This is a genomic window from Cryobacterium sp. TMT1-19 (genome assembly GCF_004403055.1).
Lineage (GTDB): Bacteria > Actinomycetota > Actinomycetes > Actinomycetales > Microbacteriaceae > Cryobacterium > Cryobacterium sandaracinum.
The window spans coordinates 1-97,441 of the sequence record NZ_SOHB01000069.1 but is presented as its reverse complement, the minus strand read 5'-3'; the positions used below and the strand labels follow the sequence as shown (position 1 = coordinate 97,441).

The following is a 97,441-nucleotide window of genomic DNA, read 5'->3' as shown; positions in this document are numbered from 1 at the left end:
GAGGCGGCCCGGGCACAAAGCCCGGGCCGCTACCACCTCGTCAGTACTGCGCTACCAGGTGCCTGGACTAGCGCTACCAACTCGGGCTACTCGCCACGAGCTGGATCAACTCACCTGCCTCGTCCTCGACGCACGCCGCAGACATGACGATGTGTCCCACTTCCCGCACCAAGTCGGACGGATACAGACTCTCGACCGTTGTCATGCCCAACCCGGAGCGGGCTACACGTTGAAGCGAACTCCCCGGAGTGGCATCGCAGAGCAACCTTTAGAGCCACGTTTCGTGCCCTCCTGGCTATCTCCGCATCGTCGCTGCCAGCAGCGGAGTGCCCCCTACTCCCGACCGTCCTCGAGCGGGATGAGCAGTGTGCGGAACGGACCAGCATTAGCGTGGAGGCCCCAAATCCGATCGGCGACGCCGTCGATGCCATTGACAAGCCGAAGCTGAGGAATGCCTCCCGGGATCACGAGTTGGCTGACACGGACTCCCTCACCCTCGAGCGCGTCGTGGAGCATCTCACCGTAGGCGCTCTCAGCCGGGAAGGCGACCGATGTACCTGCGAAGTCAGCGCGGGCCTTAACCGAGGTTCCGCCGTTGATCATGATGATGCTGCCGCTTCCTGCCTGCCGCATTGCGGGGAGCACCGTACGCACCGCGTGGATGAGCCCGAGAGCCGAGAACTGCAATGCCTCCAGAGCGAGCTCCGGAGTCATCTCAAGCACCGGCTTCAGGTAGTCGCGCGATGGGAGCGGGCTATATTGCAGCGCGGTGATGGGCCCGAGCTCTGCCTCGGCACGCTCAAGGGCAGCTTCGAGCGACGCCGGCGTGCGGACATCAGCAGGGTAAGCACTCGCGGTGAAGCCGGCAGCGGTGAGCTCGGCTGCCATAGCGTCTAGTTTCGACTGGTTCCTGGCGATCAGGGCAATTGAGAAGCCTTCGCGCCCGAACCTTCGCGCAACTGCTGCGCCGAGTCCCGGTCCGGCTCCGATGATGGCGATGGCAGGCACGATGGACTCCTTCGATTGCTGCTGCTGTGATGACTAACGCTGGGAGCTAGAGCCTAAACATTGAACCTGAACTTCGTCGCATTCCGTTACCGAAAACCATGATGCAGTCCGACTTTTTTACACCAGTGCTGGTCACTGAGTGATCTAGCCACAGATTTCTCTGGGAATGACAGGCATGGGGCGAACGACGATCTTGTTCACTAGGCCTTCAGATGTAGCGAAATTGATCCAATTCCCGTTCCCGTCCGTCAACGTGTAGTGGGGAGTGAAATGGTCGTCCTGGTAGGTGATCGCGGGGTATGCGGTCTTGAGTTCATCGAGCGTGGTGCCGATCCCGATTCCAGCGGTCGTGCGCGGCGATGTGGCGGTGAAGTCCGAGGAAGTCGGCCCTCCCTCCAAGGCGATCAGCTCTACGAGGCCGTTGTCGGAACTGTCGGCGATGACCAGATTGGGAAATCCGGGCCGGTCGAAGGAGAGGATCGACGGACAGCCTTCGAAAACGGCACTGCTGGAGAAGGCGGTCATCAACCGGTCCGTCGCGCTGATATTATCCCCGATCACCAGCGGTCCCACGCTGGTGAAGCCGATGATCCACGAAGCCGGGTCGGCTAGGTCCATCGCGAGCTTTGTCGGTGTCGGTGTCGGTGTCGGTGTCGGTGCAGTCGTGCTGGCCGTCGGGCCGACGGAACTCGTCGGATTCATTATCGGCGCATCGGGCCCCTGACGTGCACACCCCGACAGGAGCAGCAGCCCGATTGCCGCGACAGCTACGACGGGAAGCCGCCGGCGCTCGGAAACGTGAACTGACATCCGATTTCCCCCGATTTAGTTCTCAGAACCTGGTTCCACATTAGTGTCACTCAACCGGGTTGCGTCACCGGCAGTCAGGACCGCCTGTGCGAGCATCTCCCGACGGGGGTTCCGTGCGTGCTGGAGTCGACAGGACCGCTCGCTACGAGTAAGAGAGGAACGCGCTACACGTTGAACCTAAACTCCACCACGTCGCCGTCCTGCATGATGTATTCCTTGCCCTCGATGCGGGCCTTGCCCCTGGAGCGGGCCTCCGCCACGGAACCGGCCTTCATCAGGTCGTCGAAGGAGAAGATCTCCGCCTTGATGAAGCCCTTCTGAAAGTCGGTGTGAATGACGCCGGCGGCCTGCGGAGCGGTCCAGCCCTTTCGGATGGTCCAGGCGCGTGTTTCCTTGGGGCCGGCCGTGAGGTAGGTCTGCAGGCCGAGGGTGTCGAAGCCGATGCGGGCGAGCTGGTCGAGCCCGCTCTCGGCCTGGCCGGTGGACGCCAGCATCTCGGCGGCGTCCTCGGCGTCGAGTTCACTGAGCTCGGATTCGAGCTTCGCGTCGAGGAACACGGCGTTGGCCGGGGCCACCAGCGCGGCCAGAACAGCGAGCTTCCCGGCATCCTGCAGCACCGCCTCGTCGACGTTGAACACGTAGATGAACGGCTTGGCCGTCAGCAGGCCCAGCTCGCGGATGGGCTCGATGTCGAGCGTGGCCGATGACAGCGGCGCTCCGGCGTCGAGGATGGCCTGCGCCTTGAGCGCGGTCTCCAGCACGATGGGGGGAAGCTTGCGCCCTTTGACCTCTTTCTCGAAGCGGGAGACCGCCTTCTCGAGGGTTTGCAGGTCGGCGAGGATGAGTTCGGTGTTGATCGTCTCCATGTCGCCGGCTGGGTCGACGGCACCGTCGACATGCACCACGTCGGGGTCGGCGAAGCCGCGGATGACCTGCGCGATGGCGTCAGCCTCTCGAATGTTGGCGAGGAACTTGTTGCCGAGCCCCTCCCCCTCGCTGGCGCCGCGCACGATGCCGGCGATGTCGACGAACGACACCGGGGCAGGCAGCAGACGCTCGCTACCGAAGACCGCCGCCAGCTTGGCCAGGCGGTGGTCGGGCAGGTTGACGATGCCGACGTTGGGCTCGATGGTGGCGAACGGGTAGTTCGCCGCGAGCACGTTGTTCTTGGTCAACGCGTTGAAGAGGGTGGACTTGCCAACATTGGGCAGTCCGACGATTGCAATAGTAAGAGCCACGAAAGTCAATCGTACCGTCTGCGACCCGAGGCCGGTCGGCACAGCGGCGACGCGCTGTCGGCGGCCCGTGACAGGATGAAGCGGTGCCAGTCAACTTCACCGCCATCGACTTCGAGACCGCCAACTCCTCCAGCGCTTCGGCCTGCTCGGTGGGGCTGGTGAAGGTCCGTGACGGCAAGGTCGTCGACCGCATCGCCTGGTTCATCAAGCCGGCCGTCGGGCACGACGTCTTCCTGGCCTGGAACATCAAGATCCACGGCATCCGGCCGACGGATGTCGCCGGTGCGGCCACCTGGGCGCAGCAGCTTCCCGACCTAGTCGCCTTTGCCGGCGACGACCACCTTGTGGCGCACAACGCCGGGTTCGACCTGGGGGTCATCAAGACGTCCTCCACGGTCGCCGGGCTGGTCGTGCCCGACTTCAACTACGTCTGCAGCCTCCAGGTGGCCCGCCGCACCTACCACCTCGACTCCTACCGGCTCCCGGTGGCCGCGATGGCCGCGGGCTTCGAGGGTTTCGCCCACCACGACGCCCTGGCCGACGCGGAGGCCTGCGCGGCCATCATGATCCACGCCGCCGACCGGCACGGGGCCGGCACTCTCGAGGAGCTGGCGCAGATCACCGGCGTGAAGATCGGCGCCATCGGGCCGGTCGCCACGAAGGAGAAGTCCGCCACGCACGGCCCGATGGCGCTGAACTAGGCATCCTTGGGGCGCCGGCTCGGGCAATGTCTGTGGCCACTGGCAGAGTAGAACCATGGATTCCTGGTTCAGTCTTCTTCTCGGCCTTGTCGTCGGCGCCCTGCTCGGCACCCTGCTCACTGTGGTCCTCACTGCGCGTTCCGCCGAGCGCCGCAACGGAGGCTCGTCCGGCACCGATCCCCTCGTCATCGAGGCCCGGCACCAGGTGGCCTTGGCCGAGGTGTACGCCCGAGAGGCCGGCATCCAGTCCATCCTGCGCGAAGAGCTGGCCTCAGTCCAGGCCACCGCCGACGCCCTGCGCGGACAGGTCGTCGACGCGGGGCGGCAATACCGCGAACTGAGCGACCGCCAGCGCAACGACCAGGACGCGCGCACCGAGCAACAGAATCAGGAAAGCAAGGTGCTCCAGGCCCTCGCCCCGGTCAAGGAGAGCCTGCAGGACATGCAGCAGAAGGTCGCCGAGCTCGAGGCCCAGCGCAGCCTGCAACACGGCGAGCTCAGCCAGCAGCTGCGGTCGGCGACCGAGTCGGAGGAGCGCCTACGGAGCACCGCCGAGTCGCTCGCGTCGGCCCTGCGCGCCAACAACACGCGCGGGGTCTGGGGCGAAACCCAGCTGCGCAGCGTGGTCGAGGCCGCCGGCCTGATCGAGCGAGTCGACTTCGACGTGCAGTCGAGCATCACCTCCGACGCCGGCGCCGGCCGCCCCGACATGGTCGTGCACCTGCCCGGCGGCAAGAACATCGCCGTCGACGCGAAGGTGCCGTTCACGGCGTTCCTCGAAGCCAGCCAGATCCCGGTCACCGCCACCGGTGCCCTGGGAGCTCAGCGGGCCGTCTACATGAAAGCGCACGTCAAGGCCGTGCGCGACCACATCACCGCCCTCGGCAGCAAGGCCTACTGGCAGGGCTTGGAGGCCTCCCCGGAGATCGTGATCGCCTTCATCCCGAGCGAGTCCCTGGTCTCCTCGGCGCTGGAGGCCGACCCCTCGATCATGGAATTCGCGTTCTCGAAACGGGTGGCCCTCGCCTCCCCGGTGACCCTGTGGTCGGTGCTCAAGACGGTGGCCTTCACCTGGCAGCAGGACGTTCTCACGCATGACGCAAAAGTCTTGTTCGACCTCAGTCGGGAGCTATACGGCCGTCTGGCCACCACGGCCACGCACATCGAGAAACTGGGCCGGTCGATCGAGCGCACGGTGAAGGACTACAACGGCTTCGTCGGCTCGATGGAACGCCAGGTACTGCCCACCGCACGCAAGCTCAACGCCCTCGACGAGTCCAAGGTGCTGGCGCCGCTGGCGGGCATCGAGGACACCCCGCGCGAACTGGCCGCCTGGGAGTTCGTGTCGGAGCTGGAGGCCGCGGTACTCGAAAGCGCCGCACTCGAGGCCGCCGCACTCGAGGCCGCCGCACTGACTGACTCCGAGAATCGCCGATAACGCCGAAAATCGCCGTCGGAACGGCGATTTTCGGCCTTGCAGGTAGCTAAAGCCGAGCGCCTAGAGCCACTTCGAGGCGAGGTGCTCGGCGATCACCCGACGCGTGGTGCCGGACTTCGAGCGCAGCACGATGCTCTCGGTGCGGATGATCGGGCCCTGGCGGCGCACGCCGTCGACGAGTCCGCCATCCGTCACGCCCGTGGCGACGAAGAAGGTGTTGTCGCCGCTGACCATGTCGTCCAGCTCGAGCAGCTTGTCGACGTCGAGGCCGGCCGCGACGGCGCCCGCACGCTCGGCGTCGTCCTTCGGTGCCAGGCGTCCCTGCATGTAGCCGCCGATGGCCTTGAGCGCGCAGGCCGTGGTGATGCCTTCCGGGCTGCCACCCGTGCCGACGCACATGTCGATGCGCGTTTCCCAGCGAGCCGCGTTGATGCCGCCGGCGACGTCGCCGTCGCTCATCAGCCGCGTGCCCGCTCCGGCGCTGCGGATGGCGTCGATAAGTTCGGCGTGGCGGGGACGGTCGAGCACGGCGAGGACCATTTCGCCGACCGGCTTGCCCGTTGCCTTCGACAGCTCACGGATGTTGTCGCCGATCGGGGCGTCGAGGCTGACGACTCCGCGCCCGGCGGCGCCCGTGACGATCTTGTCCATGTAGAACACGGATGACGCGTCGAGCATGGTGCCGCGGGAGGAGACCGCGATCACGGAGAGGGCATTCTGGCGTCCGGCGGCGGTGAGGCTGGTGCCGTCGATCGGGTCGACCGCGATGTCGCAGGCGGGTCCGGTTCCGTTGCCGACACGCTCACCGTTGAAGAGCATCGGGGCTTCGTCTTTCTCACCCTCGCCGATGACGATGAGTCCGTCGAAGTTCACGGTGCCGAGGAAGACGCGCATGGCGTCGACGGCTGCCTTGTCCGCGGCATTCTTGTCGCCGCGGCCGATGAACGGGACCGCACGAATCGCTGCGGCCTCGGTGGCCCGCACCAATTCCATCGCAAGGTTGCGGTCGGGGTGCATGAAATTGGGGGCGACTTCGGGGCTGTTCACAGATGGTCCTTCCCGGACGAAGAGTGCGGCAGTGGCAAGACCCATCTTTGGGCCGGCACCGGTGTCGGTGCTGCCTTGTTCAGCCTAGCGCCCGCTCTTCGTCGCGGGGGTGTTCGCTCGCTGGCACGCCCGGAGACCCACCTCGGTAGGATGAGAAGACCGAAACGGTTCAATCGAGGAGACTCAACAATGCCCATCGCAACCCCAGACCAGTATGCCGAGATGCTCAACAAGGCCAAGACGAAGGGGTTCGCCTACCCGGCGTTCAACGTTTCGTCTTCTCAAAGCATTAATGCCGTCCTTCAGGGCCTGACCGAAGCCGGCTCTGACGGCATCATCCAGGTCACCACCGGTGGCGCAGATTACTTCGCCGGCCACACGGTCAAGAACCGCGCATCCGGTGCGCTCGCGATGGCGCGCTTCGTGCAGTCCGTCGCCGACAATTACCCCATTACCGTTGCACTCCACACGGACCACTGCCCCAAGGGTGCGCTCGAGGACTTCGTCCTCCCGCTCATCTCCGCTTCCGAAGACGAGGTGAAGGCCGGCCGCAACCCGATCTTCCAGTCGCACATGTGGGACGGCTCCGCCATCCCGCTGGCAGAGAACCTGGACATCGCCAAGGACATCCTGAAGCGCACCCAGGCGATCAACGCCATCCTCGAGGTCGAGATCGGCGCCGTCGGCGGCGAAGAAGACGGCGTTGAGGGCGACATCAACGAGAACCTGTACACGACACTCGACGACGCGCTCTCGTTGATCGATTCCCTCGGCATGGGCGAGAACGGCCGCTACATGGCTGCCCTCACCTTCGGCAACGTGCACGGCGTGTACAAGCCCGGCAACGTCAAGCTGCGCCCGGAGCTCCTCAAGGAGATCCAGGACGGCGTCGCCACCAAGCTGGGTAGCGGCCCGAAGCCGCTCGACCTGGTCTTCCACGGTGGGTCAGGCTCGACCGACGCCGAGATCGCCGAGGCCGTCGCGAACGGTGTCGTCAAAATGAACATCGACACCGACACCCAGTACGCGTTCACCCGCGCGGTCGCCGGCTACATGCTGAGCAACTATGACAGCGTGCTCAAGGTTGACGGCGAAGTCGGCAACAAGAAGGTCTACGACCCGCGCGCCTGGGGCAAGGTTGCCGAGACGGGCATGGCCGCTCGCGTCGCCGACGCCACCCGCCAGCTCGGCTCCGCCGGCCACTCGAACAGCTAGCACCGGATGACGATGGCCGAGAATTCTTCGTCGACTCCTTCGGGAACCCCTCCGGAGGATTCCCGGCCCCGTCCCCAGTACGGTGAGCTTGCGCCCGAGGGTTGGAGCTGGACTCCTACCCCGGATGAGCCCACGCTCGCCACACCGCCGGCTCCGGGGCCGTCCGCGGCCCCCGAGCGGGCTGTGCGCCCGGCCGGAACCGCGCCGGCCTGGGACCGGCCGGTGACTCTGAGCCTGCTCGTCCTCGGGCTCCTGTTCACGTTCTTCGCGGTCAGCATGCTCACGATGATCACCGAGTCCATTCAGTTGCTCCATACCCAGCTGGATCTCGCCGCGTATGAGCCGGATCCCTCCGCGGCCGGGCTGGTCACGGCCGGGATCATCGGTGTGTCCCTGATCTGGCTGGCCACAGCCGCAGGCGTGATCCTGTTGCTGGTCCGAGGCAAGCGCGCGTTCTACGTGCCGCTGATCGGTGCGGTCCTGTCCGCGTTCGTGTTCATCGCCTTCACCACCGCGGTTTTGGCCACCGACCCGACGCTGCTCAACGACCCGAACCTGATGGACGTCTACGGCCAGCTGTAGACGACGCCATTCTGCCGGGTCCGGCGTACACGAAGGCCCCCGTCGGTCAGATCCTGGATCTGATCGACGGGGGCCTTCGTGGTGAACGCGGCTGGCCGGTTCCTAGCTGCTGACCCGTCCGCCGAGACCGCGGGCATCCGCGTTGCCGGCCAGGTCCTTGCGCAGTTCCTTCGGCAGCGAGAACAGCAGGTCCTCCTCGGCCGTCTTGATCTCTTCGATGTCGCCGTAGCCGGCCTCGGCCAGATCGGCGAGCACCTCGTGCACGAGTTCGTCGGGCACGGATGCCCCGCTGGTCACGCCCACGGTGACAACCCCGTCGAGCCACTCCTGCTGGATCTCGCTGGCAAAGTCCACGCGGTAGGCAGCCCGGGCGCCGTACTCCAGCGCCACCTCGACCAGTCGCACCGAGTTGGACGAGTTCGCCGAGCCGACCACAATGACGAGGTCCGAATCACGGGCCACCTTCTTGATCGCCACCTGGCGATTCTGGGTGGCGTAGCAGATGTCGTCGCTGGGGGGATCCTGCAGATTTGGAAAACGGGCACGCAGGCGACGCACGGTTTCCATGGTCTCGTCCACGCTCAGCGTGGTCTGGGACAGCCAGACCACCTTGTCGGGGTCGCGCACCTCGATGGTGTCGGCGTCGTCAGGGCTCCCGACGAGCGTGGTGTGCTCGGGTGCCTCCCCCGCGGTTCCCTCGACCTCTTCGTGGCCTTCGTGGCCGATCAGCAGGATCTGGAAGTCGTCCCGGGCGAAGCGCACGGCCTCACGGTGCACCTTCGTGACCAGTGGGCAGGTGGCGTCGATTGCCAGCAGGCCGCGGTCCGCCGCCGCGGTGACGACGGCCGGGGACACGCCGTGGGCGCTGAAAACGATGTGGGAGCCGGTGGGCACCTCGTCGACTTCCTCGACGAAGATCGCCCCCTTCTTCTCCAGCTCGGAGACCACGTGGATGTTGTGCACGATCTGCTTGCGCACATACACGGGGGAGCCGTACAGTTCGAGGGCCTTCTCGACGGCGATGACGGCACGGTCCACGCCGGCGCAGTAGCCTCGCGGGGCGGCCAGCAGCACCCGTTTGCGTCCGAGCACCGGGGTATCCTTGAGCCTGTTGCGTGCGCGGGGAATCCGTGGCATGCCAAGGCCGATCACAGGCGAATCCGTACTGATAGTCACCTCCTCATCTTATGGGGGCCGACTGTGCAGTCCGTGGGAGGAACGATTGATGACGGACGCACCACCCACCCTCGAGACCCCCTGGCCGGTCGGGCTGCTGGCCAACAAGATCCGCGGCTACATCGAGCGCCTCGGCACGGCCTGGGTCGAGGGCGAGATCACCCAGTGGGGCGCCAGCGGCGGCAACGTTTACGGCAAGCTCAAGGACCTCACCGAAGACGCCACGGTCAGCTTCACGATCTGGTCGTCGGTGCGCGCGAAGCTGACCAGCGACTTCAAGCAGGGCGACCGGGTCATCGCCCTCGTCAAACCCAACTACTGGGTCAAGGGCGGCACTCTCACCATGCAGATGCTCGAGATGCGCCACGTGGGCCTCGGCGACATGCTGGAACGGCTCGAACGGCTGCGCAATCGGCTGGCCGGCGAGGGTCTGTTCGACGCGTCCCGCAAGAAGCCGCTGCCCTTCCTCCCCCATTGCATCGGCCTGGTCACCGGCAAAGACTCCGACGCTGAGAAAGACGTCATCCGCAACGCCCAGCTGCGCTGGCCGGCCGTCACTTTCGACCTGGCCTACGCCGCCGTGCAGGGTGACCGCATGGTGTCCGAGGTGACCGCGGCCATCCAGCGGCTGGACGCCGACCCGGAGGTCGACGTGATCATCGTCGCCCGCGGCGGCGGCGACTTCCAGAACCTGCTCGGCTTCAGCGACGAGACGCTGATCCGGGCTGCGGCGGCCTGCACGACCCCGCTGGTCAGCGCGATCGGCCACGAGGCCGACCGGCCGCTGCTCGACGACGTGGCCGACCTGCGCGCGTCGACGCCGACGGATGCCGCCAAACGCGTCGTGCCGGACGTCTCCGACGAACTCAACCGGGTACAGCAGGCCCGGGCCCGCCTCAGCAACCGGCTGACCGGTATCCTCGCGCACGAGGTCGACCGGATCGGCCAGCTTCGCTCACGCCCGGTGCTGAGCACCCCCGAGTGGATCATCGATTCCCGATCCGAGGACCTCACCCGCTACGTCGCCCGCGGCGCCGAGCTGGTCGACCGGGCGGTCGAGCGGGCCGGAGCGGTGATCGTCGACCTGCGTTCCCAGTTGCGCGCCCTCTCCCCCCAGGGCACCCTCGACCGCGGCTACTCGATCGTGCAGTTGCAGGGCGGCCAGGTGGTGCGCTCGCCCGGGCAGGCACCGTCGCAGACGAAACTCCTGATCACGCTCGCCGAGGGCGCTCTGGCGGCCACCGCGGACGCGGCAACCTCCGACCCGACACCGTCGAATGAGAAATTAGAATGGACACCATGACCTCGGCACCAGACGAAATCAACGCACTGAGCTACGAACAGGCCCGGGATGAGCTCGTGCGCGTGGTGAACGCCCTCGAGCAGGGAGCCTCGTCGCTGGAGGAATCACTCGCGCTGTGGGAACGAGGTGAGGCTCTCGCCCGCCGCTGCGAAGAGTGGCTGATCGGCGCGAAAGCCAGACTGGATGCCGCCAGGGCAGGCCAAGTCGACTCCGCCGCGACAGCCGGATGAGCCCCGCCAAGCGCGCGCCCCGAATCGTCGCAGAGCTGGGTCGCCCGGAGACGCCGGATGAAACCCGCACCCGGCTGGCCGAGAACTCCCGCAAGTACCGCTCCCACAAGACCGTGAACAATCTGGTCCTGTCCCTGCTGGCCACACTGGGCACAGTCCTGGTGCTCGTGCTGCTGGTGCCGCGCAGCGACGCCCCGCAGAACCGCGACGTCGATTTCGCCGCCGTCGCCGCGCAGGTGCAACCCGGCCTCACCGATCCCCTGCTGGTTCCGGAGTTGCCGAGTGGGTGGACGGCCAACGCCGCGCAGTGGCGCCTGGGCGGAAGCGACAAGATCCCGTCCTGGTACATCGGCCTGATCACGGCCAAGACCGAGTTCATCGGCCTCACCCAAGCGCTCGGCGCCAACCCGAGCTGGCTCGCCGACGAGCTGCAGGATGCTCCGGTCGCCGGCACCGTCATGATCGCCGGAGTCACCTGGGACGTCTACCGCAACACCGCACCGGAAGATGACCGCGGCAATTTCGAATCCGCTCTGGTGACCACGGCCGGCGACAGTACCTACCTCCTCGTCGGCACCGCCGATGACGAGGAACTCGCCGTCCTGGCCGCAGTGCTGGCCGAACAGATCAGTTCCAACAGCACCGAGGGACAGTAATGGGCGAGGCAGCAACACCGGCAGACGTCTGGACCGACCTGCAGCGTGGAAACGACCGCTTCGTGAGCGGCGAGCCGCGGCATCCGCGCCAGGATGTGGACCGCCGAGCCGAACTCGCCTTCGTACAGACCCCCGACGCGGCCCTGTTCGGCTGCAGCGACTCGCGGCTGGCCGCCGAGATCATCTTCGACAAGGGCCTCGGCGACCTCTTCGTCGTGCGCAATGCCGGTCAGGTCATCTCCGATTCGGTGCTCGGCTCGCTCGAATACGCGGTCGCCGTGCTGCGTGTGCCGCTCATCCTGGTGCTCGGCCACGACGGCTGCGGGGCCGTGCGCGCCGCCATCGATTCCCAGGCCGCCGACGCGCAACCTCTGCCCGCGCACATCAGCCGGATCATCGAGAAGATCGTGCCGGCCGTCCGCCGGGTGGCGGGGTCCAAGGATGCGACGTCGATCGATCCCGAGCTGGTCGACGCCCTCGCCGTCGGCCGCGAACACCTTCGCGACACGGTGTCCGAACTGCTCGAGCGCTCTGAGATGATCAGGGCGGCCGTGGCAGAAGGTACATTGGCTATCGTCGGGGCGAACTACCGGCTGCTCGAAGGCCGTGCCGTGCCCGACATCGTTGTCGGCGTGGTTTAGCCGAGCAGCCCGCCCGCGACGAGCCGCCCAGGCCGTCGCCGCGCGTTCCCGTACCGAAGAGATTCCCAACCGAAAGGTAATACACACCGTGGTGGACAAGACCGCTGAAGCCGAGTACCGGATCGAACACGACACGATGGGCGAGGTCCGGGTTCCGGTCGCCGCCCTCTACGGGGCGCAGACGCAGCGGGCCGTCGAGAATTTCCCGATCTCCGGCTCGGTACTGGAGCCCGCCCAGATCGCCGCCCTGGCACGTATCAAAAAGTCCGCCGCCCTGGCGAACGCGAAACTAGGGGTACTGGACGTCGACATCGCCAACGCGATCGCCGCCGCCGCCGACGAGGTCTCCACCGGTCGCTACGACTCCGAGTTCCCGATCGACGTCTACCAGACCGGCAGCGGCACCTCCTCGAACATGAACATGAACGAGGTCCTCGCGACCCTGGCGACCCGCAGCCTCGGGCGCCCGGTGCACCCGAACGACCACGTGAACGCGTCTCAGTCCTCCAACGACGTGTTCCCGACATCCGTGCACCTCGCCGTGACGAGCGCGCTCATCGACGAGCTCGTCCCCGCACTCGACCACCTGGCTGTGGCCTTAGAGGCCAAGGCCGAGCTGTGGGCCGGCGCGGTCAAGGCCGGCCGCACCCACCTGATGGATGCCACCCCGGTCACCCTCGGCCAGGAGTTCGGCGGATACGCGCGGCAGATGCGCCTCGGCATCGAGCGCGTGCGCACCGCGCTTCCCCGCGTCGCGGAGGTCCCCCTCGGCGGCACTGCGGTCGGAACCGGCATCAACACGCCCGCCGGGTTCCCGCAGCTCGTGATAGAGCTGCTCGTCGAGGAGACCGAACTGCCGGTCACCGAGGCACGCGACCACTTCGAGGCGCAGGCCAACCGGGACGGCCTGGTGGACGCATCCGGCGCCCTTCGCACCATCGCGGTGAGCCTCACCAAGATCTGCAACGACCTGCGCTGGATGGGCTCGGGCCCCAACACGGGCTTCGGCGAGCTGAACATCCCCGACCTGCAGCCGGGCTCCTCGATCATGCCGGGCAAGGTGAATCCGGTGATCCCCGAGGCCGTGCTGATGGTCTGCTCCCGCGTGATCGGCAACGACGCCACCATCGCCTGGTCGGGCGCGTCGGGCTCGTTCGAGCTCAACGTCGCGATCCCGGTGATGGGCACCGCCCTGCTCGAGTCGATCCGCCTGCTCTCGAACGCGGCCCGCGTGCTCGCCGACAAGACCGTCGACGGCCTCACGGCGAATGTCGAGCGCGCGCGCGCGCTGGCCGAGTCCTCCCCCGCCATCGTCACTCCTCTAAACCGGGTCATCGGCTACGAGGCCGCGGCCAAGGTGGCCAAGTACTCGGTGGCCGAAGGGGTGACCGTGCGCGAGTCCGTCATCGCGCTCGGTTTCGTTGAGCGCGGCGAGGTCACCCTCGAACTGCTCGACACCGCCCTCGACGTGCTGAGCATGACCCGCCCGCCTCAGGCGAAGTAGCCCCACGCTTTCTCACTCGCGCAGCTCCTTGTCCGTTCAGCGCTCACCAATTCGACGGAGATTTTGCTTCCGGTTGCCTGTTTTCGTACCGAAAGCGGCTTCTGGGGCAAAATCTCCGTCGAATTCGTCAGGGCGCTAGCGCACCTCGTTGCCCTCGAGCATCTCGGTCACGAGGGCGGCGATCGCGCTCCGCTCCGAGCGGGTGAGCGTCATGTGGGCGAAGAGCGGATGTCCCTTGAGCGTCTCGATCACCGACGCCACCCCGTCGAAGCGGCCGACCCGCAGATTGTCCCGCTGCGCCACATCGTGGGTGAGGACCACCCGCGAGTTCTGCCCGATCCGGCTGAGCACCGTGAGTAGCACGTTGCGTTCGAGCGACTGAGCCTCATCGACGATCACGAAAGCGTCGTGCAGGGACCGGCCGCGGATGTGCGTCAGCGGCAGGACTTCGAGGATGCCGCGCTCGATGACCTCCTCCAGCACGTTCTCGGAGACGATGGCCCCGAGTGTGTCGAAGACCGCCTGGGCCCACGGGCTCATCTTCTCGGCGGCGTCGCCGGGCAGGTACCCCAGCTCCTGGCCGCCGACCGCGTAGAGCGGCCGGAAGACCATGATCTTGCGGTGCTGCTGGCGTTCCAGCACGGCCTCGAGCCCGGCGCAGAGGGCGAGCGCCGACTTCCCCGTGCCGGCCCGACCTCCCAGTGACAGGATACCGATCTCCGGGTCGAGCAGCAGGTCGATGGCGAGCCGCTGTTCCGCCGAGCGTCCCTTCAGCCCGAAAACGTCCCGGTCGCCGCGCACGAGCTTCATCGCGCCGTTGCCGGTCACCCGGCCGAGCGCCGAACCGCGGTCGGAGTGGATGACCAGGCCCGTGTTCACGGGCATATCCTGCACGAGACGGGTGTGCACGACCTCCTTGTCGTAGAGCTCGTCGATCAGGTTCGAGCCCAGGGTGATCTCGTCGATGCCGGTCCAGCCGGAGTCCACGGCAAGTTCGTGACGGTACTCCTCTGCGGTGAGGCCGAGCGAGGCCGCCTTGACCCGCAGGGGCAGGTCTTTGGAGACGACGGTTACATTCAAGCCGTCGTGGGCGAGATTCAGGGCCACGGCCAGGATGCGGGAGTCGTTGTCACCGAGTTGCAGTCCGGACGGAAGCACCGACATGTTCGAGTGGTTGAGCTCCACGCGGAGGCTGCCGCCGTCACCGACCGGGATCGGGAAGTCCAACCGTTCGTGCTTCACCCGCAGTTCGTCAAGCAACCGCAGTGACTGGCGGGCGAAGTAGCCGATCTCCGGGTCGTTGCGCTTGGCCTCGAGCTCCGCAATCACCACGACGGGGAGCACGACGGCGTGCTCCGCGAAACGGAAGATCGCTTTGGGATCGGAGAGCAGAACCGAGGTGTCAAGAACGTACGTGCATTCGGTCTGCCCCGTCGCCGACGCGCTCTGGTTAGAACCCTTGCTATCGATCTGATTAGCGGTCACAACCACTCCCACCCCGTGCCCCGTGAGGCACAGATTGTGTTGGCGAGCGGCCACAGGGTTCTCGAGCCGTACTTATGTGGCCGTCTCGATCAGGCGCCATACCTGATAAGCATGACGCTACTTACCCGCACGCTCCAGGGGAAGAGCGACACGCCCATTCGAAACAATGTTCACCGAGCCGTCGTCAGTAGGTCACGGCGGTCGCATACGAGGTGAACGCCCCGCGCAGCATGTCGACCGTGTCCGGGCTGAGCGCCGCATGGGTGCTCAGCCGCACGGTGCCGTTGCGGGTCGTCGCCGTCACCCCGTGGTTGTGCAGCGCGATGCTCAGCAGCGTGAGCTGGCTCGCCGGTGGCTCGAGCACCAGGATGCCGGCCCGCTCCCGGTCGTCTCGGGAGGAAACCACGGGCACAGCGAACTCGTCCGCCAGATCGATCAGAAGCGACACGTTCACGGCGATCGCATCTTCAATGGCACGGATACCGACCTCGGCCACCTCCTCGAGGGCGGCCGCGAACCGGGCCTGGGCGATGGCGTCGCCATTGCTCACCCGGAACGCGTTTGCGCTGCGGCTCGGCGGCAACACTTCGTCCCACGGCTCGGGGACGTCGGTACCGGCGAAACCGGAGAACACGGGGACCAGGCGTTCCACCGCACGGTCGCTGAGAGCCAGGAACCCGGTGCCCCAGCCGGCCCTGGACCATTTCTGCCCGCCCGACGCGACAACGTCTGCCACCTCGTAGGGGACATCCACTGCGCCGAAACCCTGGATGGCGTCGACGATGAGCAAACGGTCGCCGATGACCTGACGGATGCCCTCGAGGTCCACGCGATGGCCGGTGCGGGAATCGACGAGGCAGACCGCCACTGCGGCAGTGGCCGGGGTGAGCTGCTCCCGGATCTGCCCAGGGGTGACGCGGCCGTGGTCGGTCTCCAGCCAGAGCGGGGTGACCACCCGCAGCGCCTCCGCGGCGCGCACGGCCGCGAACGGGACCGTGGGAAAGTCACCCGACGACAGCAGCACCGCCCCCGTCAGGCCGAACATGGCCTGCATCACGCCGGTGGTGGTGTTGGGCTCGGAAACGACCTGGTCGGCGCGGAATCCGGTCGCCCGGGCCACGGCGGTGCGCAGCCGCTCGTCCTGGGCTTGGAAGTGGTCCAGGCTGCCGAACCGGGCCCGCGAGAGCATCTCGGTCTGGCCGAGGGTTTCGGCGACCACACCCGCCGACAGCGGGCCGATCCGGGCATAGTCGAGGTATCCGGGTTCCGCGATGAACCCGTCAAGGAACCGTTCGAGAGCCGTCATGAGGTGCCCCTACCCTCCGAAGCGGCGCTGGCGTCGGGCAAAATCGCGCAGGGCGCGCAGAAAGTCGACCTGGCGGAGGTCAGGCCCGAGCGCCTCCACGAAGTAAAACTCGCTGTGTGCGCTCTGCCAGAGCATGAAATCGCTGATGCGCTGCTCCCCCGACGTGCGGATGACCAGGTCCGGATCGGGCTGGCCGCCCGTGTACAGGTGCGCGCCGATCAGATCCGGGGTCAGCGTCTCCGCAAGGTCCTCGAGCACGCCGCCGCTGGCAAGGTGCGCTCCCACGATGCTGCGCATGGCGTCGGTGATCTCGGTGCGCCCGCCGTAGCCGACGGCAAGGTTGACGTGCAGCCCCTTCTTGCGGGCCGTGCGCGCTTCCGCGGCGTTCAGTGCGGCCACCAGCGGCTCGGGCAGTCCGGTCTTCGAGCCGACCTGCTGCACCCGCCAGTCGCGGTACCGGGACAACTCCTCCGCGAGCTTGGCGATGATCTTCGTCAGCTCCGCGAGTTCTTCGCTGGGCCGGTTGGTGAGGTTGTCGGACGACAACAGGTAGAGCGTGACGACGGAGATGCCGAGGTCGTCACACCACTTGAGGAACTCCCGCATCTTGGCGGCACCGGCCCGATGCCCGTGGGCGGCGGAGTCGAACCCGAGCTGTTTGGCCCAGCGCCGGTTGCCGTCGATGATCATGGCGACGTGGTTTGGAAGCACATCCGGCGTCAGCCCGCGACGAAGCCGACGCTGATAGACCCCGTAGAGAATGCCGCGCGCCCAAGGAACTTCCCGTTTCTGCACACAGTTACGCTAGCCCACTCGGGAGCGTCGCGTACCGCGCGCGGCATGCACACTGTCCTATTCTTGCAGCATGGCCTCAGCGGATGACATCCCCAACCTGCCGTTGTTCGAGGACGACCTGCCCCCGCAGGTGGACGTCAAGCCCACCTGGCGAGGATGGATCCACGCCGGCACGTTCCCGATCACGATCGCGGCCGGGATCGTGCTGCTCCTGTCGGCCGAGGGCAGCGCGGCCCGGTGGAGTTCGCTCGTGTTCGTGCTCAGCTCGATGCTGCTGTTCGGCAATTCGGCGCTGTACCACCGGTTCGACTGGAGTCCGCGCACGAAGGTCATCCTCAAACGGATCGACCACGCCAACATCTTCCTGCTGATCGCGGGCTCTTACACGCCCATCGCCGTGCTGGCCCTACCGCCCGCCAAGTCCACGCTGCTTCTGTCGCTGGTCTGGGGCGGCGCCCTCCTCGGAATCGCGTTCCGGGTGTTCTGGATCCACGCCCCACGCTGGCTCTACGTTCCGCTGTACCTGGCACTCGGCTGGGGAGCGCTGATGTTCATCGTGGACTTCTTCCAGGCCAACGCAGCGATGATGACACTGATCATGGTCGGCGGGCTCTGCTACTCGGTCGGCGCCGTCATCTACGGCATGAAGCGGCCGAACCCGCTGCCGGGCGTATTCGGCTTCCACGAGATCTTCCATACCCTGACCGTGGTGGCTTTCCTCTGCCACTGGGCGGCGATCATGATCATCGCGACGAACCCGATCCACCCGTAGTTCGCTAGTCCTTGTCGGCGATTCCGGCCTCTGCGGCCTTCTGTGCGGCCATCTCCGCCTGCAGACGTTCCTGAATCTCGGCGCGGTAGGTGTTGCGGCGCACTCGGCGGGCCATGTCCATCGCCAGCAGCACCGCTCCCACGGCGACCAGAGCAATCGCCACAAAGCCTTCCGGGCCCGGCGTCACCGTGTTCGGGTCGAACTCCGGCGGTGGGGTGGCGGCCAAAACGATGCTCACGAGGGGAGCCAGGATCAGGCCGCTCACGAGTCGTCCCGGATTCCGGTGAAGAGGTCGGATTCAGGTATCACGGTGTCCACTTTCGATTCGACGAGCTGGAAGTCTTCATAGGGCCACGCCTCGCGGATGAGGTCGTTCGGCCAGAAGAAGAAACTGCTGGTGGGGGCAACCTGACTCGCGTGGGCTCGAAGCGCCGCGTCCCGCACCTCGAGGAAGTCACCGACGGGCACATGGGTCGTGGCCAGCTTCGGGTAGTCTTTCATCCATTCCCTGGCCGCTCCGAGCGGCTCCAGCAGGGGCGAGTCCGGCTCCGTGACGCTCAGTTCCAGGAACATGGCGTCGACGCGTTCGAGGTTGAAAATCCGATCGTAATAGAGCTTCTCGACCTGCCAGGGCTCACCGGCATCCGGGTACCGGGTCGGTTCGGCGGCGGCACGGTAGGCCTCCATCGACACGTCGTGGCAGCGGATGTGGTCGGGATGCGGGTAGCCGCCCTTCTCGTCGTAGGTCACCAGGACCTGCGGTCGAAATTCGCGGATCAGCCGGACGACCGGTTCGGCGGAGATCGCCACCGGGATGTCCGCGAACGAGTTCGGGGGCACCGAACCGTCTTCGTTCATGCCGGAGTCCTCGTAGCCGAGCCAGCGGTGCTGCACGCCGAGGGCCCGCTGGGCCTCTGCCATTTCCAGACGGCGCAGTCCCGGCAGGTCGCGCTCGGCCAGCGGATGGCCGAGCAGAGCCTCATTCAGGATGCTCCCCCGCTCGCCGCCCGTGCAGCTCAGGATCATCACTTCGGCGCCGAGACGCCGGTAGTGGGCATAGGTCGCGGCGCCCTTGCTCGACTCGTCGTCGGGATGGGCGTGCACCGCCAAGAGTCGCAGCGTCATGAAACTCCTCAGAAATGCCAGATAACCTTGGTACCAAGACTAATCGTTGATCCGTGAGTGTGGAGTCTGAGTGGCCCTGAGCAGCAACCTCGACAGCCGGTACGGGCGCGCCCCGAACCGGGGCACGAGAGACCGCCGCGTTCTGTTCGTCTCAGCCGGCTCCCTCGCGGCAATCCTCCTGGGCTTCGTGGTCTGGGTGGGACTGGGGGCGTCGCAGCCTCTGATCGAGACCCGGGACATCCGTCACAGCATCATCGACGAAAACACTGTGAGCGTCACGTTCGAGGCGTCCATCCCGGTCGGCCGCACCGCCAGCTGCGCGGTTCAGGCGCTCAACGAGAGTTTCACGGTGGTTGGCTGGAAAGTCGTCGACCTGCCCGCGAGCATCGTGTATTCGCGGTCGACGACGACGGATGTGCGCACCACCGAGCAGAGCAACACCGGATTGATTTACCGCTGCTGGCTGACCTAGACTGATGACTTCGCCCTGACGTGATCGTCGGGGCGTCCGTTGTATATCTGCGGGTTCACCCGCACGGGCATCGAACGAGCACGAACAAGCATGAGGAGATTCCACCCATGACTACCGAAACCACGGTCACCTGGCTGACGCAGGAGGCCCACGACCGCCTCGCCGCAGAGCTGGACACGCTCAGCACCGTCGGGCGCGTCGAGATCGCGAAGAAGATCGAATCGGCTCGCGAGGAGGGCGACCTCAAGGAGAACTCGGGCTACCACGCGGCCAAGGATGAGCAGGGGAAGATGGAGGCCCGCATCCGCACCCTCGTTCTGCTGCTGCGCAACGCCGAGGTCGGCCATGCGCCGAAAAGCCGGGGCGTCGTCGAGCCGGGAACCGTGATCACGGCCACGATCGCCGGCGATGAGACCCGCTTCCTGATCGGCAGCCGCGAGATCGCCGGGGACAGCGACCTCGACGTCTTCAGCGAGCAGAGCCCGCTCGGCACCGCGATCATCGGCCTCGCCGTCGGAGCGACAACGTCGTACGTGACGCCCACCGGCAAGGAAATCGCCGTCGAGATCTTCCTCGTGGAGACCTGGACCGGCAACTAGCCGCACCGGGCCCCCGCTCGCGCCGCGCCCCGCCTGGCTCCCGTCGTCGAACCAATTCGACGGAGATTTTGCGGAAAATGCGAGTTCTCGGGGCTTCTGGAGCCGATCCGGGCAAAATCTCCGTCGAATTCGTTAGAGTCACGGCACCGTCACGAGCGTCAAATCCACGACGCACGATTCGTCGAAGCTCCCCCGCTAGTCGATCTGCGGGTCGTATCCGGCCGCACGCAACACATCCACGACGAGCTGGCGGTGGTCGGGCCCGCGAGTCTCGACGCTGACGTTGAGTTCGACCTCGCTGATCTGAAGCCCCACACCGTGCCGCGTGTGGAGAACCTCGATCACGTTGGCGTGCGCCTCGGCGAGCAGCTCCGAGATGCGGGCCAGCTGCCCGGGACGGTCGGGCAGCATGATGCGCAACGTGAGATAGCGGCCGGATGCCGAGAGACCATGGCTGATCACGCGCTGCATCAGCAGCGGGTCGATGTTTCCCCCGCTGAGGATTGCGACCGTCGGGCCGGTCGCGGTGACCTTGCCCGCGAGGATCGCCGCCACGGCGACCGCGCCGGCCGGCTCGACCACGAGCTTGGCGCGCTCGAGCAGCACCAGGAGGGCACGAGCCGTGTCGTCCTCGGTGACGGTGACGACCTCATCGACGGCATCACGCACGATCTCAAAATTGAGCAGGCCCGGTTTGGCCACCGCGATGCCGTCGGCGATGGTCGGCATGATCTGGATCTCCAGCACCCGGCCGGCCTCGAGGGACGGAGGGTAAGCGGCCGCGTTGGCGGCCTGCACCCCGATCACCCGGATCTGGCGGCCGTCCCGGCGCGCGCGCTGCTTGAGCACGCTGGCGACACCGGAGATGAGGCCGCCACCGCCGATCGGAACGATCACGGTGGCGAGGTCGGGAACCTGGTCGAGGATCTCCAGACCCACGGTGCCCTGGCCGGTGACGACATCCGCGTGGTCGAACGGCGGGATCAGGATGGCGCCGGTCTCGGCGGCCCACTCCGCGGCCGCGAGCAGCGGCTCGGCCACCGTATTTCCGCGCAGGATGACGTGCGCGCCGTAGTCGCGGGTTGCCTGCAGCTTGGGCAGGGCGACGCCGACGGGCATGAAGATCGTGGCCTGGATGCCGAGCTCCCGCGCCGCGAAGGCGACGCCCTGGGCGTGGTTGCCGGCCGAGGCGGCCACGACGCCGCGGGTCTTCTCTTCGTCGGTGAGCTTGGACATCCGGTTGTACGCGCCGCGGATCTTGTAGGACCCGGTGCGCTGCAGGTTCTCGCACTTGAGGAGGACCGGCGCGCCGAGGAGCTCCGAGAGGTAGCGGGACGTTTCCATCGGGGTGACGGCGGCGACCCGACCAACGACATCCCGGGCGGACTCGAAATCGGCCAGGGTCGGTCCGACGAGCGAGACATTAGTCATGGGAGGCACTTTTCTCGAGGCGGTATGCCGGTCGGCGGAAACCGGGGCGTTGCGGGACGGTCTGCCACAACGAGGAGGCGAAGACGGGTGCCGAGGCGGTCTGCTCGGATCGCCACGCCCCGCTGTTGATGTAGCTGATCATGACGTTGAGCACGGCAGCGATCGGCACGGCGAAGAGGGCGCCGGCGATGCCCGCGAGCAGGGCGCCGGCCGCCACCACGAGAACGACACCCAGTGGATGCACCTTGACCGCCGTACCCATGATCAGGGGCTGTAGCACGTGACCCTCGATCTGCTGCACCAGCAGCACAACGCCGAGCATCAGCAAAGCCACCACCCAGTCGTTGAAGATCAGGGCGATCACGACCGCCACCGCGCCCGTGGCCACGGCGCCGACGATGGGGATGAACGAGCCGAGGAAAACGAGCACGCCGATCGGGATGGCGAGCGGAACCCCCAGCAGTGCGGCCCCGACCCCGATGCCGATCGCGTCGATGGACGCCACCAGGATCTGCACCCTGGCAAAGTTCCCCAGCGTGGTCCAGCCGGCCACCCCCGCGCCGTCGATGGCCGCGCGCGCGCCCTGGGGGAACAGGCGCACGATCCAGGACCAGATGCCCTTGCCATCGATCAGGATGAACAGCAGGCTGAACAGCGCCAGAAGGAAACCCGTCACCAGGTGGCCGAGCGAGGACCCCACGGAGAGCGCCCCGGAGACGAAAACCTGGCTGTCCGCCTGAATGGCGTCCCAGGCCTGGCCGAGGAACGCGTTGAGCTCCGGTTCGGTCAGCTGCAGCGGCGACGCCAGGAGAACGGCCTTGAGGCTCTCGTAGGAGGCGGCGAGCCTGTCGTTCAGGCCGACCGTGCCGATGGCGATCTGCTTCACGGCCAGCGTGATCAGTCCGCCGAGGATCGCGAAGGTATTGATCAGAGCGACCACGACCGCGAGAGCCTTGGGAAATCGGTGTCGCACCAGGAATCCGACGAAGGGCACGAGCAGTGCCGACACCAGCACGGCCACAAGCAGCGGGATGACGATCAACCGCAGCTGGATGACGATGAAGATGAAGACAGCAAGTGCGCCGGCGAGCGCGAGCAGGCGCCAGGACCAGGCGGCGGCGAGTCGGATGCCGGCCGGCAGGTTCTCGTCGATTCCGTAGCCGTGCGAGGGCGGGAGCTCGACCAGGATCGGGGGTACGGTGCGGCGGCGTCCGAACACGCCGAAGAAGCCGCTGCGGGCGGGTTTTCCGTCGGTTTCCATCACGGCATCAGTCTAGGCAATCACACGTGCCGTCTCCGGTATGGGCCAAAGGTGCTCTCTGCCTCAGGCCCCGGACCGGTCACTACGCCGGAGAGGGGAGCGGGTCGACCGAGACGGGCGCGCCCGTGAACCGCACCAGAACCCGGTCCCCGGCCGACGGATGCAGCCGCGCGCCGTGCTGCACGACGAGCGACGCGCCGTCGTCCAGGCGCACTCTCGTGCGCCGGAGCGAGCCGTGGAAACTCGACGAGAGTACGACGCCCGGTGCCCCCGCAGCGCCGAATTCGAGGTCTTCCGGCCGCACGGAGACGGACACAGCGCCATCCGCCTGCGAGGGGTCGAGTAGCGGCAGAGAGGCACCGTGAACCCGCGCGAACCCGTGGCGCACCACGCCGACCAGTCGATTGCTGAGCCCCACGAAGTCCGCGATGAACGACGAGGCCGGCCGGGTATAGAGCTCTTCCGGTGCTCCGACCTGCTCGATGGAACCCGCCCGCATCACGGCGACGCGGTCGGCCACGGCGAGCGCCTCGTCCTGGTCGTGCGTGACAAACAGGGTCGTGATGCCCAGTTCGGTCTGGATGCGCCGGATCTCCTCGCGCAGCACCACCCGAACCTGGGCGTCAAGGGCCGACAACGGCTCGTCGAGCAGGAGAACCCGGGGCTCGGTGACGAGGGCGCGCGCCAGCGCCACCCGTTGCTGCTGACCTCCGGAGAGCTGGTGCGCGAAGCGGTCGTAGTGGGCGTCGAGCCCGACCAGGGCGAGGGCCGCGGCCGCTCGGGCGCGCCGTTCCTCGCCGCGGACCTTCCGCATGCGCAGGCCGAACTCGACGTTCTCGCCCGCGCTGAGGTGCGGGAACAGCGAGTAGGACTGGAACACCATGCCCAGGTCGCGCCGGCTCGTCGGCAGTGTCGACACGTCGGCTCCGTCGATCAGGATGCTTCCGGCATCCGTGGATTCGAGCCCGGCCAATACCCGCAGCGCGGTGGTCTTGCCACTGCCGCTCGGGCCGAGCAGGGCGACGAACTCGCCCGCGTGCAGGGTGAGATCGAAGCCGGCCAGGGCACGGTGGCCGGTGAAGTCCTTCACCACGCCCGCGAAGCGCACCGAGGCTCCCGCCGGAGCGGTCGCCGCCGAACGGTCCCGGTTCTGATTCTGGGTCCGAAGCTGGTGCTGGTTCATAGCTGACCTCCGGTGGTGGGCCGTCGCCGGCTGCCGGCGCGAACCGTGCCGAGACGCCCGATGACAAGCAAGAGCAGGAATGCGAAGGTGAGTGCGAGCAGAGACAGGATGACGGCCGTATAGGGGTCGGCCTTGCTCACGACAACGAGCGCGGTCTGCAGGGTGATGCGGTTGAGCAGGGAGGCGATCGTGAATTCGCCGAGCACGACTGCGACCGAGATGAACGCGCCGGCGAGGATGCCACGGCGCAGGTTCGGGATCAGTACCCGCACGAGCACGCTCAGCCAGCCCGCGCCGAGCGTGCGGGCCGCCTCACTGAGCGTGCACACGTCGACGCCGTCGAGGTTCGTCTGGATGGCCCGGTAGGCGAACGGGAGCACCGTGATGCCGTAGGCGAACGCGAGGGTCCACACGCCGCTGCCAAGCAGGCGGGCGAGCACCGAGTACACCGGGGCCAGGCCGACCACGAGGACGATGGCCGGGATGCTGATGGGCAGGATGCAGACGAACTCCATCACGCGGCGCAGGCGGGGAAACCGCAGGTGCACCAGCAGCAGGGTCGGCACCAGCAGCAGGAGAACGATCGAGACGGTGCCCACGGCCAGGCCGACCGAGTTCCCGAGCGCGACGAGAACCGAACGGTACGGGCCGGCGAAGCCACCCTGGAACAGGGCCGTCCAGCGGGAGAGGTCGTGGCCGCCGGCGAGGCCGCGGCGCAGGGTGAACTCCACCATGGCGACGATGGGGATGGCGAAGAGGAGGCCGATGCTGCCGAGGATGAGGCCGCGCGCCAGCCGGGTGGGGGTGTGCGCCACCGCCTTCATCGCTGCCACCGGGCCGCCCGTGTCTGCAACGCCGAGTAGCCGGACATGACGACGAACATCACCAGGATCATGCCGAGCGCCAACGCCCCGGCGAGATTCTCCCGGCCAAGCAGGGTTTCACTGGTCAGGGCCGAGCGGATCTGCAGCGGAACGATCTGCGATCCCTGGCTGGTGAGCGCGGCGGCGGTCGCATAGGAGGAGAACGCGTTGGCGAAGAGCAGCAGCAGGCTGCCGAGAAACGAGGGCGCCAGCACCGGGAACGCGATCCGGAACCAGTAGGTGGCCCGGTTGCCGCCGAGGGTTGCGTTGGCCTCGGCCCAGTGCGGGTTGAGCGCCTGCAGCGCGGGCAGGAAGGTGATGATCATCAGGGGAACTTGAAAGTAGATGTAGGGCAGCACGAGGCCGGGGAGTTCGTAGAGCCATACCCCGTCGGCGAAGATGTCGACGCCGAAGGTGTCGCGCAGGATCACGGTGACCAGACCCTGGATGCCGATGGTCGCCACGAACGCGAAGGCCAGCATGACGCCGCCGAACTGGGCGAGCACGCCGCTGAGGGAGTCCACGACGGCGCGGAGGGGGCCGTTCGCGCGCGCGCCGAGCAAGCCGTAGCAGGCAAGGGCACCGACGATCGCACCCACAACGGCGGTGAGTGCCGACAGTCCGAATGACGCGGCGAAGGCGTCTCTCACGACCGGGTTGCCCAGCGCGGCCACAGTGTCGAGCGTGAACAACCCGGACTCGTCGACGAAGCCGCTTCCGACTGCGATCAGGGTAGGCACGAGCAGGAAGAGCACCACATATGCCGCGAACGGCAACAGCCCGAAGGCTGCCGCCGTGCCGCGCCGACTACCGGACAGCTGCGGCCCACTTCGCGCCGAGGAGCGCGGCTCCCGCGGCGCTCTCCGCCTCGGAGGGGACGACCGTCTCGGCCGGGGCCGCCGGGAGTGCGGCGAAGAGCGCGGCGTCGATGGTGCCGGCCGCCGCCATCGCCTCGGCGCGCACGGGGCGGGCGCCGCCGGCGAGCCAGAGGTTCTGGCCCTCGTCGCTGTAGAGGAATTCCTGCCAGAGCCTGGCTGCGGCCGGGTTCGGGGCATCCTTGTTCACGGCCTGGTTGTAATAGCCGGCGTAACCGGTTCCCGGAAAGACGACGACCTCCCAGTTGCGCTCGCCGGCCAGACTCGTGCCGTAGCCCACGTTGAGGTAGTCCCAGTCGAAGACCACCGGGGTCTCACCCGACGCGATGGTCGCCGAAGTCGGGTCGATCTTGACGAAGTTGCCGGCCTGGTTGAGCTCGTCGAAGAAGTCGATGCCGGCCTGGAAGTCGCTCACATCGCTCCCGCTCTGCACGGTGGCCAGCCCGACGGCGGCGAACGCAGCCCCGGCCTGTGTCGGGTCGCCGTTGATCGCGACCTTGCCCGTGTACTCGGCGCCGAGCAGGTCACGCAGCTCGGTCGGCGCGGGAACGGCGTCAGGGTCGTAGCCGACCGCCAGGTAGCCGCCGTAGTCGCCCGTGTACAGCCCGGAGGCCTCCTTGAGCGCATCCGGGATTTCGGCCCATGCCGCCACCTGGTAGGGCGCGAAGCGATCGGTGCTGGACAGCGCCACCGCGAGGCCCAGGTCGAATACGTCGGGGGCGGTGTCCTGCCCGGCGAGGTTGTCCGCGGCCAGGATCTCCTCGGCGCTGGACGCGTCCGGCGAGGCCTCGGTGATGGTGATCTCCGGGTACTTCTCGGCAAATGCGTCAAGCACGGCGCCGTAATTGGCCCAGTCCCGCGGCAGGGCGATCACGTTCAGGGCGCCTTCGACCCGGGCCGCGTCCTCAAGGGCGGCCAGGTCGCCGAAGGCGGAGAGGCTGGTCGCGGAGGCGGCATCGACCCCCGTGGTGCCGGAACCGGCATCCGCGGCACCGGAGCAGGCGGACAGGCTCAGGGCGAGGGCGGTGGCCGTGGCCAGGGCGGCCAGGATGCGGGTGGTGAACAAGTTTCCTCCGTCGAACCGGTGTCGGCCGCCGCGCGAAAACGCGGACGTGTGGAGCCGGGTAGCCGGTAAAAGCGAGGTTAGGAGCAGCCGTCGACCGTGAGGGGGCGCGCCGCTGAACATCGGGTGAATGCCGTCTGAAGCGTGCCACTAGGGTCGGAGAGTGGTGCAGACGATCTCCCCAGCCCTTGCCCGCCGGATCGCGCTCGGCGCGCAGGGCTTCGGCCGCCCGCCGACAGTGACGCCGGGCATCCGTCAACTGGATGCCCTGGTGAACCGGCTCGGGCTGCTGCAGATCGACTCCGTGAACGTGTTCGAGCGCAGCCACTATATGCCGGCGTACAGCCGACTCGGCGCCTACGACAAGGCGCAGCTGGACCGGCTGACCTCGGGCCGCGAATCCCGGTTCACCGAGTACTGGGCGCATGAGGCGTCGTTCCTGCCGCGCGACGCCTGGCCGCTCTTCGGCTGGCGGATGCGCGAATTCCGGACCCGGTCGGCAACCGAGGCGTGGGCTCAGGGCAACCGGCCGATGCTCGACTGGCTGCTCGCCGAGCTTGCCGCCAACGGTCCCCTGCGCGCGAGCGCCATCGAGCACGACGCGAACCGCCGCCGCGGCCCGTGGTGGGGCTGGTCGGACGTGAAGACCGGGTTGGAGACCCTGTTCCGCTGGGGCGACGTGGCGATCTCGGGCCGGGAACGGTTCGAGCGGGTCTACGGGCTGCCGGAGCAGGTGTTCCCGCGGGAGTTGCGGGAGCGAACGGTCGGCCGGGACGACGCGCACCGCGAGCTGGTGAGTCGCTCGGCGCGGGCGCACGGAATCGGCACGGGGAAGGACTTCGCCGACTACTTCCGGTTGCGCGGCCCGGCGACCCTGGCGGCCATCCACGACCTCGAGGATGCCGGCGAGCTCATCCCGGTCGAGGTGCCGGGCTGGGGTGCGGGCGGCGCACCGGGGGGAGCCTGGTTGCACCGCGACGCGCGGCTCCCGCGCCGGGTGGATGCCGCGACCCTGCTGTCGCCGTTCGACCCGGTCGTCTGGGAACGGGCGCGCGCGTTGCGCCTGTTCGGGTTCCACTACCGGATCGAGATCTACACGCCCGAACCGAAGCGGGTGTTCGGGTACTACTGCCTGCCCGTGCTGCTCGGCGACACGATCGTGGGCCGGGTCGACCTGAAGAACGACCGGCAGGCGCAGGTGCTGCGGGTGCGCGCGGCCTGGGCGGAGCCGGGCGCGCCGTCGGACACGGCCGGGCGTCTCGCATCTGTTCTCAAGGAGGCCGCCGCCTGGCAGGGCCTGCCGCAGATCGAGGTGGAACGGCGCGGCAATCTCGCCGAGGCGTTGGCCGCCGAGCTGCGTTAGCGGCCGTCGAAGCAGGTCAGAACTTGCGGCCCATCGTGTGCAGGCGCTCGACGCGCTCGGCGATCGGCGGGTGCGTGGCGAAGAGCTTGTCCATCACGCCGGGCTTGAGCGGGTCGGCGATCCAGAGGTGGGCCATCGAGGTATTCTGCTTCTTCATCGGGCGCCCGAAGGCCTCGAGCTTGCCGAGTGCGCTCGCCAGGGCGTCCGGATGCCGCGTGGTCAGGGCGGCCGTCGCATCCGCCAGGTATTCGCGCTGCCTCGACACCGCAAGCTGCACGATCGTGGCGATCAGGGGCGCCACGAGCATGGCGACGAGACCGACCACCATGATGACGGGGCTGCCATTATTTTTGCTGTTCCGGCCGAAGAACGCCATTCGAAGGAAGATGTCCGAGATGAACCCGACGGCGACGACGAGGCCGAACACGACCATCGACAGGCGGATGTCGTAGTTGCGCACGTGGCCGAGCTCGTGCGCCATGACGCCCTCGAGCTCGGAGTCGGTCATGATCTCCAGCAGGCCGGTGGTGGCCGCGACGATCGCGTGTTCCGGGTCGCGCCCGGTGGCGAAGGCGTTCGGCGCCGGGTCGTTGATGACATAGATCGCGGGCATCGGCGTGCCGGTGGTGATCGAGAGGTTCTCGACGATGTTCCAGAGCCTCGGATTCTCCGATTGACTGGTGATGCGGATGCCGCCGCTCATCGCGATCGCCTGGCGACCGGCCACGAAGTACTGCACCACGGCGTACCCCGTGGCGAAGACGACCGTGAAGATCAGGATGCTGTAGTCACCGGGCGTGCTATAGACCGCGTTGGCGAGCCAGCCGAGACCCGCGATGATGGCGATGAACAGGATGATGATGAAGACGGTGTTGCGCTTGTTGCGCGCAATTGCGCTGTACATGGCAGCCGTCCGCTAGAACTGAACGCGAGGCGGCTCCGCGATGGCGGCGGAGTCGGACACCTCGAAAAAGTCTCGCTGGGTGAACCCGAGGTTGCGGGCGATGAGGTTGTTGGGGAAGACCTGGATCTTCGTGTTCAGTTCCCGAACGCCGCCGTTATAGAACCGGCGTGAGGCCTGGATTTTGTCCTCCGTGTCGACGAGCTCGCCCTGCAACTGCAGGTAGTTCTGGCTGGCCTGCAGCTGCGGGTACGCCTCCGCTACAGCGAAGATGCTGCGCAGCGCGGTCTGCATGTGGTTCTCGGCGGCGGCGGCCTCGGCCGGACCCTGCGCGTTGAGCGACTCGGCCCGTGCCTTCGTGACGTTCTCGAAAACGGCCCGCTCGTGTGCCGCGTAGCCCTTGACCGTCTCGATCAGGTTCGGGATCAGGTCGGCCCGGCGCTTCATCTGAACGGTGATATCACTCCATGCCTCGTCCACGCGCACTTTGAGGGTGACGAGGGAGTTGTACGTGGCCCAGAGGTAAATCCCAATGATGACGACGAGTGCAACAACGATGAGGACCGGGATGAGCCATTCCATGGCAGCTTCTCCTTGAGGTGAGGCGGGGCGGGCAAGCAGGCCGCGGCGGCGCTTTTTACGACGCACGAGCTATCATAACCGCGCGCCCTGAGGCTCACATGCGCTTCCCGACACACTCCAAGTAACGCGGCGACGACCGGCCCCGCGCGACCGTCAGCGGGCGGAGAGCACCGTCTGCAGCCAGCGGTAGGACGACTTGGGGGTGCGGGTGCCGGTGCCGCTCTGGAAGTCGACGTGCACGAGGCCGAACCGTTGGGTGTAGCCGGCCGTCCATTCGAAGCTGTCCAGCAGGGACCAGACCAGGTAGCCCCGCAGGGTGACCCCGTCGGCGATCCCGCCGGGGGCCACCGCGGCGAGCGCCGCCGTGATGTGCTCGGCCAGGTAGTCGATCCGGGCCGGATCGTGCACGGCACCCCACTTGTCGGCGACATCGGGGAAGCTCGCTCCCCCGGCCGTGATGCAGACGGGCGGCAGGTTCTCCGCGTAGCGGTCGCGCAGTTCGCCGAGGGCCACACCGAGGTATTCGGGCGCGATGGCCGTGCCGGCGTTGGTCACCGGGAACTCGCGAAACGGGACGACGTGGAAGGGAAAGGCCACGACCTTCTCCGGCGGCCCGCTGGGCGGAGGCCCGTTCGGGGTCTTCGGGGCAGCGGCGCCGGCCCTGATCCGGCTCGGCTGGGAGTAGCCCAGCCCATAGAAGTCGAGCGGCTGGTGGATGGTGCGCAGGTCGTCCGGGTCGGTTTCCAGCAGCATCCGCATCGGTACCTGGTAGGGCTCCGGCGGTTCCGGGTAGCGGCCGAGCAGCACCGCGTCGGCGTAGACGCGATTGTGCAGCACGTCGAAGAGCGCGGCGGCGACCTCGTCGGCTTCGCGGCCGCTGGCGGCTTGCACGGGCGAGTGCACGTTGGAAATCCCGATCCGGCCGCACACATCGGCGGCGCGCAGCCCCTGCACAGCGAGTCCGTGAGCAAGCAGCTGGTGGTGCGCCGCCGGCAGGGCACCGAAGAGCCGGGCCTCCCCCGGGGCATCCGTGCCGAGGGCGTAGCCGTTGAGGGTCACCGTCGCGGGGTCGTTCAGGGTCAGCCAGGAGTCGATCCGGTCCCCGAACACCTCGCCGACCTGGTGGGCGTAGTCGCCGAACCGCATCGCGGTGTCTCGGTTCAGCCAGCCGCCGCGCAAGCGCAACGGGGTGTCCCAGTGGAACAGGGTCGCCATCGGGCTGATCCCCGCGACCAGGAGCCCGTCGAGCAGCCGGTCGTAGAAGGCCAGGCCGGCCCGGCTGAGCGAGCCGCGGCCATCCGGCTGCAGCCGGGACCAGGCCAGGGAGAACCGATAGACGTCGACGCCCAGTTCGCGGAGCAGCGTGACGTCCTCGTCGAGCCGATTGAAGTGATCGGTCGAAACGGATGCGTTGGAGCCGTCACGGATGCGCCCGGCGGTGGCCGTGAACGTGTCCCAATTCGATTCGCCGCGACCGCCCTCCCGGGCGCCACCCTCGATCTGGAACGCGGACGTTGCCACGCCCAGGGTGAAACCGTCGGGCAGCCGGTCTCCCAGCTCCCCCGCACGGTGTTCCCAGGCACGGGCGGCGGGGGTGTTGCTGTTGCTCATCGACCCAGGACTCTTTCCAGATAGCTGTTGCTGAAGCGGCGCTCCGGGTCAAGCCTGTCACGCACCGAGAGGAAGTCGTCGAAGTGCGGATAGTCGGTGCGGAGGGACGCCGCATCCCGGTTGTGCGTCTTGCCCCAGTGCGGACGCCCGCCGTGCGCGCGCATGATGGCCTCGACCGCCTGGAAATACGCAGCCGGGTCCTCCCGGTAGTACCGGTGCACGGCGATGTAGCCGGTCTCCCGGCCCGCTGCGGTGGACAGCCAGACGTCGTCGGCGGCGGCCGAGCGCACCTCGATCGGGAACGAGATGCGCCAACCTCGCGCCTCGATCAGCGCCCGCACTTCCCGCAGCGCGGCCGGTACCAGGGCGCGCGGCAGGGCATATTCCATTTCTTGAAAACGCACCGTGCGGTTCGTCAGGAACACGCGGTGGGAGACATCCGTGAATTCGCGTCTGCCGGTCAGGCGGGCGGCGAGTCGGTTGAATCCGGGGACTGTCGCCGGCGCCACGGCGCCCAGGGCGCAAATGCCGCGGTAGACCCCGTTCGCGAGCAGTTCGTCGTCGACGAAGCGGGCGACCTTGCCGAGCGGCGACCGGCCGGACTCCAGGGGCAGCCGGGTGTTGGTCTTGGTCAGGGCGGTCTCGGTGTGCGGGAACCAGAAGAACTCGTAGTGATCGCTGTGGTCGGACCGGTCGAGGTAGTGCTCCAGGACCTCCTCGAGCGGCTCGGCCGCCTCCACCGCGTGCAGCAGGAACGCGGGCACGCACTGCAGGGTCACGTCCACCACGATTCCGAGCGCACCGAGACCGAGCCGGGTCGCGGGCAGCAGCTCCGGGTTCTCCGTGGCGCTCACGCGCAGCAGGGTGCCGTCACCGACCACCAGGGTCAGCGCCACGATCTGGGTGGCCAGGCCGCCGTACCGGCCGCCCGTGCCGTGGGTCCCGGTGGACGTGGCGCCGGAGATCGTCTGCCGGTCCACGTCGCCCAGGTTCGGCAGGGCCAGACCGTAGGGCCGCAGCAGCCGGGGCAGTTCGAACAGTCGGGTGCCCGCGGCCAGAGTGACCTGCCCGGCCACGGTGTCCACACCGATCAGCCCTGCGAGGTCAAACAGGTCAAGCTGCACCCCGGGCGCGAGCGCGATGCCCGAGAAGCTGTGCCCGGAGCCCACGGCCTTGACCCGAAGGCCCACCGCCCCGGCCGCCACCACGGCGCGCTGCACGGCGGCGACGCTCGACGGCCGCTCCACGCGCACCGGGGTCACCGCCTGGTTCCGGGCCCAGTTGCGCCACACCGCTCCGCTCGCACTCACAGAAAGGCCTTCCCCTCACGCCGGTAGGTCGGCAGGATGTCGACCACCTTTCCATTCTCGACCAGCGCGAACTCGTTCACGTGCTCGCTCAGCTCCCCCGACTTGGTGTGCCGCGCCCAGACGCGGTCACCGACGCGAAGCCGGGCCGCACCGACACCGGTGAGCGGCGTCTGCACCTCACCGGCCATCTCCCGCGGCACCAGGCTGAGGCCCTCCGGCCAGACCACGCGGGGCAGCCGGTCGGCCCCGGGCACGCCGGACGCGATCCAGCCGCCGCCGTGCAGCACGGCCGTGTCGGGGCTGGGCTTCCGCACCACCGTGAGGGCGACCGCGGCCGCAGGCGCGGACCGAAAGCTCGCGAAATTGTCGAAGAGGTGGCCGCCGAAGAAGCCGCTGCCGACGGCAATGTCGGTGACGGATGCGTCAGCGCGCGTGCTCTCGACCGAGCCGGTTCCGCCCCCGTTCACGAACTCGAGGGGCGCGACCTCGCGCACCGCGGCGACGGCCGCGCTGCGCCGCTCCCTGAGCTCGCCAACGGACCGGCGCCGCACCCAGCGGGTGACCAGGCCCCGGAGCGGTTTCCCGGCCGGCCTGTCGCCGATCCCAGCCACCTGCGCCTCATAGGACATCACGCCGACGAGGACGAAGCCGGGGCGGGCGACGATGTCCGCGGCGAGCCGGCGGGCCTCGCCGGGTGTGTGCACGGGTGAACGCCAGACGCCCAGGTGGCCGAACACTGGGGCCTCCCAGGCCGCGTCGAGTTCGAGGCAGACCCGGAGGGAGGTGCCGGCCGCGCGGTCCAGCAGGTCGTGCGCGTTGTGGCGCAGGGCACCCAGGTGGAGGGCGGCGACGGGGGCGTCCAGGTGCGCCGTCGCGGCCGTGAGCTCGGGCCAGAACAGCCCCGGGGTCTGCCACGGCCGGCCCGTGGGGCGGTGGGAGAGGTCGAGCATCGGCGCACCGCCTTCAGTAGCCGGGATTGAGGATACCCGGCGCGGTGACCCAGCCACAGCCGCCCCGTGCTCTTTCGCGGGGAAACAGCAGCGTGGATGTTCCAGCGCCAGTATGCCCTATGGCCCCCGCCGATCACGAATGGCTGCCGTCGCCGTCAAATTGCGTGTCGCACGTTGACTTTCCCGGCGCTGGCCCGTGAAATGGTCACAGGGGGAATCATGTACGGGACACGTATGGCCGGTTCGGGCGGAACGCCCGGGCGCCGTCGTCGACGGTGGACGCCCGGTACCCTGCCTCTGTTCGTCGCCCTGGTCGGCCTGCTTCTCCTCGGCGTGCCGGGCGCGGCGTTCGCCGAACCGACTGCCGCAGCCACGCCGGCTCCCACACCGGCTCCCACAAGCGAGCGGGACGCCAAGGCGGCGCCGACGAACGCGCCGGCCATCGTCAGCCCACCGCCGGGCAGTTTCGTGGGCAGCGGAACCACCACCGTCTCCGGCACGGGCGAAGCCGGCCGGGAGATCCGGTTGCTCTCCCCCGTCGACGGTCAGGACCCGCTCTGCTTCGCCGTCGTCGACGGCGCCGGCCAGTGGAGTTGCGCCGCGGTTTCCCTGCCGAGCGGGCCATCCGTGCCGCTTCGCGTCGTCGTCACCGGAGCCGCCGACCTGACCGACGAGCACACGATCGCCGTGTTGTCCGCCCCCCGGGTGACGGGCGGTCCCACCGGTGGGAGCCTGACCAACGGCACGGTGCGCGGCACCGGCTATCCGGGGGCCTCCGTCGTCGTCACGGTGAGCGGCGGCCCGCGCTGCACGGCCACCGCCGACTCCTCCGGCAACTGGTCGTGCACGTTCGCCGACGGCCTCGCCGGCGGGCAGGCCGAGGTCTCGGCCAGCCAGCAGACGAGCTACAGCAATCCCTCATGGTCCAATTCGAGCGCACCGGTCGACCTCGTCTTCGACCTCGACCGTCCGGCGCCGCCCACGCTGACCACGCCGGCGAGCGGCGCCCAGCTGCCGCTCACCGACGCCGGGTACACGGGCACCGGAGAAGAGGGTGCGACCGTGACCGTCTTCGCCGGGTCATATTCGGTCTGCAGCGCCGTCGTCGCATCCGGGTCGTGGAGTTGCTCGGCGGGCGGAGTCGCTGCCGGTACCTTCCGGGTGATCGCGGTGCAACTCGACCTGGCCGGCAACCTCGGCCCGGGCAGCCCCGGGGTGGACGTGCTCTACGGCGTCCCCACCCCTTCCCCTTCCGGCTCGACCGGCCCCGAGGCGACCGCCCCGTCCGCCGACGCCCCCGCCGCCCCACCGCCGGCCGAGGAGTCGGCACCGGCGGAAGCCCCGCCCGGTTCTGCAGCCCCGGCTTCGCCGGCACCGCAGGCGGACCGTCCGGCCGTGGCCCTGGCCACACCGCTGCCGGGCGGCTGGAACGACCCCACCCGGTTCGCCACGGCAGTGCTGCCGCCGTGGTCGACCCCCGACCTCTCCTGGTTCCAGGCGGCGTTGCTGGCGCTCGGCGCCCTCCTGCTGCTATGCATCCCCGCGCGCCTCCTCGCCGGGACCGTGTTCCGGGCCACGGACGGCCGCCCGCTCTGGCAGAGCATGCCGATCGCGGGCCGCAACCGGTCCCGCGAGGAATTCGAGACCGTTCCCGAACTACGTCTGAACCGGTGGCTGGTGGCCGGCGCCGCCGTGCTGGCCGCGGCCACCCTCGTCATGCTGTCCGGGCCGGTCACCAGCCAGCCTGCCTACCTGCGGCTGCTCCTCGCCGTGGCGCTGGCCCTCCTCATCGTCAACGCGGTCGGAGCGCTCGTTCCGCTCTGGTGGAGCTCCCGCGTGTGGCGGACGAAGGCATCCGTGACTTTCCTGCCCCGCTACCTGCTGCTGGTCGCCCTGACCGCGTTGGCCTCCCGGGCTTTCGACGTTCATCCGGCGCTGGTCTTCGGACTGCTCGGCAGCGTCACCGTGGCCCCCGAGGTGTTGACGCCGAGGCGCGGCCCCCTCGCCGCCGTTCGGGCCGGCAGCCTGATCGGGCTGGCCGTGGTCGGCTGGCTGACGCTGGGCCTGCTGCCGGCCGCGGACGGCTTCCTCAGCGCGCTGGCGGCCGAGATCATCAACAGTGTGGTGCTGGCCGCGATCGGTTCGGCAGCGCTGGTGCTGATCCCGATCGGACGCACCAGCGGACGGAGCATCCTCGCCTGGTCACCGCCGATCTGGGCGTGCCTGACCGTGCTCGCCTTCACGATCATGTTCGGAGTGCTGTCCCCGGCGGTGGAACTCTGGCACGAAGGTGGCAGCCTCAGCCTGTGGTGGGTGGCAGGCACCCTGTTCGCCGCCCTCAGCATCGGGGCCTGGGCCTGGCAGCGGTTCGTCACGCCCGCCCGAGTCTGAGCCTCGGCCACCCCCGATGATTCCGCCGAGAGGGCGCGGGGTCAGGCCCGCCGAGAGGTCACACGGCCGGTCAGGCCCGACGGATCAGGCCGGCCTGCCGGGCGTGAGGACACCCCGAGCTGCGGGTAGATGTGTGGCGGCCTGCTGCTCATGGTGGCGATACTGTTCGGCATCTCGGCGCTGGTCGTCGGCGCATTCTTCACGGTCTGGAGCATCCAGCGGCACGTCCAGCCTGCTCGCCGTGGCGTCCACCCTGATCACGCCCAACAGCGGGTCCGTGCACATGGGCGAAGTCGATGCGACCCTGCTGTCCCTGGCCGAAAAGGCGCAGCTGCGCTGGGACCGGCTCGGCATCGTCTTCCAGCAGGCGAACCTGCTGCCGGCGCCGACGGCCCGGGAACAGCTCGTCGTGATGGGCGAACTCGGCGGAGGCCGGCACGGGCCGCGTGCTCGCCGCGCAGCAGGCATCCGTGCCGACCTGCTGCCGGATGCCGTGGGTCTTCTGGGCCAGGCCGGCAAACGGCCCGCGCGGCTCACCGTCGAGCACGACACCGCCAGGGTGCTGGTCACCCACGACCAGCGGCTGCTGCCGCTGATGGACTCCCTGCACACCATGGTCGACGGCACCCGAACGACGAGCCGCCACAGCGTCAGCGCGTAACGGCGCGTCCGCGGCGCACGCTATCGTCTAGAGCGTGCGCCTCGGAGTCCTTGATGTCGGTTCGAACACCGTCCACCTGCTGGTCGTCGACGCGCACGCAGGCGCCCAGCCGGTGCCGATGGCCTCCGACAAGGCCGTGCTGCGCCTGATGCGCTACCTCACCCCTGAGGGCGCCATCACCGACGAGGGGTGCACCGCCGTGCTCGAGTCGGTGCGGAACGCGGCCGAGGTGGCCCGCCGCCACCACGTCGACGACCTCCTGCCGTTCGCTACCTCCGCACTCCGTGAGGCCGTGAACGGGCCCGAACTGCTCGCCCGGGTCGAACGGGAAACCGGGGTCGCCCTGCAGGTCCTGTCCGGCGAGGACGAGGCCCGACTGACGTTCCTGGCCGTGCGGCGCTGGTACGGCTGGTCCGCCAGGGACATCCTGCTCTTCGACATCGGGGGCGGCTCCCTGGAGATCGCCGCCGGCGCGAACGAGGTGCCTGTGGTCGCGCTGTCGCTGCCGCTGGGCGCCGGCCGTTCCACCATCGGCTTCCTGCACGACGACCCGCCGCTGCCCGCGCAGGTCTCCGCCCTCCGCGAGCACGCCGCCGCCGTGCTCGCGGAAGCCCTGGTGGCGTTCGAGGGGCTCCCGGAGCCGCACCACGTCGTCGGTTCGTCCAAGACCATCCGCTCCCTGGCCAAACTGGCCGGCTCCACCGCGGAGGGTTTCGGTTCAGGCGAGCGGATGCAGCTGAGCCGCTCGCAGCTGAGCGACTGGGTCCCCCGGCTGGCCCGGATCCCGGCTGAGGCGCGCCCGGCGCTGCCCGGCATCACCGCCGACCGCACCTTCCAGATCGTGGCCGGCGGCATCGTGCTCCACGCGGCGATGGCCGCGTTCGGGGTGACCGAGCTGGAAGTGTCGCCGTGGGCGCTCCGCGAGGGCATCATCCTGAGGTATCTGGACCACCTGGAGTAGCTGCCCCTAACCAATTCGACGGAGATTCTGCCGAGAATGGCGCGAAACAGACGGAAACCGGGCTCTGAGGCCAAAATCTCCGTCGAATTGGTTCCGCCCTCAGCCGTCTGGACTCCAACAGAGTGACGCCGTGAGCGGAAAGCGCGCGGGGCGTCGGTGGTGCAAAGCGCCGGTGACGCCGAGGGAGCGCTCAGGTCGGCGCAGCGCCTTGGCCGTGAGCGGCGCGCCCTCGCCGGTCGTGGTGGTTCCGCGCCCGAGCAGCGCCTTCGCCGTGGTGATCACTTCCAGAAGAAGAACCGGCTGATGTCCCACGTTGCTTGCAGAAAGTCCCTGACACCGTTCCTACGTCGGGAATGGCACGTGGCAGGAGGCATCGGCCGTTTCACTCGCAGATCGTAGCGCGACGAAACCGGGCCGGACAGGCTGCCTCACCCGGCACAGACCGGGGGCAGGGATTTACCGCAGCATCCGTTCAGGGTCTGCCGGCAGGTTGAACGACGAGGCATGGATGCTGTCGCCCGGGCGGCGGGAGTCGGGGCCGTGACGCGGTGACGCGGTGACGCGGTGTCGTACCGTGTGGTGCCCCCGCTGGGGGTCGAACCCAGACTGTGACGATTTTAAGTCGTCTGCCTCTGCCATTGGGCTACGGGGGCTCGCGCGGCGAAACCGAACGCCTCAAGCGTAGGGGCTGCGGGCGTCATCGGTTTCTCTCGGTGACGCCCGCAGACGCTGTTACTTGACGGCTGCGGTCGCCGCGGCCTTCTCGGTCGTCCCTGCCCGAGCGACCTCCGCAGCCTTGTCGGCCGCGGTCTTTCGCGGGGCTCGGGGTGCACGCGCCGTTGCCTTGGCAGCGGGACCCGTGCCGGGGCCGGCTACGGTGGCCGCTGCCTTGGCCGATGCGGCGACGGTCACCGGAGCCTTGGCCGGAGCGGCAGAATCCACGACCGGCTTGGGCCGCGAGGCGAACTCCACGAACGTGGCCCGCGGGTTCTGCACCGCGGCCAACGAGACGATGTCGCGACCGAGGAAGAAGTTGTTCATCCAGCCCCAGATGATGCGCAGCTTGCGCTCCCAGCTGGGCATGGCCAGGCCGTGGTAGCCGCGGTGGGCGAACCAGGCCGGCAGACCCGTGATGGCGATCTTGCCGGACTGGAAGACACCGGAACCGATACCGAGGCCGGCGACGGCACCCAAGTTCTTGTGCAGGTATTCCTCGGGAGTCTCGCCGCGCAGCACCGCGACGATGTTCTTCGCGAGGAGCTTGCCCTGGCGCACCGCGTGCTGAGCGTTGGGCACGCAGAAGCCGCCCACTCCCCCGCCACTCAGGTCGGGAACGGCGGTGATGTCGCCGGCGCCCCAGGCGTCCGCGATGATCTCGTCTTCGGTTCCGACGCGCAGGTCGGGGCGCACCTGCAGGCGACCACGATCTTCGATCGGCAGGTCGGTGTGGCGCACGATGGCCGGGTTAGCCATGACTCCGGCTGTCCAGACGATCAGATCGGTCTCGAAGCTCTCACCGGTGGACAGTTCGACCTTGCCGTCGACCGAGCTGGTCAGCTGCGTATTCAGGTGAATTTGCGCGCCGCGTTCGTCGAGGTGCTTGATGACCCAGAGGCTGGTCGGCAGCGAAACTTCGGGCATGATGCGCCCCATCGCCTCGATCAGGTGGAAGTGGGTGTCGTCGAACCCGATCTGCGGGTAGGACTTCAGCAGCGATGACGCGAAGGAACGCAGCTCTGCGAAGACCTCGATGCCGGCGAAGCCCCCGCCGATGACGACGAAGGTGAGCAGGCGGTCGCGCTCGGGGCCGGCCGGAAGTTGGGCAGCCTTGTCGAAGTTGGTGAGCACGCGGTCACGGATGGCGACGGCTTCCTCGATGGTCTTCAGACCGATGGCCTGGTCCGCGACGCCCGGGATCGGGAACGTGCGCGACACGGCGCCGGCCGTCACCGCGACGACGTCATAGACGAATTCGTAGGGCTCGCCACTGGGCGGGGTGATGGTCGCGGTTTTCGAGGCGTGGTCGATGTGGGTGACCTTGGCCGTCACGACGTTGGTCTTCTTGAGGTGACGACGGTGCGCGACTGCGGCGTGGCGACCCTCGATGGATCCGGCTGCGACCTCCGGCAGGAACGGCTGGTAGGTCATATACGGCAGAGGGTCGACCATGGTGACCTCGGCCTCGCCGGCGCGGAGCCATTTCTCCAGCTTCCACGCGGTGTAGAACCCGGCGTAGCCGCCACCGACTATAAGAATTTTGGGCACTATGAAAGTCCTCCTACATAATTTGGCTGCACGAAAACTTACCGTTTTGACCGGATTCGCTTGATGTGCCGAGTGGCCCCGGTGCCGAGCAGCGTTACCAGAGTACCAAACCCGACCAGGACGAGGAGCGGCACTGTGACATACGTCAGCGTGAGCGGGCTGGGCAACCATGCCGCGACGACGCTGGGGGCAGGCAACGCCGGGTCTTCCTGCGGCGCGACCGGCACCTGCGTGGCGGTCTGCGGCGTGGGCTCGACCTCGGTGTCCGCCCGCCGGTGTACCCGGATCCACTCCTCCAGCAGGGCGGCCGGTTCCGGGCTCGTGGATGCCGGCACGGCCGCAGTGACCGCCGCCGCGGCATCAATCAGACCGTTGCCGTAGATCGGGCTGGGCACGACCCGCCCGTTCGGGTCGGCAGTTTCGATGACCCGGTTCATCACCTCCGCAGCATCGAGGCGGGGATAGGCGGCGCGCACCAGGGCGACCAGGCCCGACACGATGGGCGCGGCCGCGCTGGTGCCGTTCCACTGCACGTAGCCGCCGCCCGGAACGACGCCCACGAGTTGCTCGCTGGGCGCGGCCACCGAGATCGTGATGCCCTGCGAGGACGCGTCGAAGCTGGCGCCCTTGTTGCGGTCGACACCGGCGACCGTGAGCACCCCAGGGATGGTGGCCGGGGCTCCGACCTCGGTGGTGCCGCTGCCTCGGTTCCCGGCGGCGGCGACGACCACGACGTCGTTCTCGAACGCGTAGAGGAAGGCGTCGTCCCAGCTCGGCGGCCAGTCCAAGGTGTTGCGGGTGAGGGACATGTTGATGACGTCGGCGCCGTTGTCGACGGCCCAGCGGATGCCCTCGGCGATCTGGTCGTCGTTGCTGAGGGTGGCGTCGCTGGTGCCGAAGGCCACCGAGACGGCCAGGAGCGACGCCTCGGGAGCCACTCCCAGCACGCCGGACCCCTCACCCGTGCCGCGTCCGGCCAGCAGGGATGCCACCAGAGTTCCGTGCTCGCTGCCTTCTCCGACGGGCGTCTGCCCATTGGCGGAGCCGAGCCCGGAGACATCCGTTCCGCCGACGACCGCACCGGTGAGGTCGGCGACGTCGGCGACACCCGTATCGATGACGGCCACCGTCACGCCCGCGCCACGGGTCGTATTCCAGGCCTGGGTGAATCCGTAGTCGTTGAGCCAGTACTCAAGGTCACGCACCTGCGTGTTCTCCGCGAAGGCCGGCGCGGTCGGTGCAACGAAAGCCCCGCCCAGCGCCATGGTCAGGCCCAGGGCGACGCCCGCGCCGATCCGACGCCAAGCGGAGCGGGTCACTCGTCGGCCGTGGTGTAGTCGAGGCACTCGCAGACGGCGGGCGTCCAGGCTGCCCGGGCGAGGGCCAGATCTCCGATCGGGTTCACTCCGGGGCCGGCGGCCAGAGAGTGCGCGGCCAGCGCGTGCAGGCATTTCACGCGTTCGGGCATGCCACCGGAGGAGATGCCGACGATTTCCGGAACCGTGCCCAGGATCTCGCGGTCGGCGAGGAAGCCCTCATGCGCACGCCGGTAGCGGGCACGCACCTGCTCGTCATCGGCCAGCAACTGGTTGTACTCGTTCATCACCTGGGTGGCCTCGAGGAACGACAGCGCGGCGGTCGCCGCGGGGTGCGTCAGGTAGTACAGCGTGGGGAAGGGGGTGCCGTCGGCAAGGCGCGGCGCCGTCGCCACCACGGTCGGGGCGCCGCAAACGCAGCGCGCGGCGATGCCCACGACGTCGCGGGCCGGGCGTCCCAGCTGAGCCGAGACGATGGTGATGTCGTCCTCGGTGACCGAAGCGAAGGGAGGCCGGGTCATTTCGCGGCCTCGGGAGCCAGACCGGCCGTCATTACGGAGGCGAACATGGAGGAAAGCCAATCGACGTTGGTGGTTTGGATGGTGGGGGTGGCGACCGGTGCGGCCGCGTCGCCCGCGACGGGCAGGGCCAGATCGTTGATCACGAGGAAGCTCACGTCGCCGGGAAGCACATAGGACAGTCGGTCCCTGGCCTGCGTGGTGACGTAGGTGCGGTCGTTCCAGCGTTCCCGCTCACTCTTCAACTCTTCCACGGCGCCCTGCTGGGCCTCGACCGCCGCCGTGAGCGATTCGATCTGCTGGCGCTGGTCGGCGTAGGTGCGGATGCCGGGCGCCAGGACGATCACGGCCATGATCAGGAGGCCCATCATCACCAGCGAAAACCCGGACAGGCGCAGGCCGCGCAGCCAGCGAGCGGCCGCGGTCTCGGTCGGGGGCAGCGCGACGGGCTGTTCGTCGGCGCGTTTCCTGGCCACGGCAACTCCCTTCGTGAATCGCTGGTCGCGGTTGTCCCGCACTGGAACCCTAACTGCAATCGGACAAAAAAATGGAGCTCCCGAAGCCGCGGGGATGAACCCGCGCTCCGAGAGCTCCAGTCGAACTACGCCTTGAAGCGCGGGAAGGCAGAGCGGCCCGCGTACACGGCGGCCTCGCCCAGCTCTTCCTCGATGCGGAGCAGCTGGTTGTACTTCGCGACGCGCTCGCTGCGGGCGGGTGCTCCGGTCTTGATCTGGCCGGCATCCGTCGCAACCGCGAGGTCGGCGATGAAGGTGTCCTCGGTCTCACCGGAGCGGTGCGAGATGACGGCGGTGTATCCGGCGCGCTGCGCGAGGGACACCGCGTCAAGCGTCTCGGTCAGGGTGCCGATCTGGTTGACCTTGACCAGGATGGAGTTCGCAGTGCCGAGGGCCAGGCCCTTGGCAAGGCGCACCGGGTTGGTCACGAAGAGGTCGTCGCCGACGATCTGGACCTTGTCTCCGAGCTCGGCGGTGAGGTGAACGTAGCCGTCCCAGTCGTCTTCCTCGAGCGGGTCTTCGATCGAGACGAGCGGGTAGGCCGCAACGAGATCGACGTAGTACGCGGACAGCTCCAGGGCGGTGAGTTCCTTGCCCTCGAAGTGGTAGACGCCGTCCTTGTAGAACTCGGAGGCGGCGCAGTCGAGCGCCAGACCGATGTCCTTGCCGGGCGTGTAGCCGGCGTTCTGGATGGCTTCGACGATGAGGTCGAGAGCGGCACGGTTGCTCGGCAGGTTGGGGGCGAAGCCACCCTCGTCGCCGAGGCCGGTAGAGAGGCCCTTGGACTTGAGAAGCGCCTTGAGGGCGTGGTAGGTCTCGGTGCCCCAGCGGAGGCCCTCGGCGAAGGACTCGGCTCCGAGTGGGACGACCATGAATTCCTGAATGTCCACGTCGTTGTCGGCGTGGGAGCCTCCGTTGATGATGTTCATCATCGGGACCGGAAGGGTGTGTGCGTTCGGGCCACCGAGGTAGCGGAACAGCGGCAGGCCGGCCGAGGTCGCGGCGGCCTTGGCGACGGCCAGGCTGACGCCGAGGATAGCGTTGGCGCCGACGCGGTGCTTGTTGTCGGTTCCGTCGGTCTCGTTCAGGACGGCGTCGATGATGCGCTGGTCAGCGGCGTCGAGGTCCTCGACTGCCGGGCCGAGCTCGTCGATGACGGCGTCAACGGCCTTGCGGACGCCCTTGCCCAAATAACGTGACTTGTCGCCGTCGTGCAGCTCGTAAGCCTCGAACGCACCGGTGGATGCGCCGGATGGAACGGCGGCACGGCTGACCGAACCGTCATCAAGCAATACCTCGACCTCAACGGTCGGGTTGCCTCTGGAGTCAAGAATCTCGCGCGCTACTACTGCCTCAATGAGAGCCACAGCTATCTCCTGTTTCCTATATTTTTTTAATTGTTGGGGTGTTGGTCTGAAGGAATCGAGGAAAACAGCGCCGTGTTCCAATCCCATAACAGTCTAGCGACTGGCCTCAGCCGCCGAGGGGACGGAAATCGAGTTCGCCCGCGCCGGAGGCATCCGCCCCGACGAACGCGTAGCGCCCGTAACCGGCTCCGGCCGCGCGTTCCAGCAGCGCCTTGACGTTCTTGGTGCGCTGTTCGAGGCGCACCCGGAGGCCCTGTTCGACCAGTGTTCGCTTAAGCGCCACGAGCCGGGCCGGGTCTGTTCCCTTGTCGTACACCAGCACGACGGCGTTCTCAGCGGATGCCGCATCCACGCCCAACAGGTCGACGATGCGCTCGAACCCGATCGAGAACCCGCAGGCCGGAACCTCGGTGCCGAGGAAGCGGCCGATCATGCCGTCGTACCGGCCGCCACCGCCGAGGGAGTAGCCGAGATCGGGGTGTGAGATCTCGAAGATGGTGCCGGTGTAGTAGCCCATCCCGCGCACGAGGGTCGGGTCGAACACGAGCCGCACCTCGGGCATCGCGGCGCGCAGCGCGAGCAGGTCGGCGAAGGCGTCCGTGTTGAGCCAGGCCGGCGGCGTCGGCTCGGCGGCCGTCCAGCCGGCATCGGCGATCTGGGTCAGGGTATCGGCCACGCCGTCGGTGGCGATGCCCAGGCCGGCGAGCTCCGTGACAACCCCGTCGACGCCGATCTTGTCGAGTTTGTCGATCACGATCAGCGCGCGTTCGTTCAGCTCGGGCGCCACGCTCCAATGGGCGAGCAGGGCGGTTAGGATGCGGCGGTCGTTGACGCGGATGGAGCACCCGGTCAGGCCGAGGGCGTCGAGCGCGGCGGCGGTCGCGGTGATCAGCTCAATCTCGGCAAGCAGACCGGACTCGCCGATGATGTCGATGTCGCACTGCACGAACTGCCGGTAGCGGCCCTTCTGCGGACGCTCCGCCCGCCAGACCGGCGCGATCTGGATGGACCGGAACACCGTCGGCAGTTCCGCCCGGTGAGTCGCGTAGAACCGGGCGAGCGGCACGGTGAGGTCGAACCGCAGGCCCAGGTCGGCCAGCCCGAGCAGGTCGCCGGATTCGGCGGCGGCCGCGGCATCCGTCGGCTTCAACCCACGCTTCAGCACGGCGAAGGCGAGTTTCTCGTTGTCGCCGCCGAGCCCGGAGTGCAGCCGGGCCGCGTCTTCCATCACCGGGGTCTCGATCTCGTCGAAGCCGTGCGCCGCGAAGCTTCGCCGGATCACGGCCAGCGCGTGCTCCCGGGACGCCTTGTCGGCGGGGAGGAAGTCGCGCATGCCGCGGGGAGGGGTCACTGGTGTTGCCATAGCCCCAATTGTGTCAGTTCGGGTCGGCCCGTCGATTTCCGCCGGGACGCCCGACACGGTCTCTCATGCGATGTAGTGCAAGATGTCGAAGTGGTTGTCACCGGCGCCCTGGCGATGGTCAGGAGGGTGGACATCGAGGCCACTTCCTCGACCTGCTCCGTGAGGAACCAGCGCATCACCTGCTTTCCGAGGGTATCGCCGTCGGCCCGGGCGGCGCGAAACAAACCCCGATCTGCGCTGTGACCTGCTTCTCCTGGGCCAGCGTCAGGGCGATGCGAAGCAGACGGCGATGGCAATGAACTGCTGCGAGGCATCGAATTCGTCACCGATCTGAGCGGACAGAAGACCATTGACGGATGTCTGGCTCATGGTTGGACTGTTCCGCCACCGCCCTGTCGGCACCGCCGCGTGGCCTCAGCGCAGGCCTTCGCGCAAGCCTCAGCCGCGCAGGCCTCAGCCGGGCAGGCCGATGATGCCGGCGTCGGCAACGTCGCCGGCATCCGTCGTCTCGGCCTCGCGGATCTCGTCCTGCAGACCGCGGAGGGCCGTGCGCAGGGCACGTTCGGAGTCGAGCCCCTGACTCTTGGCCGCAGACACGATGGCCAGCAGCAGCGGGCCGAGCTGGTCCTCGGTCTCGATTGGAAGCGGGAACGCGGCCTCGGTGCCGAGCAGCCCGATCTTCTGGGCTCGGCCGAGCACCTTGTCGGCGAGCGCGAGCGCCGGCATGCCCTGCGGGATCCCGTCGAGCACGCTCGTGCGGGAGGGCTTCTCTGCGGCCTTGAAATCGTCCCAAGCGAGGGCCACGTCGTCGGCCGTTTCCAGGTTCAGGTCGCCAAAGACATGCGGATGCCGCCCCACCATTTTCGCGGTCATATGCGCGGCGACATCGTGGATGTCGAAGTCTTCGCCCGCGGTGTGCGCCGCGAGGTCGGCGTGGAAGACCACCTGGTAGAGCACGTCGCCGAGCTCCTCGAGCATCTCGTCGCGGCTGCCGGACTCGATCGCCTCGATCAGCTCGTGCGTCTCTTCGGTCAGGTACTGCACCAGAGACTCGTGGGTCTGCTCTGCGTCCCACGGGCATCCGCCCGGTGCACGCAGGAGAGCCACCACGCGCACGAGTTCGTCGAGATTGGAGGCGGATGCCGGGGCGGATGCCGGGGCGGTGGGATTCTCTGTAGAGGACACGCGACAACTCTAATCGCCCGGAATTGACGGAGTCTGCGGGGCCTGATCCGTCCCGTGAGGAGCCGCGGCCCCGGTCTGTGCATGCGCCATGATTTTCACGGAGGTGCCGCTGCCAGGCATCGGGATGCGGCGGGAGCTCACGGTGGCCGGCGAGCGCCGGGTAGGCGACCCAGTGTTCATCGTGGGTACCCGGAGCCGTTTGCGGGCCGCCGCCGCGATCCTGCACCCGAGCTGAGCCCCCGGGGTACGGCACGACGCTGTGGCTGGTGGAGCTGGCGATCGACGCCCTGGGCCGGGGAGTTACACGGGCATCCGGTCCTGCTGCTCGCGGCGGTTGGCCCGGTGGCCGCGTGATTCGTCGAGCCGGTGGTGCTGCGGCGGCAGCGGCGCACCGCACCGGAGACCTGAGTGGAGTATCCGGCGTCGTACCAATTCGACGGAGATTTTCTCGAAAGAGCGCTCTCTAGGTGTGTTTACGTTCGATTTGGACAGAATCTCCGTCGAATTCGTTCGGGACGGAACCGCTGAAAGACGGTTCGGACCCACGGCCACTCGTCAAGCGATCGCGACGGGCCACGCGACCGCGGACAACCCGGCCGCGGCGGGCTACGCGACCGCGACGACGGGACGCGGGAAGAGAGCGTCGAGCAGGTTGCCGGCCCAGGCGATCAGCGCCGCATCCCCGAGCGGTTCCCCGTTGATGCGCGGCATGGGCACGGTCAGCGCACCGTTCTGGGTGAAGTAGCGCGACCCGGGGTACATGCGCTGCAGGCGCACCTGCATCGAGTCGGCGAGGTTCGCCGGCGACACGCGCAGGTTCGAACCCATCGCGACGACCTCGCCGAGACTGGCCTGCTGGGCCAGCCAGCGCAGCCGGGAGACCAGGATGAGGTTCTGCACCGGCTGGGGCGGCTCGCCGTAGCGATCGGTGAGTTCGTCGAGGACCAGGTCGATCTGGTCCTTCGCGGCCGTCGGCGAGCTTGCGGCGGACAGCTTCTGGTAGGCCTCGAGGCGCAACCGCTCGCTGTCGACGTAGTCTTCGGGGATGTGGGCGTCGACGGGCAGTTCGAGCCGCAGCTCCGTCTGGCCCTCCGCGACGTCGCCGCGGAAGGTGCTCACGGCCTCGCCGATCATGCGCAGGTAAAGGTCGAAGCCGACCCCGGCGATGTGCCCGGCCTGCTCGCCGCCGAGCAGGTTGCCCGCGCCGCGGATTTCGAGGTCCTTCAACGCCACCTGCATGCCGGCGCCCAGTTCGTTGTTCGCGGCGATGGTCGACAGCCGGTCGTGGGCGATCTCAGTCAACGGTTTGTTCTCGTCGTAGAGGAAATAGGCGTAGGCGCGCTCCCGGCCGCGGCCGACCCTCCCCCGCAGCTGATGCAACTGGCTGAGCCCGAACTTGTCGGCGCGGTCGATAATGATTGTGTTCGCGTTGGCGATGTCCAGGCCGGTCTCGATGATCGTCGTCGAGACCAGCACATCGAATTTGCGCTCCCAGAAGTCCACGACGACCTGTTCCAGCTGTGCCTCCGGCAACTGGCCGTGCGCCACGGCGATCCGCGCCTCCGGCACGAGCTCGGCCAGCTTCGCGGCCACCCGGTTGATGCTGGACACCCGGTTGTGCACGACGAAGATCTGGCCCTCCCGCAGCAGCTCCCGCCGGATGGCCGCGGCCACCTGGCGGTCGGAGTACGGTCCGACGAAGGTGAGGATCGGGTGCCGGTCCTCCGGCGGGGTGGCCAGGGTGGACATCTCCCGGATGCCGGTGACCGCCATCTCCAGCGTGCGCGGGATGGGCGTGGCGCTCATCGCGAGGATATCCACGTTGGTCTTGAGCTTCTTCAGCGCATCCTTGTGCTCCACGCCGAAGCGCTGCTCTTCGTCGATGATCACGAGGCCCAGGTCCTTGAACACGATGGAGTCCGACAGCAGCCGGTGGGTGCCGATCACGAGGTCGACGGTGCCGTCGAGCATGCCCGCCATGGTTTCGCGGGATTCCTTCTCGGTCTGGAATCGACTGAGCGCGCGCAGGTGCACCGGGAATCCGGCGAAGCGCTCCTGGAACGTCTCCATGTGCTGGCGCACGAGCAGGGTCGTCGGCACGAGCATGACGACCTGCTTGCCGTCCTGGATCGCCTTGAAGGCGGCGCGCACGGCCACCTCGGTCTTGCCGAACCCGACGTCGCCGGAGAGCAGCCGGTCCATCGGGATGGGCCGTTCCATGTCGGCCTTGACCTCGTCGATGGTGGTGAGCTGGTCGGGCGTCTCCGCGAACGGGAACGCCTCCTCCAACTCGCGCTGCCAGGGGGTGTCCGGCCCGAACGCGTGGCCCTTGCTGGCCATCCGTGCGGAGTAGAGCTTGACGAGTTCGACGGCGATGTCCCGCACGGCACGACGCGCCTTGGTCTTCGCGGCCGACCAGTCGCTGCCGCCCATTTTGCTGAGCGTCGGCGCCTCCCCGCCGACGTAGCGGCTGACCAGGTCGAGCTGGTCGGTGGGCACGTAGAGCTTGTCGCCCGGGTGCCCGCGCTTCGACGGCGCGTATTCGAGCACGAGGTATTCACGCTTGGTCTTGACCGGGTTGCGCCCGCCGCTGGAGACCTCACGCTGGGTGAGCTCGATGAACCGGCCGATGCCGTGGGTCTGGTGCACGACGTGGTCGCCGGCCTTCAGCTGCAGCGGGTCGACGACGTTCTTGCGCCGGCTGGCCAGCTTCTTCACCTGGCGCGCGTCGTAGCCCACGGTGCGGCCGTAGAATTCGGACTCGCTGACCAGTGAGAATTTCGTCTCCGGAAGTTCGAAACCGTGGTCGACGGATGCTTTCAGCAGGTAGGCGATACCGGCCTCGGGTCGGCTCGGCCATTCCGTGACGATCCGGGCGGGCAGCTCCCGCTCGGCCAGAACGTCGGCGGCGCGTTCGACCAGCCCGGCACCCTGGGCGACGATGCCGACGGTCCAGCCGGCCTTCAGCCGCTCGGCCAGGTGACCGACGGCGCCCTCGACGCTGCCCTGGAAGCTCGGCACGGCGTCGCCCTCGACCCGCACCGTGAGCAGGTCGTCGAGTTCCCGGTGCTCGGGCAGCACCGGGGCATCCGTCGGCGCCGCCTGGAAGGAGCTCAGGGTCCACCACACGTGCGCGGACGCCGGGGCGCCGGGCGCACTGAACTGCACGGCCTCCCGCAGCCGCCCGAGGGTGAGGAAGTCGCCCGACTCCAGGTCGATCGGCGCCTCGGCGCCCGCGGTCGCGGCGCTCCACGCCGCGCCCAGGAACTCCCGGTTGGTCTCGGCCAGGCTGATCGCCCGGGATGCGACGCGCTCGGGCGAGATGACGGCGACGGCCGCCTCCGCGGGCAGATAGTGGGTGATCGGCACGAGCCGGTCGACGAGAGCAGGTGCGAGGCTCTCCATGCCCTCGACCGGGATGCCCTCGGCGATCTTCGCGAGCAGGCCGGACAGGCTCGGGAACTCGTGCTGCATCTCGCGGGCCCGCTGCCGAACGGCGGGACTGAGCAGCAGCTCGCGGCTCGGCGGCAGGCTCACCGAGTCGACCGGGGCAGGAAAGGAGCGCTGGTCCGCGACCGAGAACGCGCGGATCTGCTCGACCTCGTCCCCGAAGAACTCCACCCGGTAAGGATGCGGGGCGATCGACGGGAAGACGTCGAGGATGCCGCCGCGCACCGCGAACTCGCCGCGCCGCGTGACCATGTCCACCCGGGCATAGGCAACGTTGACGAGCTGACGCGCGATGGCGGAGAGGTCGTGACCACGTTGGCCGGCGACCAGGTCGATCGGCTCGTAGTCGGTGAGGTTGTCGGCCACAGGCTGCAGCGCGGCGCGCACGGAGGCGATGACGATCAGGGGGCGTCGGGCGGGCGGGGCGCTCTCCTCCCACTCGCGCATCCGTCGCAGGGCGAAGAGGCGCTTGCCGACGATTTCGGCGCTGGGGCTGAGCCGCTCATGCGGCAGCGTCTCCCAGGCCGGGAAGTCGATGATCTCGGCGTCGGTGGCGAAGCAGGCAAGGTTCTCGTGCAGCGATTCCGACTCCCGCCCGGTGGCGGTGATCAGCAGCAGGGCCGGGGCCTTGCCCAGCCGGGTGCGCTGCTCGAGCAGGGCGGCGAGCAGCGGGGCGCGAAGCCCCTCGGTGAGAGAGAAATCGACGTTCCGGTTCGCGAAGGCGAGGGCATTGTCGAATGTGGAGGCGCGCGAAAGTGTGGCAATTAAGCCCTGGAGAGTCACCGGAGCATTCTACGCAACCCAGCTGACAGCCAACCCGGGCGATCAGGGGGAATCAGGGGGCGTGGAACTTCTGCTGCGCGGCGGCGACGCCCTCGGCTGCGATGAGTTCGATCGCGTCGGCGGCATCCGTCAACAGGTTGGGCAGAGCCGAACGTTCCGGGGACGTGAAGTCGTGCAGCACGAAGTCAGCGGCCGGCTGCCGGCCAGGCGGGCGCCCAATGCCGACGCGGATGCGGATGAACTCGTTCGTACCCGCTGCGGCGATGATGTCGCGCAGGCCGTTGTGGCCGCCGTGGCCGCCGCCGACCTTGATCTTCATCGTGTCGAACGGGAGGTCAAGGTCGTCGTGGATGACGATCAGGTGCGCGGGCTCCAGCGAGTAGAAGCGAAGCAGCGCGGCCACCGGCCCGCCGGACACGTTCATGAACGTGTTCGGCTTGGCCAGCACCAGCTTCGGCCCCCCGGGGAAACTGCGCCCCTCGGCGACCGACGAATTCGTTTTGTGGTTCCTGAAAGCCGCCGACAGGCGGTCGGCGAGCACGGCAGCCACCATGTGGCCGACATTGTGTCGGTTACCGGCGTAGTCGGGCCCGGGGTTACCGAGCCCGACTACGAGCCAAAGATTGTCGTCCAGGGGAATCCTCCGCTTACGACGAAACCAGAAGGGGATGACTACTCGGCGGGAGCGGCCTCGGCGTCGCCCTCGGCGGCCTCGGCCTGTTCTTCCTCTTCCTCTTCTTCCTCGGCCGGCAGGTGCACGAACACGACGACGGCGTCTTCGTCGGAGATGAGCGTGGCGCCCGTGGGGAGCACGACGTCCTTCGCGCGGATCTGGTCGCCGTCTTCGAGGCCCTCGACGGAGACCGGGAGGTTCTGCGGGATGCTGGTGGCCTCGACCTCGAGCAGGAGGGTCTTGGTGTCCAGGTCGGCGATGGTGCCGGGGGCCGACTCGCCGTTCAGGTGCACGGAAACCTCGACCTGAACCTTCTCACCCTTGCGGATGACGATCAGGTCGAGGTGCTCGATGATCTGGAGGAACGGGTCCTTCTGGACGTCCTTGACCAGGGTCAGGTGGCTCTCGCCGTCGATGTCCAGCTCGAGGACGGCGTTCGCGCGGCGCAGCAGCAGGCCGATCTGGTGCGCGGGGAGCGCGACGTGAACCGGGGTGGTGCCGTGGCCGTACATGACGGCGGGGATCTTGCCCAGCACGCGCAGCTTGCGGGCCGCACCCTTGCCGAACTTCACGCGCAGGTCGGCGACAATCTTGTTGGTGGCCTCAGCCATGGTGTTTCTCCTTGCGGACCGCTACGGCCCAGATCTGATTTGCGGACGATGCCCGCAAAGGTGGGTACTGGTTCATTTTCAACTCGAACGCGTGTCAGCGTGAGGAAAGGCCGTGAAGCATTCCGCCGCGTCGATAACGGATGCCGCACCCTCGGTTTCCCGGCGGGCGGCAGCCCTCGCCGAAGTTCAACTCCTGAGTCTAGCGGAGGCGACGGCGCGCGGCGAACGCGCGCAGCGGCATCCGTCACCGGCGCCGCCCGCGTCACTCCACGTCACGGCCATGGGCCGAGCGACTAGCCTTGAAGGAGTTCTGAGAACAGATAGCTGAAGGAGCAAACGTGGCCGAAACCGGCGCAGCACAGGCAAACATTGGCGTAGTGGGACTGGCGGTGATGGGCTCGAACCTCGCCCGCAACCTAGCCAGCCGTGCGGGCAACACCGTGGCGGTGTACAACCGCTCCCCGGAGCGCACCCGCCTGCTCACGACCGAGCACCCCGAGGCCGGCTTCGTCGCCTCAGAGACCATCGAGGAGTTCGTGGCGTCGCTGCAGAAGCCGCGTACCGCGATCATCATGGTGCAGGCCGGTGCGGGCACGGATGCCGTGTTCAGCCGACTGACCACCCTGTTCGAGCCCGGCGACATCATCGTGGACGGTGGCAACGCCGACTTCCAGGACACCATCCGCCGCGAGAAAGAGGTGCGCGCCACGGGCGTGAACTTCGTCGGCGCCGGCATCTCCGGCGGCGAAGAGGGTGCCCTCAAGGGCCCCAGCATTATGCCCGGCGGCTCGGTGGAGGCCTACAAGACCCTCGGCCCGATCCTCGAATCGATCGCGGCCGTCGTCGACGGCGTCCCCTGCGTCACTCACATCGGCACGGATGGCGCCGGTCACTTCGTCAAGATGATCCACAACGGCATCGAATACGCCGACATGCAGCTCATCGCGGAGGCCTACGACCTGCTCCGCAAGGTGACCGGGCACTCCCCCGCCGCCATCGCCGACGTGTTCACCGAGTGGAACGAGGGTGACCTCGAGAGCTACCTGATCGAGATCACCGCCGAGGTGCTGCGCCAGGTCGACGCCAAGACCGGCCTGCCATTCATCGATGTCGTGCTCGACGAGGCCGGCTCGAAGGGCACCGGCGTGTGGACCGTGCAGAACGCGCTCGACCTGGGCGTGCCCGTCGGCGGCATCGCCGAGGCCGTCTTCGCCCGCGCCGTGTCCAGCCACCCGGAGCAGCGCGTCCCCGTGCGCGCCGCCATCACCGCGCGCCCGGAAATCGCCGTCGTCGGCCACACCTTCCAAGACGACGTGCGCCAGGCGCTCTACGCGTCGAAAGTCGTTGCCTATGCCCAGGGCTTTGACGCGATCATCGCCGGTGCGAAGAAGTACGGCTGGACCGTGGACAAGGGCGCCATCGCCACGATCTGGCGCGGCGGCTGCATCATCCGGGCCCAGTTCTTGAACCGCATCGTCGACGCCTACGCCAACGACCCGTCGATCGCCTCCCTGCTCGCCGACCCGTACTTCGCTCAGGCCGTCGCCGACGGCGAGTCGGCGTGGCGCCGCGTGGTCTCGACGGCGGCACTGTCGGGCATCCCGGTTCCCGGCTTCGCGTCGGCGCTCAGCTACTTCGACTCGCTCGCGAGTGAACGGCTCCCCGCCGCACTCGTGCAGGGCCAGCGCGACTTCTTCGGCGCACACACCTATAAGCGCGTCGACATGCCCGGAACCTTCCACACCCTGTGGTCGGGGGACCGCAGCGAGATCAATACCGAGGGCTCCTCGCTCTAGAGCCGCTCCTCCGGTGGCGCAACTGTTGCCGGAGCGGACGAGTGTTGCCCGCACACCGGCAACAGTTGTCCGCTCCGGCAACAGTTTTATGCGCTGGCAACACCTGTGTGTCAGCCGGCAGATTATCGGAGGACCGGGAGCCCTGCGGTTGTGAGGATGCGCAAGAGCGACCCGCGCTGGCGCACATCGGAGGGACCCCAGCGGGCCATGCGATTGCCCTCCGAGCGGAGGTCATCCTCGCGCACCTTCTCCCGGGTGACCGCGTCCCCGGGCGTGAGTCCCCGGAGATACTCCGCCTTCAGGTATTTGCCCTGCCCGTCGAACTCCCCGATCAGACGATAGGCCGGCCACTCGAAGTCGGTGAAGTAGAAGCCGCCGCGAGGGTTGCGATGGCACGTCTGCAGCAGGGGATCGGGGAAGCCCAGCTCGAAGATCGCCACGCGACTGAGCGATTCACCCGGGTTGTCCGCATTGGGCCGTCCGAAGCGGATGGCCCGTTCCGCCTTCACCCACCCCCGGGGCGACACCGACTCCTGGAGTTTCTCGCGCAGCACCTCGTCCGTCAGGAAGACCTCCGGGGATGCACTTCGCTGATTGAGGGCATGATCGATCGCGACGACGGCTGTGGCGAAACTCCTGGTGCGCGCCAGGTCGAGCAGGGTGCGCGCGGGACTGGTCACGAGCATCCCGTCGATGTCGACGATGTCACCGTCGGGAACGTCGATGCGGTGGACCGTCACGCCATTCTTGCTCCGCGCCCGGGACTGCGGAGGTGCGAGCACGTGCACCGTGCTCGGCCAGGCCTCGGCCAGGGGAATCCCCCACACGGCCGCCGCCGATTGATGGCTGATCAGAGGGTCGCGCGTTCGCGTGGCGACGACCGCGCGGATCTCGGCGAGGTGCCTCTGTCGCGGTGGGAGCGGCCCCCAGTGTTCCGTCGTGGTGAAGACACCGCGGCGTAGCCGTAGCGCACTCCTCCCGAACTGCGCCTCGCGCCGAAACTGCCGGTCGCCTGACTCCGTGGCGGCGGCCCCGCCCGAGAGGTACAGCCCGGTGTGCTCGTCGATTCGCGCGTCAGCCATCTGCCGAGGTTCGCGGTGTGAAGCGGGTACGGTGCCGCTCCCCCCGTGTTCCGTGGGGCCCGCGCGGCCCGGGGAGCCTGGGGAGGGGTGGCCGCGTCGCTCCCGGCGGAACAAACGTTGCCGCAGCGGACGACTGTTGCCCGCACACCGGCAACAGTCGTCCGCTGGGGCAACAGTTGGGGAGGTTCAGCACGAAGCAGCCTTGTTTGCGATACTGGGAGCCTGATGACGAGCGACGACCACCCCGAACTCTCCGGTTACGAGCCGCTGGATGCCGGCCGGCCCCTGCGCAGTCCGCGCACCCTCCTGATCATGCGCATCGTCGTCGTGCTCGGGCTCGTGGCGCTGATCGTGCCCGGCATCCTGACGAGCGTGCAGGTGGCGACGACCACGGCCGCCAATGCGTGCAGCGTGGCCACGGCTCGGTACTATCCGGGCGCCGTCGACTTCGACGCCCGCTTCGAGCTGAACGGTCCGGGCGGCTTCGGCTGGCAGTGCTACGCGATCGATCTGAACGAGCGCGAGACGTATGTCGTGCCGCTCGGCATCATTCCCTCGGCGCCCCGGGCGCCCAGCACCGAGATGCCGGTGTAGACCCGGTCCCGATCAGGACTGAGCCCCGACAGGCTGATGGCCGGTCACCGACATCCGTCGACGACCGGCCGGGGTTCGCTGTGCGAAGGGCCCGCGGCTATGCGGCGCCGTCGAACATCGAGGTGACGGAACCCTCGTCGAAGACCTCGTGGATGGCCCGCGCCAGAAGCGGCGCGATCGGCAGTACGGTGAGTGTGGGGAAGCGCTTCTCCTCGGGGATCGGCAGGGTGTCGGTGACGACGACCTCGGAGATCGCGGGATTCTGCAGCAGCTCCAGCGCCGGGTGGCTGAACACGGCGTGGGTGGCGGCGACGACGACGCCGATCGCGCCGGCGGCGCGCAGGGCCTCGGCGGCGAGAACGATTGTGCGGCCGGTGTCGATCATGTCGTCGACGATCAGGCAGACGCGACCCTCGACCTGGCCGACGATCTCGTGCACGGAGACCCGGTTGGAGACCTTCGGGTCGCGACGCTTATGGATGATGGCCAGCGGGGCGCCGAGCTTGTCGCTCCAGATGTCGGCGACGCGCACGCGGCCCATGTCGGGCGAGACGACCGTCAGGGTGGCCGGGTCGAGCTTCTCCTTGAAGTGCTCGAGCAGCACGGGCATGGCGAAGAGGTGGTCGACGGGGCCGTCGAAGAAGCCCTGGATCTGGGCGGCGTGCAGGTCGACGGCCATGATCCGGTCGGCTCCGGCGACCTTGAACAGGTCGGCGATCAGCCGGGCCGAGATCGGCTCGCGGCCGCGGCCCTTCTTGTCCTGGCGGGCGTAAGGGTAGAACGGCGCCACGACCGTGATGCGCTTTGCGGAGGCCCGCTTGAGCGCGTCGACCATGATCAGCTGTTCCATCAGCCACTCGTTGATCGGGTCGGTGTGCGACTGGATCACGAAGGTGTCCGAGCCGCGCACGCTCTCATCGAATCGCGCGTAGATCTCGCCGTTCGCGAAGGTGCGTGCGTCGGTGTGAACGAGTTCGGTACCAAGTTCCGTGGCGATGTCCAGTGCCAGTTGCGGGTGTGCTCGCCCCGAAACCAATACAAGTCGCTTTTCGCCGCTGGTCTTGATTCCAGACACCTAGTCTCCACTCTTTGCCGCAGCCGCCGCCGCGTCGGTTCCTGGGCGGTTGGTCTGTACCCAGCCGTCCATATTGCGTTGTGGGGCCACGGTGAGGCCCAAGGCCCCGGCCGGCACGTCCTTACGGACGATTGTTCCGGCACCCGTGTACGCCCCGTCCCCAATCCTAATCGGCGCGACGAACACGTTGTGCGACCCGGTGCGCACGTGGGACCCGATCTCACTGTGGTTCTTGGTCACACCGTCGTAGTTAGCGAAGATCGTGCCGGCCCCGATGTTCGATCCCACTCCCACGGTCGCGTCGCCGACGTAGCTGAGGTGCGGCACTTTGCTACCCACGCCGATGGTCGCGTTCTTGGTCTCGACAAAGGTACCGATCTTGCCGTCAGCGCCGAGATTCGTGCCCGGGCGCAGATAGGCGAACGGACCGACGGATGCGCCGGCGCCGATGACCGCGAGCGTCGCATCCGTGCGCTTCACCACCGCGTTCTCGCCGATTTCACAATCGAGAAGGGTGGTGTCCGGGCCGACCACGGCACCGGTCTCGATCACGGTCGAACCGAGGATCTGCGTGCCCGGCCGGATGATGACATCCGGAGCCAGCTTCGCCTTGAGGTCGATCCAGGTGGTGGCAGGATCCTGCACGGTCACGCCGGCCAGCTGCCAGCCGTAGACGATGAGGCCGTTCAGCTGGCGCGCGGTCTCGCTGAGCTGGGACCGGTCGTTGATGCCGGCCACCAGCCAGGCGTCGGCGACCGGCACGGCCCGCACTTCGGCCCCGGCCTGTCGCAGTAGCCCGACCACGTCGGTGAGGTACTTCTCTCCCTGCACGTTCTCGGTGGTGACGTTGGCCAGCTGCTCGCGCAACTCGGCTACGCGGAAGACGTAGACCCCGGCGTTCGTCTCGGAGATGGCACGTTCCTCGGCCGTCGCATCCTTCTGCTCGACAATGCGGTCGAAGGCGCCCTCTTCGGAGCGCACGATGCGGCCATAGCCGGTGGCGTCTTCCGGAAAGGAGGAGAGCACGGTGGCCGAGACGTCCCGGTCGCGGTGCGCAGCGACGAAACTGGCCAGCGTGGCCGCGTTGAGCAGCGGCACGTCGCCGCTGACCACGAGCACGTCGCCCTCGAAGTCATCGGGGAGAGCGGTGATGGCCTGCTCCACGGCCCGTCCGGTGCCGGGCAGCTCGTCCTGGTCGACGATCAGGCTCTCGGGCAGGTCCTTGCCGACGAGGGCGGCCAGCTGGTCGCGCTCGTGGCGCACCACGGTGACGACGTGTGCCGCTTCGAGGGCGCGGGATGTCGCCAGCACATGGCTGAGAATGGGCAGACCGGCCAGCTCGTGCAGCAGTTTCGGAGTGCTTGATTTCATGCGGGTGCCCTGGCCGGCGGCCAGCACGACGATTGCGAGTCGGGAATCAGTCACGGGGTTTCCTCTAGCTTCGGTGGAGCCGCCCGGGGAAGACCGGATGGTGACGCCATGCAGTGCTCCGCCGCCAGGACTCGAACCTAGACCTAACAGCTCCAAAGGCTGTCGTGCTGCCATTACACCACGGCGGAATTCGTCGACCGAGGGCCGACCAACGGTGACAAGTCTGCCAGATATCGCGCCGATAGCGCGCCCCGGCGCTCCTGGGACGCGCTCCTGCGCCGGTTGGCGTGCCCGAGCGGGATAATAGACGGATGCCCGCACATGACGAAGTCGACCGGATCGTTGACGCCTGGCTGCGCGAACGGCCCGACCTCGACTTCGCACCGCTTCAGGTGCTGTCGCGCGTGGCCCGTCTGTCCAAGCACCTGGACCGCGCCCGCCGCACCGCGTTCTCCCGCTCAGAGTTGGACTCCTGGGAGTTCGACGTGCTCTCGGCGCTGCGCCGCGCGGGGGCACCCTACGAGCTGAGCCCGAAGGCCCTGCTGCAGCAGACGCTGGTCTCCAGCGGCACGATGACCAACCGGATCGACCGGCTCGTCGAGCGCGGGCTGGTCACCCGGCGCACGGACCCCAATGACGGACGCGGCATTTTCGTGGGGATGAACCCGGCCGGGCTCACCCGGGTGGATGCCGCCATCACCCGGCTGGTCGACGCCGAGGCCGAATTGCTCGCCATGCTGTCGCCGAGCGAGCAGGCCGGTCTCGCGACCCTGCTGCGCAAGCTCAGCCTCGGCTTCGACTGAGTTATTTCGCGATCGAGGCCTTGGGAAAGTCCCGCCAGGTGCGGAAGAAACGCGCCTCCACGGCGGCGGCCCCGTTCTGTTCCACGGCGTGCAGCCGACCGTAGCTGAAGGCGTTCTCACCCTGCAGGTACGCGGCCATGCCGAGCCGGAGCAGCTCCTCCCGGGCGACGACGCTGTCCTGATGGTCGCCGAGGGTGTCCTGCACCTGCCGGGCCGCGGCCACGAGCCGCACCGCTCGGCTGCGCCGCAGCGGCGTGGCCGTCTCGGCCGCGTAGCGCAGCTGCTTGGCCCGTTTGCGCGCCTCGTGCAGCGCCTCGTCGCGCACAGCGCCCGACGGGGTGCCTTGCGCCAGGAAAACGGATGCGCGCAGCCGCTTCCAGTCCGCGCGGATCAGTTCGGGGATGACGATGCTCGCGGGCTTGTCCGCCGGAGGGAGCAGCGGCGGGGTGGCCAGCACGGCGTCGAGTGTGTCGAGCAGCCGGAAGTACCGCTCGGAGTCGAGGGCGGCGAGGGTCTGGCTGCAGGCGCCCCGGATGACCGCGGCGAAGTGTTCGTCGATGCGCTCCGTCAGCGGACCCACGACGAGTCCGGCCGGTCCCTGCCCGAGCCGGTGGGCGAGGCGCTGCCGGATCACCTCCGCGTCCCGGGGGGCGCCGAGCGAGGCGGCCAGCCAGCGCAGCTCGTTGCGGAGGGGCCCGGTGACCGCGGTGTCCAGACAGTCCCGGTAAGTGGACAGGGCCGAGCGCAGGCGGCGGGTGGCCACGCGCATCCGGTGCACGCCGTCCGCGTCGTTCTCTCGGACCCGGGCATCCTGGGTGCCGATCGCCCGCACCTGTTCGTGCACGTACTTCAGCAGCACGGTGCCGGCGGAGCTCTTGCGGGTCGGCCGAGGTACTAGGACCGTGACGAAGGGCGGCAGAGCGTCGCCGAGGGCGCGGGCAAGTTTGGACGGGGTCCCGGATGGCTCCACGCCGACCGACGCGAGCCGCGCCTGGGCGGCGTCGAGCAGGTCGCGGGAGCCGTGCACGAGCTCGACCTCCCATTCCCGCCAGGTCTGGCTGAGCGGCTCCGGCGCGAGCCGGTCGGCCTGCACCTCGTCGTCGCACACCTCGGCGAGCACCTGGTCGTCCTCGCCGACGAGTTCGTGCACCGTGCGTCGGGTGCGCAGCCGCACCACGGGCACCAGTGTGCGGCCGCGGAGCACCGCGCGCACGAGGTTGAGGATGGCCTCCGGGATGTGCTCCGGGTGCTCGCCCAGCGGCTCCCGAATCTCGCGACGCTCGTCAACGGCGACCGGGAGCTTGAGGTGCCAGCCGGCGTCGTCTCCCCCGGTGCGGCGGCGCAGGGTCAGCCGCCGGCTGGCGAGGACCATGTCGATGCTGTCGTAGTAGAGGGCATCGAGGTGGTGCTCGACGGGCGGCTCCACGTGGGTGACGCCCGGCAGGTCGTGCAGGGGCGGCAGCGTCGTCGCCGGGTTGACGTCGAAAGTGCGTTCGATCTCGGCATAGCCAGCGGAAGTCATGCTTCAGTGTAATTCGGCCAGGCGGCCCGGAGGGGAAAAGCGGACCCCCAATTTCCGGCCGGTTCTCAGATCCCAGGCCGCCGATCGTTACCCGAACCGGCCGTTGACGTAGTCCGCGGTGCGCGGGTCGATCGGGTTGCCGAACATGGCGTCGGTGGGTCCGTGTTCCACGATCCCGCCGGGCGTGCCCTGAGCGGCGAGGAAGAAGGCGCAGTTCTGCGAGACGCGCTGCGCCTGCTGCATGTTGTGGGTCACGATCACGATGGTCACCTCCCGGGCGAGTTCGAGCATGGTCTCCTCGATCACCCGCGTCGACGTGGGGTCGAGGGCCGAGCACGGTTCGTCCATGAGCAGGATGCGCGGAGTCACCGCCAGGGATCGGGCGATACACAGGCGTTGCTGCTGGCCGCCGGACAGCCCGCCGCCCGGCGCCCGAAGACGGTCCCGCACTTCCTTCCACAGGCCGGCCTTGGTCAGGCAGCTCTCCACGAGGTAGTCCTTCTCGTCGTTCGAGGCACGCTGGCCGGTGAGGGTGAGGCCTGCGATGACGTTGTCGTAGATCGACATCGCCGGGAAGGGGTTGGGCTTCTGGAAGACCATCCCGATGTGTTTGCGGGCGTCGACGAGCTTGCGTTCCGGGTCATAGATGTCTACGCCGTCGAGGAGCACCTCTCCGGCCAGGCTCGCGGAGGGAACGAGCTCGTGCATCCGGTTCAGGATGCGCAGGAACGTCGACTTGCCGCAGCCCGACGGCCCGATCAGCGAGGTGATGACGCCCGCGGGCATCACGAGGTTGACCCGGTCGAGAACCTGACGCTCGCCGAACCAGGCGGAAACGTTGCGGCCTTCGAGGGTGGCCAGTGGGGCAAGGTCCCCCACAGCCGCGTGGCCCGGGGCTTCCGGGGACAGGTCCTGGCCGGCCGGGCGTTTGCGCCACGGCACGGACAGGCGACTCGTCAGGGTCGGCGCGGCGGATCGAGCCGGCGGGCGCAGCCTGCTGTCTCGCTGCCGTGGCGCCTTCGGTAGCGGCAGCACCTGCGTCGCGTCAGCGTTGATCATTTCGTCGTTCATGGACTCCATCGTTTCTACAGAAGGTTCGGAAGCAGGCGCACCACCTGGTCGGCCACGAACAGGCCGCCCACGGTGACGACGGGGAGGAAAACCGTCCAGGTTTTGCGGAGGCCGACGCGTCGATAGGCCCATACGGCGGCAACTTCGACCAGCAGCAGGAACTGCAAGGCGAACACAAGCGCCCACACCGTTCTGGTGTCAGTGGCGAGCTCCCGGTCGACGGCAGGCAGGGTCACGAATGTGGTCGCTCGGACGCCCGCCGGTTTCGTTTCCGAAACGAGCTCAGCATCCACCCGGGCGATCCCGCTCGGCACAAACGCGGGGCCGCGAGCCGTCTCGAGGACGAGGCGGCTCTTCCCCGCGCCGAGGGGAGCGGGCATGGGGTCGCCCGCGTACCGCACACCGAGAACGGAGAATTCCTGACGGCCCTGCCCGGTGATGACGGTGAACTGCTGCCCCGGTCGTAACTCCTGCAGTCGGGCGAAAGGGCCGCCGTAGGCAGCGGCGCGGCCCATGATGACGCTGTAGCCGGCCTGGCCCGGCAACACGGTATCGCGGCGGTGGCCCGGTCCGGCACGCAGGGTACCGGAGTCGGTTCCTTCGACGACCACCTCGTGCACCCCGATCGAGGGAATGTCGATCAGCGCCACTGGGGCTCCGGCCTCGAGCAGAACCTGGTCCACGGTGCCCTCGCTGACCGGGGCCGTGCCCTGAGCGAGCTCTGCTCGCAGCGAGTTCGTCAGCTGCTGCTGCGAAACGAAGTGCTGCACTTGGCCGAAAATCGTGAGGTTGGCGAGAAAGCCGAAGATGAGCACGGCAACGATCGTGAGCGTGGTGCGGATGGCCTGATCGCGCGCGCTCAGCACCGCGGGTGCGCGCGGGGGCACGGGCATGCGCCGCGGCGCCGTTGGCAGCTTCGGTCGCCGGAGCGTTGTGGCGATCGTCACGATGTGACCGGCCCGTAGCCGGGTGCGAGGTCGGGCAGTGGGCGTTGTAACCGGCGGAGCCGAAGCAACTGGCGCACCGCCAGGACGAGCGCTGCCAGGAGCACGAACATCGCCGTGAGGAACCACGGCAGGATGAGCGTGAACGAGTCGCGGGTCAGCGACCAGAGGGCCGTGCCGGCGATGTCCACGGGCGGAGTCATCGTCACGTGGCCTCGGAAGAAGGTCCACTGGCCGACATCTTCGAAGGTTGCCCTCAAGGTGCGTGTCTCCCCCGGTGCGAGGTTGGCAACCTCGACCGTGTCGAGCGTCTGGACGGGCAGGTTGATCGCATTGTCGAGCCAGAACCGAAGGCTCGAGGTGATCGGGGCGGTGCTGACGTTCTTCATCGTGAACTCCAGGGTCAGGTCCCCACCCTCCGGCCCGATCTGCGGAGCGGGTAGCACGGTGAGCCCGCTGACATAGAAGAAATCGTGGATGTTCGTCGGGTCCCCGCTCATACCGCTGGGCCCATTCGTGGCAGCCTCGGCGCTCGCGGGAGTCGCGGTGAGCCCGGCAAGCCCGCAAATCAAGGACATTGCGATGAGGGTCACGGCCGTCAGGCGGGGCGCGGCAGTGGTTGTGAGCACGATTAAGTTAGTCCATTCGAGGTTTCGGCATGCTGGACACACAGCAAACGACGGGGAAACGCGATCTCGCGCGCGAGCGCCAATGCATCGACTCAACAGACGCATAGACGCCGACGAACGCCCGAAGGCCACGGGACAACTTGTCCCGTGGCCTTCGGACGTACGGTGTGCTGTCTACTTGTCAGCGCGGCGGAAGCGACGCGCGATAATCACGCCGGCCCCGGCCGCGAGGGCGAGCATGCCCGAAGCCAGCAGCGGAAGGGTGTTGGCTGTTCCGGTCGACGCGAGCTCCTTGTCGGCTTTCGTCGCTACGGCAACGCGCTCTGACGAGCCAGACGCCGGGTTGCCCGACGAGCCGGAGTTGAGGCCCGGCGTCACAGCAGGAACCGGAGTCGGCGTCGCGGTCGGCGTCGGCGTCACAGTCGGCGTCGGCGTCACAGTCGGCGTCGGCGTCACAGTCGGCGTCGGCGTCGGCGTCGGAGTCGGCGTCGGCGTCACCGGCACATCGGCCTGCGGCAGGAACGTGAAGGCGCCGGTGACCGGAACGACGCTGATCGTACGGTAGAAGGCGGCGGTCACTGTGACGCCAGAGTTCATCGTGCACGCGAGGCCCAGGCTGTAGTTGCCGCCGGCGTTCCTGGCCGCAGTCTGGGAGTTATTGATGAGCGAGATCGGCGCGAGGGTCGGGTTGAGCACGTTGCGTGTCGCTCCGTTGAACGCGAGGGGCGCGTACGCCTTCCAGGTGAGGACGGTGTTTTCGGTTCCGGGGGTGGCCAGGAAGGCGAAGATATTCGTTGAGTTCGCCGGGCAGGTGAACTCGCCGTTGATGTCGCCCTGAGTGGAGGAGCCGAAGAGGTCCTCCTTCCAGCCCCAGACGCGGCCGTCCGACACCTGGACGGCATCCGTGTCGTACATGTAGACGGGAGCGGCAGAACCATTCGTCTGCGTCGCGGCTGTCGCGGCAGTCGCCGCGGCCGTGGCTCCGGCGACCAGAGCGAGCGAAACGACGCCGGCGGCGACGAGACGCGACTTCTTGTTGATCTTCATTTATTTACAGTCCTGTTCTTGGGCGGAGGTCACTTGGAGATTCGAACGGCGGTGGTGGTCGAGGGTGCGAGAATGCCGAATTTTTTCTTCAACGAACCGGCTTTGGCGGCAAAAGTCGTCTGCGAGTTCGTCAGGCTGGCGCTCTTTGTCGGATCGAGCAGGTCGGCCAGAGTCGAGTCATACGCGGCATTCGTCGGGTCAACTCGTGCGTACTGCACAACGAGGTACGTGTCGCGTCCCCAACGAGAGTCGGCGTAGTAGGCGGCCACCGGGGCCATCGAGGTGCCGGTGCCTGTCACGGGGGTGGTGCCTGCGACCAGGGAACCCAGGACCGTGGTGTCCTTCTTCTTGGGGAAGCTCGCACCGGTGTTCATGGCGACCCAGCGGGACACCGACATAGGCGCGACAGTGTTGATGCCCAGGTCAGAGGCGTCGTGCTCCTGACCCACGGTGACGCAGGAGCCCAGGGTCGAATCCGTGACGCCGATCTTGGACATGAAGTCCTTGCGCGTTCCGGAACCGGCCTGCGGGATGACCGGTGTGACCTTCACTCCGCCGAGGGTGGTGACGCTGCAGGTGTAAAGACTCGTCATGGTCGCGGTGTCGATGGTACCGATGCCGGCTGCCGTCGAAGCGCTGTCATACGCGTAGGCGATCGCATCGCGACCGAAAGGCACCTGAATCAGGCTACCTGCCGGGTCGACCGTGCCTGATCCGGACGAACGGGCGATGTCGATCTGCCCCGTGATGACGACGCCCGCGGGCGCGCCGACGGTTCCGGAGGTGTACGGGGCGCCGTCAATGGAACGGAAAAGGGCCGTGCGCCCGTCGCTTGAGCCATTCGGGCGACCGAAACGCACACCGGAGGACTTCGTCGTGATGAACGGGGTGCCGGTCGCGTCGAACGAGCCGATGCTGTTTCCGTTGGCTGTCGAACGAACCGACGCTCCCGAAAGGCCCGAACCGTTGGCCAGGGCGCTGACGACGTCCTCGAGGGTGTCGGAGCCGACGATGGAGTAGCTGTTCGAGACGGGCTCGGCGTTAGCCGGGCTGACGATGACAAGGCCGGAGATGGCCACGCCGACAGTTGCGCAGAGTGCAAGAGCCTTCTTGGTGTTCACTGGGGTGCCTTTCGAGAGTGATGCAGGAGACGGACCCGGATGGGTCCCTCTTGTCTCAGCGCTACGGTCCGAAGCGGGGAACCCGCGCGAAGCGTCACGTTGGGCGCGCATCAGGATCGTCTCCGAACGCGCGAAATCAAGGGGACGCCGCAAGCGGCGACCAGGCCGGAGAGCAGCCCGGCCGGCACCGCCGCGCGTACCGGTCCCATGACCGGGTCCGCGGGCGTCGGTCTCGCCACCAGGGGGTCGACGACGGTGCCCGTCGCGGCCGGGTCGACCGCGGCGTCGGCCACCACCGGCGCGGCCTGAGCCTGGAACTCTGCCGGACCGTACGTCGACGGGGTCGGCACATAGGCCGGCCTGTCGACCGCAGGGGCAGTCTCGGGCACGGCCGTTGTGGCGACCGGGCTGCCGCCCTGTTCGATTGCGGTCGCGGCGGCGAGCGCCTGGTCCACCCAGCTCTTCGGGAGCGGGGTGTAGCCGCGCGGCAGCTGCCCGATCTCCGTCCCGGGTACCTGGCCTGCCACCACCGCGTACCGGATCAGGTTGGCGTAGATGGCCCGCTGGGCGGCATCCGTTTGCAGCGGATTCAACGCAGCATAGACCGGCATCGTCATTGGGTACGCTGTGGCGGCAGCCTTGGCGCTTGGGTTCGCCGGGTCGTATTCGAGCACCTCGGGGTTGGCGCTGGTCGGCACCATGGCGGCGGAGGCCGCGAGCATGGACTCCGTCGACGGCGCCACGAACGCGCCCGCGGAGTTCTGCAACGACGCCGTCACCGTTTGGTAGCGAGCGGCCGCGGCCGCGGTGGTGACGCCAAGCACGCGCTGGTTGCCCACCAGGCTTCGCACGCTCTTACCGAACTTCGGCGGGACGCTGGTGGGGTTCCAGTCGCCGAGCTCCTGCCCGTCGCCGCGCAGGGTGAGATACGCGCCGCTCTCGAAGTCGCTGGTGTAGGGGCGCCAGGTGACCAGGTTCACCGCCGTTGTTCCGGTGCCGGCAGCGGGCCGCTCCAGTGGATCAGCCTTCGGAAAATTCGTGCGGGGAAGCGTCATGGCCGTCCCCGACGGGTTGACAGCGGCATTGGTGGACGACCACGGGTTGACTTTCATGCCCCACGTGTCGGGCGTTCCGTTCAGGAATTCGACGGCGGCTGGGTCGGAGAGGACGTAACGCCACAGTTGCTGGGCCTCGTCGGATCTCCCCGCGGGGAGGAGCATGTCTCCCAGGGACGGCCCGGTCAGGTCCTGGTACTTCCACTCATCGTCGTTGACCGCCAGGAAATCGGGGTCGACCGTGAGGTTGCGCGCGTTCGCGCCAGGGTTCGCGGAGTCGGTGTAGCCGAAAAACTTGAGGGAGTCCGACGTGGCCGGCGCCCCGGAAGGCAGTGAGTCGAGATACGAATTAGTGAGGAGTTTGGCGACCAGGCGCGGGGTGAGGTTCAGTGACGTGAACGCCTCGGTATTCCTGGCTTTGTATTCCTGGGGAACTGCGCCAACCGGTTTCACCCGACGGTCGATGGAGAACGAAACCGCGACGCCGCTGAGGGCGATCGGTGCGTACGCGACGGGATCGGCTCCGTCGGTTTGCAGGGGGCGCGAGGTGAGAGCCAGCGGGCTGGGTGTCGTGAGGCTCGCCGCGGCAAGCGCGTCCTCCTCGTTGCCGATGCTGAGCGCGAACGAGGAACCCGTCGCACCGGTGCACAGTTTGGGTTGCCATGACCCGATCGCCGCGGCGACGAGTTCGCTTCCGGAGAGCTGCTTCTCGGCCGAGCCGATGGCGCAGCGCTGGCCGATGGGCTTGAAGTCCAGCTTGACGGCCACGCTGTGCTTCCAGGAGTCCCACAGCAGGCCGGACTTGGTGATGTAGGACTCCCCCGCGTCGCTTTTTCCGCGCGGGATGACCACGAGCCAGCAGGATTTTCCGGAGACAGTGCCGTCCGCGGCGGTCACGGGCGTGCCACAGCCCAGACCCGGGGACTGCATCGCGGTCTGCACCTCGAATTTGACGGAGCCGTCGCCACTGTCGCTCGACCCGGCCCAGGGCACCTCATTCGTCGTGTACTGGGTGTAAAACTCGTTGGTGGCCAGGTCAACGCCGGAGATGCCGTCGGGCAATGTGACCCCTGTTTCGGACGGCGGCCCGGTGGCCTTCTGCACGAGGCCCGTCAAGGGATCCATGACATGGTGCGTGAGCACGTTGGCCGAGTCGGCGAACACCGAAGAGATCGAACCCCCCGTGGATGCGCGGTAGGGAATCGCGGTGAATGCCGGAATTGTGAACCCGTTGGCCGGCGATGTGTACTGCGAGTCCTGCGGTGCCACCTGGTCCTGGCTGACCGCGGTGTCGCGCGTGGACGCGGCCTTGCCGGGGAAGCCGCCGTACTGGCAGGTCGTGCGATCCGGGCGGCTGGAATTCGCCGGGTCGTCTCCCCAGCACTGCGCGATCTGGAGGAAGTCCTGGCCTCCCGAGCTGCCATCGGGCCGCTCGGACTTCGTGCCTCCGCTCCAGTTGACGACGATGCCCTGGGAAACGAGGTCCTCGGTCTGGGACACGGTGACCTTGAGATCGGGGAAGGGGGCGGTGGCGACGTCCGGGTCGTAGCCCCTCGATGCGACCGTGACCGCGGTCGACGTGTCAGCGGATGCCGCAGAGGGGGCCAGGGAGCCGAGCGCGGCAACACCCACGCCGACCAGCAGACCGACGACGACTCCGCTGGCGCCGGCGCGGGCCCAGAGTGCGTTCTTTGGGGCGAACGTGAGGCGCTTCACTTGGTTCCTGCCTTAGCGACACGCGGTTTGAACCGACCGGCGAGCACCGGCGGCAGCACGGCGGCGGCCAGCAGGAGAAGGCCGGCGACGAGCATGATCGATTGCTGGGCGCCCCACCCGCTCTTCGCCAACGTGAACGGTGCGGCGATGGCCGTGCCGACCACGCCGGTTGCCGTGGCGCCGACCGTGGACACGAGGGCGCCGTTCTCGTCGTACACGGGCGCGGCCACCGGGCCTGATGCCGCCTCCTTTCCGCCGGGCGCTGCCGCCCCTGTTCCCCCGGGCCCTGCTGACGAAGCCGTTTCCCCGGCAGTTGTCGCGGCGGCTGAGCCGGCCGCGCCACCACCCGATCCGCTACCGGACACTGCGGTGTCGGCCAGCGCCCCGGCCGTGCCGGTGGTGCACTGGTTGGCCCCTATCTTGTCGCAGGCGGCCGGCTGGAGAGCCGTGGTGGCCAGCAGGTTGTTTGACGGGGAGTCACCTGGTTTGAATGTCGGGTTGTTGCATTTGTTGATGTCGACGCCGCTGACATCGGCGCCTGGCACTCGCTTGATCTGGTCGAAGCCAGCCAGCACGAGGTTCATCGGCAGAGGCGAGTAGCCCAGGGCTTCGGCCTGCTGCTGCCCCTCGCAGAGCATGTAATGAGCGAAGGTACCGAGGGTCAGGCCCTTCTTGGCGGTGAAGACGCCGCCGACTTCGGTCGGCACGATCATGTAGGAGTAGCTCGCGAGTGGGTAGGTGCGGGGGTCCGCGTTGTTGTACACGCCGTCCAGGATCTGGGTGAGGTAGGTAGGCCCGGGTGTGGTGTTGATGGATGCCTTCAGCAGTGCGACGGCCACGGAATTGGCCGTGGGTTCCGTGTAGTAACCCGCTGCGTTGAGCACCTTGGCGACGGGGAAACCGGAGTTCTTGGCGTAGGAGTACTCCACGTAGGTGATCGCACCCTCGCCGTAGTCCTGGCTCACGTAGCCGGCGACGCCTGAGGATCCGCTTTGCGCCTTGGCGTTGCCGTAGGTGGGGAACTGCGAGGTGAGGCCGCAGGGGGCAGACCGGCCGACCTTCGTGCAGAAGGAATTCCAGAGGGCCGGGTGCTGCTTGGACATCCAGAGTGTGAATTGCGCCGTGGAGCCGGAGCCGTCCGAGCGAACGACGGGCACGATGCCCTTGTCGGGCATGGCCAGCCCGGGGTTGTCGGTCGCGATGGCAGGGTCGTTCCACTTCGTGATGGCGCCGGTGAAGATCTTGGTGATGACCTCTCCGCTGAGCCGAAGGTTTGTGACTCGCTTGCCGCCGATTTTCAGGTTGTACATGAAGGAAGTGCCACCAGCCACGATGGGCATGTATGCGTAACCGCGGGCAGGCACCTCGGGTGCCGAACCGTCCTCCGGGGCGGTCTGGAACGGGATCTCGCTGACGGCGAAGTCCACGTTGCCCGCGACGAAGTCACGGCGCCCGGCCGACGAGCCGACTCCGGAGTAGTTCACCGTCATCGCGTAGTTATTGGCAACATTCTTGCGCCACTGGTCCAGGGCGTTCTGCGACCAGGTCGAGCCGGTGCCGGTGATTTGGTCGTAACTCGCTGCCTGGGCAGCTGGCGCCGTGGAGACGCTCAGCAGCACAACGACGAGCGCGAATAAGGCTCGGACTGTGCGAATCTGTCGGGTTTGCGGCGTCACGAGGACGTCTCCTTCGTGGTGAGGTCGGTAGGTGAACTCGTCGGCCGGAGCATTGAATTGGTTCCGGTGATCCCCGGACCGAGGTCACCCCGTACGCTCATCCGTTGCAGGTCTCGCTCCGATGCGGCGTCGACGCGCAGTTGCCGCCGACGGGACAACTGGCCGGGACCGGTACCGCCGATGAGTCGAGCAATGGCGAAGAGGGTGAGCACCAGGAGGATCAGGACGGCGGCCGTGCCGAAACCTCGGGCGATCATGGTGGGCTCAGGAGACTTGACGAAGTCGAAGACCTGCAGCGGGAGGGAGATCATCGGGCCGGCGAAGGGGTTCAGGTTGGTCACCGCGGTGACACCCGAGGTGAGCAACACAGGGCTGGTCTCGCCGATGCCGCGGGCTGTGCCCAGGATCACGGCCGTTGCCAGTCCGGGCCGGGCGGTCGGCAACACGACATACCAGATGGTGGCCCAGCGGGTGGAACCGAGGGCATAGGCGGCCTCTCGCAGGTTGCCGGCGACCAGGCGAAGCACGATATCCGAGGCCCGAATGACGATCGGGAGCATCATGACGGTGATCGCCATGGCCGCGGCGAAGCCTGACCGCTGGTGCGTGATCAGCACGATGATCGCCGAGTAGACGAACAGGCCGGCCACGATGGACGGCAGCGCGGTCATCGCATCCGAAATGGTGCGCACGAACCTCGCGAATCGGCCACCGACCTCGTTCAGGAACAGGGCGGTCGTGATGCCGAGCGGAATCGTGATCGCCAGCGCCATCGAAATCTGCATGAGCGTGCCCAGGATCGCGTGCACGATACCGCCCATGTCGAGGCCGTCGAGGGGTCCGGCCAATTCCATGCTCTGGGTGAAGAAGTTCAGATGAGGCAGGGCTTCCTGCCCGCGTATCAGAGTGAACGCCACGACGAAGACCAGGGCGCCGAAGAGCACCACACCGGCGCTTGATAGCAGCACCGCCATCACGCGGTCCTTGACCTCCTGCGCGTCGCTCGTGAAGCTTACGAGCAGGGCGTAGAAGCCAAGGAACGCCAGATACGCCACGAGCGCCCAGCCCACGCCGCCGGAAAGCGGAGTGATCCAGCCGAAGAGGAGCACCGCGACGGCGATTCCGGCTGCGGCGGCACCGAGAACGTTGAACCGGTCGTCGAGCCGGGCGCCGCGCACCCGGCGTCGCGGTCCGATCGGGGTGCCGTCGTAGGCCGGGATCGTCGTGGTGTGGGTGTCGTTCGTCGTGAGGGTGCTGGTCGCGGCGTGCGTGATGTTGGGTGCGTGCGTGATCGTCATCAGTCGCTCTCCGCCCCGGATCGAGACCGTGCCACGATCGACGAGGCCGTGAAGTTGATCACGAGGGTGATCAGGAACAGTACGAGTCCGGCTGCCATCAGCGCGGAGAGGCCGAATGAGCTGGATTCGCCGTAGCGGAGGGCGATGAGCGCGGAGACGGAGTTGGTGCCGGTCTTCAGCACCTCCCAGTTGATCGTGAAGATCGGCGAAATGATCATGTAGACGGCGATGGTCTCACCGAGAGCGCGGCCGAGGCCGAGCATGGTGCCGCCGATGATGCCGCCACGACCGAAGGGCAGCACGACCGCACGGATCATGCCCCAGCGCGTCGACCCGAGCGCGAAGGCGGCCTCGCGCTCGCCGATCGGCGCCTGGGAGAAGGCCTCGCGCATGACCGACGTCTGGGTCGGGACCACCATGAGGCCGACGACAATGCCGGCGATGAACGCCGAGGAGGTGAACGCGCTGGCCTCGGTGAGCGCTTGCCCACTGGCGTCCGCCACCCGGAACAGCGGGATCCAGCCGAAGTAGGTGGAGATCCAGGTGGCGACCGGGATCACGTTGGCCTGCAGGAAGAAGACGCCCCAGAGGCCGAAGACCACGCTCGGCACGGCGGCCATCAGGTCGACGAGCGTGACGAGCGTGGAGCGCATCCGGCCCTGGGCGACCTCGGAGATGAGTAGGGCCGTGCCGAGGGCGAGCGGCACGGCGACGCACATCGCGATCACCGCGATCGTGATGGTGCCGAACAAGACGGATGCGATGCCGAATTTCTGCGACTCCGGCGACCAGTCCTGCTCGACCAGAAAGCTGAACCCGGCGACGCCGAGGGCCTCCGAGGCACGCAACGAAAGGAACACGCCCACGGCGAGCATGATCGCCACGGTGATGCAGCCGGCGAAGAAGGCCACCGAACGGAACACCGAGTCCGAGACCGAGGGACGTGCTGTCAGTAAGCGGCGCGGGGACGAGTCCGGGTTCGCCGGGTCGACCGTTGGCGGCTCGATCGCAGGCGCGTCGAAGAGGGTCGAAAACGACATGGGTGTCCTTGCACATTCGGGTGTGGGGAGCGGAACGAACGTGGCGGTAGCACGTCCGAGACACATGTTTGGGGCGCTTGGTTAACACTGAGCGTCGATTTGTCCAGCTAGAGGTGGACGCGTAGTGGAGAGTTGAGCGCGCGGGATTGCACCCGGTGCAGGACCGGGGGCCCCGCAGAGGGCGCCCGCACGTGGGCGCGCATCACGGCGGCAGCCGAGTCACGGGAGAACGGCGGCCGCGCGGTGAGCGCGAAGTGGCGTGCGCCACCGAGCGGTACAGCTCGCTACGTTTATATACGGCGTCACCGCGCGCCCGCCAGCGCGGCGTAGGTATTCGCGGTCGCGGCAACGGTGTTCACATAGGAATCGACGTGGTTGTACGCGAACACGGCGGCGCGCCAGCGATCGGGCCGGGACAGCTCGCCGTAGTGGCAGAGGTAGCGGCCGGCGGCGAGGGCGGCATCGTCGATTTGTTGCGGGTCGTCGACGCCGTCCCCGTTGCCGTCGGCGCCCCATCGCTGCCAGGTCGCCGGAATGAATTGCAGGGGCCCGACCGCGCGGTCCCATTCGGTGCTGCCGTCCCAGACTCCGCGATCGGTGTCGCTCATCGCGGCGAAAGCGCTGCCATCGAGTGCGGGGCCGAAGATGCCCGGGCGGGCGGCGCCATCCGCGCCGAGTGCCGAACCGTCGTGGCTGCCGTGACCGGATTCGACGTTGCCGAGGGCGGCCAGGGTACTCCAACCGAGGTGGCAGCCCGGTTGTTCGGCCGCCAGGGCCAGGGACGCCCCTGCATAGCCGAGCAGGGCGCGCACTGGGATGCCAGCCGCTTGGGCGACGCGGACGGCCCAGGCAGGGTCGGCGAGCGCCGCATTGCCATCAATCGGAGGCGTAACCGTCGGCAGGGCAAGCGTGGCGGGCGCTGGTTCGGCCGCGGGCAGCGATCGGGCAACCTCTGGCGGCACGGTGGTGATGACCGCCGACGCGGCCGGTGCGAGACTCGCCCGCACGCCCTCGGGTGCCTGGAAACCGGGTACCAGCCAGCCGAAGACCAGCCAGCCGAGCACGGAGAGGCCGGCGACCGTGGCGATCATGGGGGTTCCGCGGTGCTTGCGCACGGTCACCAGGACAGGGCCCGTTCCTCGTCGGAGAGTACCCGGTTGCCGCGCTGCCCGGCCTCCGTGGCATGACGGGCGTCCGCACCGACGAGCGCGCTGTGGAAAGCCTCAATGGTTCCAGCCGAGGCCTCGCGGCTGGTCGACGCCGCGCCATACCAGCGCCCTGCAGTCATCACGACTACATCACCGACGCTGATCACCCACCCGTGTGTGCCGGCCTTGGGACCCGTGACAACCGTGGCGACCATCGAATCGCACTGGCCCTTGAGTTCGAGGACGTGGGCTCGCGCGCTGGAGAACGTTGCGTAGACGGAGGAGCTACGGCCGAGCTCGCGCCGGTTCGAGGCGAGCAGTCGCCAGATACCGGAGTGCCGCGGCGCTCCCGTGAGCAAGGGACCGGCGCGGTGCCCGTCACGCACGGCGACCGCCCTAACGGGAGTGCCGACATTCTGCACGCTCTCACGGAAAGCCACCCATCCGTGCAATCGGGGGTCGGCGGCGGATTCAAACGCCGAGAAGACGATGCTCGGGCTCGGCGACAAGATGACTCCCTGGGCAAGGATGATGCAGCGAAGGGGCCACTGTGACGTGTGAGCGGCTCGAATAGGCCGACCCCGCGTGTACTTTCCAGCCCACGAATGTCCGGTTCGGGAGCATCACCTGAACCGGAGGTGAACGAGGGATGGCCGGCGCGGTAAGAACGCGCGAAAGATGTCCCGCACTTGGGGGTCGTCTTACCGGCGGAATGCCTTCCGGGCCAGCCAGTTTCCGAGGAACTGCACCAGCTGCACGAGCACGATGATCAGCAGCACGGCCGCCCAGGTCACCACGGGATTGAACTGGCGGTAGCCGTAGAGCAGCGCGAAGTTTCCGAGGCCGCCGCCGCCGACGTAGCCGGCTACCGCCGACATGTCCACGAGCGCCACGAAGATGAAGGTGTAGCCGAGGATGAGCGGGCCGAGCGCCTCGGGCAGCAGCACCGTGAAGATGATCCGGATCGGCCCGGCCCCCACACTGCGGGCCGCCTCGATCACACCGGGCGTCACCGTGAGGAGGTTCTGCTCCACGATGCGCCCCATGGCGAAGGATGCCGCGAGCGAGATCGTGAAGATGATCGCCGCGTTGCCGATGCCGGTTCCCACCACGGCCCGGGCCAGCGGCTGGGCGGCGGCCAGGAAGATGATGAACGGGATCGGCCGCACGATGTTCACCAGCAGGTTCAGCACCACGAAGACCCCGCGGTTCTCGAGGATGCTGCCGGCGCGGGTCAGATACAGGCCGAGGCCCACGAGCAGGCCGCCGATCCCGCCGAAGAAGAGCGTGAGGCCGACGATGTAGAGGGTCTCCCCCGCGGCGATCCAGAGTTCGGGCAACAGGTCGATCAGGCTGTCCATCTCAGCGCACCTCGGTCACGGTCGTGAGGGTTCGCACCCGGTCGAGCGCGGCGTCGATGGCGGCGTCGGCCGCGGCATCCGTCGCCCCCGGCGTGGCCAGTGCCAGCGTCAGGTGTCCGAACGACCGGCCCTGGATCTCGTTGATGCCGCCGTAGACGACCTCGAAGGTGACGCCGGCGGAGACGAACTCGCTGAACACGCGGGCCTGATCGACGCTGCTGTCGCGGAACGCCAGCGTGACGAGGCGGCCCGGGTGACGCCGCCGCAGCACGGCGAGTTCCGGCGGCGACGGGAGACCCTTGACCACGGTCGAGACGAACCGGGCGGAGGCCGCCTGCTGCGGGTTCGAGAACACGTCGAACACGTCGCCGCGCTCGATCACCCGGCCCTGGTCCATCACGGCGACCTTCGTCGCCAAGGTCTGGATGACATCCATCTCGTGCGTGATCACGATAATGGTGACCCCGAATTCCTTATTCACCCGCCCGAGCAGGTCCAGAACCTCGGAGGTGGTCTCCGGGTCGAGGGCGCTGGTGGCCTCGTCGGCGAGCAGGATGCCCGGCTGGCTGGCTAAGGCCCGCGCGATGCCCACGCGCTGCTTCTGACCGCCGGAGAGCTGGTCGGGATAGGCGCCCGCCTTGTCGCCGAGCCCGACGAAGTCGAGCATCTCGGCAACCCGGGCCCGCCGCGTCTCCTTCGATTGGCCGGCCACCTCGAGCGGGTAGGCGACGTTCGCCGCGACGGAGCGTGACCCCAGAAGGTTGAACTGCTGGAAGATCATCCCGATACCCAGCCGCACCGGGCGCAGCTCCCGCTCGGGCAGGCGGGCGATGTCGGTGCCGTTGATCAGGATCTCGCCCGACGTCGACCGTTCGAGGGCGTTCACAAGCCGCACCAGGGTGCTCTTGCCTGCCCCCGAATAACCGATGATGCCGTAGACGTCCCCGGCGTCGATCGTGAGGCTGACCTTGTCGATGGCGACGACCTCGGCCCCGCCCCGGGTCGTGGGCAGGTACACCTTGCTCACGTCACGCAGTTCGACAACGGGGGTGGGGGCAGGCATGGGACGTCCTTACTGACTGGCGTGGCGCCGGACTGTGCGGCTGTGCTGGGCTGAGGTCGGGCGGCGCTACTTCTGGGCTGCGGTGTCCTTCTCGACCGTGGCGAGGGAGGCCTCGAGGTCGGCGACCGGGGTCTGGACCATCACCGCGGAACCGGCGGACACGTCGATCACGCCATCCTGAACGGCCTTCGTGGTCTGGTAGATCTCGACCAGCTTCTGGTAGGTGGCGTTGTCCTTGTCCTTTGCGCGGGCCGCGAAAACGTTCACGTACGGGAGCGCGTTGGGGTCGGCGGGGTCGTCCTGGGCGAGGGCATCCTCAACCTTCAAACCGGCCTTCTCGACGAAGTCGTTGTTGATGATCGCGGCGGCGACGTCGGGAAGCGACGTGGCGGTGAGCGAGGCCTCGAGCGCGGTCACGGTGACCTTGGACTTTTTCTTATCGATATCGTCGAGGGTCGAGTAGATGCTGCCACCGTCGGAGAGCGTAATCAGCTTCGCCGACTGCAGTACGAGCAACGCGCGAGCCAGGTTGCTGGCGTCGTTCGGCACCGCGACGGTGTCGCCTTTCTTGATTTTGCTGACGTCGTCATACCGGGTCGAGTACAGGGCGAGCGGGTAGATCGCGGTGGCGCCGACCGGCGCGAGGTCTTCTTCGCTGGCCACGTTGTACTCGGCGAGGTAGACGATGTGCTGGAACTGGTTCAGGTCGAGCTCGCCGGCAGACAGGGCCGGGTTCGGCTGCCCGAACTCGGTGAAGTCGACGATGTCGACGGTGATGCCGGCATCCGCCGCGGCTTCCTCGTAGACGGCCCAGTATGGGTCGCTGGCGCCGACGACGCCGATCTTCACGGTCTCGTCGGCGGCCGCACCGGAGCAACCGGCGAGCAGGGCGACGAGCGGTACGACCGCGAGAGCGGCGAGCAGTTTCTTGTTCACGATGGGGTTCCCCTTGTTGGCTTCGGTGCCGTCTGGACGGCGGTGGGTGCCGACGCGATTTTGGGCACAGAGGGACCACGGGTCAAAGAGGGGTGGGAGTCTGTGCCGCTGCATCGCGAGGCACGTTCCAAGGCTAACGGGAGATGCTGCGCCGCGTGCGCGCCAACGTCACACGCGGTCACAGCATCTGCGACTTCAGCCCTCGATCAGCTCAGAGAGTTCGATCCAGCGGGTTTCGAAGCCGGCGATGGCGGACTCGAGCGTCTGCAGTTCGGTGCTGAGCACGCCGAGGCCGTCGAAGTCGGACTGGTCGTGCACGGCGAGGCTCTCGTGCAGGGCCGCGATCCGCGCGTTCTGCTTGGCGACCTTGCGATCGATGGAGGCGAGTTCCTTCTGCGCGTTGCGGAGGTCGGCGCCGCCGATGGCGAGCTTGCGCGACGCCTTCCCGCCGGAGGTGTTCGCCGCGTTCGCCTCGGCGGGCTTGTCAATGCCGCTCGTCTGCTTCTTGCGCATCTCGAGGTACTGGTCCACACCGCCGGGAAGGTGGCGGAAGCCGCCCTCGGTGACCGCGTACTGGTTGTCGGTGACGCGCTCGATCAGGTACCGGTCGTGCGAGACCACGAGGAGGGTGCCAGGGAAGGAGTCGAGCAGGTCTTCCATGGCCGCGAGCATGTCGGTGTCCAGGTCGTTGGTGGGCTCGTCGAGGATGAGCACATTGGGCTCGTCGAGCACGATCAGCAGCAGCTGCAGGCGGCGCTTCTGGCCACCGGAGAGATCCTTGACCTGGGTGGTCAGCTGGGCGCTCATGAAACCCATGCGCTCGAGCATCTGGCCGGGCGTGATTTCCTTGCCGCCGGCCATGTACGACGTCTTCTGACGGCCGATGACCTCGCTGACGCGGTCGTTCTGGATGTCGTCGAGTTCGAACAGCTGCTGGGTGAGCACGGCGACCTTGATGGTCTTGCCGCGCTTGACGGTGCCCGTGGTGGGCAGAAGTGTTCCGGCTACCAGGTTCAGGAGCGTGCTTTTGCCGGCGCCGTTGACGCCCATGATGCCGGTGCGCTCGCCCGGTGCGATGCGCCAGGTGATGTCGTTCAGCACGGTCTCCTCGCCGAACTTCACGCCGATGTCGATCAGGTCGACGACATCCTTGCCTAGGCGCTGCATGGCCATCGACTGCATCGACACGGTGTCGCGGGGCGGCGGCTCGTTCTCGATCAGCTCGTTCGCGGCGTCGATGCGGAACTTGGGCTTCGCGGTGCGGGCGGGGGCTCCGCGCCGCAGCCAGGCCAATTCCTTCTTCATCAGGTTCTGGCGCTTGGATTCGGAGGCCGCGCTCATCCGGTCGCGTTCGACGCGCTGCAGGATGTAGGCGGCGTAGCCACCCTCGAACGGTTCGATCAGGCGGTCGTGCACCTCCCAGGTCATGTTGCAGACCTCGTCGAGGAACCACCGGTCGTGGGTGACGACCACCAGGCCGCCGGAGTTCGTGGCCCAGCGGGTCTTCAGGTGACCGGCCAGCCAGGAGATGCCCTCCACGTCGAGGTGGTTGGTGGGCTCGTCGAGGAAGATGACGTCGTGGTCACCGATCAGCACGGAGGCCAGAGCCACCCGGCGGCGCTGGCCACCGGAGAGGTCGTCGACAAGGGCGTCCCAGGGGATGTCCCGCACGAGTCCCGCAATCACGTCGCGCACCTTGGCGTCGCCCGCCCAGACGTGCTCGTCGATGCCGCCGACGATGGTGTGGCCCACGGTCTGGCCCGAAGCGAGGTCGTCGGACTGGTCGAGCATGCCGATGGTGACGCCGCGCCGGCGCGTGACGCGGCCCGCGTCGGGTTCCATCCGGCCGGCGAGCAGGCGCATCAGGGTGGACTTGCCGTCGCCGTTGCGGCCGACGACGCCGATCCGGTCGCCTTCGTTGAGACCGGCGGTGACGCTGTCAAAAATGACGCGGGTGGGAAATTCAAGGTGCAGGGACTCGGCCCCGAGCAAATGTGCCATAGCTTTCGAGTTTAGCTGGCACGGCTGAGAGGCCCGCGCGCCCCGGTTTCGCACCCGGTGGCCTGACTGTTGCCGAATCGGACATCTGTTGCCGGCACACCGGCAACAGATGTCCGACCGGGCCACAGTTGCGGCAAAACGGGGGGGGCTAGTCGTGGATGATCCGGGCCCCATGCACCGGCCCGGTGGCGCGCACCACGCGCAGCCGGGACGCGCTCAGGGCGACCTGCAGTTCGAGGGCGCTGTCGGCATCCGCGACCAGGAAGGCCACGGTCGGGCCGGAGCCGGAGAGCAGGCCGGCCAGGGCGCCGTTCGCCTCGCCCAACTCGAGCACCTTGCCCAGGCCGGGGGCCAGGTGCAGCGCGGGAGCCTGCAGGTCGTTGTGCAGCGCCTCGGCCAGCATCCGCGGGTCGCCGGCCCGAAGCGCCTGCAGCACGTTGGTGTCGACGGAGGGCTGGATCTGGGCAGGGAAGATGTCCTGGGCGTGGCGTTCGCGGTGGCGGTCGAGCTCGTTGTAGACGCCGGGGGTCGAGAGGCCGAAGTCGGCGAGGGCGAGCACCCAGTGGAACTGCCCCTTGGCCAGGGCTGGGCTGAGTTGGTCGCCGCGCCCGGTGCCGATGGCGGTGCCGCCGGTGAAGGCGAACGGGACGTCAGCGCCGAGGGTCGCGGCGATCTCGATGAGGTCGTCGCGGGTGGCGTCGGTTCCCCACAGGGTGTCGCAAGCGAGGAGGCTGGCCGCGGCATCCGCCGACCCGCCACCCATGCCGCCGGCGATGGGCACGTTCTTCTCGATCGAGAGGCGCACTCCCCCGCGATAGCCGGCCTTGCGGGCCAGGGCGCGCGCGGCCTTGATGGCGAGGTTGCTGCCGTCGACGGCGAGACCCGAGGCGTCTATGGGGCCGGTGAACACGACCGAGAAGTCGTCGGCCGGCCAAGCGCGCACGTCTTCGAACAGTGACACGGCCTGGTAGGCGGTGGCCACCTCGTGGTACTCGTCTTCGAGGACCGCACCGACCTTGAGGAAAACGTTGATCTTGCCGGGCGCCCGCGCATGCACCACGGGGGAAGGGGCCGGGTTGGTCATGTGACTAACCTAGCCCAGCCGCACAGTCGCGACTGCCCCGCGGCGGCACGCGTCAGTGTGCGGCGAGCTGGGCGCGGGCGATCGCCAGGAAGTCCTCGACCGTGAGCTGCTCGCCGCGCTCGGTAGGGTCGATTCCGGCGTGCGTCATGATCTCGGTGGCACTCGATGGGTCACCGAGAACGGAGGACAACGACTTGCGCAGCATTTTGCGGCGCTGCTGGAACGCGGCATCGACGAGGGCGAAGGTGGCGCGGCGCAATTCCTCGGATTCGAGCGGCCGGGCGCGCCGTTCGAAGGCGATCAGGATCGAATCGACGCCGGGAACCGGCCAGAACACCTGACGGCTGACCTTGCCGGCGGGGCGGAATGCCCCGTACCAGGCGGCCTTGACGCTCGGGCTGCCGTAGACCTTGCTGCCGGATGGCGCCGCGAGGCGCTCCCCCACCTCGGCCTGCACCATGACCACTCCGGCCCGGATGGAGGCGAAGTGCTCCAGCAGGTAGAGCAGCACCGGCACCGACACGTTGTACGGCAGGTTCGCCACGAGGCGGCTCGGGTCGCCGGGCAGTTCCGTGATCTTGAGCGCGTCGTTGCGGATGACGGTGAGCGGCGCGCCGGGATGCATCAGCTCGACCGTCAGCGGCAGCTGCTCGGCGAGCCGGTCATCGATCTCCACGGCCACGACGGTCGCGCCGGTCTCGAGCAGCCCCAGCGTGAGGGATCCCAGCCCGGGGCCCACCTCCAGCACGGTGTCGCCGGGTGAGACGGTTGCGACCCTGACGATGCGGCGCACGGTGTTGCCGTCGATGACGAAGTTCTGGCCGAGCTTCTTGGTGGGGTTGACGCCCAGCATCTCGGCCAGGTCGCGGATCTCGGCGGGGCCGAGGAGGGACCGTGCGCCGGGAGCGGCGGCTGGAGCAGCAGCGGGTGCTGCAGCGGGTGCTGCAGCGGGATCCGCGGGCTCGGCATCCGTTTCGAGAGCGGATGCCGGCTCCGGCACGGCGGCCGGCGCGGCGTGCCGGCCGCCGGTCACTTCGTCGCTGACGGGTCGGGTGCCGGCCTCGGGTTCGTCTCCGGGAGCGTAGCCGTGGCGGGGCGGGGTCATGCGAGGCCTCCGAACGGGCTCGTGTCGGGCTCTGGCTCGGTGACCGTCACCGGTTCGGCGTCCCACCGTCCGTAGACGAGTTCGGTGTTGGACGAAATCTGGGTGGCGAGAATGGTGGCCTCCGTTTCGAGGTGGTCCGCCATGGCGCGCAGGGTGTGCGGCAGCAGGTACGGCGCGTTCGGGCGGCCGCGGAAGGGTGCGGGGGTGAGGAACGGGGCATCCGTCTCGACCAGCAGCAGCCGGCGCGGCACCGCGGCCAGGGCCTCCCGCAGATTCTGGGCGTTCTTGAAGGTCACGGTTCCCGCGAACGAGAGGTACCAGCCGTTGTCGGCGAGGATGCGGGCCATCTCGATGTCGCCGGAGAAGCAGTGGAAGACGGTGCGATCGGGCGCGCCGACCCGCAGCAGGGTCTCGATCACCGCGGCGTGGGCGTCGCGGTCGTGGATCTGCAGCGCGAGGCCGTTCTGCTTGGCGATGTCGATGTGCGCCTCGAAGGAGCGGAGCTGGCTGGCGTGTCCTTCGGGGCCGGTGCGGAAGAAGTCCAGTCCGGTCTCCCCGATGGCGACCACGCGCGGGCGCGTCGCCAGCTCGGCGATCTCAGCCAAGGCGTCGTCGAGGGTGCCGGCGGCCTCGTAGACCGGGGCCTCGTTGGGGTGGATGGCGACGGCCGCGAGCATGCGCGGCTCCCGGGCGGCCATCGCGGCCGACCAGCGCGAGGTCTTCAGGTCGCCGCCGACCTGGATGACGCCGCGCACGCCGACGCTGGACGCGCGGTCGAGCTGCTCGGCCACGCTGAGCGACTGGTCGCCGTCGGCGATCTCCAAGTGGGTGTGGTTGTCGTAGACCGGCACGACGAGCGGGTCGGGCTGCGGCGGGTAGCTCAGGTCCCGGCCGGCACCTTTTTCGCGCTGGCGCACGGGGCCGGCTTCGGGCCCGGGCTCGTCAGCCAACCGTGGCCTCGATGCGTGGGAAAAGCGCCTCGAGCGGGGAGACCCGCGGGCCGCCGGTCCACTCCCAGGCCCGGTCGATGCGCTGGTCGGTGACCAGGCCGATGCCGCCGAGGGCGGTCCAGAGCTTCGCCGTGGCCTGCGGTACGACCGGCGAGAGCAGCACGGCGAGCGTGCCCAGTCCGCGCACGGCGGTGACCAGCACGGCTTCGAGTCGGTCCCGGTTGGCCGGGTCCTTCGCGAGCGACCACGGCTCCTGGGCGGTGATGTAGCCGTTGAGCTCGTCGACCAGTTCCCAAATCGCGGCGATGGCGTCGTGGATGGCGAGGTGTCCGATGGCCAGTGTGGCGGCATCCGTCACCCGCTTCTCGGTGCCGCGAATGAGCTCGTCGGCCTCGCTGAAGTCGCCGGCGACGGGGATCTCGCCGTCGCAATAGCGCACGACCATGGCGATCACGCGGGAGGCGAGGTTGCCGAAGCCGTTGGCCAGCTCGGACTGGTACCGGGCGGACAGGTCTTCCCAGGAGAAGGAGCCGTCCTGGCCGAAGCTGATCGCGCGCATGAAGTAATAGCGGAAGGCGTCGGAGCCGAACGTATCCGTGATCTGGCTTGGGGCGATGCCGGTGAGCTTGGACTTGCTCATCTTCTCGCCGCCCACGAGCAACCAGCCGTGGCCGAAGACCTGCCGAGGCACCTCGATGCCCGCGGCGAGGAGCATTGCAGGCCAGATGACGGCGTGGAAACGCAAAATATCTTTGCCCACGACGTGCGTCGCCGGCCAGAGGCGGTTGAACTTCTCGTCGTCGTGGCCGTAGCCGGCGGCGGTGATGTAGTTGAGCAGGGCGTCGAACCAGACGTAGACGACGTGGCTGTCGTCCCAGGGCACCTTGATGCCCCAGTCGAAACTGGAGCGGGAGATCGACAGGTCGCTGAGGCCCTGCTTGACGAAGGATATTACCTCGTTGCGCGCCGACGCGGGCTGTACGAAGTTCGGGTTCTCCTCGTACAGGGCGAGGAGCTGGTCGGCGAACGTGCTCATCCGAAAGAAGTAGTTTTTCTCGTGCAGCAGCTCGCAGGGGATGGAGTGGATGGCGCAGACCTGCTGCCCGGCGTACTCGCCGACCCCATCGATGAGGTCGCTCGGCTGCTTGTACTCCTCGCAGCCGACGCAGTAGAAGCCCTCGTACTCGCCGGTGTAGATGTGGCCGGAGTCGTAGAGGTGCTGCAGGAACTTCTGCGCGTTCACTTCGTGGCGCACATCAGTGGTGCGGATGAAGTCGTCGTTTCGGATGTCGACCGTCTTCAGCAGCGGCTTCCAGGCGGTTTCGACCAGACGGTCGGCCCACTCCTTCGGCGTGACGCCGTTGGCGGTCGCGGTGCGCAGGATCTTCTGCCCGTGCTCGTCCGTTCCGGTGAGCAGCCAGGCATCCTCGCCGGACTGCCGGTGCCAGCGTGCGAGCACGTCGGCAGCCACCTCGGTATAGGCGTGCCCGATGTGGGGGACATCATTCACGTAGAAAATGGGCGTGGTGATGTAAAAAGATGAGCCGTCGGACATGCTCTCATCCTATTAGGAGCAGCGGATGACGCTGGCCGTGTTACCTTGTGCCACGATCGTCGTGGTGATCGTCGTGGTGCGGGTGGCCGAAGTCCGGCGGCAGCACCTCCTGCGCGGCCGGGCCCGGGTCCGGTTCGGGGCGGCCGATCACGGTGGCTCCGCGCAGCTTCGCCAGCTGGGCCGCGATGCCGCCCACTGCCCCGGCCGCGTCATGCACGCGGATGGTGCGCCTCGGACGCGGGGCGACATCCTGTACCGCATCCCGCGCCCGTGCCTGCGCGTGCGAATTCGACGGAGATTTTCGGTAATCTGGCCCGATTCGGCCCGAATCGGGCCGCGGCGGGCAAAATATCCGTCGAATTGGTTCGGAGCAGGGAACGTCAGGGCAGAGGCAGAGCCTGGAAGTCCGCGCGGGCCGCGGCGGGCTTGCCCGTCTTGCGCTCCAGCGCCGCCTCGTAGAGGGCGCGCTTGCCGAGCCCGGTGGCGGCGGACACGTCGGCGGCGGCATCCTTGAGACGGATGCCCGACTCCACCAACGCGAGCACCTCGACCACCCCGGTCTCCAGATCCAGCACGCGTGCCTCCGCCCCGGCGACCACGATGGCGATCTCGCCCTTGACCCCGCCGGCGGCCCACTCAGCCAGCTCGGTCGCGGTACCGCGCTTCACTTCCTCGTAGAACTTGGTCAGCTCACGGCAGACCACGACGCGGCGCCCGGCCCCGAGCACCGCAGCCAGATCGGTCAGGGAGGCCGCCAGCCGGTTGGGCGATTCGAAAAAAACCATTGTGCGCCGCTCCGCGGCCACCTCGCGGAGGGCCGAAACCCGGTCGCCGTGCTTGCGGGGCAGGAACCCCTCGAAGGTGAACCGGTCCGTCGGCAGCCCGGACACGGCGAGCGCGGCGAGCACGGCCGACGGCCCGGGCAACACCGACACGACGACGCCGGCCGCCACCGCGGCATCCACCAGGTGGAAACCCGGGTCGGATACCGTCGGCATCCCTGCGTCGCTGAGCACCAGGATGTCGGTGTCGCGGGCGAGTTCGACGAGTTCGGCCGCCTTGCCGCGCTCGTTGTGGTCGTGCAGGCTGATCAGCCGCGGGCGGTTCTCGATGCCCAGGGCCTTGAGCAGGTGCACGGTGACCCGAGTGTCCTCGGCGGCGATAATCGTCATCGTGCCGAGCGCCTCGATCAGACGCGTTGACGCGTCGCCCAGGTTTCCGATCGGGGTGGCAGCCAGGAGGATCATGGTCCCAGTCTCGCAGCCACGGATCACTACGATGGTCACGTGTTCGTGACAAGCCGCGTTTTCTTCTGGGCCGGGCCGCTGGCGGTGACCCTGCTCGCGGCGGTGCTGCGACTCTGGAATCTCGGCGTGCCGCACGCGCTGGTGTTCGACGAAACCTTCTATGTGAAAGACGCCTGGACTCTCAACAACCTCGGCTATGAGTCAACCTGGCCCGAGGGGGCGGACGCCCTCTTCGCCGCCGGGCAGACCGATGTCTTCCTGTCCGACCCGTCGTTCGTGGTGCATCCGCCGCTCGGCAAGTGGCTGATCGCACTGGGTATGGCTGTCGTCGGCCCCGAACACAGCTGGGGCTGGCGGATCGCCACCGCCCTGATCGGTGTGCTGGCGGTCGTGCTGCTGATGTTGATCGCGAAGAAGCTGTTCGGGTCGACCGTGCTGGCCGTGATCGCCGGGTTCCTTTTCGCCATCGACGGCAACGCCATCGTGATGTCGCGCGTGGCCCTGCTGGACAACTCCGTGATGTTCTTCGCACTTCTCGGGTTTGGCGCTGTGCTGCTCGACCGGGACCGGCACGCCACCAGGCTGTCTGCCTGCCTGGTCCAGGCGCGTGAGGCCGGGCGGGAGCCGGGCTGGGGGCCGACCCTGTGGCGGCGGCCCTGGCTGCTCGCGGCCGGCCTTGCCTTCGGGCTCGCCTGCAGCGTCAAGTGGTCGGGCATCTACTTCCTCGCCGCCTTCGGCGTCTACCTTGTTTTCGTCGACGCCCTCGCCCGGCGCCGCGCCGGGCTCCCGTTCTGGTTCAGCGCCGCCGTGCTCAAGCAGGCGCCGGCGACCTTCCTGCTGATCGTGCCGGTGGCCGTCGTCACCTACCTGGCCTCCTGGACCGGCTGGTTCGTCACCCGGGGAGGCTACTACCGCGACTGGGCCACTATGCCGGAGGCCGCGTGGACCGGCGCCCTCGCCTGGATTCCCGACTCGGTGCAAAGCTTCTGGCACTACCAGGTGGCGGCTTACACCTATCACGTGGGGCTCTCCACGCCGCATCCGTATCAGGCGAACCCGTTGACCTGGCTGTTCATGAGCCGCCCGACAAGCATGTACTACCGCGGCTCCGCTCTGGGCGAGAACGGATGCGACGTCGCCACCTGCTCCGAGGCGATCACCGGCATTGCGAATCCGATGATCTGGTGGGCGGCCACGGCGGCGGCCTTCTACCTGGTGTATCGCCTGGCGCGCTACCGCGAGTGGCAGGTCGGCCTGATCCTGATGGGGCTGGTCGCCGGCTACCTGCCCTGGCTGATGTACCTGAACCGCACGGTCTTCCAGTTCTACACGATCGCGTTCGAGCCCTACCTGCTCCTCGGCCTCACTTTCGTGATCGGCGTCCTGCTCCCCCGGGCACGCTGGGTCGTGCTGAGCTTCCTGGTGGCGGCCGCGCTCCTCAGCGCGTATTTCTACCCACTCTGGACGGGCATCCAGACCCCGTTTACGTTCTGGCAACTGCACATCTGGCTTCCCAGCTGGCGCTGACTTTCACGTGCTTTTCCGGGAAATTGAAAGCCACTTATATGCCTCTGTGGGCATATACCGACTGGGAAAGCGGTGTGAAAGCACCCGTCTCCAAGGGGTCCGGCCCATAGGATATGGATATCTGTTTTACGAGTGTCTGCTCCATCACCGACTGAGAAGTCCGGATACAAACCAGAGGCCTCATGTCGGAAGCTGTTGTCGCACCCACGGTGCGCATTGTCAAGACCCGCCCGGGTGGCGATTCGAAAAACCCCACCACCGAGTATTCATCGCTGCTGCACACCGTGCGCAACCTTGGACTTCTGAAGCGCGCCACCGGTTTCTACTGGTTCGTCTTCTCCATGCTTGTGCTCGCCACCCTGGGAACCGGGACCGCGTTCGTGCTGCTCGGCGACAGCTGGTACCAGCTCATCGTCGCGGGCGTGCTCGGCATCATCCTCACCCAGTATGCGTTCCTCGCCCACGAGGCGTCGCACCGCCAAGTGTTCGAGGGCGGTCGCGCGAATGACCGTGCCGGGCGCATCCTCGCCAACCTGTTCGTCGGCATCAGCTACGCCTGGTGGATGAACAAGCACAGTCGTCACCACGCCAATCCGAACGTCATCGGCAAGGACCCGGACATCGCCCCCGACTTCATCGTCTTTCGGGAAGAGGACGCAGCGAAGGTCAGCTGGCTCGGCTCGTTCGTCACCCGCAAGCAGGGCTATCTCTTCTTCCCGCTCCTGATGGCCGAGGGGTTCAACCTGCACGTGCAGGGTTTCAAAACCGTCTTCGGCAAGAAGAAGGTCGACAAGCGCTGGCTCGAGATCAGTATGCTGACCACCCGCATCGTGCTCTACGTCGCCGCGATTTTCTACTTCCTCCCCGTCGGCATGGCGTTCGCGTTCATCGGCGTGCAGCTGGCCGTCTTCGGTGTCTACATGGGGGCGTCCTTCGCGCCGAACCACAAGGGCATGCCGCAGCTCCCCCACGAGAGCAAAGTGGACTTCCTCCGCCGCCAGGTGCTCACCTCCCGCAACATCCGCGGCGGCACGTTCATGGACACGTTCATGGGCGGGCTCAACTATCAGGTCGAGCACCACCTGTTCCCGAACATGGCCCGGCCGCACCTGCGCAAGGCCCAGGAGATCACCAAGGAATACTGCAAGACGCACAACATCCTTTACACGGAGACGTCGCTCTTCGAGTCCTACGGCATCGTCATCGCTTACCTGAACAAGGTCGGGCTCGGCGCCCGGGACCCGTTCGACTGCCCGATGGTCGCCCGTTTCCACCACCGGTAGATCGGCTGCAGCACTCCGACGAGCCGTGAGCAAAGCCCCTGTCCCCGTGCGGGAGAGGGGCTTTTCTCACGGGTCGGCGACGGGTACCAGGCCCGCCGCGGGCAAAGATGGCCGTAAACTCGGTGCAATGTGGCTGCCCGGTGTGCTGGTCGCGGCCGCGGCCGCGCTGCTCGCCGGAATCGCCCACGCGGTCTTCCCTGCCCTGCCGCTGCTCACGCTCGCTGTCACCTTCGGAATCGTCGCCGGTAATCTCCCGGTCGCCCACCGTGCGTTGACGGGAGTCCTTTCCCCGGGCCTGAAGCTCGCGGCCACCCGGTTCATGCGCATCGGCATCGTGCTGCTCGGCCTGAAGCTGAGCCTGGTGGACATCCTGGGCCTGGGCTGGGTGACCATCATGACCACCGTCCTGATCGTGCTGCTCACCTTCGTCGGCACCTACTGGCTCGGGCGCACGGTTCGCCTGCCCGGCCGCCAGCCGATCCTGATCGCCACCGGCTTCTCCATCTGCGGGGCGTCCGCGATCGGCGCGATGAGCGGGGTGGTCAAGGCGAAGGATGTCGACACCGCCACCCCGATCGCCCTGGTCACCCTCTGCGGCACGCTGGCCATCGCGGTGCTGCCGGTGCTGTGGCATCCGCTCGGTCTGACCGATCTGCAGTTCGGGCACTGGGTTGGCGCCGGCGTGCACGACGTCGGCCAGGTCGTCGCGACCGCGCAGATCGCCGGGCCCGCCGCGCTGGCCGTGGCCGTCGTCGTGAAGCTCACCCGGGTGCTGCTACTCGCGCCGATCGTCGCCGTCATCGCCGTCGGCGAGCGCCGCCGCGAGACGCACGTCGCCGCGGTGACGGATGCCCCCGTGTCCCGCCCGCCGCTCGTGCCCCTGTTCGTGGCCGGTTTCCTGGCCGCCGTTCTCGTGCGCACATTCGCCCCGCTGCCGGACGCCGTGTTGGCCGGCGCGGACACCGTGCAGACCTACCTGCTCGCGGCCGCGCTCTTCGGGCTCGGCGCCGCCGTGAACCTCGGTTCCATCCTGCGCACCGGAGGCAGGGCCCTCCTCGTGGGTCTGACCTCCTGGACGTTGATCGCCACCCTCGCCCTCGCCGCCGTGCAGCTGCCCTGAGCCGGTGTCAGCGGCTCCGTCCCGAACGAATTCGACGGAGATTTTGCCCGAATCGCACCCAATCAGGCCGAAAACGCACTTTCAGAGCAGAATCTCCGTCGAATTGGTTCGACGCCGAACAGCGAGGTGGCGCTCAGCGGCGGGAGAGCCAGCCCCCGGCCGCGGCGTTCGGCGCACGGTTCAGGGCGAACCGCGGCGGAGCGGCTGCGGTGCCCGTGGTCAGGTCGGCGAGGATTCGCCCGACCGTCGGCGTGAACTTGAAGCCGTGGCCGCTAAAGCCGGCCCCCACGATCACGGGGCCCACCCGGTCGAGCACGAAGTCCTCGTCGGCCGTGGTCGTGTAGGTGCAACTGACCGGGTCGAGCGTGTCGGGGTCGGCGCCGGGCAGCCATTCGCGCACATAGCGCGCCAGGGCAGCCAGCTGAACGGGCTCGGGCTGGAAGCTGCGCGCATCCGGGTCGGTGCCGGGACCCACGCCGTGCCAGCCGGCCTTGATTCCCTGGCCGGGCGTGTACATGCCGTAGACCGGCGAGTACCAGTATCCGTAGCGCGGGTCGGACCAGGCGGGCGCATGGTTGAAGCCGGGCCACTCGGTCTCGGCGTGTGCGGCGGCGGCCGGGGAGGCGTCGCGCAAGGCGAAGTGCGCCGGCTGCTCCTGCGTCACCGTGAGGCGCGGCATCGGGATCACCCCGGCCAGCAGGGCGCTGGTCCACGCGCCGACCGTGACGACGGCCCGACGGGCGATGATCGTGCCGGCCTCGTGGGTCACCCGCACCCGGTCGTCGCCCTGCACCTCCAGGCGCTGCACGCGGATGCCGTGCCGCACGTCGGCCCCGGCGGTCTGCAAGGCGGCCTGCAGGGCGGTCACCGCGGCATCCGCGTTCACCCGGCCGGCGTCGGGGGCGAACAGCACCCGGCCGTCGAAGCGGATGCCCGGCCAGCGTTCGGCTGCGGCCTCCGGGGCGAGGAACTCGGCGCCCAGGCCCACCCGGGCCAGCATTGCCGCCACTCGGTCGAACGACGGATTCGCCCCGTGATTGACGACGCCGACCTGACGCAGGAGTGTGCTCTGCGTCTCGGCTTCCAGCTCGCGCCAGAGCGACAGTGCCTCGGCAAGCATCGCCACGTAGGTAGGTTCGGCGTAGGCGGTGTTGAAATTGCGGGAGGCGCCGTGCGAGGCGCCGTTGAGGTGCCCGGGCGTGAACCGCTCCAGCACGGTGACCGGCCGGCCCCGACGCGCCAGCTGCCAGGCCGTCGCCGACCCCATTGCCCCGCCGCCGATGACGACCGTCTCCACGCGCTCTTCCATGCCCTTATCCTGCCCGACCGGGCGGCAGGCGCGGGCACCGGGGCGGCCGCAAGTCGGCATCCGTTTCGCACTGTTACGCCCTTGTCCCGACCCCGCCGCCGATCATCGCTAACGTAAGGCCATGGCAGATCGCGAATACGGTTTCAAGACCCGGGCAATCCACGCAGGCAACATCCCCGACGCCGTGACCGGCGCGCGGGCCCTGCCGATCTACCAGACCAGCGCGTTCGTCTTCGATGACGCGTTGGATGCCGCCGCCCGCTTCGCCCTGCAGAAGTACGGCAACGTCTACTCCCGCCTCTCGAACCCGACCGTGGCGGCCTTCGAGGAGCGCGTGGCCAGCCTCGAGGGCGGGCTGGGCGCCGTCGCCACCGCCAGCGGCCTGTCCGCGCAGTACATCACCTTCGCCAGCCTCGCCGGCTCGGGCGACCACATCGTCTCCAGTGCCAACCTCTACGGCGGCTCGATCACCCAGCTCGACGTGACGCTGCGCCGGTTCGGGGTCGAGACGACGTTCGTGCGCAGCGCCGACGCGGCCGACTACGCCGCCGCGATCACCGAGAAAACCAAGCTGATCTTCGCCGAGACGGTGGCCAACCCGTCCGGCGAGGTCGCCGACATCGAGGGACTCGCCGCCGTCGCCCACGCGGCCGGGATCCCCCTGGTGATCGACTCGACCATCGCCACGCCCTACCTGACCCGGCCGATCGAGTGGGGCGCCGACATCGTGATCCACTCCGCCACCAAGTTCCTCGGCGGGCACGGCACCACCCTCGGCGGCGTCGTCGTCGAGAGTGGACGCTTCGACTGGCACAGCGACAAGTTCCCGCTGTTCAGCGAACCGGTGCCCAGCTACGGCGGTCTCGAGTGGGCCGGCAACTTCGGCGAGTACGCGTTCCTCACCCGCCTGCGCGCCGAGCAGCTGCGCGACATCGGCCCGGCCCTCTCCCCGCACTCCGCGTTTCTGCTCGCCCAGGGCGTCGAGACGCTGCCGTTCCGCATGCAGGCGCACGTGGACAACGCGCGCGCGGTGGCCGAGTGGCTCGACGCCGATCCCCGGATCGAGTACGTCAACTGGGCCGGGCTGCCGGCCCACCCGCACTACGACCGCGGCCTCAAATACCTGCCGAAGGGCCCCGGATCGGTCTTCAGCTTCGGCGTGAAGGGCGGCCGCGACGCCGGGCGCACCTTCATCGAATCGGTCGACCTGGCCAGCCACCTCGCCAACATCGGCGACGCCAAGACCCTGGTCATCCACCCGGCCTCCACCACCCATGCGCAGCTGAACGAGACCCAGCTCGTCGACGCCGGCGTGTTGCCCGGCCTGGTCCGCATCAGCGTGGGCATCGAAGACGTCGAGGACATCATCTACGACCTCGACCAGGCCCTTGGCCGGATTGCGGGGACCAAATGAGCGAGCACCACGTGAACATCGACGCCACCCCCGACGCCACCCCCGACGCCACCCCCGACAGCGACGCCGCAACGGTCACGGATGCCGCCGCGCACGACACCGTGCACCTCGCCAATGGGCTCAGCTGCTCGGTTCCCACCGGTTCCCCCCTCGCGAAGCTGCTGAAATCCCAGCGCACCTGGGTGGGTCCCGACGCCAAGGCCCGGCTGAAGATCCTGCGGGCGGCGAAGTCCATCGCCATCGTCGGCGCGTCGCCGAATCCGGCCCGCTCCAGTTATTTCGTGGGTACCTACCTGCAGCAGTCGAGCGACTACCGGGTCTACTTCGTCAACCCGAACGCGAAGACCATCCTCGGCGAGACGGCGTACCCGGACCTCGCGTCGCTGCCCGAGGTACCCGATATCGTCGACGTGTTCCGTCGCGCCAGCGACATCCCGGCCGTGATCGACGAGGTGCTCGCAATCGGGGCGCCCACCGTCTGGGTGCAGCTGGGCATTTGGAACCAGGAGGCCGCCGAATACGGCGAATCGAAGGGACTCACCGTGGTGATGGACCGCTGCATCAAGATCGAGCACGCCCGGTTCCACGGCGGGCTGCACCTCCTCGGGTTCGACACCGGCCAGATCACGGCGCGCAAAACCATCCGCTGATCCGTCCCCGGGGCGCAACCCCGGCACGGTTACGATGGTCGGATGACTGCGTATGTGTCGGCACTCGACCTCTTCTCCATCGGCATCGGCCCCTCCAGCTCCCACACGGTGGGCCCGATGCGGGCGGCGCTCACCTTCGCCGACCACCTACGCGATGCCGGTCTGCTCGCCGACGTGGCCCGAATCGGCTGCTCGCTCTACGGCTCGCTCGGCTCGACCGGACTCGGCCACGGCACGCCCGACGCAGTCCTGGCCGGCCTCTCCGGGCTCCGCCCCGAGACCTGCGACCCGGATGACGTGCGCTTCGCCTGGTCCGGCCTGGCCGACGACGCCGTGCTGATGCTCGGCGGCAGCCATGCCATCCCCGTGCGAAAGGATGACGTGGCCTTCGAGGCGCGCACCCGGCTGCCCGGCCACCCCAACGCGCTGACCCTCACGGCCTGGGGGCACGACGCCGTCCCCCTGCTCGAGGAGACCTGGTACTCGATCGGCGGCGGCTTCATCCGGCGCGACGGCGACCCGATCGGCCCAAGCAGGGCCGTGCCACAGCCGCGGCAGTACTCCTCCAGCGCCGAACTCCTCGCCCTCTGCGACCTCTACGCCGTCGCAATCTGCGACATCGCCCGCGCCAACGAGGAGACGATCCACGGGGCCGAGGCGCTCGACGTCGGCCTCGACGCGATTTGGAACGCCATGAGCGACTGCGTGGAGTCAGGGCTCGAGGCCACCGGCACCCTCCCCGGCGGCCTTCAGGTCAAGCGCCGCGCGGCGGCCGTGCGCATGCAGCTAGAGGAATATGACCGGCTGCCGTTGCGTGAACGCGATACCTCGACCGAATGGCTGCATGCATTCGCCCTCGCCGTCAACGAGGAGAACGCCTCCGGCGGCCGCGTGGTCACCGCCCCCACCAACGGCGCGGCCGGCATCATCCCCGCGGTCGGCCACTACTACCTGCGCTTCGTGCCCGGGGCGGATGCCGCGGGAATCCGTCGCTATCTGCTCACCGCCGTCGCCATCGGTTCGCTCGTAAAGGCCAACGCCTCCATCTCCGGGGCGGAGGGCGGCTGCCAGGCCGAGGTCGGCTCCGCTTGCGCCATGGCGTCCGGCGCACTCTGCGCCGTTCTCGGCGGCACGCCGCGGCAGGTGGAGAACGCGGCCGAGATCGCGATGGAGCACCACCTGGGCCTCACCTGCGACCCCGTCGGCGGGCTCGTGCAGGTGCCGTGCATCGAGCGCAACGCCATCGCCGCGTCGACCGCCGTGTCGGCGGCCCGGCTGGCCCTGCACGGCGACGGCACGCACCTCGTCTCCCTCGACGCCGTGATCGAAACCATGCGCCAGACCGGCCTGGACATGTCGACCAAGTACAAGGAGACCAGTGAGGGTGGCCTCGCCGTCAACGTGATCGAGTGCTGACATCGCCACTTGCGCCCTAAACTTGACGCATCCGCTCGGGGGCACGAACGGAACTTTCTTCGAGGGGGACATCCGATGAATTCTGCGCGGCCGACAACCACACGTGTCCGGGCGCGGGTCGCTCTGGCCGCCATGCTGCTGCTCCCGCTCGGCCTCGTCGGGTGCGCCGGCGCCCCGGCTCCGGTGGTCACCGCGACGGTTACCCTCACGCCGACGCCCACTGCGACTCCCACGCCCACCCCCACGCCGACCCCCGAGCCCGATGCCCCGGTTGTGCCGAATCCGACTATCACGCCCAACGCCGAGGCCGTGCCCGTGGAGCCGCTGCCCGAGGGCCCGGCCGTCGACCTTGGCGCCAGTACGGGGGCCACCGGCGCCCCGGTCACCGATGGTACGGGCGCCCCGACCAGCTACTCCGTGTTGGAGGGCGACGACTTCTTCGCCATCGCGCAGCGGTTCGACCTACCGGTGCAGCAGCTGTTGCGCATGAATCCGTCGGTGTCGGGTCTCGGTGAGAATATCTACATCCGGGACGTGATCAACCTCGACTGGACCACCACCGGGTAGCGCGCTCAGGGGTACATTCCCAGCTTCTCGATAAGGCTCCGGTAGCCGGATCGTCAAGGTGGTGACACGCCTCGAACGTCGGGGCGGCACGGCAGTGGGGTTCCCACGATTCTCCGGGCCGAGACCGACGCGGAAGCGGACGCTCCGGATGGCACCGCCATCCACGCGGGAGAGCATTCTCGCGGGACGGTCGGGGCGGCCCTGCAACAACTCCGTTGCGAACGAATTCGACGGAGATTGTGGCCGGATCGCACCCGGTCACGCCGAAAACGCACTTTTACAGCAGGATCTCCGTCGAATTGGTTCGACACCGGGCACGGCCCTCCCTAAGCGATGGACAGCGTCCACGCGGTAGAGTCGGCCCCGTCCTTCCGGGTGCGCCGCAACGGCGGGGCCGGGACGCACGTGCCTTAGTGCGTCAGCAGGTTGATGCGCTCGATCAGGGTGATCGTGCGCAGCGACTCCCGCGGGTCGACCGGGATCGGAGCCCCACGCAGGATCGCGTCGGCCAGACCGGTGTAGAACGCCGCATAGTTGCCGCGCTCGGTCGGCACCCGGGTCAGCGCGCCGTCCCGTCCGAGTACGCCCCAGGCGGACTCCGGGTCGACGCCGAAACCCGGGTCGGTCGGTCGGGCACCCGCCTCGAGGGCGGTCTCCTGGCCGTCGAGGCCCCACTTGGTGTAGCCCGCCTCGGAGCCGAGGACGTGGAAGCGCGGGCCGACCTGGGCGGCGATCCCGTTCATCCACAGGTGCGAGCGCACCCCCGACCCGTGGTGCAGCGCCACGAAGGTGTCGTCGTCGGCGACCCCACCCGGGCGTCGAATGAGGGTCTCCGCGTAGACGTCGTCGACCGGGCCGAACAGTTGCAGGGCCTGGTCGATCAGGTGGGCGCCGAGGTCGAAGAGCACCCCGCCGCCCTGTTGGATGGTCGCGCCGACCTTCCACGATTTGGTCTGCTCCGGCTTCCACCATTCGAACCGGGACTCGAACCGGCGCACATCGCCCAGCGCCCCCGCTGCGATTACGCCGCGCAGGGTGAGGAAGTCGCCGTCCCAGCGCCGGTTCTGGAACACGGTGAGCGGCAGGCCGAGGCTCACGGCCTTCTCGATCAGGCCGCGGCCTTCCCGGGTTGTCACCGCGAAGGGCTTGTCGACGACCACGGCGAGCCCGGCGTCGAGGGCGGCGTGGGCGAGTTCGACGTGCGTGCCCGACGGTGAGCCGATCACGACCAGGTCCAGGTCGTCCGCGGCGGCGAACAGGTCCTCGGCGGTCGACATCAGGCGCACCCCCGGGTGACGCTCACCGGCCTGCTCGCGCCGCACGGGGTCGCGGGTGACGATCAGGTCGAGCGAGAACTCGGGGTTCGCGCCGAGGAGCGGGCTGTGGAACACGCGTCCGGACGTGCCGAACCCGATCAGTCCGGTGCGGATTGGGGCGACGGATGCTGGCGACTGCGTCATGCTCCCACGGTACTCCCGGTGCGGCTTCCTCCCGGCCCGCTACAGCCGGTCGACGCCGGTGACGCGCAGGACGGCGGCGCCCAGCTCGTCGGAGTCGGCCAGGTCGACGGTGGCACTGATGCCCCAGTCGTGGTCCCCCGCCGGGTCGTCGAATATCTGCCGCACGGTCCAGACGGATGCGCCCTCGTCGAAGATGATCAGGTCTGCGCTGCGCGCATTCGCCCCGGTCAGCAGCTCGTCGTGCTCGGCGAAGTAGCCGTCCATGGCATCGACCCAGGCATCCGTGTGGAAACCGTGTTCCCGGTCAAGCTCGCCCAGGGCGTCATAGTTCTCGAGCGCGGCCAGCTGCACCCGGCGGAAGAGCTCGTTGCGCACCAGGATGCGGAACGCGCGCGCATTGGTGGTCAGGCGGCGGGGCGCGGGCGGCAGCACCGACTGCGCAGCATCCGAGTGCACGGCGAGGTCCGGGTGGATGAGTTCCTCCCACTCGTCGAGCAGGCTCGAGTCGACCTGGCGCACCAGCTCGCCCAGCCACTCGATCAGGTCGAGCAGGTCTTCCGTCTTGGCGTCGTCGGGGATGGTTTGTCGGGCGGCCCGGTACGCATCCGAGAGATAGCGGAGAACGACGCCCTCGCTGCGGGCGAGCTTGTAGAAGGCCACGAACTCACCGAAGGACATGGCCCGCTCGTACATGTCCCGCACGACCGTCTTCGGGCTGAGCTCGAAGTCGGCGATCCACGGCTGGGATTCCTTGTAGGTGGTGAAGGTGACGTGCAGCAACTCCTCGAGCGGCTTCGGCCAGGTGATCTCCTCGAGCAGCGCCATCCGCTCGTCGTATTCGATGCCCTCGCGTTTCATGGCGTTCACGGCCTCGCCGCGGGCCGCGAACTGCTGGCCCATCAGCACCGGGCGCGGGTTGTCGAGGGTGGCCTCGACGATGGAGATCATGTCGAGGGCGTAGTGGCCGCTGCCGGGGCCGGCCACATCGGGGTCGGCGTCGAGCAGGTCGAACGCGGCGAGCGCGAACGGCGACAGTGGCTGGTTGAGGGCGAAGTTGGGCTGCAGGTCGACGGTGAGACGGATGTCCCCGGCCGCGCTTTGCTCCACGATCCCTGCCGCGCGCAGGGTCTTGTAGATCCCGAGGGCACGCCGGGCGTGCGCGAGCTGGCGATTCCAGGGTTCGTGGTTGTCGAAGATCAGGTCGTGGACGTGGGTGAACGCGTCACCGCCGCGCCCGATGACATTGATCAGCATCGCCGCGGTCATCTGCATGCTCGAGTGCATCGTTTCCGGCTCGGCCGCCACGAGCCGCTGGAACGAGGGCTCACCCCAGGACACGAAACCCTCGGGCGCCTTCTTGCGGATGATCTTGCGCTTCTTCTTGGGGTCGTCGCCGGCCTTCTCGATGGCCTTGAGGTTGTCGGTTTCGTGGTCGGGCGCCTGGATGACGACGGTGCCGGCCGTGTCGTAGCCGGCCCGGCCCGCGCGGCCCGCGATCTGGTGGAATTCGCGGGCGTTGAGCTGGCGCATCTTGACGCCGTCGTACTTGGTGAGTGCGGTGAAGAGCACGGTGCGGATCGGCACGTTGATGCCCACGCCGAGGGTGTCGGTGCCGCAGATGACGCGGAGCAGGCCGCGCTGGGCGAGCTGCTCCACCAGGCGGCGGTACTTGGGCAGCATGCCGGCGTGGTGCACGCCAATGCCCATCCGGATCAGCCGGGACAGGGTCTTGCCGAAGCTCGTGGTGAAGCGGAACTCGCCGATCAGCTCCGCGATCGCCTCCTTCTGTTCCTTGGTGGCGACCTTGACGCTGCTGAGGGCCTGAGCCCGTTCGAGCGCGGCCGCCTGGGCGAAGTGCACGATGTAGATCGGAGCCTGCCCGGTTTTCAGTAGCTCCTCCACCGTTTCGTGCACGGGCGTGGTCTGGTAGTAGTAGTGCAGCGGAACCGGGCGCTCCACGCCCGTGACGACCGCGGTGGTCCGACGGGTGCGGCGCGAGAGGTCGTTGGCGATGAACGTGACGTCGCCGAGGGTCGCCGACATGAGGATGAACTGCACCCCGGGCAGGAGCAGCAGCGGCACCTGCCAGGCCCAGCCGCGGTCGGGGTCGCCGTAGAAGTGGAACTCGTCCATCACGACCTGGTCCACAGGAGTGTCCTCACCGTTTCTCAGGGCGAGGTTGGCCAGGATCTCCGCCGTGCAGCAGATGATCGGGGCGTCGGAGTTGACCGAGGAATCCCCCGTCATCATGCCCACGTTCTCGGCGCCGAAGATCTCCACCAGCGCGAAGAACTTTTCGCTGACGAGGGCCTTGATCGGCGCCGTGTAGAAGGTGCGCTTGCCGGCCGAGAGCGCGGCGAAGTGCGCACCGACGGCGACCAGGGACTTACCGGTGCCGGTCGGGGTGCTGAGGATCAGGTTCGCCCCGGAGACGATCTCGATCAGGGCCTCTTCCTGCGCGGGATACAGGGACAGACCCTGCTCCCCCGCCCACGTTTCGAAGGCCTCGAACAGCACATCCGGATCGGTGACATGCGGGAGGGCGGTGAGAGTTGCCATGATCCTTCGATCCTGCCCTATTCCACTGGGCATCCGCTCCGCGCCCGGCGGCCGGGTCGGAACCGAGCATTGTCTCTCCTCCGGCTGAGCGTGAACACAGGGACGATATGCCCGATCAACGCGGCCGTCACGGGCCGTTGCGGAGGACTCACAGGCCGCAAATCTAAGCTGGCGACATGGCCAGCCGCGACGTTTCCTCGTCCTCACTTCCGACGCCGCCGACGCCTCCCGCGCCCGGGCCGCCGGCCCGATCGGCCTCGGCACGGCTCGGGCGGCCCGCGACGGCCGGCG

Annotated in this window: 87 protein-coding genes and 2 tRNA genes; 27 read left to right on the top strand and 62 right to left on the bottom strand. The window is 68.1% G+C overall.

Going from position 1 to position 97,441, the window contains the following annotated elements:
- Positions 1-333 precede the first annotated feature (333 nt).
- The 3 genes from E3T40_RS16035 to ychF all read right to left on the bottom strand — a co-directional run bounded on the left by E3T40_RS16035 (position 334) and on the right by ychF (position 3,056).
- On the bottom strand, positions 334-1,008 hold the full coding sequence (locus tag E3T40_RS16035; RefSeq protein ID WP_134544806.1) for an SDR family NAD(P)-dependent oxidoreductase: 675 nt from the start codon (positions 1,006-1,008) through the stop codon (positions 334-336).
- 144 nt (positions 1,009-1,152) lie between these two features.
- Positions 1,153-1,710: a hypothetical protein gene (locus E3T40_RS16030; RefSeq protein WP_206750364.1), complete on the bottom strand. Its 558-nt coding sequence runs from the start codon at positions 1,708-1,710 to the stop codon at positions 1,153-1,155.
- Between the two features lie 272 nt (positions 1,711-1,982).
- Positions 1,983-3,056: a redox-regulated ATPase YchF gene (gene ychF / locus E3T40_RS16025; protein WP_134544800.1), complete on the bottom strand. Its 1,074-nt coding sequence runs from the start codon at positions 3,054-3,056 to the stop codon at positions 1,983-1,985.
- 83 nt (positions 3,057-3,139) lie between these two features.
- Between ychF and E3T40_RS16020 the strand changes: the two genes are divergently transcribed.
- Positions 3,140-3,757 carry an exonuclease domain-containing protein gene (locus tag E3T40_RS16020; RefSeq protein WP_104170854.1) on the top strand — a complete coding sequence of 206 codons (618 nt, stop codon included), beginning with the start codon at positions 3,140-3,142 and terminating at the stop codon, positions 3,755-3,757.
- Positions 3,758-3,812: 55 nt separating this feature from the next.
- On the top strand, positions 3,813-5,195 hold the full coding sequence (gene rmuC / locus E3T40_RS16015) for a DNA recombination protein RmuC (RefSeq protein WP_134544797.1): 1,383 nt from the start codon (positions 3,813-3,815) through the stop codon (positions 5,193-5,195).
- Between the two features lie 60 nt (positions 5,196-5,255).
- Here rmuC and glpX read toward each other — a convergent pair whose 3' ends face one another.
- Complete coding sequence (glpX, locus tag E3T40_RS16010; RefSeq protein ID WP_233191397.1) at positions 5,256-6,212, bottom strand: class II fructose-bisphosphatase; 957 nt, start codon at positions 6,210-6,212, stop codon at positions 5,256-5,258.
- Positions 6,213-6,431: 219 nt separating this feature from the next.
- On the opposite strand from glpX, the gene fbaA reads away from it, so the two are divergent.
- Both fbaA and E3T40_RS16000 read left to right on the top strand, forming a co-directional pair.
- Positions 6,432-7,457, top strand: coding sequence for a class II fructose-bisphosphate aldolase (gene fbaA, locus E3T40_RS16005; protein ID WP_134544795.1), 1,026 nt, complete (start codon positions 6,432-6,434; stop codon positions 7,455-7,457).
- Between the two features lie 12 nt (positions 7,458-7,469).
- Positions 7,470-8,039, top strand: coding sequence for a DUF6264 family protein (locus E3T40_RS16000; protein WP_134544792.1), 570 nt, complete (start codon positions 7,470-7,472; stop codon positions 8,037-8,039).
- Between the two features lie 102 nt (positions 8,040-8,141).
- Here the strand turns inward: E3T40_RS16000 and E3T40_RS15995 are convergent, their stop codons facing one another.
- Positions 8,142-9,176, bottom strand: coding sequence for a 4-hydroxy-3-methylbut-2-enyl diphosphate reductase (locus E3T40_RS15995; RefSeq protein ID WP_104170888.1), 1,035 nt, complete (start codon positions 9,174-9,176; stop codon positions 8,142-8,144).
- Positions 9,177-9,264: 88 nt separating this feature from the next.
- Between E3T40_RS15995 and xseA the strand changes: the two genes are divergently transcribed.
- The 5 genes from xseA to E3T40_RS15970 all read left to right on the top strand — a co-directional run bounded on the left by xseA (position 9,265) and on the right by E3T40_RS15970 (position 13,549).
- Entirely contained in the window at positions 9,265-10,518 is a 1,254-nt protein-coding gene (gene xseA / locus E3T40_RS15990; protein WP_134544790.1) for an exodeoxyribonuclease VII large subunit, read from the top strand.
- A complete protein-coding gene (locus tag E3T40_RS15985; RefSeq protein ID WP_347232351.1) occupies positions 10,515-10,748 on the top strand; it encodes an exodeoxyribonuclease VII small subunit in 234 nt (77 codons plus the stop codon). Before xseA ends, E3T40_RS15985 begins: the two co-directional genes overlap by 4 nt.
- The gene (locus tag E3T40_RS15980; protein ID WP_104100857.1) at positions 10,745-11,404 is read left to right on the top strand and encodes a DUF4245 domain-containing protein; all 660 of its coding nucleotides are present in this window, start codon (positions 10,745-10,747) and stop codon (positions 11,402-11,404) included. The genes E3T40_RS15985 and E3T40_RS15980 overlap by 4 nt, the downstream gene beginning before the upstream one ends.
- Entirely contained in the window at positions 11,404-12,045 is a 642-nt protein-coding gene (locus tag E3T40_RS15975; RefSeq protein WP_104170848.1) for a carbonic anhydrase, read from the top strand. Before E3T40_RS15980 ends, E3T40_RS15975 begins: the two co-directional genes overlap by 1 nt.
- Positions 12,046-12,133: 88 nt before the next feature.
- A complete protein-coding gene (locus E3T40_RS15970) occupies positions 12,134-13,549 on the top strand; it encodes an aspartate ammonia-lyase (RefSeq protein WP_104195374.1) in 1,416 nt (471 codons plus the stop codon).
- 135 nt (positions 13,550-13,684) lie between these two features.
- Here the strand turns inward: E3T40_RS15970 and E3T40_RS15965 are convergent, their stop codons facing one another.
- The 3 genes from E3T40_RS15965 to E3T40_RS15955 form a co-directional block, all read right to left on the bottom strand.
- On the bottom strand, positions 13,685-15,019 hold the full coding sequence (locus E3T40_RS15965; RefSeq protein ID WP_241981812.1) for a PhoH family protein: 1,335 nt from the start codon (positions 15,017-15,019) through the stop codon (positions 13,685-13,687).
- 199 nt (positions 15,020-15,218) lie between these two features.
- Positions 15,219-16,340 (bottom strand): aminotransferase class V-fold PLP-dependent enzyme, encoded by a 1,122-nt coding sequence (locus E3T40_RS15960; protein WP_134544785.1) that lies wholly within the window; start codon positions 16,338-16,340, stop codon positions 15,219-15,221.
- Positions 16,341-16,349: 9 nt separating this feature from the next.
- A complete protein-coding gene (locus E3T40_RS15955) occupies positions 16,350-17,135 on the bottom strand; it encodes an isoprenyl transferase (RefSeq protein ID WP_104100852.1) in 786 nt (261 codons plus the stop codon).
- Positions 17,136-17,205: 70 nt separating this feature from the next.
- Here E3T40_RS15955 and E3T40_RS15950 point away from each other — a divergent pair, with 70 nt between their 5' ends.
- Positions 17,206-17,907, top strand: coding sequence for a hemolysin III family protein (locus E3T40_RS15950; RefSeq protein WP_134544782.1), 702 nt, complete (start codon positions 17,206-17,208; stop codon positions 17,905-17,907).
- Between the two features lie 4 nt (positions 17,908-17,911).
- Here E3T40_RS15950 and E3T40_RS15945 read toward each other — a convergent pair whose 3' ends face one another.
- Both E3T40_RS15945 and mca read right to left on the bottom strand, forming a co-directional pair.
- Positions 17,912-18,172 carry a hypothetical protein gene (locus E3T40_RS15945; protein WP_233191388.1) on the bottom strand — a complete coding sequence of 87 codons (261 nt, stop codon included), beginning with the start codon at positions 18,170-18,172 and terminating at the stop codon, positions 17,912-17,914.
- Complete coding sequence (gene mca, locus E3T40_RS15940) at positions 18,169-19,032, bottom strand: mycothiol conjugate amidase Mca (RefSeq protein WP_174843682.1); 864 nt, start codon at positions 19,030-19,032, stop codon at positions 18,169-18,171. Before mca ends, E3T40_RS15945 begins: the two co-directional genes overlap by 4 nt.
- A 70-nt stretch (positions 19,033-19,102) precedes the next feature.
- Between mca and E3T40_RS15935 the strand changes: the two genes are divergently transcribed.
- Both E3T40_RS15935 and greA read left to right on the top strand, forming a co-directional pair.
- A complete protein-coding gene (locus E3T40_RS15935) occupies positions 19,103-19,504 on the top strand; it encodes a DUF4307 domain-containing protein (RefSeq protein WP_134544779.1) in 402 nt (133 codons plus the stop codon).
- A 107-nt stretch (positions 19,505-19,611) separates the two neighbouring features.
- The gene (gene greA, locus E3T40_RS15930) at positions 19,612-20,103 is read left to right on the top strand and encodes a transcription elongation factor GreA (RefSeq protein ID WP_104170843.1); all 492 of its coding nucleotides are present in this window, start codon (positions 19,612-19,614) and stop codon (positions 20,101-20,103) included.
- Positions 20,104-20,298: 195 nt separating this feature from the next.
- Here the strand turns inward: greA and ilvA are convergent, their stop codons facing one another.
- The 6 genes from ilvA to E3T40_RS15900 form a co-directional block, all read right to left on the bottom strand.
- Positions 20,299-21,534 (bottom strand): threonine ammonia-lyase, encoded by a 1,236-nt coding sequence (gene ilvA / locus E3T40_RS15925; protein WP_104170842.1) that lies wholly within the window; start codon positions 21,532-21,534, stop codon positions 20,299-20,301.
- Positions 21,527-22,795 (bottom strand): AI-2E family transporter, encoded by a 1,269-nt coding sequence (locus E3T40_RS15920; protein WP_104170841.1) that lies wholly within the window; start codon positions 22,793-22,795, stop codon positions 21,527-21,529. Before E3T40_RS15920 ends, ilvA begins: the two co-directional genes overlap by 8 nt.
- Positions 22,796-22,877: 82 nt before the next feature.
- Positions 22,878-23,978, bottom strand: a complete 1,101-nt coding sequence (locus tag E3T40_RS15915) for an ABC transporter ATP-binding protein (protein WP_104170840.1) — start codon at positions 23,976-23,978, stop codon at positions 22,878-22,880.
- Entirely contained in the window at positions 23,975-24,802 is an 828-nt protein-coding gene (locus tag E3T40_RS15910; protein WP_134544815.1) for an ABC transporter permease, read from the bottom strand. Before E3T40_RS15910 ends, E3T40_RS15915 begins: the two co-directional genes overlap by 4 nt.
- Positions 24,799-25,620, bottom strand: coding sequence for an ABC transporter permease (locus tag E3T40_RS15905; protein ID WP_370287953.1), 822 nt, complete (start codon positions 25,618-25,620; stop codon positions 24,799-24,801). Before E3T40_RS15905 ends, E3T40_RS15910 begins: the two co-directional genes overlap by 4 nt.
- A gap of 28 nt (positions 25,621-25,648) precedes the next feature.
- The gene (locus E3T40_RS15900) at positions 25,649-26,782 is read right to left on the bottom strand and encodes an ABC transporter substrate-binding protein (RefSeq protein ID WP_241981809.1); all 1,134 of its coding nucleotides are present in this window, start codon (positions 26,780-26,782) and stop codon (positions 25,649-25,651) included.
- Positions 26,783-26,942: 160 nt separating this feature from the next.
- Here E3T40_RS15900 and E3T40_RS15895 point away from each other — a divergent pair, with 160 nt between their 5' ends.
- The gene (locus tag E3T40_RS15895) at positions 26,943-28,142 is read left to right on the top strand and encodes a winged helix-turn-helix domain-containing protein (protein ID WP_134544774.1); all 1,200 of its coding nucleotides are present in this window, start codon (positions 26,943-26,945) and stop codon (positions 28,140-28,142) included.
- A gap of 16 nt (positions 28,143-28,158) precedes the next feature.
- Here E3T40_RS15895 and E3T40_RS15890 read toward each other — a convergent pair whose 3' ends face one another.
- The 5 genes from E3T40_RS15890 to E3T40_RS15870 all read right to left on the bottom strand — a co-directional run bounded on the left by E3T40_RS15890 (position 28,159) and on the right by E3T40_RS15870 (position 33,496).
- Positions 28,159-29,046 (bottom strand): M48 family metallopeptidase, encoded by an 888-nt coding sequence (locus tag E3T40_RS15890; RefSeq protein ID WP_104170837.1) that lies wholly within the window; start codon positions 29,044-29,046, stop codon positions 28,159-28,161.
- Between the two features lie 12 nt (positions 29,047-29,058).
- Positions 29,059-29,625, bottom strand: coding sequence for a LemA family protein (locus E3T40_RS15885; protein ID WP_104170836.1), 567 nt, complete (start codon positions 29,623-29,625; stop codon positions 29,059-29,061).
- Positions 29,626-29,778: 153 nt separating this feature from the next.
- Positions 29,779-31,236 (bottom strand): glycoside hydrolase family 1 protein, encoded by a 1,458-nt coding sequence (locus E3T40_RS15880; protein ID WP_134544771.1) that lies wholly within the window; start codon positions 31,234-31,236, stop codon positions 29,779-29,781.
- Positions 31,233-32,546: a D-arabinono-1,4-lactone oxidase gene (locus tag E3T40_RS15875; protein ID WP_104170834.1), complete on the bottom strand. Its 1,314-nt coding sequence runs from the start codon at positions 32,544-32,546 to the stop codon at positions 31,233-31,235. The genes E3T40_RS15880 and E3T40_RS15875 overlap by 4 nt, the downstream gene beginning before the upstream one ends.
- Positions 32,543-33,496 (bottom strand): hypothetical protein, encoded by a 954-nt coding sequence (locus E3T40_RS15870; RefSeq protein WP_134544768.1) that lies wholly within the window; start codon positions 33,494-33,496, stop codon positions 32,543-32,545. Before E3T40_RS15870 ends, E3T40_RS15875 begins: the two co-directional genes overlap by 4 nt.
- A gap of 219 nt (positions 33,497-33,715) precedes the next feature.
- Here E3T40_RS15870 and E3T40_RS15865 point away from each other — a divergent pair, with 219 nt between their 5' ends.
- From E3T40_RS15865 to E3T40_RS15855, 3 genes are all read left to right on the top strand, one after another.
- Positions 33,716-35,887, top strand: coding sequence for a hypothetical protein (locus E3T40_RS15865; RefSeq protein WP_166786668.1), 2,172 nt, complete (start codon positions 33,716-33,718; stop codon positions 35,885-35,887).
- A 241-nt stretch (positions 35,888-36,128) separates the two neighbouring features.
- Complete coding sequence (locus E3T40_RS15860; protein WP_104195384.1) at positions 36,129-36,548, top strand: hypothetical protein; 420 nt, start codon at positions 36,129-36,131, stop codon at positions 36,546-36,548.
- A gap of 34 nt (positions 36,549-36,582) precedes the next feature.
- Positions 36,583-37,509 carry a Ppx/GppA phosphatase family protein gene (locus E3T40_RS15855; RefSeq protein ID WP_134544762.1) on the top strand — a complete coding sequence of 309 codons (927 nt, stop codon included), beginning with the start codon at positions 36,583-36,585 and terminating at the stop codon, positions 37,507-37,509.
- A gap of 99 nt (positions 37,510-37,608) precedes the next feature.
- On the opposite strand, the gene E3T40_RS15850 is transcribed toward E3T40_RS15855, so the two are convergent.
- The 9 genes from E3T40_RS15850 to E3T40_RS15805 all read right to left on the bottom strand — a co-directional run bounded on the left by E3T40_RS15850 (position 37,609) and on the right by E3T40_RS15805 (position 46,038).
- Positions 37,609-37,791 carry a hypothetical protein gene (locus tag E3T40_RS15850; RefSeq protein ID WP_134544759.1) on the bottom strand — a complete coding sequence of 61 codons (183 nt, stop codon included), beginning with the start codon at positions 37,789-37,791 and terminating at the stop codon, positions 37,609-37,611.
- Positions 37,792-38,086: 295 nt separating this feature from the next.
- Positions 38,087-38,162: transfer RNA gene (locus tag E3T40_RS15845), tRNA-Leu, on the bottom strand.
- 79 nt (positions 38,163-38,241) lie between these two features.
- A complete protein-coding gene (locus tag E3T40_RS15840; protein WP_104195385.1) occupies positions 38,242-39,774 on the bottom strand; it encodes an NAD(P)/FAD-dependent oxidoreductase in 1,533 nt (510 codons plus the stop codon).
- Between the two features lie 38 nt (positions 39,775-39,812).
- Entirely contained in the window at positions 39,813-41,093 is a 1,281-nt protein-coding gene (locus E3T40_RS15835; RefSeq protein WP_369827965.1) for a S8 family serine peptidase, read from the bottom strand.
- Positions 41,090-41,611: a DUF501 domain-containing protein gene (locus E3T40_RS15830; protein WP_104195386.1), complete on the bottom strand. Its 522-nt coding sequence runs from the start codon at positions 41,609-41,611 to the stop codon at positions 41,090-41,092. The genes E3T40_RS15835 and E3T40_RS15830 overlap by 4 nt, the downstream gene beginning before the upstream one ends.
- Positions 41,608-42,084, bottom strand: a complete 477-nt coding sequence (locus E3T40_RS15825; RefSeq protein ID WP_134544757.1) for a septum formation initiator family protein — start codon at positions 42,082-42,084, stop codon at positions 41,608-41,610. Before E3T40_RS15825 ends, E3T40_RS15830 begins: the two co-directional genes overlap by 4 nt.
- Before the next feature lie 125 nt (positions 42,085-42,209).
- Complete coding sequence (gene eno / locus E3T40_RS15820; RefSeq protein ID WP_134544754.1) at positions 42,210-43,490, bottom strand: phosphopyruvate hydratase; 1,281 nt, start codon at positions 43,488-43,490, stop codon at positions 42,210-42,212.
- Positions 43,491-43,596: 106 nt separating this feature from the next.
- Entirely contained in the window at positions 43,597-44,853 is a 1,257-nt protein-coding gene (hisS, locus tag E3T40_RS15815; RefSeq protein ID WP_104195388.1) for a histidine--tRNA ligase, read from the bottom strand.
- A 453-nt stretch (positions 44,854-45,306) separates the two neighbouring features.
- Positions 45,307-46,038, bottom strand: a complete 732-nt coding sequence (locus tag E3T40_RS15805; protein ID WP_134544751.1) for a MazG family protein — start codon at positions 46,036-46,038, stop codon at positions 45,307-45,309.
- Positions 46,039-46,126: 88 nt separating this feature from the next.
- On the opposite strand from E3T40_RS15805, the gene E3T40_RS16485 reads away from it, so the two are divergent.
- Positions 46,127-46,273: a hypothetical protein gene (locus E3T40_RS16485; protein ID WP_158252089.1), complete on the top strand. Its 147-nt coding sequence runs from the start codon at positions 46,127-46,129 to the stop codon at positions 46,271-46,273.
- A 371-nt stretch (positions 46,274-46,644) separates the two neighbouring features.
- Here the strand turns inward: E3T40_RS16485 and mfd are convergent, their stop codons facing one another.
- Genes mfd through E3T40_RS15790 form a run of 3 tightly spaced genes read right to left on the bottom strand, consistent with a single transcriptional unit; the run spans position 46,645 to position 51,555 of the window.
- Positions 46,645-50,271, bottom strand: a complete 3,627-nt coding sequence (gene mfd, locus E3T40_RS15800) for a transcription-repair coupling factor (protein ID WP_104195390.1) — start codon at positions 50,269-50,271, stop codon at positions 46,645-46,647.
- 52 nt (positions 50,272-50,323) lie between these two features.
- Positions 50,324-50,905 carry an aminoacyl-tRNA hydrolase gene (gene pth, locus E3T40_RS15795; RefSeq protein ID WP_104100829.1) on the bottom strand — a complete coding sequence of 194 codons (582 nt, stop codon included), beginning with the start codon at positions 50,903-50,905 and terminating at the stop codon, positions 50,324-50,326.
- Positions 50,906-50,943: 38 nt separating this feature from the next.
- Positions 50,944-51,555, bottom strand: a complete 612-nt coding sequence (locus tag E3T40_RS15790; protein WP_134544748.1) for a 50S ribosomal protein L25/general stress protein Ctc — start codon at positions 51,553-51,555, stop codon at positions 50,944-50,946.
- 392 nt (positions 51,556-51,947) lie between these two features.
- On the opposite strand from E3T40_RS15790, the gene gndA reads away from it, so the two are divergent.
- A complete protein-coding gene (gndA, locus tag E3T40_RS15785) occupies positions 51,948-53,351 on the top strand; it encodes an NADP-dependent phosphogluconate dehydrogenase (protein WP_241981811.1) in 1,404 nt (467 codons plus the stop codon).
- A gap of 122 nt (positions 53,352-53,473) precedes the next feature.
- Here the strand turns inward: gndA and E3T40_RS15780 are convergent, their stop codons facing one another.
- Positions 53,474-54,433, bottom strand: coding sequence for a hypothetical protein (locus E3T40_RS15780; protein WP_134544742.1), 960 nt, complete (start codon positions 54,431-54,433; stop codon positions 53,474-53,476).
- Between the two features lie 225 nt (positions 54,434-54,658).
- On the opposite strand from E3T40_RS15780, the gene E3T40_RS15775 reads away from it, so the two are divergent.
- Positions 54,659-55,027: a hypothetical protein gene (locus tag E3T40_RS15775; RefSeq protein ID WP_104195394.1), complete on the top strand. Its 369-nt coding sequence runs from the start codon at positions 54,659-54,661 to the stop codon at positions 55,025-55,027.
- 97 nt (positions 55,028-55,124) lie between these two features.
- Here E3T40_RS15775 and E3T40_RS15770 read toward each other — a convergent pair whose 3' ends face one another.
- The 3 genes from E3T40_RS15770 to E3T40_RS15760 form a co-directional block, all read right to left on the bottom strand.
- Positions 55,125-56,102, bottom strand: coding sequence for a ribose-phosphate diphosphokinase (locus E3T40_RS15770; RefSeq protein WP_104170817.1), 978 nt, complete (start codon positions 56,100-56,102; stop codon positions 55,125-55,127).
- A complete protein-coding gene (gene glmU / locus E3T40_RS15765) occupies positions 56,103-57,527 on the bottom strand; it encodes a bifunctional UDP-N-acetylglucosamine diphosphorylase/glucosamine-1-phosphate N-acetyltransferase GlmU (RefSeq protein WP_134544740.1) in 1,425 nt (474 codons plus the stop codon).
- Between the two features lie 62 nt (positions 57,528-57,589).
- Positions 57,590-57,661: transfer RNA gene (locus E3T40_RS15760), tRNA-Gln, on the bottom strand.
- Between the two features lie 123 nt (positions 57,662-57,784).
- On the opposite strand from E3T40_RS15760, the gene E3T40_RS15755 reads away from it, so the two are divergent.
- Entirely contained in the window at positions 57,785-58,276 is a 492-nt protein-coding gene (locus E3T40_RS15755; protein WP_104100822.1) for a MarR family winged helix-turn-helix transcriptional regulator, read from the top strand.
- Position 58,277: 1 nt separating this feature from the next.
- Here the strand turns inward: E3T40_RS15755 and E3T40_RS15750 are convergent, their stop codons facing one another.
- The 22 genes from E3T40_RS15750 to rsmI all read right to left on the bottom strand — a co-directional run bounded on the left by E3T40_RS15750 (position 58,278) and on the right by rsmI (position 83,845).
- A complete protein-coding gene (locus E3T40_RS15750; protein WP_134544737.1) occupies positions 58,278-59,798 on the bottom strand; it encodes a CYTH and CHAD domain-containing protein in 1,521 nt (506 codons plus the stop codon).
- An 87-nt stretch (positions 59,799-59,885) separates the two neighbouring features.
- A complete protein-coding gene (locus E3T40_RS15745; RefSeq protein ID WP_198412015.1) occupies positions 59,886-60,659 on the bottom strand; it encodes a phosphate ABC transporter ATP-binding protein in 774 nt (257 codons plus the stop codon).
- 224 nt (positions 60,660-60,883) lie between these two features.
- Entirely contained in the window at positions 60,884-61,762 is an 879-nt protein-coding gene (locus E3T40_RS15740; RefSeq protein WP_134544734.1) for a sortase, read from the bottom strand.
- Between the two features lie 50 nt (positions 61,763-61,812).
- Entirely contained in the window at positions 61,813-62,442 is a 630-nt protein-coding gene (locus tag E3T40_RS15735) for a hypothetical protein (protein ID WP_134544731.1), read from the bottom strand.
- Between the two features lie 174 nt (positions 62,443-62,616).
- Positions 62,617-63,489, bottom strand: a complete 873-nt coding sequence (locus E3T40_RS15730; protein ID WP_134544728.1) for an LPXTG cell wall anchor domain-containing protein — start codon at positions 63,487-63,489, stop codon at positions 62,617-62,619.
- A gap of 29 nt (positions 63,490-63,518) precedes the next feature.
- A complete protein-coding gene (locus E3T40_RS15725) occupies positions 63,519-64,610 on the bottom strand; it encodes a hypothetical protein (protein WP_134544725.1) in 1,092 nt (363 codons plus the stop codon).
- 110 nt (positions 64,611-64,720) lie between these two features.
- Positions 64,721-67,381, bottom strand: coding sequence for a hypothetical protein (locus E3T40_RS15720; RefSeq protein ID WP_104169396.1), 2,661 nt, complete (start codon positions 67,379-67,381; stop codon positions 64,721-64,723).
- The gene (pstS, locus tag E3T40_RS15715; RefSeq protein ID WP_166786667.1) at positions 67,378-69,057 is read right to left on the bottom strand and encodes a phosphate ABC transporter substrate-binding protein PstS; all 1,680 of its coding nucleotides are present in this window, start codon (positions 69,055-69,057) and stop codon (positions 67,378-67,380) included. Before pstS ends, E3T40_RS15720 begins: the two co-directional genes overlap by 4 nt.
- Positions 69,054-70,355, bottom strand: a complete 1,302-nt coding sequence (pstA, locus tag E3T40_RS15710; protein ID WP_104169395.1) for a phosphate ABC transporter permease PstA — start codon at positions 70,353-70,355, stop codon at positions 69,054-69,056. Before pstA ends, pstS begins: the two co-directional genes overlap by 4 nt.
- Entirely contained in the window at positions 70,355-71,395 is a 1,041-nt protein-coding gene (pstC, locus tag E3T40_RS15705) for a phosphate ABC transporter permease subunit PstC (RefSeq protein ID WP_104169394.1), read from the bottom strand. The genes pstA and pstC overlap by 1 nt, the downstream gene beginning before the upstream one ends.
- A 302-nt stretch (positions 71,396-71,697) precedes the next feature.
- Positions 71,698-72,510 (bottom strand): lytic transglycosylase domain-containing protein, encoded by an 813-nt coding sequence (locus E3T40_RS15700; RefSeq protein ID WP_233199120.1) that lies wholly within the window; start codon positions 72,508-72,510, stop codon positions 71,698-71,700.
- A gap of 2 nt (positions 72,511-72,512) precedes the next feature.
- Positions 72,513-73,052: a hypothetical protein gene (locus E3T40_RS15695; protein WP_134544722.1), complete on the bottom strand. Its 540-nt coding sequence runs from the start codon at positions 73,050-73,052 to the stop codon at positions 72,513-72,515.
- Positions 73,053-73,244: 192 nt separating this feature from the next.
- Positions 73,245-73,904, bottom strand: coding sequence for a methionine ABC transporter permease (locus E3T40_RS15690; protein WP_104169391.1), 660 nt, complete (start codon positions 73,902-73,904; stop codon positions 73,245-73,247).
- A 1-nt stretch (position 73,905) separates the two neighbouring features.
- Positions 73,906-74,967, bottom strand: a complete 1,062-nt coding sequence (locus tag E3T40_RS15685; RefSeq protein WP_104169390.1) for a methionine ABC transporter ATP-binding protein — start codon at positions 74,965-74,967, stop codon at positions 73,906-73,908.
- Between the two features lie 66 nt (positions 74,968-75,033).
- Complete coding sequence (locus tag E3T40_RS15680; protein ID WP_134544719.1) at positions 75,034-75,903, bottom strand: MetQ/NlpA family ABC transporter substrate-binding protein; 870 nt, start codon at positions 75,901-75,903, stop codon at positions 75,034-75,036.
- 195 nt (positions 75,904-76,098) lie between these two features.
- Positions 76,099-77,904 carry an ABC-F family ATP-binding cassette domain-containing protein gene (locus E3T40_RS15675; RefSeq protein ID WP_104169389.1) on the bottom strand — a complete coding sequence of 602 codons (1,806 nt, stop codon included), beginning with the start codon at positions 77,902-77,904 and terminating at the stop codon, positions 76,099-76,101.
- Between the two features lie 148 nt (positions 77,905-78,052).
- Positions 78,053-78,988 (bottom strand): 4-(cytidine 5'-diphospho)-2-C-methyl-D-erythritol kinase, encoded by a 936-nt coding sequence (locus E3T40_RS15670; protein WP_104193699.1) that lies wholly within the window; start codon positions 78,986-78,988, stop codon positions 78,053-78,055.
- 52 nt (positions 78,989-79,040) lie between these two features.
- Positions 79,041-79,841, bottom strand: a complete 801-nt coding sequence (gene rsmA / locus E3T40_RS15665) for a 16S rRNA (adenine(1518)-N(6)/adenine(1519)-N(6))-dimethyltransferase RsmA (protein ID WP_233193914.1) — start codon at positions 79,839-79,841, stop codon at positions 79,041-79,043.
- Positions 79,842-80,089: 248 nt separating this feature from the next.
- Positions 80,090-81,043 (bottom strand): TatD family hydrolase, encoded by a 954-nt coding sequence (locus E3T40_RS15660; protein WP_233193912.1) that lies wholly within the window; start codon positions 81,041-81,043, stop codon positions 80,090-80,092.
- Positions 81,036-82,598, bottom strand: coding sequence for a methionine--tRNA ligase (gene metG / locus E3T40_RS15655; RefSeq protein WP_104169385.1), 1,563 nt, complete (start codon positions 82,596-82,598; stop codon positions 81,036-81,038). The genes E3T40_RS15660 and metG overlap by 8 nt, the downstream gene beginning before the upstream one ends.
- Positions 82,599-82,638: 40 nt before the next feature.
- The gene (locus tag E3T40_RS16480; RefSeq protein WP_166786666.1) at positions 82,639-82,815 is read right to left on the bottom strand and encodes a hypothetical protein; all 177 of its coding nucleotides are present in this window, start codon (positions 82,813-82,815) and stop codon (positions 82,639-82,641) included.
- A gap of 163 nt (positions 82,816-82,978) precedes the next feature.
- Complete coding sequence (gene rsmI, locus E3T40_RS15650; RefSeq protein WP_104169398.1) at positions 82,979-83,845, bottom strand: 16S rRNA (cytidine(1402)-2'-O)-methyltransferase; 867 nt, start codon at positions 83,843-83,845, stop codon at positions 82,979-82,981.
- 39 nt (positions 83,846-83,884) lie between these two features.
- On the opposite strand from rsmI, the gene E3T40_RS15645 reads away from it, so the two are divergent.
- The 3 genes from E3T40_RS15645 (at position 83,885) to E3T40_RS15635 (ending at position 87,775) form a co-directional block, all read left to right on the top strand.
- Entirely contained in the window at positions 83,885-85,372 is a 1,488-nt protein-coding gene (locus tag E3T40_RS15645) for a dolichyl-phosphate-mannose--protein mannosyltransferase (protein WP_134544716.1), read from the top strand.
- A 182-nt stretch (positions 85,373-85,554) separates the two neighbouring features.
- The gene (locus E3T40_RS15640; RefSeq protein ID WP_134544714.1) at positions 85,555-86,655 is read left to right on the top strand and encodes an acyl-CoA desaturase; all 1,101 of its coding nucleotides are present in this window, start codon (positions 85,555-85,557) and stop codon (positions 86,653-86,655) included.
- A gap of 127 nt (positions 86,656-86,782) precedes the next feature.
- Positions 86,783-87,775, top strand: coding sequence for a YeiH family protein (locus E3T40_RS15635; protein ID WP_134544711.1), 993 nt, complete (start codon positions 86,783-86,785; stop codon positions 87,773-87,775).
- A gap of 133 nt (positions 87,776-87,908) precedes the next feature.
- Here E3T40_RS15635 and E3T40_RS15630 read toward each other — a convergent pair whose 3' ends face one another.
- Positions 87,909-89,084, bottom strand: coding sequence for an FAD-dependent oxidoreductase (locus E3T40_RS15630; RefSeq protein ID WP_134544708.1), 1,176 nt, complete (start codon positions 89,082-89,084; stop codon positions 87,909-87,911).
- A 121-nt stretch (positions 89,085-89,205) separates the two neighbouring features.
- Between E3T40_RS15630 and E3T40_RS15625 the strand changes: the two genes are divergently transcribed.
- The 4 genes from E3T40_RS15625 to E3T40_RS15610 all read left to right on the top strand — a co-directional run bounded on the left by E3T40_RS15625 (position 89,206) and on the right by E3T40_RS15610 (position 93,131).
- Positions 89,206-90,498, top strand: a complete 1,293-nt coding sequence (locus E3T40_RS15625; RefSeq protein ID WP_134544705.1) for an O-acetylhomoserine aminocarboxypropyltransferase/cysteine synthase family protein — start codon at positions 89,206-89,208, stop codon at positions 90,496-90,498.
- A gap of 158 nt (positions 90,499-90,656) precedes the next feature.
- Complete coding sequence (locus tag E3T40_RS15620) at positions 90,657-91,148, top strand: CoA-binding protein (RefSeq protein ID WP_241981810.1); 492 nt, start codon at positions 90,657-90,659, stop codon at positions 91,146-91,148.
- A gap of 42 nt (positions 91,149-91,190) precedes the next feature.
- On the top strand, positions 91,191-92,564 hold the full coding sequence (locus tag E3T40_RS15615; RefSeq protein WP_104193612.1) for an L-serine ammonia-lyase: 1,374 nt from the start codon (positions 91,191-91,193) through the stop codon (positions 92,562-92,564).
- Positions 92,565-92,639: 75 nt separating this feature from the next.
- The gene (locus E3T40_RS15610) at positions 92,640-93,131 is read left to right on the top strand and encodes a LysM domain-containing protein (RefSeq protein WP_134544703.1); all 492 of its coding nucleotides are present in this window, start codon (positions 92,640-92,642) and stop codon (positions 93,129-93,131) included.
- A 410-nt stretch (positions 93,132-93,541) separates the two neighbouring features.
- Here E3T40_RS15610 and E3T40_RS15605 read toward each other — a convergent pair whose 3' ends face one another.
- Together E3T40_RS15605 and E3T40_RS15600 are read right to left on the bottom strand one after the other, a co-directional pair.
- Complete coding sequence (locus tag E3T40_RS15605; protein WP_104169377.1) at positions 93,542-94,591, bottom strand: Gfo/Idh/MocA family oxidoreductase; 1,050 nt, start codon at positions 94,589-94,591, stop codon at positions 93,542-93,544.
- A gap of 39 nt (positions 94,592-94,630) precedes the next feature.
- On the bottom strand, positions 94,631-97,150 hold the full coding sequence (locus tag E3T40_RS15600; RefSeq protein WP_233193893.1) for an RNA helicase: 2,520 nt from the start codon (positions 97,148-97,150) through the stop codon (positions 94,631-94,633).
- Positions 97,151-97,441: the final 291 nt, after the last annotated feature.

Bases quoted from the DNA above. Each gene is read 5' to 3' on its own strand.
- E3T40_RS16030 (WP_206750364.1), bottom strand. From the start codon at position 1,710: ATGAATCCGACGAGTTCCGTCGGCCCGACGGCCAGCACGACTGCACCG.
- rmuC (WP_134544797.1), top strand. From the start codon at position 3,813: ATGGATTCCTGGTTCAGTCTTCTTCTCGGCCTTGTCGTCGGCGCCCTG.
- glpX (WP_233191397.1), bottom strand. From the start codon at position 6,212: ATGCACCCCGACCGCAACCTTGCGATGGAATTGGTGCGGGCCACCGAG.
- fbaA (WP_134544795.1), top strand. From the start codon at position 6,432: ATGCCCATCGCAACCCCAGACCAGTATGCCGAGATGCTCAACAAGGCC.
- E3T40_RS16000 (WP_134544792.1), top strand. From the start codon at position 7,470: ATGGCCGAGAATTCTTCGTCGACTCCTTCGGGAACCCCTCCGGAGGAT.
- E3T40_RS15995 (WP_104170888.1), bottom strand. From the start codon at position 9,176: ATGCCACGGATTCCCCGCGCACGCAACAGGCTCAAGGATACCCCGGTG.
- xseA (WP_134544790.1), top strand. From the start codon at position 9,265: ATGACGGACGCACCACCCACCCTCGAGACCCCCTGGCCGGTCGGGCTG.
- E3T40_RS15985 (WP_347232351.1), top strand. From the start codon at position 10,515: ATGACCTCGGCACCAGACGAAATCAACGCACTGAGCTACGAACAGGCC.
- E3T40_RS15980 (WP_104100857.1), top strand. From the start codon at position 10,745: ATGAGCCCCGCCAAGCGCGCGCCCCGAATCGTCGCAGAGCTGGGTCGC.
- E3T40_RS15975 (WP_104170848.1), top strand. From the start codon at position 11,404: ATGGGCGAGGCAGCAACACCGGCAGACGTCTGGACCGACCTGCAGCGT.
- E3T40_RS15960 (WP_134544785.1), bottom strand. From the start codon at position 16,340: ATGACGGCTCTCGAACGGTTCCTTGACGGGTTCATCGCGGAACCCGGA.
- E3T40_RS15950 (WP_134544782.1), top strand. From the start codon at position 17,206: ATGGCCTCAGCGGATGACATCCCCAACCTGCCGTTGTTCGAGGACGAC.
- mca (WP_174843682.1), bottom strand. From the start codon at position 19,032: ATGACGCTGCGACTCTTGGCGGTGCACGCCCATCCCGACGACGAGTCG.
- greA (WP_104170843.1), top strand. From the start codon at position 19,612: ATGACTACCGAAACCACGGTCACCTGGCTGACGCAGGAGGCCCACGAC.
- ilvA (WP_104170842.1), bottom strand. From the start codon at position 21,534: ATGACTAATGTCTCGCTCGTCGGACCGACCCTGGCCGATTTCGAGTCC.
- E3T40_RS15920 (WP_104170841.1), bottom strand. From the start codon at position 22,795: ATGGAAACCGACGGAAAACCCGCCCGCAGCGGCTTCTTCGGCGTGTTC.
- E3T40_RS15915 (WP_104170840.1), bottom strand. From the start codon at position 23,978: ATGAACCAGCACCAGCTTCGGACCCAGAATCAGAACCGGGACCGTTCG.
- E3T40_RS15910 (WP_134544815.1), bottom strand. From the start codon at position 24,802: ATGAAGGCGGTGGCGCACACCCCCACCCGGCTGGCGCGCGGCCTCATC.
- E3T40_RS15890 (WP_104170837.1), bottom strand. From the start codon at position 29,046: ATGTACAGCGCAATTGCGCGCAACAAGCGCAACACCGTCTTCATCATC.
- E3T40_RS15885 (WP_104170836.1), bottom strand. From the start codon at position 29,625: ATGGAATGGCTCATCCCGGTCCTCATCGTTGTTGCACTCGTCGTCATC.
- E3T40_RS15880 (WP_134544771.1), bottom strand. From the start codon at position 31,236: ATGAGCAACAGCAACACCCCCGCCGCCCGTGCCTGGGAACACCGTGCG.
- E3T40_RS15870 (WP_134544768.1), bottom strand. From the start codon at position 33,496: ATGCTCGACCTCTCCCACCGCCCCACGGGCCGGCCGTGGCAGACCCCG.
- E3T40_RS15865 (WP_166786668.1), top strand. From the start codon at position 33,716: ATGTACGGGACACGTATGGCCGGTTCGGGCGGAACGCCCGGGCGCCGT.
- E3T40_RS15830 (WP_104195386.1), bottom strand. From the start codon at position 41,611: ATGACCCGGCCTCCCTTCGCTTCGGTCACCGAGGACGACATCACCATC.
- hisS (WP_104195388.1), bottom strand. From the start codon at position 44,853: ATGGCAACACCAGTGACCCCTCCCCGCGGCATGCGCGACTTCCTCCCC.
- E3T40_RS16485 (WP_158252089.1), top strand. From the start codon at position 46,127: ATGATTTTCACGGAGGTGCCGCTGCCAGGCATCGGGATGCGGCGGGAG.
- E3T40_RS15790 (WP_134544748.1), bottom strand. From the start codon at position 51,555: ATGGCTGAGGCCACCAACAAGATTGTCGCCGACCTGCGCGTGAAGTTC.
- gndA (WP_241981811.1), top strand. From the start codon at position 51,948: ATGGGCTCGAACCTCGCCCGCAACCTAGCCAGCCGTGCGGGCAACACC.
- E3T40_RS15780 (WP_134544742.1), bottom strand. From the start codon at position 54,433: ATGGCTGACGCGCGAATCGACGAGCACACCGGGCTGTACCTCTCGGGC.
- E3T40_RS15775 (WP_104195394.1), top strand. From the start codon at position 54,659: ATGACGAGCGACGACCACCCCGAACTCTCCGGTTACGAGCCGCTGGAT.
- E3T40_RS15755 (WP_104100822.1), top strand. From the start codon at position 57,785: ATGCCCGCACATGACGAAGTCGACCGGATCGTTGACGCCTGGCTGCGC.
- E3T40_RS15750 (WP_134544737.1), bottom strand. From the start codon at position 59,798: ATGACTTCCGCTGGCTATGCCGAGATCGAACGCACTTTCGACGTCAAC.
- E3T40_RS15740 (WP_134544734.1), bottom strand. From the start codon at position 61,762: ATGCCCGTGCCCCCGCGCGCACCCGCGGTGCTGAGCGCGCGCGATCAG.
- E3T40_RS15730 (WP_134544728.1), bottom strand. From the start codon at position 63,489: ATGAAGATCAACAAGAAGTCGCGTCTCGTCGCCGCCGGCGTCGTTTCG.
- pstA (WP_104169395.1), bottom strand. From the start codon at position 70,355: ATGACGATCACGCACGCACCCAACATCACGCACGCCGCGACCAGCACC.
- pstC (WP_104169394.1), bottom strand. From the start codon at position 71,395: ATGTCGTTTTCGACCCTCTTCGACGCGCCTGCGATCGAGCCGCCAACG.
- E3T40_RS15690 (WP_104169391.1), bottom strand. From the start codon at position 73,904: ATGGACAGCCTGATCGACCTGTTGCCCGAACTCTGGATCGCCGCGGGG.
- E3T40_RS15685 (WP_104169390.1), bottom strand. From the start codon at position 74,967: ATGCCTGCCCCCACCCCCGTTGTCGAACTGCGTGACGTGAGCAAGGTG.
- E3T40_RS15675 (WP_104169389.1), bottom strand. From the start codon at position 77,904: ATGGCACATTTGCTCGGGGCCGAGTCCCTGCACCTTGAATTTCCCACC.
- E3T40_RS15670 (WP_104193699.1), bottom strand. From the start codon at position 78,988: ATGACCAACCCGGCCCCTTCCCCCGTGGTGCATGCGCGGGCGCCCGGC.
- rsmA (WP_233193914.1), bottom strand. From the start codon at position 79,841: ATGCTGGGCGTCAACCCCACCAAGAAGCTCGGCCAGAACTTCGTCATC.
- metG (WP_104169385.1), bottom strand. From the start codon at position 82,598: ATGTCCGACGGCTCATCTTTTTACATCACCACGCCCATTTTCTACGTG.
- rsmI (WP_104169398.1), bottom strand. From the start codon at position 83,845: ATGATCCTCCTGGCTGCCACCCCGATCGGAAACCTGGGCGACGCGTCA.
- E3T40_RS15640 (WP_134544714.1), top strand. From the start codon at position 85,555: ATGTCGGAAGCTGTTGTCGCACCCACGGTGCGCATTGTCAAGACCCGC.
- E3T40_RS15635 (WP_134544711.1), top strand. From the start codon at position 86,783: ATGTGGCTGCCCGGTGTGCTGGTCGCGGCCGCGGCCGCGCTGCTCGCC.
- E3T40_RS15630 (WP_134544708.1), bottom strand. From the start codon at position 89,084: ATGGAAGAGCGCGTGGAGACGGTCGTCATCGGCGGCGGGGCAATGGGG.
- E3T40_RS15625 (WP_134544705.1), top strand. From the start codon at position 89,206: ATGGCAGATCGCGAATACGGTTTCAAGACCCGGGCAATCCACGCAGGC.
- E3T40_RS15615 (WP_104193612.1), top strand. From the start codon at position 91,191: ATGACTGCGTATGTGTCGGCACTCGACCTCTTCTCCATCGGCATCGGC.
- E3T40_RS15610 (WP_134544703.1), top strand. From the start codon at position 92,640: ATGAATTCTGCGCGGCCGACAACCACACGTGTCCGGGCGCGGGTCGCT.
- E3T40_RS15605 (WP_104169377.1), bottom strand. From the start codon at position 94,591: ATGACGCAGTCGCCAGCATCCGTCGCCCCAATCCGCACCGGACTGATC.
- E3T40_RS15600 (WP_233193893.1), bottom strand. From the start codon at position 97,150: ATGGCAACTCTCACCGCCCTCCCGCATGTCACCGATCCGGATGTGCTG.